This is a genomic window from uncultured Xanthomonas sp. (assembly GCF_964278005.1).
GTDB classification, from domain to species: domain Bacteria; phylum Pseudomonadota; class Gammaproteobacteria; order Xanthomonadales; family Xanthomonadaceae; genus Xanthomonas_A; species Xanthomonas_A sontii.
Map to the genome: position 1 here is coordinate 1 of NZ_CAXYKF010000001.1, position 112,932 is coordinate 112,932.

A 112,932-nucleotide genomic window follows, 5' to 3' on the forward strand; every position below is an offset into this window, starting at 1 on the left:
GGGAGGCGCTGAGGCGACTCCCCACCCCAGCCGCTCGCGGCGCGCGCGCGGCTTAGGGCATGGCCGCCTACGAGGCGCAGGCGGGTGCCGTCGTACGTCCGTCGCCCTCAGCGGCGGACGTTGACCACGCGGGTGCCGGCGATCAGGTCGTGCAGGCAGCGCTTGTCCTGGCGGAAGATGAACAGCGCGTCCACCAGGGCGTAGATGCCGCCCACGATCGGCACCAGCGAAATCGCCTGGGTCGGCAGATAGCGCAGCGCGATCAGGCGCCAGAACGGCGGCTGCCCACCCTCCAGGTCGGCGATGCGGATCCACAACAGCTTCTTGCCCCAGGTCTGGCCGCTCTTGGCCAGCGGGTAGCCCTGCACCGCCAGGAAGATCACCATGCCCAGCACGCCGTAGCCGAGGGTGGTCAGGAACGGCACCTGCACGCCGCTGCGCGCGGCCTCCATGACCTTGCCGAAGTAGCCGGTCAGCGCCGCCACCGGCAGGAACGTCGCCAGCGAGATCACGCCGTCGATCAGCGACGCGCCGAGGCGCTCGCCGCGTCCGGCGAGGACCTCGCCGTCGGCGATGCCCGGCAGCGCGGGCGGCAATGCCGCGTCGGGGGCCTGGTAGGGATTGGGGTCGTTCATTGCGCGCTCCTTGTGCTGTCGGAAAGAGTGAGTTGGGTGGTCAGGTCTTGGGCAGGGTCACGCCGGTCTGGCCCTGGTACTTGCCGCCGCGGTCCTTGTAGCTGGTCTCGCAGACGTCGTCGGCATCGGACTGGAAGAACAACATCTGCGCCACGCCCTCGTTGGCGTAGATGCGCGCCGGCAGCGGTGTGGTGTTGCTGAACTCCAGGGTCACATGCCCTTCCCACTCCGGCTCCAGCGGGGTGACGTTGACGATGATGCCGCAGCGCGCGTAGGTGCTCTTGCCCAGGCACACCACCAGGGTGTCGCGCGGGATGCGGAAGAACTCGACGGTGCGCGCCAGCGCGAAGCTGTTGGGCGGGATGATGCACTCGTCGGCCTCGATGTCGACGAAGCTCTTGGGATCGAAGTGCTTGGGGTCGACGATGGTCGAGTTGATGTTGGTGAACACCTTGAACTCGCGCGAGCAGCGCACGTCGTAGCCGTAGCTGGAGGTGCCGTAGCTGACGATGCGCTGGCCGTCGAGCTGCTTGACCTGGCCCGGCTCGTAGGGCGCGATCATGCCGTGCTGTTCGGACATGCGGCGGATCCAGCGGTCGCTCTTGATGCTCATGGGGCTTCCTGATGCAGTGGCGGCAGGCCGCAGCCTGCCCGCCGGGAACGCGGCCGGCGACGAGCCGGCCGCGATGACCCGCGATTCTAGCCGGTCGCGACGCGTTCGCGGCAGGCGCCGCGCGCCGCTCAGCCCAACGCCGCGGAGATCGGGATGGCCGCGCGCGGGCGCTTGCGCAGTTCCTCGGTCAGGCGCTGCGCGGTGGCCAGGTAGGCCTGCGCCGCGGCCGAGTCCGGCGCGGCCGCCACCACCGGGGTGCCGGAATCGCCCTGCTCGCGGATCGCGATCGCCAGCGGCAGCGATCCCAGCAGCGGCACACCGTACTGCTGCGCCATGCGCTGGCCGCCGCCCTCGCCGAACAGGTGCTCGACATGGCCGCACTGGCTGCAGGTGTGCACCGCCATGTTCTCGACGATGCCCAGCACCGGCACCTCGACCTTCTCGAACATCTTCAGCGCCTTCTTCGCGTCCAGCGTGGCGATGTCCTGCGGGGTGGTGACGATCACCGCGCCGGCCACCGGGATCTTCTGCGCCAGGGTCAGCTGGATGTCGCCGGTGCCGGGCGGCAGGTCGATCAGCAGGTAGTCCAGGTCGTCCCACAGGGTATCGGCGAACAGTTGTGTGAGCGCCGAGGTCGCCATCGGACCGCGCCAGATCATCGGCGTGTCCTGGTCCACCAGCAGCCCGATCGACATCGCCTCGATGCCGAAGGCGCGCATCGGCTCGATGCTCTTGTCGTCCGGACTGTCCGGGCGCCCGCTCAGGCCGAGCATGGCCGGCACGCTGGGGCCGTAGACGTCGGCATCCAGCACGCCGACGCGCGCGCCCTGGCGCTGCAGGGCCAGGGCCAGGTTCACGGCAGTGGTGGACTTGCCCACCCCGCCCTTGCCGGAGCCGACGGCGACGACGTTGCGGATGCGCGGGTGCGGGGCGAGCTTGGGCTGGACGGCGTGGGCGGGGAGACGCGGGCGATCGGTCATCGGAAAACTCAACAAGAAAGCGTCGGCGACGCAGGCCAGGCATGCGCGCGACGGAAAGGAAACCATGGACCGCACACGGCGCCGCGGGCAGCGGCAGCGGCGCGGGCCGCACAGACACATGACTATACAAGTGCACCGACGCACGGTCCCGCGCCGCGGGCGGCGCGAGCGCTGGCGGATTTTGCGCAAATGCCGCGTGGCACGGCCTGCGACCGACCTTTCAGCTCCGTCATCGCGCGCCTCGGCACCGGCCCGCGCAGACGCCGGGATCGCGGCGCGCCATGCCGATGCGGCGATCACCCGCACTTGCACGCCCCACGATGGCGAGTCGCGCTCACCGAAATGGTGCGTCGTTAGCCGGGCCGCGCTGCCGGCGGTATCGGGATCGCCCAGTCGTCGCAGGCCTTCAGGGGCACGGCCCGCCACGCCCCACATCCGTTCAGCAACCTATACAACGAATGCCCCGCAATGGTGCAAAGCAACGCGAAACTTGTCTACACCGGTGCCGCGGCCCGGCGTTCGCCGACATTTCCCGCCTGATCGGCGCAGTTTTTGTTGGTAGACGAAAAAAGTGACACCCATGTACAAACCGCGTTAAGTCCGTGTTACGTTTGGGTTGATCGCAGGATGCGATCCCACTTTCAAGGCACACGTCGCGGCACGAGGCCCCTCGCCTTATCGATTGATTTTCGGGGAAGAGAAAGATGACTGTCCGTCATACTCGTAGTTTCAAGCACAGCCACCTGAGTGCCGCGCTGGCCTCCGCCATGCTTGTCCCGGCCGCGTTCGCCGCCTTCGCGCAGGACGCCACGACCGACGACAAGACCGATAAAGCGACGAATCTCGACAAGATCACCGTCACCGGCTCGCTGATCCCGCAGACCGAGATCGAGACCGCCACCCCGGTCACCACGATCAACGCCGAAGAAATCAAGGCGCGCGGCTTCAGCACCGTCGCCGACGTGCTGCAGAAGAGCTCGTTCGCCACCGGCGGCGTGCAGGGCGGGCAGAGCTCGGGCACCTTCACCCAGGGCGCGAAGACGGTGAGCCTGTTCGGCCTGCCGCCGGGCTACGTGAAGTACCTGATCGACGGCCGTCCGATGTCGAACTACCCGGCGCTGTACAACGGCAGCGACACGTTCAACAACATCAGCGGCATTCCGATCGACCTGGTCGACCGCATCGAAATCCTGCCGGGCGGCCAGTCGTCGCTGTACGGCTCCGATGCGATCGCCGGCGTGATCAACGTCATCCTGAAGAAGAAGATGGACGGCGCGGTGTTCAGCATCCGCGGCGGCGGCTACTCCGAGGGCGGCGGCAGCAACTTCCGCACCACCTTCGCCGACGGCTGGACCTCGGCCGATGGCCGCACCAGCATCCTGGGCGGCTTGCAGTACGAAGAAAAGGATCCGATCTGGGCCTATCAGCGCAGCCAGACCAAGCAGTTCAACACCCAGGGCTACAACGCCCAGCTGCCGAGCCGCGACTTCCTGGTCTACAGCCCGTTCACCAGCTACAAGTTCCTCGACCCGAACAACTGCAACAACGTGTCCGGCCTGTTTGGCGGCACGGAAGGGCTGCAGCGGCGTCGGGGCTTCGGCGACGAGTACTACTGCGGCTCCAAGTACACCCCGGGCTACCGCACCCTGGACAGCGGCACAAAGTCGCTGCAGGCCTACCTGCACGGCACCCATGACCTGAACGACAACGTGCAGCTGTACGGCGACGTGCTCTACAGCCACGACGAGGTCAAGTTCAACGCCGGTTCCAACTACATCTGGTGGGGCACCGCTGCCGACTTCGGTTATTACTACGATCCCAAGGTGGGCGACCTGCTGAACCTGCAGCGCGCGTTCGCGCCGGAAGAAATGGGCATCAACGGCATCAAGGACACGATGAGCCGCAACAAGAGCGACTCGGTACGCGTGACCTTCGGCGCCCAGGGCCAGCTCGGCCAGTCGAGCTGGGACTACGATGCCGGCGTCACCTACACCCAGTACAAGCTGGAAGAGCGCCAGTTGGTCCGCTACAAGAACGCGATCGACCAGTTCTTCGTGAACCGCGTGCTGGGTCCGCAACTCGGCCTGGATCCGCTGTACGGCGCCTACCCGGTGTACTCGCCGAACTATGCGGCGTTCTACTCGCCGATCAGCCAGGCGGACTTCGCCAGCTTCACCGGCCAGGCCACCAACAAGAGCAAGACCTCCGACGGCATGATTCGCGTGCAGGCCACCAACGGCAAGCTGTTCAGCCTGCCCGGCGGCGACGCGGGCCTGGCCGTGGTCGGCGAGTACGGCAAGCAGAAGTGGGACTACGCGCCGGATCCGGTCATCCTCAACGGCGAAGTCTGGGGTCTGACCTCGGTGGCCGGCGGCGGCCAGCGCGACCGCTACGCGCTGACCTCGGAACTGCGCATGCCGGTGTTCGACCCGCTGACCATCACCCTGGCCGGCCGCTACGACGCGTTCAAGGCCAGCGGCCGCACCATCGACAAGCCGACCTACAGCATCTCGCTGGAATACCGTCCTTTCGAGACCCTGCTGCTGCGCGGCAAGTACGGCACCGCGTTCCGCGCGCCGACCCTGTCCGACCTGTACCAGGGCCAGAGCGGCTACTACAGCAGCGTTGTCGATTACTACCAGTGCGCGCAGCGCGGCTATCTGCCCGGCAATACCGACAACTGCCCGCAGGCCTACTCGAGCCGTCAGTTCCGCGGCACGCAGTCCGGCAGCCTGGACCTGAAGCCGATCAACGCCGACGTGTGGAGCGCGGGCTTTGTGTGGTCGCCGGTGGACCGCATGGCGCTGACCGTCGACTACCTCAACTGGGACATCAGTGATGAGGTCACCCAGCAGAGCGCCGACGGCCTGAGCCTGCAGGACTACCGCTGCCGCGCCGGCATCGACGACGCCAACTCTGCACTGTGCAAGCAGACAGCGTCGCAGGTGACACGCAATGCGGCCGGCCAGATCACCAACATCTACACGCCGAAGATCAACGTCTCCAACCAGAAGCTGGAAGCGGTCACCGCCTCGTTCCGCTATGGCTACGACTTCGGTCGCTGGGGCGACCTGAGCACCATCGCCAGCTACAGCGAGAACCTGCGCCACAAGTACGTGCGCTACACGGGCGATACGCCGGTGGATCTGCTGAACGATCCGTACTGGAGCACCGACCCGAAGCGCAAGGCCGACGCGTCGCTGACCTGGGACATCGGCAAGTTCTCGACCACCTGGTACGCGAGCTGGTTCGACAAGACCCCGAACTACGCGGCGACCGTCGCACCGGCCGGCTATGCCTCCCCGCGCGCCGGCAAGCTGCCGTCGCACATCACCCACAACGCCAGCGTCACCTACAAGGCGTTCGAGGGCATGGAGCTGTCGCTGATGATGACCAACGTGTTCAACAAGATGCCGCCGCTGGACAAGTCCTACCCGGGCAGCGCGCAGTGGGCGTACAACGAATACAACTTCGATGTGTACGGCCGTGCGTACTACCTGGAAATGCGTTACTCGTTCGGCAAGTAAGCCGACACGCATGTCCTCACAGAGCCCACCCGCAAGGGTGGGCTTTTTTTTGCCTCGCATTCGCGGCCTGCCCGGTCGTTCCATGCATTGCAGGCATCTGCCCGCGCGGCACGTCGGCGAGATTGGTCAAGCACACATGATTTGCGCACGACAGCGTTCCGCCGCCGTGGCCGCTGGCGCCGTCAGCCCATGCTGTAATCGCGCCTAGCGCATCCGTCGCCGCCGAGACGCCCCCTCCTCGTCGTCGCATCCGATGCCGCAATGCATCCAGTGGAGATACCCGACATGCCGCGTCGCGACTTCGATCCCGCCACCTTCGCCGCGGATGGGCGGCCGGCAACCCAGGCACGGCTGTTCGATGCGGACACGCCGCCGCCGTGGCACGGCGTCGTCGCCGGCGCAGCCCTGGGTGGCGCGGTCACCGTCCTGACCTACGGCACCGATGCGATCGGCGACGGCCCGCCGCGCCACGTCCATCCGTACGACGAAACCTTCGTGGTCCTGGTCGGACGCGCGCGGTTCTTCGTCGGCGACAGCACGCTCGAGGCGGCGGCCGGAGACGTGGTCTTCGGTCCCGCCGGCGTGCCGCACCGGTTCGAGAACCTGGGCCCTGGCCGTCTGCAGACGCTGGACATCCATCATTCGCCGACCTGGATCCAGACCGATCTGGACTAGGCGAGGCCAGCCACGCGCAGTGCGGCAATGCCGCGGCACACAGGAGCGCCACGGAAGAAGTGCGCAGCGCTCACCGCTCCGCACCACGCCTGCGCCACGCGCCAGCGTGCGCGCCGGATACCACAGCGACCGATCACGGAGCGGTAGAAACCGGCCGCGCGGGCGGCCCAGTGGTTACGGATAGAACGCCGACAACAGCGCCTTCAGTTCCTGCAGATCCTCGCCGTAGCGCTGCCAACGCCCCATGTAGGAACGCGTCATCGACGTGCGCACCTGCACCACACTGGCGGTGGCCACCGGCGCCTGGTTCTGCTCGAAATGCAGGCAGGCGTCGTCCCACGGCAGGCCGCAGAACTCCAGCAGGCGGCGCGTGGTCGGCTCCTGTGCGGTCACCAGGTCCTCGTAGTCGACCTGCAGGATGCGCTGCGGCAGCACCGCGTTCCAGTGCGCCATCAACCGGTCGAACATCAGGAAGTAGCGGCCAACGTCCATCAGGTCGAAGGAATAGTCGTAGTACGGCGAGGACAGCGCGAACAACTGGCGGAAATTGCTCAGGCAGGTATCCATCGGGTCGCGCCGCAGGCACACGATCTTGGCCTTCGGCAAGGCGCGCGCGATGTGGCCGGCGTAGAGGAAGTTGTGCGGCAGCTTGTCCACGAAGCGCGGCTTCAGCGCCGTGCCGGGCCGCGTGGACTCGACATAGCCGCGGCCGAGCGCGCGCCAGTCCAGCCCCTGCACCTGGCTCAGCGTGGCTTCGTCGAGGATCTCCGGCGATGGCGTGCCGGTCAGGCGCTTGAGCACCACCGAGAAGTTCTGCAGTTCCCCCGCCGAGTGCACCTGCGGATGACTGGACAGGATCCGGTCCACCAGCGTGGTGCCGCTGCGCGGCATGCCGATCACGAAGATCGGCTCCTCGCTCTCGAAGCCCGCCACCGGCGCATCATCGGCACGGAAGCTCCGATGCAGGGCCTCGAACAGGCGCGCATCGCGCTCGGAGGTGTAGCCGCGCGCACGCTTGTGCACCGACTTGCCCTGCACATAACCGCGGAACGCCGCGCGGTAGTCGCCGAGGTCTTCGTGCTCCTTGGCCAGCGCCAGGTTCAGGTGCAGCACCGCGTCCGGATCGTCGCCGGCCGACGCCAACGCGGCCTCGAGCAGGGCCAGGTTGTTCTCTTCCGGCGTCCACTTGCGCAGCTGCGACAGCGACAGATACACCTTCCAGTAGCGCGGCTCCAGGGCCAGGCAGGCGCGGTATTCGGCCTCGGCCTCCTGCAGCCGTCCGGAGAACAGCAGCGAAGTTCCGAGGTTGTAGCGGAAGCTGGCCTGCTGCGGCGCCGCCTGCACCGCACGCGTGAACGCCTGCAGCGAGGCGGCATGTTCGTTGACCTGGCTGTAGACCACGCCCAGCGTGTCCAGGGTATGCGCATCGGTGGGCTGCAGCGCCATCGCCTGATCGGCGAAGCGGTGCGCATCCTGCAGGAACCGCCCCATCGCCAGCACCCGCGCCAGTTGCGCCGCGTAGTCGGCGCGTTCGGGATTGAGGGTCGCGGCTTGGTGAAGGTGCATGGCCGCGACCTGCATCTGCTGCAGTTCCAGTGCCGCCACGCCAGCGACGAAATGCACGCCCGGATGCTGCGGCAAGGCCTGCAGCAGCAGCTGCGCGATCCGCTGCGCCTGCAGCCAGTCGCTGCGGTTGAGCGCCGCGATGGCCTGGTTGTAGAGCTGAACCTGTTCGCTCATGGATGCGCCCGATCTCCCCTGGAAGGCTGGCCGCGGCGGCACGCAGGCGGGCGCGGCGGTCTCCGATTATGACCGCAGCGCAGCATTCGCGCGCATGCGCGGTTCTGCCGCCGGCCGCCGCCGCACACCCCGGCCGCAGGGCGAGCGCGGAGCGAAACGGGCTCGCCCTGATGGAAATGACGCAGCGACAAGGGCTTGCATCACGTGGCGTCCAGGTGCGCCTGCCGCGGCGACCGCCTTTACAGCAAGCCCACTTCAAAAACATGTCATGTAACGCAAATTTTTCGTTACTTTTCCGATTTGTTCATGCTACGGTCAAGAAACGTGAAACGGACCTCACGCTCTCTACACGTACCTGTCCAGGAAGGGACCTGGGTACTGCACATGCATCTAGGGGAAATTTGTCAATGTCAGTCAAAGCACCGACTCCCAAGCGGAGTCTTCTGGTCGTTGCTGTGTCCGCCATTCTGGCCCTGCCCGCCGCGTCGGCGCTGGCGCAAAGCCAGCCCGCGAGCGAGGAATCGGAGACGGAACAACTGACCGAGGCCACCGGCGCCAAGGCGCGCACCCTCGAGAAGGTGACGGTGACCGGTTCGCGCATCCAGCGCACCGAGGTCGAGGGCCCCTCGCCCGTCACCATCATCTCCGCCACGCAGATCGAGCGCGAAGGCTTCAACACCGTCTTCGACGCGCTGAGCACGCTCACCCAGGCCTCCGGCTCCACCCAGAACGAGCTGTTCCAGGGCGGCTTCACCCCCAACGCCAGCGTGATCAACCTGCGCGGCCTCGGCCCCGGCCGTACCCTGCTGCTGATCAACGGGCGCCGCGCCGCGGACTACCCGCTGCCCTACAACGGCCAGAGCAACTTCGCCAACTTCGGCAATATCCCGGCCGCGGCGGTCGACCGCATCGAGATCCTCGCCGGCGGCGCCTCGGCCATCTACGGCTCCGACGCGGTCGCCGGCGTGGTCAACGTCATCCTCAAGACCAACTACGAGGGCGACCTGGTCAAGCTGCGCGGCAGCACCCTGACCCGCGGCGGCGGCGACACCGGCGACTTCCAGTGGATCGGCGGCAAGACCGGCGACCGCTGGAGCCTGACCTACGCCTTCGAGTACACCGCCGGCGAGCCGCTGTACGGCTACCAGCGCGACTTCATGGATTCGTCGCTGGACAACCCGTTCCCGCCGGCTTTCGTCGGCATCCAGCCGACCGGCACCATGCGCGTGCGCCGCCGGACCGGCTCGACCACCAACTCCTACTTCGCGCCGCCGGCCGGCGCCTGCGAACAGTTGGGCGACGAGTGGGTGCGCTGGAACTACCGCAGCGCCAGCGCCGCCGGCGCCATCACCAACCTCGGCCAGGCCTGCGGCACCTTCAAGGATCCGGCCTACCAGACCATCCGCAACGAGAACAACGACCTGTCCGGCTACGCCTACGGCACCTTCGATTTCGAAGGCGGCATGCAGGGCTGGGCCAGCCTGCAGGCCTGGTCGTCCGAGTCCAAGTACACCTCGGGCACCCAGTTCTGGTCCGGCCGCACCAGTGGCGCGCTGTGGTTCGATCCGGGCTTCAACGCGCTGGTCGACGCGCAGCGCGTGTTCGCCCCGCAGGAAGCCGGCGGCGTCGAGCACCTGATGGCGCGCAACAAGGAGAAGTCCTACGACTTCGCCGCTGGCCTGCGCGGCAAGCTGGGCGACCGCTTCGACTGGGACCTGACCCTGTCGCGCGCCGAGTACAAGGTGAAGGTCGATCGTCCGCGCCTGATGGCCTCGGCGGTCAACGACTACTTCCTCGGCCAGCAACTGGGCACCCGCGTGGTCGGCGGCGTCACCTATCCGGTGTATCGCCTGAACCAGCAGCGCTACTACAGCGCACTGACCCCGGACCAGTTCGCGGCGTTGAGCACCACGGTCAAGACCGACGCCAACTCGCATGTCAACCAGGGCAGCTTCGTGCTCTCCGGCGACCTGTTTGAGCTGCCGGCCGGCGCGCTGGGCTTTGCCGGCGTGGTCGAAGCCTCGCAGCAGGAATACAAGCTCAATGCCGACCCGCGCATCCTGCCCGACTACACCGGCACCGACCGTCCGTACAATCTCACCGGCACCGGCGGCGGCGGCAAGCGCGACCGCTACGCGCTGGGCGTGGAGCTGTCGATTCCGATCCTCAGCTCGCTGAAGGCGCACCTGGCCGGACGCCTGGACAAGTACGACGACGTCACCGCGGTGGACGACGCCAAGACCTGGAACGCCGGCCTGGAATGGCGTCCGCTGGACAATCTGCTGTTCCGCGGCTCCTACTCCACCAGCTTCCGCGCGCCGGACCTGCACTACGTGTTCGCCGATCGCAGCGGTTCGTTCTCCAGCATCTTCGACACCCGTCGTTGCCTGGAAAGCGGCCGCGCCGCGGCGCAGTGCCCGACCTCGGACACCACGGTGAACTACACCGCGTACGGCGTGCGCCAGGGCACCACCAACCTCTCCGAGGAAACCGGCACGTCGTGGACCGCCGGCTTCGTGTGGGACGTGCTCGACGGCCTGTCGGTCACCGCCGACTACTACGACATCCGCCTGAAGAACGTGGTGGCCGACATCACCTCCACCTACATCCTCGACGGCGAAGCCGGCTGCGTGACCGGGCTGACCCGCAACCGCAACCCGTTCACCCTGGGTGCGCCGGGCTCGGCGTTCTGCAACGACATGCTGTCGCGGGTCACGCGCCTCAACGCGCCGGGCACGCCGAACGACGGCCAGATCACCGAGATTCGCCGCGGTCCGATCAACCGCGCCTTCCTCGGCACCAAGGGCATCGATGCGTCGCTGGACTACCGCCTGGACACCGACCGGCTTGGCGACTTCCGCTTCCAGGTGGGCTACTCGCACACCCTCGAGCAGAAGTCGGCCGAGTTCAAGGGCGACCCGATCCTCGATTACCGTGACGACCTGGGCAACTTCGACTTCCGCAGCCGCATCCGTACCACCGCGACCTGGCAGAAGAACGACTGGCAGGCGGCGGTGTTCATGATCCGCTACGGCAGCCTGCCGAACTGGCAGGAGACCGGCCGCATCGCGCCGTACTTCATCTGGAACGCCAACGTGGGCAAGAAGCTGACCGACAAGCTGACGGTCAACTTCTACGTCAACAACGTGTTCGACAAGACGCATCCGAAGGACAGCGGCTACAACACGTATCCGTACTTCTGGCGCGCCTACAGCCCGTACGGCCGCGAAGTGGCGGCGGAGTTCCAGTACCGCTTCCGCTGAGCCGCACCACGCACACTGGAGGTCAGCGAGAGCCCGGCATCGGGCTCTCGCTGTGTTCAATCACGCAAAAAGGATTCTCGTGAAACGACTCGTTGCTTTCTGCGCGCTGGGGCTGTGCCTGCACGTCGGCATCGCCGCAGCCGCTCCCCCGCCCATTGCGGATTTCGTCAAACGCCCCACCTACAGTGCGGTGAAGATTTCGCCGGACGGCGAATACCTGGCGCTGACCGTGGACCGCGGCGAGCAGGACGTGCTGACCGTGCTCGGCACGCGCGACCTCAAGCCGATCAAGGTCAACGTGCTGCCGGACGGCAAGAGCGTCGGCGCGTTCTACTGGACCGGCCGCAAGCGGCTGCTGTTCACCGCGGTCAAGAAGGTCGGTTCGTTCGAGCGGCCGATGGGCACCGGCGAGTGGTTCGCGGTCGACGCCGACGGCGGCCAGCCGCGCACCCTGATCGAATACGGCACCCAGGGCGTCACCCAGCGCGGCAAGAGCGTCGGCCGCGAATCGTTCTCCCTGCTCGACACGCTGCGCGACGACGAGCAGAACGTGGTCATGCAGGTGCGCTACCCGCGCTCCTCGGAAGGTGCCGGCACCGAAGTGGTGATGATCGACACCCTCAGCGGGCGGCGCAAATCGCTGGGCCGCGCGCCGAAGACGAACTGTTCCATCGCCCTGGACGCGGCCAAGCAGCCCGCGTTCGCCACCTGCCAGAGCGACAAGGACGAGGACACCGGCTACGACAGCCACAGCGAGGTGTACGCGCTGAAGGACGGCAAGTGGGAGCTCATCAACGCCAGCAAGGCCGATGGCGCGCGCCTGGACATCGCCTGGTCCACCGCCAACGGCCGCGTCTATGCCACCCGCGACGACGGCAAGGCGCCCGGCGCGTTCGGGTATCTGGATCCGCGCAGCGGCGGCTTCGTCACCCTGTTCCAGGACCCCACCAGCGAGGTGGCGCGCACCATCACCGCCACCGACGGCTCGGACACCGCGCTGGCGGTGGTCACCGAGGCCGGCGCGCCGCAGGTCAGGCTGATCGACGAGGCGCATCCGGACGCAGCGTTGTACGCCAGCCTGGCCGCGGCCTTTCCCGGCCAGTACGTCGACTTCGCCAGCGCCACCCGCAATGGCGACACCATCGTGGTCAGCGTGCGCAGCGACCAGAATCCCGGCGAGCTGTACCTGTACGAGCGCGCCACCGGCAAGGCGCGCTTCCTGATGAAGAGCCGGCCCTGGATCGATGCGGCGAAGATGGCCACGATCACGCCGATCCAGTTCACCGCCCGCGACGGTCTGCGCATCCATGGCTACCTCACCGTGCCGGCCGGAGCGCAGGCGAAGAACCTGCCGCTGATCGTCAACGTGCACGGCGGACCGATGGGGCCGCGCGACAACTGGGGCTTCCATTCGGAGGCGCAACTGTTCGCCAGCCGCGGCTACGCCACGCTGCAACTCAACTACCGCGGCTCCGGCGGCTTCGGCAAGGCGTTCATGGACCGCGCCTACGGGCAGTGGGACGGGGGCATCATCAACGACATCGTCGACGGCACCCAGTACGCCATCCAGCAGGGTCTGGCCGATCCGGCGCGGATCTGCATCTACGGCGGCAGCTTCGGCGGCTACGCCGCGATGATGGCGCCGGTGCGCGCGCCGGGGCTGTTCCGCTGCGCGTTCGGCTACGTCGGCATGTACGACGCCAAGATCCAGTTGCGGCTCAGCGACACCAGCAAGAGCGAGAGCGGCAGGCGCTATCTGCTGCGCGCCTTCGGCAGCACCAGTGCCGAGCAGGAGCGGATGTCGCCGATCAACCACGTGCAGGCGCTGACGCTGCCGATCTACCTCGCCGCCGGTGCACGCGACGACCGCTGCCCGCCGGAGCACACCGAGGCGCTGGCCAAGGCGCTGCAGGCGGCCGGCAACCCACCCGAAGGCGTGATCGTGCAGTCCGGCGAAGGCCACGGCTTCTACAAAGAAGACAACAACCTCAACCTCTACACCCGGATGCTGGGGTTCTTCGACGCGCACCTGGGCGGTTCCGCGGCACGACCGAGCGCATCCGCGCAGGCCGGCGCGCCCTGACGCTGGCGCAGACAACGCCACGGCGCGCCGCCGTGGCACGCGCGGCGCGCTGCACGCGCCGCGCCTTTCCCTCGCCCTGGTCGCCATGCCAGGGTTCTTTTTTTTCTTGCCGCTATCGTCCGCCGCCGCTCAACCGCGCAACAACGCCATCGCCGCATTGTGGCCGGGCGCGCCGGTCACGCCGCCGCCGGGGTGGGTGCCGGAGCCGCACAGGAACAGGCCGGGAATCGCACCGCGGTACGCCGCCTGGCCGAGCATCGGCCGTGCGCTGAACAACTGGTTGAGGCTCAGCGCGCCGTGGAAGATGTCGCCGCCGATCAGCCCGAAAGTGCGTTCCAGGTCCAGCGGGCTCAGCACCTGCCGGCCCAGCACCGAGGCGGCGAAGCCCGGCGCATAGCGCTCGACGGTGGCGATCATCAGGTCGGCGACCTCCTCGCGGTGCGCGTCCCAGCTGCGCCCGTCCGGCAACTGCGGCGCGACGTGCTGGCAGAACAGGCTGGCCACGTGCTGGCCGGGCGGCGCCAGGCCATCGTCCAGGGTGCTGGGAATCAGCAGTTCGACGATCGGTTCGCGCGACCAGCCGTGCCGGCGCGCGTCGTGGTAGGCGCGGTCCATGTAGTCCAGGCTAGGCGCCAGTACGATGCCGGCGGTGAGATGATCGCCCGGCCCCGGAAGCGCGCTGAAACTGGGCAGCCGCGACAGCGCCACGTTCATGCGGAACGTGCCGGAACCGCAGCGCCAGTGCGCCATGCGCTCGCGGGTGGCGGCCGGCACGTGCGCCGGATCGAGCAGGCGTTCGTACAGCAGCTTGGGATTGACGTTGGCGACCACGTGCCGCGCCCGCAGGCGCTCGCCCTGCTCGGTGACCACGCCGACCGCACGCCCGCCCTCGACCAGGATCTCGCGCACGCCCGCATCGGTGCGGATGCGCGCGCCGGCCGCAGTGGCCGCACGGGCCATGGCCTGGGTGATCGCGCCCATGCCGCCCAGCGCATGGCCCCAGGCGCCCTTCACCCCGTTGCTCTCGCCGAACACGTGGTGCAGCAGCACGTAGGCCGATCCCGGCGTGTACGGGCTGGCGTAGTTGCCGACGATGCCGTCGAAGCCGAACAACGCCTGCGCCGCGTCGCTCTCGAACCAGCGCTGCAGATACTCGGCGGCGGAGATGGTGAACAGGTCCAGCAGGTCCTGGCGCAGCTCCGCATCCAGCGCATGCAGGCGGCGCCCGAGGCGGCCGGCGCGCAGCAGCTCGGGCAGTGCCTGCAGCCAGCCGCCATCGGTGACGTTGGGGGGCGGCTGCAACGCCAGCGCGCGCAGCACGTCGGCGATGCCCTCCAGCCGCGCCTCGTAGGCCGGCAGGCGCGCGGCGTCGCGCGCGGAGAACTTGGCCAGTTCGGCCTGAGTGTGGCCGGCGCCGGTCAGCAGGTAGCGCCCATCCGGCAACGGCAGGAAGTTGTTGCGCCGGCGCGGCACGATGCGCAGGCCGTGGCCGGCCAGATCCAGGTCGGCGATCACCTTCGGCTGCAGCAGCGACACGGTGTAGGACGCCACCGAGTTGCGGAACCCGGGGTGGAACTCCTCGGTCACCGCGGCGCCGCCGACCACGCCGCGCCGTTCGAGCACCGTCACCTTCCAGCCGGCCCGCGCCAGGTAGGCGGCGCAGACCAGGCCGTTGTGGCCGGCGCCGACGATCAGGGCATCGCATGGCGGTTCGCGGGTCATGGCCGCATGGTAAGCCAGCGCCGGCGGGCCTGCCGACGGCAGGCGGCGACGCCGTCCCGCGGCCCAATGGCCAGGGCCACCCATGACCTTCGACACCCCTGAAACCTGCAGTGGCGGCGTAGAGTCTCGCCACGGCCCGTGCGGGCCATTCCTTTATCCACGTCGGCCTGGAGCCTGCCTGTGACCCTTCGCAATCCCAAGATGCTGCTGTTGACCCTGGCCGTGAGCGCCGCGCTGACCGGCTGCAACAAGCCCGAGAGCGCCGCGCCCGCCGCCGATGCCGCCAAGTCCGCGCCGGCCGCCGCCCCGGCCGCGGCGTCGACCGACCTCAAGCTCGACACCAGCAAGCTGCCGGCCTACAACGCCTTCAACGTCGACGACCTGGACGCCAGCAAGAACGCCTGCGACGACTTCAACGGCTACGTCAACGGCAAGTGGCTGGCCGCCAACGAGATCCCCAAGGACCGCAGCAGCTGGGGCGCGTTCTCGATCCTTGACGAGCGCTCGGTCGCGGCGCAGCACCAGCTGGCCGAACAGGCCGCCGCCGCGGCCAACCCGCAGGGCGTGGAGAAGATCGTCGGCGACTTCTGGTCCTCGGGCATGGACGACGCCAAGATCAACGCCCAGGGCATCGCGCCGCTGAAGGCCGACCTGGCCGCGATCGACGGCCTCAAGGACGGCCCGGCGGTGGCCGAGTACCTGCGCCAGAGCGCGGCCAAGGGCGAGAACGGCCTGTTCGGCTTCGGCGCCGAGGCGGACTTCAAGAATTCGGCGATGAACATGGCCTACGCCATGCAGGGCGGCCTCGGCCTGCCCGACCGCAGCTACTACTTCGACGCCGACAAGCAGGACAAGCTCAAGGCCTACCAGGCGCACGTGGCCAAGGTGCTGGAGCTGGCCGGCGTGCCGGCGGCCGACGCGGCCAAGCAGGCGCAGGACGTGGTGGCGCTGGAAACGCGCCTGGCCAAGGTGTCCAAGTCCAGCGAGCAGCTCTCGCGCGACGCCGAGCTGTCCTACAACCCGGTCACCCCGGCCGACGCCGACAAGCTGACCCCGAACTTCCCCTGGACCAAGTTCTTCGAGTCGCAGGGCGTGGCCGTGCCGGAGAAGTTCTCGCTGGCGATCCCGGCCTTCCATCAGGAAGTGAGCAAGGCGCTGGGCGACACCGACCCGTCGGTGTGGCGCGCCTACCTGCGCTTCCACACCGTGGACAGCGCCTCGCCGTACCTGAGCGACGCCTTCGCGCAGGAAAACTTCGCCTTCTACGGCAAGGAACTCAACGGCCAGGCCGAGATGAAGCCGCGCTGGAAGCGCGTGCTCGGTAGCATCAACGAGGGCGCCGGCGAGGCGATGGGCCAGATGTACGTCAAGGTCGCCTTCTCGGCCGACGACAAGGCCAAGATGCAGCAACTGGTCGAGAACCTGAGCCAGGCGCTGAAGGCGCGCCTGGAGAAGCTGACCTGGATGAGCGACGAGACCAAAGCCAAGGCCCTGGACAAGTGGAAGACCTTCACCCCGAAGATCGGCTACCCGGACAAGTGGCGCGACTACGCCAGCCTGAGCACCCAGCGCGACAGCTACCTGGACAACGTGCGCGCCGCCACCGCGTTCAACTACAAGTACAACCTCAGCAAGATCGGCAAGCCGGTGGACAAGACCGAGTGGGGCATGACCCCGCAGACGGTCAACGCCTACTACAACCCGCTGCAGAACGAGATCGTGTTCCCGGCGGCGATCCTGCAGCCGCCGTTCTTCGACCCCAAGGCCGACGACGCGTTCAACTACGGCGGCATCGGCGCGGTGATCGGTCACGAAATGACCCACGGCTACGACGACCAGGGCGCGCGCTTCGGGCCGACCGGCAACTTCGAGAACTGGTGGACCCCGGCCGACGCCAAGAAGTTCTCCGCGCTCACCGGCAAGCTGGTCCAGCAGTTCGACGGCTACGAGGTCGACGGCAAGCACGTCAACGGCAAGCTGACCCTGGGCGAGAACATCGCCGACCTGGGCGGCATCACCACCGCCTACGACGCGATGAAGAAGGCCACCGAGGGCAAGGACGACCCGAAGGTCGGCGGCATGAGCCGCGACCAGAACTTCTTCATCAACTGGGCCACCGTGTGGCGCACCAAGTACACCCCGCAGAACGCGATGGTGCGCCTGACCACCGACCCGCACGCCCCGGCGCAGTTCCGTGCGATCGGCGCGCCGTCGAACCTGGAGGCCTTCGCCACCGCGTTCCAGTGCAAGCCGGGCGCGCCGATGGTGCGCAGCGGCGACAAGCGCGTGGTGATCTGGTAAGCGAGGGCGTCACTGCCGTCTCGCGAAAAGGCCCGGCTTGTCCGGGCCTTTTCTTTGCGTGGGCATCGGCCTGCGACGACGGCGGCGATGCCGACCGCCCTGACCGGCCACCGGCACCCCGTGCCTGCCGGCGTCGCTCGCTGAATCCGATGGGGACGTGGACGCGCATCATCGCCACAGTTGCACACCGCGGCTTGTTAAACTCCGCCGACTTTAATCCTGACCGGATGCGTTCCCGATGCCCAATGCCCGTCCGCTTGCCCTCGCCGTCGCCCTCGGCCTGATCGCCCTCGCCTCCGCCGCCGATGCCGCGCCCAAGAAGAAGCGCGCCGCCGCGCCCAAGGCCCCGCCGATCAGCGCCGCCTGCAGCGACTTCTACGACGACGCCAATGCCGACTGGCTGAAGCAGAACCCGGTGCCGCAGACCGGCGCGGTCACCGCGCTGGGCCAGCTGGCCGAGCGCACCCAGCAACAGCAGCGCGACCTGCTCGACGCCTCCATGCAGTCGCCGCAGAACGCGGTGCAGAAGGCGCTGGGCGATTTCTGGGCCAGTGGCCTGGACGAGGCCGCGGTGGAGAAGGACGGCTCCAACCCGATCGCGCCGCTGCTCGGCCGCATCGATGCGATCAAGAAGGCCAGGGACGTGCCGGCCTCGATCGCCGCGCTGCACCAGATCGGCATCCCGGTCGCGTTCAACTTCGGCGCCGACGTCGACCTGAAGGCGCTGGACCGCCACATCGGCTACTTCATGCAGGGCGGCATGGGCCTGCCCGACCCGGCCTTCTACACCCGCACCGACGCCGACACCATGGCGCTGATGGGCCGCTACCGCACCTACGTCAAGCAGATCCTGACCCTGACCGGCACCCCGGCCGACGGCCTCGAGGCCGACGCACAATCGGTGCTGCAGATCGAGACCGCGCTGGCGCGCAGCGCCAAGTCGCTGGCCGGCATCAACAACCCGTTCAACAACTATTCGCCGATCTCGACCAAGGAGTTGAACAAGCAGTACCGCAACCTGCAACTCGACGCCTTCCTCAAGGCCCAGGGCGTCAACGACGACCTGGTGTCGATGGCCGACCCGGACATGTTCAAGCAGCTCGACGGCATGATCGTCAGCATCAAGCCCGAGCAGTGGAAGGCCTACCTGCGCTGGCGCGTGGGCGATGCGATGGCGCCGTACCTGTCCAAGAGCTTCCGCGACGCCAGCTTCGAGTTCCGCGGCCGCGTGCTGCAGGGCCAGGTCGCGCCGCCGCCGCGCTGGGCGCAGGTGCTGGACGCGATCAACGTCGCCGCCGGCCCGATGCTGGGCCGCGAGTACGTGGCCCGCTACCTGTCGGCCGACACCCGCCGCCAGGCCGAGACCATCGCCGACCAGGTGCGCGACGCGCAGATCGCCGCGGTCAAGCGCAGCACCTGGCTGAGCGAGCCGGCGCGCACCGAGGCGCAGGCCAAGCTGGCCGCACTGAAGATCGAGGTCGGCGCGCCGCGCCGCGACCTCGACTACACCCTGCAGCCGATGGGCCGCGGCAGCTTCGGCGGCAACATGCTGATCGCCTCCACCTGGCGTCACCGCGAGGAGATGAAGCGCATCGGCAAGGGCAACGCCGACCGCCGCTGGGACGTGCTGCCGCAGCAGCCCGCACTGACCTACGACATCGCCCAGAACCGCCTGATCGTCACCGCCGCGGTGCTGCAGCCGCCGGTGTACGCGGCCGGCGGCGACGCCGCGACGCTGTACGGCGCCTACGGCGCGATGGTCGCGCACGAGTTGATCGGCGCCATCGACAGCAAGGGCAGCCAGGTCGACGCGCAGGGCCAGTTGCGCAACTGGTGGACCCCGGAAGACAAGAGCGCCTGGAACGCGCTGGCCGCCCGTACCGCCGCGCAGTACGGCGCCTACGACTTCCCGGGCGTGAAGGGCGCCAAGGTCAACGGCCCGCTGACCCAGGACGAGGACCTGACCGACATCGGCAGCGTCGAACTGGCCTGGCAGGCCTACAGCGCCGCGCAACCGACCGCCAACGAGGCAAGCAAGCAGGCGTTCTACAAGGCCTGGGCCGGCCTGTGGGCGCAGCAACTGTCGCCGAACGAAGCCGTGCAGCGGGTCACCGCCGACGTGCACGCGCCCGGCCGCTGGCGCACCAACGGCGCGCTGGCCAACCTGCCCGCCTTCGCCGCGACCTTCACCTGCAAGCCGGGCCAGCCGATGGTGCGCAGCGAGGCCGAGCAGATCCACCTGTGGCCGTGAGCCGGTGCCGGCGCTAGCCGCCGGCCAGGCACACGCAGCAAGACGGCGCGGGCAACCGCGCCGTCTTGCGTTCAGGGGTCGGGAAAACGTGCCGCCGCGCCGGCGCCGCGCTTGCTACGAGCAGCAGCGCGGCAGGCGTTTTCGCTCAGCGCACGATGCGCGGACGCGGCGGCTTGCGCTTGCCGAACGGCGGCTGGCCGCGCCAGTAGCGGATCATCAGCCAGCCGAACAACATGCCGCCCAGATGCGCGAAATGCGCCACACCCGGCTGCCAGCCGGTGAAGCCCATCAGCAGTTCCAGCGCGCCGAACACGATCACGAAGGTGCGCGCCTTCATCGGGATCGGCGGGAACAGCAGCATCACCCGCTGGTTCGGGAACAGCATGCCGAAGGCCAGCAGCAGGCCGAAGATGCCGCCGGAGGCGCCCAGGGTCGGATACGGCGCGCTGCCGTTGCTGAGCATCCACCAGCCGACCAGCAACTGGCACAGGCCGGCGCCGGCCACGCAGACCAGGTAATAGGTCAGGAAGCGCTTCTCGCCCCAGGTCTGCTCCAGCGGCCCGCCGAACATGTACAGCGCCAGCATGTTGAAAAACAGATGCGAGAAGCTGCCGTGCAGGAAGCCGTAGGTCAGCAACTGCCAGAGCTGGAAGTTCTGCCCGGGCGAGAACGCATCGAAGACGCCGATCGGCCACAGCATGAACGGCTCGAACGTCGCGTCGCCCAGCAAAAAGGGTTGCTGCAGCAGGAACACCACGACATTTGCGATCAGAAGCGCTTTAGTGACGGGCGGAAGTCTGGGAAACATGGTCGGGTCCGTGGCAACTGACTCCATCATAGCCGCTCGCTGGAGCATGCACCCCAACCAATGCAGCGGCATGCCATGACCAACGACGCTCTTCCAAGAGGTATTGCGAGCGCGGTGCGCCGAAGAGACAGACGAGGGCGCGGGCGAAGCCTCGCGCAGTCAACATGCGGCATGCGCTTCGCGTCCGTACCCGCACCCCACCCCCGCCCCCGCAGGGAGAGGGGCTTTTACCTGCTTCTCCCACCGGGAGAAGGTGCCCCGCAGGGGCGGATGAGGGTAAGGGCGCAGCCTCGTGCAGCTGAAACACCGCTCGCGCTTCGCGCCCTACCCTCACCCCAACCCCTCTCCCGAAGGGAGGGGGGCTTGTACCTCCTTCTCCCTCCGGGAGAAGGTGCCCCGCAGGGGCGGATGAGGGTACGGGGCGCAGCCTCGTGCAGCGGAAACACCGCATGCGCTTCGCGCCCTACCCTCACCCCAACCCTCTCCCGGAGGGAGAGGGGCTAAGCCCTTCACAGCCGGCGTCTTGTGCTCTTCGAGACACGAGCCCCGCAGTTCTGGCGCGCCTCGCTACCGAGGCCCCCACACCTCGGCATCGAGATCGCGCGCCGGCGCCGGCGCATGCTTCACCCGTCCGCCCTGCACCGCCACGCCTTCGGCGCGCAGGCGCTGGCATTGCTCGCGATAGCCGCGCGAGCCTTCGGGAAAGGCGATGCGGCCGTCGCTGCGCAGCACCCGGTGCCAGGGCAGCGCGGCATCGGCATTGCCACCGAGCAGACGCGCCACCAGCCGCGCGCGTCCCGGCAACCCGGCCAGCATCGCCACCTCGCCATAGCCGCGCACCTGGCCCGACGGGATCGCCCGGATCGTCGCCAGGATCCGCGCATGCGCCTCGGCCGCCGCCGTCGCGGCCGGCGCCGACGCGCTCGCTGCGGGCGGCCGCCGTGGACTCATGCCGACCGTGCCCGCACCGGCCGCGACACCAGCAGCACCCCGCCCAGTACCAGCACGGTGCCGGCGATCTGCCACGGCCCCATTGCCTCGCCCAGCACCAGCACGCTGAGCACGATGGTGGAGACCGGGCCGAGCATGCCGATCTGCGACGCGAGCGCCGAGCCGATGCGCTGCACCGCGAGCATCGTCGCCAGCACCGGCACCGCCGTGCACAGCGTGCCGTTGAGCAGCGACAGCGCGTAGACCGGTGTCGGCAAGACCAGCGCGTGCAGCGGCCGCAGCAGCAGGAACTGGGCGATGCACAGCGCGCAGGCGACCAGGCTGGCGTAGGCGGTCAATCGCACCGCGCCGACCCGCGCCACCAGTTGGCCGCTGCCGACCAGATAGGCCGCATAGGCCAGCGCGCTGCCGAATACCAGCAAGCTCCCCCAAGCAGTACGCGCGCCGCCGATCTGCAGGTCGTGGCCGAACGCCAGCAACACGCCCAGGTAACTCAACGCCAGCGCCCACAGCTGGCGCCGCTGCGGACGCCGCCGCCACAGAAGTACGCCGATCAGCAACACCAGGGTCGGGGTGAGATAGAGGATCAGCCGCTCCAGGGTCGCGGTGATGTAGGCCAAGCCGAGGAAATCCAGGAAGCTGGCCAGGTAGTAGCCGAGCACGCCCAGGGCGACGATCCGCCAGCGGTCGCCCGCCTGCAGCGGCGGCGCGCGGCGCGCCGCCCACAGCGCCATCGCCGCGAAGCACGGCAGCGCCACCAGCATGCGCAAGGCCAGCAGGGTCACCGCATCGACGCCATAGCGATAGCCCAGCTTGACGATGATGGCCTTGCCCGAGAACGCGATCGCGCCGCCGGCAGCGAGCAGCACGCCACCGAGGCTGGCCTGGGTGGCGGTGGGGGCGACGGCGGCGGAGGTGCCGGGCGCGCTCATCGCGTAGCGCCGCGGCAGGGAGAAGAGAACACGTGCATGGCGCCATTCTACGGCGCCACAGCCAACCAGCCGCCGGATCGCGGCGACCTCAGCGCATCAGCACCACTTCCTCGGCCGAAGTCGGATGGATCGCCACGGTGTCTTCCAGTTGCTGCTTGGTCACGCCCAGCTTCAATGCCACCGCAAAGCCCTGCAGGATCTCGTCGGCCCCATCGCCGAGCAGGTGGACGCCGACCACACGCTCCTCGGCGCCAACGCACACCAGCTTGAACAGGCTGCGCTGCGGCGAATCGGCCAGCGCCTGCAGCATCGGCCGGAAATTGCTGCGGTACACGGTCACCGCGTCGGCGCCATAGCGCTCGCGTGCCTGCTCCTCGCCCAATCCCACCTGGCCCAGCGGCGGATGCGAGAACACCACGCTGGGCACGTTCTCGTAGTCCAGCCGCGCCTGCGGCCGGTCGCCGAACACGCGGTCCATCAGCTTGCGCCCGGCGGCGATCGCCACCGGGGTCAGGCCGACCTTGCCGGCCACGTCGCCGATCGCATACAGCCCAGGCACGTCGGTGTTCTGGTAGTCGTCCACCACGATCTCGTGCTTGTCGCCCAGGCGCACACCCAGCGCCTCCAGGCCGAGGTCGCGCGTGTTGGGGCGGCGCCCGATCGCGAAGAACACCTTGTCGACGCTCTCGCCGGGCTGCCCCTGCGCATCGACCACGCACAGGCCCTCGCCGCTGCGGCGCAGGGCGCTGGCGCGGTAACCGAAATGCAGGCGCACGCCCTGGTGGCGCAGGTTATCGGCAAGTTGCCGTGCCAGTTCCGCGTCGAACCGCTCCAGCAGGCGCTCGCCCTGCACGTATAACTCCACCCGGCTGCCCAGCGCCTGCAGCAGTCCTGCCAGTTCCACCGCGATATAGCCGCCGCCGACGATCGCCACCCACGGCGGCGCCTCGCAGAGATTGAAGAAGTCGTCGGAGACCAGGCCCAGCTCGGCGCCGTCGATGTTCGGCCGCAGCGCGTGCGCGCCGGTGGCGATCACCACGTGCTTGGCGCTGACCCGCACGCCGTCGTCGCATTCGACGGTGTGCGCATCGACCAGCCGGCCGCGCCGCGGGATCAGCACCACGCCGTCGGCATCCAGCCGGCGCCGGTAGCTGGCGTGGATGTTGCCGATGTAGCCCTGGCGATGCGCCACCAGTTCCGCCCAGGACAGCGTGGCCTCGGGAATGGCGAAGCCGACCGCGCGCGCCAGGTCGATGCGTTCGACCAGATCCGCCGCCAGCCACATCGCCTTCTTCGGCACGCAGCCGACGTTGACGCAGGTCCCGCCGAGCGCGCTCGGCTCCAGAATCGCCACCCGTGCGCCATGGCTGGCGGCGCGGAAGGCGGTGGCCAGGCCGCCGGACCCGCCGCCCAGCACCAGCAGGTCGTAATCGCGGATCGCCCCGTTCACGGCGCACGCTCGGCGCGCGGCGGGGTCGCATCGGGCGCGGCGCGGTGCGCGCGGTTCACATCGTCCATCGGCTGTCCTGTCGCATGTCTCGGTCGCCGCCGAGCATGCCATGGGCGGCCGCGCGGCAGATGTGAGGACGCCGCCGCAGCGCCTGCGCTCAGGCCGCGTCGCGGCGGCGCATCGGCTGCCAGCGCAGGTAGCTGGCCGAGCGCCACAGCCACTCCACCGGGCCGAAGCGGAACCGCTGCAGCCACCAGTGCGACAGCGCCACCTGCAGCGCGAACAGCGCGACCGCGAACGGGATCTGCCAGGCGCGCGGCAGTTGTTCGAAATAGCCGAAGCCGTAGCCGTAGAACAACGTGGTGCACACCAGCGACTGCAGCAGGTAGTTGCTCAGCGCCATGCGCCCGGCCGGCGCCAGCCACTGCAGCGCGGGCGCGGCGCGCACCAGCCAGGCCGCATAGCCCAGCGCCATCAGGCCGCTGGCGACACTGGCCAGGGCGTAGGCACAGGTCAGGCGCAGATCCAGCCGCGCCGGATCCATCCACGGCTCCAGCCGGAAGCTCAGCAGCATCAGCGCCAGGCCCAGCGGCAGCACACCCCAGCGCAGCACCGCCAGCAGCCGCGGGAAGCGCTGCGGCTGTGCGGCCAGGCCGCTGCGCACGCACCAGGCGCCGAGCAGGAACATGCCGAAGATGGTCGGCGCGTTGAACACCAGCACGCTCAGCGATTCGACCAGGTCGCGCGCGCGCTGCGCGGTGGCCTGGGCGTAGCTGCCATGGCCGAACACCTCGCGCTGCTGCGCCAGCGCCGCCGCGCCGTGCTGCGCCTGCTCGGCCATGTCCCGATGCCACTGCGCTGCACCGTGCGGATCGGCCTGCGCCGCCCAGGCGGCGGCGCCGACCAGCAGCCACAGCGCCGGCGCGAACAGGTAGACCACCAGCGCCATGCCCGGCAGCCAGCGCGTGGGCGCCTCGCGGAACGCCAGCAGCATGAACGCCAGCAACGCATAGCTGACCAGGATGTCGCCGGACCACAACAACAGCGCGTGCAGCAGGCCGATCAGCAGCAACCCCGCGCTGCGGCGCAGGAAGAAGCCACTGAACGGCCGCAGCGCGGTCTCGGCGCGCTGCGCCATCACCGCGAAGCCCATGCCGAACAGCAGCGAGAACAAGGTGTAGAACTTGCCCTGCACCAGGATGTAGACCAGGGCGTCGGCGATGCGGTCGGCGCCGCGCAGCGCCGGATCCAGGCCGGTCATCGCCGCGTCCAGCGGGCCGACGAAGCCCTCGATGTTCATCAGCAGGATGCCCAGCAGGGCGAAGCCGCGCAGCACGTCCAGCGTGGCGATGCGCTCGGCGGGCGCGACGGGCTGCAACACGGGGGCGGAAGTGGCCAAGGCGGCACCGGGCGGAAGGCCGGCGATGTCCCTCGCCGCGATCAGGAAGGCCGCCGGCGTCCGCAGCGGCACGATGGCGCCGCTGCGTGCGGCGCCAGGGCGGCGGCACCGGCGCGACCGGCACCGCCACAAACGCACTCAGTGGTGGTGGCCGCCGTCGCCGTGCACGTGGCCGTGCTCGATCTCTTCGGCGCTGGCCTCGCGCACGTCGACGATCTCCACGTCGAAGTGCAGGTCCTTGCCGGCCATCGGGTGGTTGAGGTCGACGTCGACCACGCTCATGCCGACCTTCTGCACGGTGACCGCGCGGGGGCCGAAGTTGGTCTGCAGCACCACCTGGCTCCCCGGCTGCAGCTTGACCGCGCCGAAATGCTTCTTCGGCACGCGCTGGCTCAGGCCCTCGCGGTATTCGCCGTAGGCGTCCTTGGCGGCCACGTCGACACCGAAGCTGTCGCCGGCGGCCTTGTCCATCATCGCGTTCTCCAGGCCCGGGATGATGTTGCCGTGGCCGACCAGGATCACCAGCGGATCGCGGTCCTTGGAGCTTTCGATCGGTTCTTGACCGACTTCCGAAACGGTGTAGTGGAAACGGACGACGCGGTCTTTTTCGATCTTCATGTGCACTCTGCGCTGTGGCTGCCGGGGGCAGACGGGATGGGCGGCTTGTCGGCCGCCGGGAGCGCCGCCATGATGGCGGCCTTCTGAGGTCGCGCATTATCCCGGCTCCATGCACAACACGCCAGTTTCGCCGCGCGCCCGCCGCGCGTTCCCGTGGTGGCTTCCGCTGCTGTGCACCGCCGCGCTGGCAGCCTGCGGACGCCACGAGGTCCGCCACACCCGGCCGGCACCGGTGGCGGTGCGCGAGTGGCCGCAGGTGGCGCCGGCCGACCCGGGCGCGGCCAACGCAGTGCTGATGCGGGCGCTGGGCCTGGTCGGCACACCCTACCGCTACGGCGGCAACACCCCCGAGTCCGGCTTCGACTGCAGCGGCCTGGTCGCCTACGTCTACCGCGACATGCTCGACCTGCGGCTGCCGCGCACCTCGCGCGAACTGGCCGCGGTACAGGGGCCGCGGATCGACCCGCAGCGCCTGAGCACCGGCGACCTGGTGTTCTTCGGCAGCGCGGGAAACGTGACGCACGTCGGAATTTATGTCGGTGAAGGCCGCTTCGTGCACGCTCCCAGCACGGGCGGCACGGTGCGCCTGGATTCGCTGGACGGGGCCTACTGGCGGGACCACTACACCGGCGCAAAGCGGGTTTTGCGCTGAACTGTGATTTCACCCACATTCATAATTACGAAAATTTAACCTTATTTGAACTTCCTATTTCTGTCTACAAGGCATGATCCCCCATCGTTTTATTTTGTGATCCAAGCGTGACGACCGAAGCCCAGACCTCTCCAGGCAAGCCCGCCGTTCCCCGCCGGACCGCTTTCCGCCTCTTCTGCACCGCCTCGCTCTGTTTCTCGGCCCTCCCGGCCCTGGCCCAGACCGCTCCCGCCGACACCGTCGTCCCGGAAGCGATCGCGACCGTCGCCCCCGCTCCCGCCCAGGTGAGCGCCGCCGCGACCACCGCCCAGGCGACCGCGCAGCCCCCCAACACCACCACCTCGGCCAAGCCGGCCGCCGCCCAGGCGCCCGCACCGTCGCGCAGCAAGGCCGACGCCGCCGCCACCGCTACCCTGGCCGCCCTGCTGCCGCACCTGGCCGCCAACGACACCATTCCGCTGATGGACCGCTCGGCGATGTTCGCCGGCGACATCAGCCGCCTGCTGGCCAACTACGACGTGTCCCAGCCGGTCCCGCGCGAAGGCGTGGTGCCGGGCGGCGACAAGGTCCAGTCCGTGCTCAAGCGCGCCATGGCGCTGCTGGGCACCCCGTACCGCTGGGGCGGCGAGGACACCGAAGGCTTCGACTGCAGCGGCCTGGTCGGCTACGTGTTCCGCACCGCGCTGGGCATCGAACTGCCGCGCGTGTCGCGCGAGATGGCCCGCGAGGCCAATGCCCAGCTGATCAAGGACCGCGACGCGCTGGCGCCGGGCGACCTGGTGTTCTTCGGTCGCAAGGGCCGCGTCGACCATGTCGGCCTGTACGTCGGCGAGGGCCGCTTCCTGCACGCCCCCAGCCGCGGCAAGGACGTGCGCGTGGACACGCTGACCTCCGGCTACTGGGGCGAGAAGTTCGTGCAGGCGCGCCGCGTGGCGATGTAAGCCGCCGCTCCGCAGATACCGCACAGAAAAGGCCGCTGGGGACAGCGGCCTTTTTCGTTGTGGCGTTTCGCGGCCGCCCGGCTGGCGCTCGTGCCACTGGCACCGACGCGGCCGCCCTCAGGCGGTGGCAACGATCGCGCGCACGTCCTTGTCGATCCGCAACGCGCCGTCGCCATGCGCAAACGCCGCCTCTACCGCCTGCCGCAAGGCTGACGCGTGCGCCTGCGGCGGCAACGGCAGACTCTGCAGATAGGCCATGACGTCCTCGGGATCGGTGCAGACCAGCACGTCGTCGAAGCGCGCGACCCGGACCTGTGCGAAGTGCATGGCGAACAGGCGCGCGCCCGCCTCGGCGTCCAGGCGCAGGGTGGACGGGTCGCGGTCCGGGCCACCGGCCACCCCGGCGACCAGTTGCGCGAGTTGACGCATGTTGTCGCGACCATTAAGCACCGCCAGTACTGCCGCGCCTGGACGAACGATGCGTCGCAGCTCGCGCACGCCCGCATGCGGATCGGGCAAGTGGTAAAGCATATGCACGGCCAATGCGGCGTCGATGCTGGCATCGCGCAGCGGCAGGCGCATCGCGTCGCCGACCACACCCTGTGGCCGCAACGTCGCCGCCTGCGCCAATGCCGCAGCGACCATGGCCGGCGAGCGATCCAGCAATTGCAATGCCAGCGATGGCGGCCACTGCCCGGCGAGCGCGCCCCACAGCTGGCCGGTGCCGCAGCCGATATCGGCCACGCGCATGTCTGCGGCCAACGGCACCTGTGCGCGCAACCACGGGTACCAATCGCCGCGGCCGTACTTGGCATGCAGCGACTTACGCTGCACCAGCCGCTGTGTATCGCCGTATTGCCGCTGCAGTTCCGCGCTGTCCGCCTGGAGGGTCATCGTCGCCGTCCGCGTTGCCCGCCGGCACGATACGCTGTCCGCCTCGATCGCGTCACCGGAACTTCGATGACACCACGCCCCTCGCCTGCCCCGCAGTCCTGCCGTGCCGATGAGCCCGTCCGCCGGGTCGCGTCCTGGCCGCAGTTGCAGGCGCTGCGCTGATGCCGGCCACGCTCACCCTGCCCACGCCCGCCCAGGCGCTGGCGATCGCGCAATCGCTGCTGTCCACCCGCTACGCCGACGCGGCCTTCGGCTTCGCCGCCGGCTCGATCCTGCGCGGCGAAGGCACGCATCTGTCCGATCTCGACCTGGTCGTGGTCTATGAGCGCCTGCCGGCGGCACGCCGCGAATCGTTCCTCGCCGACGGCATGCCCGTCGAAGCCTTCGTGCACGACCCGGGCACGCTGGCCTGGTTCGTCGAGGAAGACGCCGCCCGCGGCCGCCCCAGCCTGCTGCACATGATCGCCGAGGGCACCCTCGTCGGCACCGCGACCGAATCCGCACGCAGCCTGCAAGGCCAGGTCGCCGCGCGGCTGCAGGCCGGGCCGCCGCCGCTGACGCAGGCGCAACGGGACGCGCTGCGCTACGAGATCACTGATCTGGTCGACGACCTGTGCGGCGAGCGCAGCGCCGCCGAGATCGTCGCCATCGGCGCCCTGCTGCATCCGCGCCTGGCGGAACTGGCGCTGCGCGGACGCGGCCATTGGTACGGCAGCGGCAAGTGGGTGCCGCGCCTGCTAGCACGGATGGATCCGGCCTTGGGCCAACGCTTCGACCAGGCCTTCGCCGCGCTGTTCGCCAACGCCGACCGTGCGCCGGTGCTGGCACTGGCGCAGCAGGAACTGGCCGTGCACGGCGGCCGCCTGTTCGACGGCGACTGCCGCATCGCGCCCGCGGACTGGCGCGCCTGAGCCAGCGTGCGGGCGCGCGCGCTCAGCCGTGGTAGTGGGCGATGGTGTCCTCGATGCCCTTGCTCAGTTCCATCACCTTCTGCGCGTACTCGGCCAGGCGATGATCTTCCGGCGTGTCCGGATGCCAGGCCGGCACCGCGGTCGGACGGCCTTCGACGCCGTCCAGGGCCACGAACACGATGATGCAATGCGTGCACAGCCGCGGCTCGCCGCCCATCGGATCGCGGGCACGCACCTCGATGGCGAAGTGCATGCTGCTGGTGCCGGTGTGGACCAGCTTGGCGCTGACCGTGACCATGTCGCTGATGCGGATCGGCGAGACGAAGCGGATGCCGCCCACCGCCACGGTCACGCTGTAGTGGCCGCTCCAGCCCACCGCCGCGGCATAGCCGACCTGGTCGATCCACTTCATCACCACGCCGCCGTGGACCTTGCCGCCGTAGTTGACGTCGATCGGTTCGGCCAGGAAGCGGAAGGTCAGTTCGCGTTGCGTGCCGCTCATCGGGAGTCCATGCAGGGGAAGGAGGCGGCAGTCTGCCATGCGCCGCCGCCGCCAATCGCAACGGCGCCGCAATAAGGTGTCGCCGCAGACGCGCCGGCGGTCGGCGGCGCCGGCTAGACCGCGGCCAGCGCGAGATTGTCGCGCTTGCGGATGCACAGCCACGGGAAATGCGGCTGGCGCCAGCGCAACGCCCGCAGGCAGCGCACCGACAGCCGCCGTGGGTCGAACAACCGGCGCAGCACGATGCCGTCCAGTACCGCCTCGGTGTGCTGGTGGTACTGCTGCGCCAGTTCGGCGCAGCCCAGTCCGCTGAAGTAGCGCAGGCTGCGCGCGGCGCTGGCCCTGGCTTGCTCGACGTCGGCGTAGAACGGGCTGTCGAGGATGTGCAGTTCGCCGTCGTGCTGCAGCAGCTGCAGCAGGCGGGCGATCAGCGCACGCGGATCGGCGAAGTATTGGAGGCAGGCCGGCACCACCACGACATCGAACCGCTGCGCCGGCAGCGGCAAACGCAGGATGTCGCCGGCGACGAAGCTCAACCGCGGCGCGTCGGCGAAGACTCGCGCCGCCTGCGCCAGTTCGGTGCGATTGACGTCGACACCGCAGACTTCGCGCTGCAGGCCGCTGGCCAGGCGATACGACAGCCAGCCGTTGCCGCAGCCGAGTTCCAGCAGAGGACCGTCGCCGCCACGCGCACGCAGACGGCGCAACAGGCGCCGGCACGATTCGGCGCGCACCCGCCATTCGTGGCTGGCGCCGAGCGCGCCGGGCGGCTGCGGCAGCGTGCGCACTTGGGCGTCGCTGTAGAGCCGGCCTTCGCGGCGGCGCACGTCCAGGTAGCGCTGCTCGAACGGGTCGTCCGGCAGCGCGTCGTGCACCAGCACACCCGCGTGCAGCGTCAGCCCGGGCAACTGTCGCAGCTGCGCGCGCAGGCTCTCGGCAGGCGTACTCACGGACGCATCAACGCACCTGGCCGGAACCGTCGACCGGCGGATCTTCCAGGCCGACATTGCTCGGGGCGGCCTCGTAGATGCTGCGATCGAGCAGGCCGGTCTCCTTGGCCACCAGCACCGGCACCAGCATCTGCCCGGTCACGTTGGTCATGGTGCGCATCATGTCCAGCACGCGGTCGATGGCGTACAGGTAGCCGATGACCTCCAGCGGCAGGTTGGCCGCGCTCAGCACCACCGTGGCCATCACCACCGCGGTGCCGGGCACGCCGGCGGTGCCGAAGCTGCCCAGCACCGAGGCGATCAGCACCACGAAATACTGGTTGGCGGTCAGCGGCACGCCGGTGTACTGGGCGATGAACACCGCGCACAGCGCCGGGAAGATCGCGCCGCAGCCATCCATCTTGATGCTGGCGCCCAGCGGCACCGCGAACGCGGCGTAGTCCTTGTTGACGCCGAGGTTGTGGGTGATCGAGCGCAACGCCACCGGCATCGCGGCGAAGCTGGAGGAACTGACGAAGGCCACCTGCATGCCCGGCGCGGCGCCGCGGAAGAACTTCCACGGATTGAGCCCGTGCACCAGCAGCAGGCCGCTGTACACCACCACGATGTGGATCGCGCAGGCCAGGTACAGCGCCAGCACGAAATTGCCGAACGGCAGCAGCTTGCCGAACCCATAGCCGCCGACCAGCGCGGCGATCAGGCCGAAGGTGCCGAGCGGGGTCATCTCCAGCACGAAGCGGGTGACCTGGATCATGATCTCGCTCATCTGCTTGGTGAGCTTGCGCGCCTCGGCCACGCGCTCGCCGAGCTTGACCATGGCAAAGCCCAGCAGCGCGGCGAAGAAGATCACCGGCAGAATCGAACCGCGCCCTGCCGCCAGCACGGTCTCGCCAGCGGCATTGGTCCTGGTGCCGATACCGGTGAGCGCATAGAACGGGTTGGACGGCACCACGTCCAGCAGCACCTGCACCGGGCTGGGCACGTCGCGCGGGGTCCAGGCGCTGTCCACCCGCAGGCCCAGGTGGCCGGCGCCCGGCTGCAGCACCGTGCCCACGGCCAGGCCGACGCCGACCGCCAGCGCCGCGGTGACCACGAACCATAGGAAGGTGCGCCCGCCCAGCTTGGCCACCGACTGCTGCCCGTGCAGCGCCGAGATCGCGTTGATGACGGCGAAGAACACCAGCGGCACCGCGATCATCTTGATCAGGGTGACGTACAGATCGCCCAGCGGCTTGAACCAGGTCTCGGCGGTCGGGCCCAGCGCCCAGCCCGCCAGGGCGCCCAGCAGGAAGCCGGCGACCACGCGCTGCCAGAACGGAATGCGTAACCAGGCCGTCACCAGTTTCATCGACGCTGTCCAGAGAGATCGGGGGGTTTCGCACGATAGCGCACCCCGGCAGCAGCGACGACGCCATGGCTGGAAAGGCGCGATGTCATCGGCGTGCCTTGTCGTAGCCGGCATAATGCGGGGGACTTCGTTGTTCAGGACCCGTTCTGCGTATGCGCCTACCCGTTTCCGCCCTCGCCGCCGCCTCCACCCTGCTGCTGGGCGCCTGCGCCAGCACGCCGCATGCGCCGGCCGCCAGCGCCAACGTCGCGCCGATCGTCGTCCCCGCCGTGGCCCATCCGGCCGGCGAGACCCCGGCCTGGTGGTACCGCAGCGGCGCCGCCAAGGCCGCCAACAACGGTGCGATGCGCGGCAAGGCCAAGAACGTCATCCTGTTCCTTGGCGACGGCATGAGCCTGACCACGGTCGCCGCCGCACGCATCCTCGACGGCCAGCGCAAGGGCGCCTCCGGCGAAGAGAACCAGCTGTCGTGGGAGGCGTTCCCCGCCACCGCGCTGAGCAAGACCTACAACACCGATTCGCAGACGCCGGATTCGGCCGGCACCATGACCTCGATCACCACCGGGGTGAAGACCCACATGGGCGCGATCGGCGTGGCCGCCGGCAAGCGCGACGCCTGCGCCGACAGCCTCGGCAAGCAGTTGCTGAGCTGGCTGGAACTGGCCGACAGCGCCGGCATGGGCACCGGCATCGTCACCACCACCCGGCTGACCCACGCCACCCCGGCCGCGACCTACGCGCACGTGCCCGAGCGCAACTGGGAGAGCGATGCCGACCTGCCGGAGAAGGCGGTGGCCGAGGGTTGCCGCGACATCGCCCAGCAGATGGTCGGCGCGCGCTTCGGGCGCGGCCCGCAGGTGATGCTGGCCGGTGGCCGCGGCCAGTTCACCACCGTCGAGCAGCGCGACCCCGAGTACGACGACAAGGTCGGCCTGCGCCTGGACGGCCGCGATCTGGTCGGCGAATGGCGCCAGCGCCATCCGCAGGGCGCCTACGTGTGGACCCGCGGGCAACTGGAAGCGGCGCAGAACGCGCCGGCGCTGCTGGGGCTGTTCGAGCCGGACCACATGCAGTTCGACCACGACCGCGACCGCAGCGCCAATGGCGACCCGAGCCTGGCCGAGATGACCAAGGCCGCGATCCGTACCCTGTCGCAGGACAAGAACGGCTATGTGCTGATGGTCGAAGGCGGCCGCATCGACCACGCGCACCACGCCGGCAACGCCTACCGCGCGCTGGACGAGACCATCGCCCTGTCGCAGGCGGTGCAGGCCGCGGCGGACGCGACCTCGGCCGAGGACACGCTGATCATCGTCACCGCCGACCACTCGCATACGCTGAACTTCGTCGGCTACCCGCAGCGCGGCAACCCGATCCTGGGCAAGGTGCGCGGCACCAGCGGCGAGGACGCCAACACCGGCGACCTGGCGCTGGACGGCAACGGCCAGCCCTATGCCACGCTCAGCTACGCCAACGGCCCCGGCTACACCGGCGCCAGCAACCAGCAGCCGGCGGGGGTCAAGACCTTCCCGCATGCGCCGAGCAATTTCGAGCCGGCCAACGGCCGCCCGGACCTGACCCACGTCGACACCGAAAGCCCGGACTTCATGCAGGAAGCGCTGGTGCCGACCAAGGCCGAGACCCATGGCGGCGACGACGTCGGCATCTGGGCGCGCGGCCCCGGCAGCAACGCGTTCCGCGGCAGTCTGGAAGAGAACGTGATCTACCACGTGATCGTGCAGGCCACCCCGACGCTGCGCGCGCGGCTGTGCCAGGCGGGCACCTGCAACGGCGACGGCGTGCCGGTGGAGCTGCCCAAGCCGGCGGCGTTCATGACCAGCGCTGCCACCGCGCAATGAGGCGGCGTCGGCCGCACCGCGGCCGCCTGCGCGTGGCCGTTGCGGTGTGCGCAGGGTTCGCTGCGTGTACCGCGCTCGGCACGGTGCCGGCCGCCGCCGAGCAACCGGCCATCGAGGCCTGCCGACTGGGCGACCCGAACAGCGATCGGCCGGTGGTGCCGGGCTGTCGGCTCGGCGCCGACGAACGCCTGCTACTGACGCCACAGGCGCTGCGACGCCTGCCCTTCGATCGCGACTGGCTGGCGCTGCTGAGCGTCGGCGCACGCTTCTACTACGTCCGCGCCGATGGTCGCAGCCTGCCGGTGATCACCTGGGACAACGGCCCGGACGGTTTCACCGAAGGGCTGACCCGCGGCATCTTTCACGGTCGCATCGGCTTCTACGACCGGCAACTGCGCGAGGTGATCGCGCCGGTCCACGACTTCGCCTGGCCGTTCGAGCACGGCGTCGCCGCGGTTTGCGACGGCTGCAGCGCGGACACGCCCGACACCGACGGTCATACGCCGATGCAGGGTGGCCGCTGGTACTCCATCGACCGCCACAACCGCGAGGTGCCGGCGCCCAAGCGCTGAGCCGATGCTCGTGTGCGGCATGGCCGCGTTGTCGCGGAGAAGGTCGCCAAGGCTGGTTCTCTGTAACGCGTCTCTTTGAATCTCCCGCGATGTCGCGGAAGCGCATCGTCCGCGAGGTGAGACATCCCCGCGTCGGGACTGAAGTCCCTCCCACATGGGGCTACCTCACGTTGCGCGGCTTCAAGCGCCGTCGCGCGCTGGCGGCGCGCCAGTCGTCGCGTGCTGGCGACCAACATCGAGCGGGCACCGGGCTGAGCAAGCATTTGGGACAGCCACGAGTGCCGACAATTGCTTTTTTGGGAGGGACTTCAGTCCCGACGCATTGAACTGCAAGGCGTCGGAACTCTGGCCGCAGGCCGGTCATCGCGTGCTGGCGGCCGACATCGAGCAGGCAACGGCTGAGCAAGCAGTCTGGATAGTCCCGAGTGCCGACACCTGCTCTTGTGGGAGGGACTTCAGTCCCGACGCATTGAACTGAAAGGCGTCGGAACTCTGGCCGCAGGCCAGTCGTCGCGCACTGGCCGCCGACATCGAGCGGGCAACGGGCTGAGCAAGCAGTCTGGATAGTCCCGAGTGCCGACACCTGCTCTTGTGGGAGGGACTTCAGTCCCGACGCATTGAACTGAAAGGCGTCGGAACTCTGGCCGCAGGCCGGTCGTCGCGTGCTGGCCGCCGACATCCAGCGGGCAACGGGCTGAGCAAGCAGTCTGGATAGTCCCGAGTGCCGACACCTGCTCTTGTGGGAGGGACTTCAGTCCCGACGCGATTAGCTGAAAGGCATCGGGACTGAAGTTCCTCCCACAACGCTGCCAAGCGCAAAGACGTCGCCATGCCACGCTTCGCGCTGACCTGCGCTTGCGTCTACAGTGACGCGATGCCGCCGCACGCCTCTACGCCCCCGTTGTCCGCACTCGCCACCGCGCTACCCGATCCGGCACCGGCGCCGCTGCTGCTCGGCTTCAGCGGCGGGCTGGATTCGACCGTGCTGCTGCACCTGCTCGCGCAGCAGCCGTCGTACCGCGCCGCCGGCCTGCGTGCGCTGCATGTGCACCACGGCCTGCATACCGACGCCGACGCCTGGGCCGCGCAGTGCGCGCAGCTGTGCAACGCGCTGGCGGTGCCGCTGCAGGTGGTGCGGGTGCAGGTGCCGCGCGACAGCGGCGATGGCCTGGAAGCGGCCGCGCGGCAGGCGCGCCGCCACGCCTTCGCGCAGGCGCTGCAGCCCGGCGAGTGGCTAACGCTGGCGCAGCACCGCGACGATCAGGCCGAAACCTTCCTGCTGCGCGCGCTGCGCGCCTCCGGGCCCGATGGCCTGGCGGCGATGCAGGCGCTGTCCGATTTCGCCGGCAGCCGCCTGTGGCGGCCGCTGCTGGCGCAGCCGCGCACTGCGCTGTATGCCTATGCACAGCAGCACGGCCTGCAGTGGATCGACGACCCCAGCAACGCCGACCCCGGCTTCGACCGCAATTTCCTGCGCCTGCAGGTGCTGCCGCTGCTGCGCCAGCGCTGGCCGCACGCCGACGCCGCCCTCGCCCGCAGCGCGCGGCTATGTGCCGACGCCAGTGCACTGCTGGAGGCGGACGACCGCACGGCGCTCGATGCGCTGCAGGACGCCCCGGGTGCTCCGCTGCCACTCGCGCCGCTGCGCGTCCTGCCCGCGGCACGACGCGCACGCGTACTGCGCCACTGGGTCGCACAGGCCGGACTGCCGCCATTGCCTGCGGCCGGCCTGGCCGCGATCGAACGCGACCTGCTGCAGCCGCGCGCCGATGCCGCGGCGCAGTTCGCCTGGCACGGCGCCTGCGTGCGCAGCTGGCACGACACGCTGTACGCCGAGCGCGACCCTGCGCCCTGGCCGGCCGACTGGCAGGCGCAGTGGGACGGCCGCGCGCCGCTGGCGTTGCCCGATGGCCGCCGCCTGCACCTGCGCGCCGACACCACGCTGGCCTTCGATACGCCGCTGATGGCGCGCGCGCGCCGCGGCGGCGAACGTCTGCTTCTGCCAGGGCGGACGCAGTCGCAGGCATTGAAGCACCTGCTGCAGACGCAGGCGTTGCCGCCGTGGCAGCGCATGCGACTGCCGCTGCTGTTCGACGCCACGCAACTGCTGGCTGCCGGACCGGACCTGCTGGCCGCGCCGCTGCACGATTGGCTGCAGGCGCACGCTGCACGCCTTGAGCTGGATGCGCTGCCGGCGCCGGCGCCCGCCTCGCATTGACCCTGCCGCCGCCGCCGCGCACACTTTCGCCATGCCCAAGAAGTCCCAAGACGATGCCTCCCCGGTCGCGCGCTTCGAGCAGTCGCTCGAGGAGCTGGAAGTGCTGGTGGAGAAGATGGAAGCCGGCGACCTGAGCCTGGAGCAGTCGCTCAGCGCCTACGAGCGTGGCGTGGGCCTGTATCGGCAATGCCAGCAGGCGCTGGAGCAGGCCGAATTGCGCGTGCGCCTGCTCAGCGATCCCGAACAGCCCGACAGCGCCGAACCCTTCGACCCCGTGCCGCCCCATGGCGGCTGAGGCGGCGTTCGCGCGCTGGCGCGATCGGGTGGAAGCCGGGCTGCAGGCGCAGTTGCCGGCGGCCACGCTGGCGCCGCAGCGCCTGCACGCGGCGATGCGCCACGCCACCCTCGGCGGCGGCAAGCGCATGCGCCCGCTGCTGGTCTACGCCAGCGGCGCGCTGTTCGGCGCCGACGCCGCGCGCCTGGATGCACCGGCGCTGGCAGTGGAACTGATCCACGCGTATTCGCTGGTCCACGACGACCTGCCGGCGATGGACGACGATGCCCTGCGCCGCGGCCAGCCGACCGTGCACATCGCCTTCGACGAAGCCACCGCGATCCTCGCCGGCGACGCGCTGCAGAGCCTGGCGTTCGCGTTGCTGGCCAATGCCGAAGACGCGGCGGCGACGCTGCGCGTGCAGTGGCTGCAGACCCTGGCCGAGGCCGCCGGTGCGGCCGGCATGTGCGGCGGGCAGGCATTGGACATCGACGCCACCGGCCGCGTGCAGGCGCTGCCGGACCTGCAACGCATGCATGCGCTGAAGACCGGCGCGCTGATCCGCGCCAGCGTGCGCCTGGGCGCGCTCGGCGGCGGCGCCGACACCGCCGCGCTCGCGCAACTGGACAGCTTCGCCGCCGCGCTGGGCCTGGCCTTCCAGGTGCGCGACGACATCCTCGACGTGGAAGCCAGCTCCGAACAGCTCGGCAAGACCGCCGGCAAGGACGTCGCGCAGGCCAAGTCCACCTACCCGGCCCTGCTGGGCATGGACGGCGCCAAGGCCAAGCTGGCCGAGCTGGCGCAGGCGATGCAGGACAGCCTGGAAGGCTATGGCGCTGCCGCCGATGCACTGGCGGCGCTGGCGCGGCTCGCGGTCGATCGCGCGCACTGATCGCCACGCTCGACGCGTGCGATCGTTGCGGCTGGGCCGCACGCGTCATTAGCCGCGCAGGCGCTGCACCGCATCCGCGAAACCAGGGATGGATGCTGGCGCTGGCCGCGCGCAGCCCGTGATGACCAGAGGCGCTGTTGCAGGAGCGGCTTCAGCCGCGACAGACGGCATCGGTCATGCCTGTCGCGGCTGAAGCCACTGCTACATGGGCTTGCGGTGAGTGTCTGAGGCAATGTGGGAGGGACGTCAGTCCCGACTGCTTTCGCGGTCCGATCGTCCGCAACGCCGCTCGTCGCGAATGCATGACGGTTGACTCCCACACCAGGCGACCAGGCGCATCTCACGCCACGGCAACCCGCGTTGCCGCAAAAATTCCGACGCCGCGCATACCGCTGCAGATCGCGATGACGCCGGCTGCGGCGAATGGAGATCCCGGACGTCCTCATCGCCTTCGGCAAACGCCGCCACCAGCACGATCTCGCACGCACACGCACACGCACACGCACAGTGCGAGCGTGATCGCCACATGGCCTATCCGCAACGCTGCGCTCGATCCAGTGCATGCCGCTGCAGCGCGACACTCACGCGCGGCGATGTCTGTCCGCGATGCCGATACTGAGACCTGGCGCGCGCTTCGCTGGACGAAATCGAAGACAAACGCACCTGCGACGCGCACGCGCGCATCACCGGGCTAGTTTGCTTCGGCCCCTGTCACGGGGCGCCCACTTTCGACGGAGAGAGACTGCATGAAACACGCATCCCGGATCTCGGCAGCGATCGGCTTCAGCCTGGTCGGCATCATCTCGGCGGCCACGGCGCAATCGCAACTCACGCGCACGCCCGCGCCGCTGCAGGTCGAACTGACGCCGGTCGCCGACGCCGACGGCCAGCAGCGCGGCCAGATGGCGGTGACCGTGCGCAACACCGGCACGCAGGTCGCACGCGTGCCCAAGTGGGAACTGCCGCTTGGCGATCTCGACAACGCCCTGTTCCAGGTCCAGCGCGACGGCAAGCCGGTGGATTACGTCGGGCGCCTGGTCAAGCGCGCCGCGCCGCGCGCCGAGGACATGGTGGTGCTGCAGCCGGGCGAAGCGAAGCAGGCGCAGATCGACCTGAGCCGCGCCTACGACCTGACCCGCAGCGGCACCTACAGCATCCGCCTCGACGCGCCGCTGCAGGGCGCCGCGCTCGCCGATGGCGCGCGCATGCTGCGTGCCGACGGCGAGCCGCAGACCCTGTCCAGCGCGCCGCTGACGGTATGGCTGGATGGCGGCCGCGGCCATGCGGTGCGCAACGACCTGATGGTCGGCCCGCAGGCGGTGGTCAACGGCGTCAACTACGCCTCGTGCAGCACCAGCCAGATCAGCACCATCGGCAGCGCGGTGAACGCGGCGCGCACCTACTCGCAGAACGCCAAGACCTATCTCAACGGCGGCAGCACCGGCGCGCGCTACACCACCTGGTTCGGCGCCTACAACACCAGCCGCTACAGCACCGCCACGTCCAACTTCGTCAACATCGATTCGGCGATCGACCAGAACAACGGCCAGATCACCATCAATTGCGGCTGCAGCGACAGTTCCTACGCCTACGTGTATCCGAACCAGCCGTACCAGATCTACGTGTGCAATGCGTTCTGGAGCGCGCCGCTGACCGGCACCGACTCCAAGGCCGGCACCCTGATCCACGAAATGAGCCACTTCAGCGTGGTCGCCGGCACGCAGGACACCGCGTACGGCCAGAGCGCGGCCAAGAGCCTGGCCAAGAGCGATCCGGCGCGCGCGGTGAAGAACGCCGACAGCCACGAGTACTTCGCCGAGAACAATCCGTCGCAGAACTGAGTCCGGCACGCCGGTGATGTCCCCGGGCGCCGACCTCGCGTCGGCGCCCGGTTCGCGTGCGGCCCAGGCCGCACCCTCTGTGCCCGCGTGGTGTCCTAGGCCACCAGGCCCTCCAATCTGGGCAGCCCCGCGCTGCCGGGAAACACCTGGGTGTCCAGCGCGCGCTCGGACACGCCCAGATGCGCGCCGAGCACGTGCCGGAACAGGCTGCGCAGGTCGCTGGTGGCGCGCAGGTCGCGGCCCTCGTTCAAGGCCCGCGGCGACAGGCCGGGCCAGTCTCCGGCGATGCGCCCGCCGCGCACCGCGCCGCCGGCCAGGAACGCCACCCCGCCGGTGCCATGGTCGGTCCCGCCGGTGCCGTTCACCGCCGCGGTGCGGCCGAACTCGGTCACCACCGCGACCACGCTGCGCGACCAGCAGGCCTGCGCGCCATCGTGGAACGCGCGCAGCCCCGCATCCAGCTCGCCCAGCTTGCGCTGCAGCACCGCGGCCTGGTTGCCATGGGTATCCCAGCCGGCATCCTCGACGAAGCCGATCCGCGGCCCGTCGGGCTTGGCCATGAAGCTGGCCGCCGCACTCATCGCCTGCGGCAATTGCCCACCCTTGACGCTGTCCACCTGCATGCCCTGCTCGCGCAGCGCGCGCGCGAAATCGCCGGCCAGCTGCGGATCGGCGGCATACAGCGGCTGCAGACGCTGCAGCAGGATCGGATTGACCGCGCTCGGCAGCGGCGGCGACCAGCTGTTCACCGCGCCCGGGCCGCGCATGATCAGCGGCGTCACCGCGCTCACCGACACCGCCTCGGCGCCGTGCAGGGCCAATGCGCAGCGGTTGAGCCAGCCGCTGGAGGCGCCACTGGGCCGCGCGGTGCCGTTCTCCAGGCAATCCTGCGCCTCGAAGTGCGAGCGCTCGCGGTACGGCGGCGCCACCGCCACCACCGGCAGCCATTGCTTGCGCGCGTACAGCGCGTGCGCGAACGCCAGCGCCGGATGCAGCGCGAAGCTGCCATCCAGGGCCAGGGTCTGCGGCGGCGCCAGCGCGCCGCGCAGGCGTGCGTAGTCGGGGTCGGCGGTCGGCACCAGTGCGTGCAGCCCGTCCAGCGCGCCGCGCAGCAGCACCACCAGCAGGCGCGTATCGGCGCCCGGCGCGGCCAGGCCGCTGCCCGACCACAGGCTCAACACGGTGGCCGCACCGCTGGCGGCAAGGAAACGACGGCGTGTCAGTTGCATCGGAGCTTCTCCCATCGCGGATCGGACCGCGCGCCGCTCAGGCGCGCCATTGGAAGGCCGGGCTGGCCAGCAGCACCGCCACGCCTTCGCGTGGCGATTCGGCGCGCCGCACCGCGGTCAGCGTGTCCGCATCCGGACCGTCGCCGAACGCGGTCGCGGCCAATGCCAGCGACTCGCCCGGGGTCATCCCCGCCAGCGCCTCGGCCGCCTGCACGCGCTTCCACAGTGCGTCGGCGCCGCTCCATTCCGCCGCCACGTCGGCATAGCCGGCCGGCGAGCGCGGCGTGAACGGCGGCTGCCCCATCCGTGCCAGCAGGGTCAGCACGGTCTTCTGCTGCGGCGGCGCCTCGGGCCAGGCACCTCCGGCGCGCAGTGCGGACACCACGAAATCCTGCGGCGGCTTGAACTTGCGCGCCTGCGCGTCCCATGCCTCGGGGCTGTCGATCAGGGCGCGGTAGACGTGGCGCAGGTCGCCATCGCTGCGCCGCCACGCGTCGGCCATGCGCTGTACCAAGGCCGGCGGCGGATCGTCGCGGACGAAATGCCGGGCCAGCTTGAACGACACGTGCTGCGCAGTAGCCGGGTGCCGCGCCAGCGCCGTCAGGATCGCCTCGCCCTGTGCCACGCCGTCCTCGGCATAGCGCCGGCCCAGCACCAGGCGGCTGCCGGCGGCATGCGCCGGCGCGCGAAACACGAAGGCACTGGCGGGCGCGCCCTGCTCGAAATCGCGCGGCGCCGGCACGCCCCAGCCGGTGATCGCACGCGCCAGTTCGGTGACGTCGGCCTGGGTGTAGCCGCCGTCCACGCCCAGCGTGTGCAGTTCCAGGATCTCGCGCGCCAGGTTCTCGTTGAGCCCCAGGCGGCGCACGGGGCGTTCGGGATCCAGGCGCAGGACCCGGCGCTGCGCACGTTGCGCCAGCAGCGAGTCGGGGCCGACCGAATTGGCGTTGTCCAGGTAGCGCAGCATCGCCGGGTGCCGTTCCACCGCCAGCAGCAGGTCGGCGAAGCGGCCGATGCAGTGAGGGCGGATCGCCTCGCGCTCCATCGGCGCCGCGTACAGCGCGGCTGCGCGCTTGTCGACCGAGACCGCGAAATGATTGGACCAGAACTGCACCAGGCGCTCGGCGAATCCGGCCGGGGTGGACACCGCGACCCGGTAGCGCGCCGCCAGTTCCTGCGCCTGTGCCTGCCGGTACAGCCCGCGCGCGGCCTGCTGCGCCTGCTGGGCGGCCTGCTGCGGATCGCCGGCCGCCTGCTGCCGCGCCTGGCGTCGTTCGCGCTGGTAGTCGGCCTCGCGGCGCAGGTAGGCCAGGCTGTCGGGCAGGCCCTGCAACGCCGGCGCCAGCGGCGGCGACTGCAGTTGCGCGGCCAGCCAGGCGCGCGGTTCGCCCATGGCAGCCAGGTCCCCGGGACGGGCGCCCAGGCCGAAGCGGTTGGCGGCGCTCAAGCTCTCGCGGCGGATCATGCGGCGCTCCGGTGATGGCGACAGCCTTGCAAACGCGCAGCACGGGCCGCGGTTGACCGGCCGGTGGCGGCGTTGCGCCTGGCCGCCCTGCGACCTCCCGCCGGAGCGCGGCGCGGGCACAAAAAAGGCCCGGCGCAGCGGCCGGGCCTTCGGGGACGCGCCGCAGGCGCGCTTACTTGATCAGGCGCAGCGCGAACGGGTAGCGGTAGGCGACGCCGTCGTTGGCCTTGATGCCGGCCAGGATGCAGAACACCAGGTTCACCACCCACACCACCGGCATCAGCAATCCGCCGATGACGATCACGCTGAGCACCACGCAGATCACGTACGCGATGGCGACGGTGATCTGGAAATTCAGCGCTTCCTTGGCCTGGTCGTTGAGGAAGGACTTGGCCGGGTTGTCCTTGTTCACCAGCCAGATGATCAGCGGCACGATGAAGCCGGCGATGATCCCGGACAGATGGGTGATCAGCGCGACAGTGCGATCTTCCTGGGGGCCTGCCGAGGCCGGCGGCGGCGGCGGGGCAGTGACGTTGTCGAATTCGCTCATCGGTATTCCGTTCCTTTGGTGGTGAGGGGGACAAGACGTTTGGCGCGTCACTCTCGGCGGCTGGCGCAGCGCTGTCAAGCCAAGCCGGCAAGGCGGGAAGACGCCTCGACGGGCTCAAGGATCGCCCCCTAGGCAACCGCGGCGCTGATCCGACGCCCCATACGGCAGCGGATCGCGCTAGCGGCGACCGAGCATGGCCTTGGCCGCCGCGTATAGGCTGATGCCCATCGCCACAAGCAGCATCAGGGCCAGCAGCCACCCGAACACGAGCACGGCACCGAAGATCAGCACGCTCGGCGCCAGCAAGACCGCACTCAGCAGGGACAGGCCGAGGCCCATCCGCATGGCCTGGCGCGCGTGTTCGGCGACGAACGGCTGCCTGCCCCGCATCGCCCACCATTGCGCGCCCGGCAGCAGCCACAGCAACAGCAGCCACCACAGCGCGTCGCCCAGGTGCGCATTGCAGGCGGCGAACAAGCCGATCCACATCGACAGATGCGCAAATGCCGCCAGCGCGCGCTCCCACGCGGGCGCGGGCCCGTCGGTGATCGTGTTCTCGGTGTCGCTTGCCTGCATGCCTGTGCGTCCTTGCGCGCTGCCTGCGTCGCTGCGCTCAGTCGTTGCCGGCCACCGTCATCCTGCCGACCAGCACCGCACCGATGTGCACGTGCGAGCGCACGTCGATGTCGGCACCGACCGCCTCGATGTCCTGGAACATCTGCCGCAGGTTGCCGGCGATGGTGATTTCGTCCACCGGATAGGCGATTTCGCCGTTCTCGATCCAGAATCCGCCGGCGCCGCGCGAGTAGTCGCCGGTGACCGGGTTGACGCCGTTGCCCATCAGGTCGGTGACCAGCAGGCCGCGCGGCAGGCCCTTGACGATGGTCTGCAGGTCGGTGGCATTGGCCGCCACCTGCAGGTTGTGCACCCCGCCGGCATTGGCGGTGGTCTGCAGGCCCAGCTTGCGCGCCGAATAGCTGCCCAGCACGTAGCGCTGCAGCACGCCGTCGCGCACCAGCGGCGCCTCGCGGGTGGCCACGCCCTCGCCGTCGAAGGCGGCCGAGCGCAGGCCGCGGCGCAGGTGCGGCCGTTCGTCGATCGCGAACCACTCCGGGAACAGGCGGGTGCCGGCGCTGTCGAGCAGGAAACTGGCGCGGCGGTACAGCGCGCCGCCGGACACCGCGCCGAGCAGATGCCCGATCAACGAGCGCGCCATTTCCGGCGCGAACAGCACCGGCACCTCGCCGGTCGGCAGCGAGCGCGGCTGCAGCCGCGCCACGGTGCGCTCGGCGGCACGGCGGCCGATCGCCGAGGCGCGTTCCAGGTCCTCGCGCGCCAGCGCGCTGCTGTACCAGCCGTCGCGCTGCATGCCGTCGCCCTGCCCGGCGATCAGCGTGCAGGCGATCGAATGGTGAGTGCTGCGCTCGCAGCCGACGAAGCCGTGCGAATTGGCATAGACCGACAGGCTCTCGCTGCTGCCGGCCGAGGCGCCGTCGGAATTGCTGATCAGCGCATCGGCATCGCGACCGGCGGCCTCGCAGGCCAGCGCCAGGTCGATCGCCTCCTCGGCCTGCAGCGGCCACGGATGCCAGCGGTCGAAATCCGGCTGCTCGCGCGCCATCAGTGCCGCCTCGGCCAGGCCGGCGGCCACATCGTCCTCGGTGTAGCGGGCGATCGCGCAGGCCTGGGCCACGGTGGCTTCCAGGCTGGACTCGTGCAGGTCGGCGGTGCTGGCGCTGCCCTTGCGCTGGCCGAAGTAGACGGTGACGCCGATGCCGCGGTCGCGGGTGGATTCCACCGTCTCCACCGCGCCCAGGCGCACGTTGACGTCCAGCCCGCGGTCTTCGCTGCAGCTGACCTCGGCCTGGCTGGCGCCGAGCGCGCGGGCGCGCGCCAGCAGCCGTTCGGCGATGTCGGACAGGCGCTCCAGGCGCTGCTGGCTGTCGTCGCGGTGCAAATCGGGGGTGATCGCGTTCAATGCTTTATCCTTGTTGTGCGAATCCCTTCGCCCCTGTCCGGCCGTCCTGGCCGGATGTGTTGATTTGATTTCCAGCCCGATCGAGTAGTACGAGCATGCGCGGACGCGACGAAGACACCGGTGAATTCCGCGGCGAAAGCCGCAGCCAGCAACGCCGCGAGGCGCTGGAAGTGCTGAGCCTGGGCGAGAAGCTGGTGGCGCTGACCCCGGCGCAGCTGGCCAAGCTGCCGGTGCCCGAGTCGCTGCTGCCGCACATCGCCGAGACCAAGCGCATCACCTCGCACATCGCGCACAAGCGGCAGCTGGCGTTCCTGGCCAAGCAGATGCGGCGCGAGGACGAGGCGGTTCTGGAGGCGATCCGCGAGGCGATGGACGTCAACAGCGACAGCGCGCGCCGCGAAGTGGCGGCCATGCACCGGGTCGAGGACTGGCGCGAACGGCTGCTCGCCGAAGGCGACACCGCGCTGGCCGAACTGCTGGCCGAGCATCCCGACGCCGACCGCCAGCGGCTGCGCCAACTGGTCCGCAACGCCAAGGACGAGCGGCTGAAGAACAAGCCGCCGCACGCTTACCGCGAGTTGTTCCGGGAGCTGCGCGAGATGATCCTGGGTGGTGCGTCGGGAATGGGGAATGGAGAATCGGGAATCGAAGAAGCGGACGACGACGCGGCGTTCGACGACACGCGCGACTGAGGCGCGGCAACGTCGGTTGCCGCGCACGGCGGCCAGCGCGCTCCCAGCCCAGCAAGCGCGGTGCGCGATGAACCTATCCGCCAGGCCAGCAACGCCGCAGCACACCGCGGCGCCCGCTTTGCCGATTCCCGATTCCCGAATCCCCACTCCCGGCTCCTAGGCCGTCCCGCCCACGGTCAGCCCGTCGATCAGCAGCGACGGCTGGCCCACGCCCACCGGCACGCTCTGCCCGTCCTTGCCGCAGACGCCGACGCCTTCGTCCAGCGCCAGGTCGTGGCCGATCATGCGCACCTTCTGCATGGTCTCCGGGCCGTTGCCGATCAGGGTGGCGCCCTTCACCGGCGCGGTGACCTTGCCGTCCTCGATCAGGTAGGCCTCGGTGGCCGAGAACACGTACTTGCCGCTGGTGATGTCGACCTGGCCGCCACCGAAGTTGACCGCGTACAGGCCCTTCTTCACCGAGCGGATCATTTCCTCGGGATCGTGCTGGCCGGCGCGCATGTAGGTATTGGTCATGCGCGGCATCGGCAGGTGCGCGAACGATTCGCGGCGGCCGTTGCCGGTCGGCGCCACGCCCATCAGCCGCGCGTTGAGCGTGTCCTGCATGTAGCCGACCAGCACGCCGTCCTCGATCAGGGTGGTGCAGTTGGTCGCGGTGCCCTCGTCGTCGACGTTGAGCGAACCGCGGCGGCCGTCCAGGGTGCCGTCGTCGACGATGGTGACGCCGGGCGAGGCCACGCGCTGGCCGATGCGGCCGGCGTAGACGCTGGTGCCCTTGCGGTTGAAGTCGCCTTCCAGGCCGTGGCCGACCGCCTCGTGCAGCAGCACGCCGGGCCAACCCGGGCCCAGCACCACCTGCATGACCCCGGCCGGTGCCGGCACCGCCTCCAGGTTCACCAGCGCCTGGCGCAAGGCCTCGCGGGCGAAGGCTTCCGGGCGGCCGTCGGCGAACAGCGTGGCGTAGTCGTAGCGGCCGCCGCCGCCGGCATAGCCGGATTCGCGGCGGCCCTGCTGTTCGACGATCACCTGTACGTTCAGCCGCACCAGCGGGCGCACGTCGGCGGCGAGCACGCCGTCGCTGCGCGCCACCAACACCGTGTCCACGCCGCCGGACAGGCTCACCATCACCTGCTGCACGCGCGGGTCGGCGGCGCGCAGGTATTGGTCCAGCCGCCGCAGCAGCTCGACCTTGTGCGCGTTGTCCATCGCGTCCACCGGGTCCAGCGCCGGGTACAGCGCGCGGCCGCCGCCGCGCTGCAGCGCGTGCGCCGGCTGCGCGCCGCCGTCGCGGGAGATGGCCCGCGCCGACTGCGCGGCGGCCAGCAGCGCGTCGCGGTGGATGTCGTCGGAATAGGCGAAGCCGGTCTTCTCGCCGGAGATCGCGCGCACCCCCACGCCCTGCTCGATGGAGTGGGCGCCATCCTTGACGATGCCGTCCTCCACGCTCCAGCTCTCGCGCCGCGAATGCTGGAAATACAGGTCGCCGAAATCGATGCCGGGACCGAGCAGCGTGCCGAAGGCGCGCTCCAGGCTGGTGGCATCCAGGCCGGCGGGAAGCAACAGGCGGGTTTCGGCAAGACTCAGGGCGTGATCGTTCATGGGCTCAACATGGGGGACGAAGGCGCGCAGCGCAAGCGGCGGGCGGCACAGTGTGAACACAGCAGGCGCGCGGGAAGCGCGGCGGTCTCCAGGCAATGCACCGCATCCCATGCACGCGCGGGGCGCCGCGCCACTGCCATCGTTGCGACCGGCATCGCGCGCAACCGCCGCCGTCCCCACTCCCGGCTTTCAACAGCCGCAGGCTGGTCATCCCCAATCCCGGCTTTTCAGGGCTTCCCGGACGCAGCCGGCGGCGTCGCGGCAGGCGCCGCCGGCGGGCGCCCCGACTCGCGCTCGATCACGTCCACCTTGGGATCCTTCCACGGCCCGGTGACCCGGTAGGTGCGCGCGCCGATGTTGCCCAGCGGCTTGCCCAGCACCGCGTTGGCGGCGGCGCCGACCGCCGCGCCGACCGGCCCGCCGGCCACCGCGCCGACCACGGTCAGCAGGTTGCCGGACTTGGGATTGACGTCGATGGTCTGGTCGAACTGCTGGGCGCGCAGGTCGGCCTCGCCGCGCACCTTGATCTCCGCGGCCGGGCCATCGATGACCAGGTTGTCGCTGCGCGCCAGGCCGTCGCCGAAACGGATCTGGCCATCGATGCGGTTGAAGGCGAAGCCCTTGGAGAAGAAGTCGCGGAAATCGAACATCAGCCGCCGCGGCAGTTGCGCCACGCTGAGCAGGCCGAGCACGCGTCCGGCGCCCGGGTTCAGTTCCAGCAACTGCCCATTGCGCGCGGCCACGTCGAGCTGCCCCTGCACCGTGGCCAGCTGCAGGCCGGACGGCGTGCCCGGCCAGGCGGCGCTGAGCGTCAGCTGGCCTTCGCCGCCGCGCACCTGCCCGCCGAAGTCCAGGTTCTGCATCAGTTCGCCCAGGTCGCGGCTGTCGACGTTGGCGTTGAGCTGGGTGCGGGCGGTGGCGCCCTTGCCGCGCCAGTCGCCGCTGATGTCGATCTTCTGCTTGTCCGAGCGCAGGTGCAGCTGGTCCACCTGCATGCCGTCGGCGAGCTTGCGCGTGCGCAGCGAGGCCGCGCCGAGGGTCATCGCGCCGAAGCGCAGGTCGTCCACGTCCAGCGCCAGCGCCGGGATCGTGGCCGGGTCCAGGCTGTCGGCGAACGGGCCGGCCGGGACCGGGCCGGCGCTGCCGGCGACCCCGCTGCCGGCGGGCGTGGCGACCACCGCCGTCGGCGTGCCGTTCGCCACCGGCAAGGTGGCCGTGGCCGAGCGCCAGTGCACCCGCGCCAGGCGTCCGCCGAGCACGCCGCCGTCCTTGGTCGGCACGCTGAGGTCGCCGGCCAGGGCCGGGCCGTCCAGATGCACGTCGATGCTGTCGGCCTGCGGCAGCAGGCGCAGGCGGGTGTTGTCGAACACCCCGCCCAGCAGCAGCAGATGGTCGGCCAGGATCTCGATGCGCCGCAGCGGCATCGGGTCTTCGCCGCCGTTGGCCGCGGCGGCGTTCGGATCGGGGCGGCTGACCACGCCGATCCAGTCGATGGCGTTCAATGCCGCGGTGCGCCCACTGACCACCAGGCCGCTGGCCGGCGGTTCGTCGGCGACGTGGTCGCTGCCCATCACCACGCGCACGCCGGTCTTGCCGCCCTGGCTGCGCGCCGCCAGCGCCATCAGCTTGCCGAAGGCCACCTCGATGCGGCCGCTGCCGACCGGCAGCGGCACGTTGACCGAGGTCGCCAGCGGCGTGGCCGGCGCCTTGTCCATCGGCGCCGGCATCAGCAACTGGGTGCCGACCAGGTCCGAGCGCAGTTGCAGCCGGGTCGGCGGCTGCGCGCCGCCGTCGGGGGTCTTGGGCAGGCCGACGCCGATGTTCCAGCGCGAGCGGCCCTGCACGTACGGCTTGAGCCAGGCCATTTCCGGCACCCGGTCGAGCAGTTCGTTCGCGTCCAGCGACGCGCTCAGCGCGGCCTCGAAGGCCTGTTGCGGATCCTGCACGCCGTCGCCGGCGCGCAGCGCCAGTTCGCCCTGGTGGCCCTGGTAGGCCACGCTCAGCTTCTGCGCGGCGAATCCGGTATCGCTGTAGTTGGCGCTGCCGCGCATGTCGTCGAAGGCCAGGTCCCAGCGCTTGTCGGCGATATGCGCGCCGAGCAGGTCGACCGTGCCGCGCAGGTGGTGGGTGCCGATGTCGGCGCGCAGCGGCTGCAGCAGGTCGAAGGTGACATCGGCCGGCCCCGACGCGCTGAGCGCATCCAGGGTGTCGCCGTAATGGGCATGCAGCGGACTCTGCCGCAGCATCGCCAGCAGCTTGCCGGTCTCGGCGCGGGTGCTGGCCAGCACGCTGAGCTGGCCTTCCTTGTAGTCGGGCAGCGCCGCCGACAGCTGCTCCACCGGCACCCCGCCCATGCTGCCGCGGCCGTGCACCTCGAAGCCGTTGCCGATGAAGGCGACGCTGGCGTCCACGTTCTCCACCGCCGGCCAGTCGTGCTGGAAGCGCACCTTGGCGTCCTCCAGCCGCGCGGTCGCCTCGAAGCGGCCGTTGTGGTCGGCGAACGGCCAGTCGTCCAGGTCGCCGGAGACCAGCGCATGGCCGTCGCGCAGGCGCCCGCCCTGCAGCGCGGCGTCGAGCCAGTCGGTGGCGGCCTTGCTCATCTTGGAATGGACCCAGAACTTCTTCGCCGCCACCACCGGCGCGTCCTGCAGGTCGGCGGCCAGGTCGATCCACGGCCGCGAGCCGTCGTCCTGGAAGCGCAGCCCGCCGCGCACGTCGGCGCCGTAGTCGCTGCCCTGCACGCGCAGCCCCGGGGTCGCTACGCGCAGGCCGTCGCCATCGCGGAAGGCGACGATGCGCCCGGCCAACTGGACTTGGTGGACCACGCCGAAGCCGCTGGGCCAGTCGACGCGGACCGGGCTGCCGGCCTCCAGCGCCAGTTCGCCGGCCTGCGCATCGCCGTCGAAGCGGCCGCGCAGCCCGCTCACACCCGGCGCACCGCCCGCCGGCGCGAACGCCAGGTCCGCCAGCCGCCCCTGGCCGTACAGCGGACCGCCGGGAACCCCGCTCACCGCCACCTGGGTCAGTTGCAGACGCGGCCGTGCCACCGCCAACCAACTGCGCAGGCTGGGCGAAAGCCGATCGCTGAGTCCGGCCACCGCGATCAGCGGCGCCAGGTCGAGCCGATCGCCGTACAGAGCGAAACGGCGACCGCCGGCCACGGTCAGCCCGTCCAGGCGCTGCAGCGGCTGTCCGGCCTGGCCGAACTGCAGTTGCGGCGCATCCAGCCGCCAGCCGCCGTCGATCTGGCGCCAGCGCGCCTTCGCGCGGAAGGTGGTGAAGGCGAGCTGCGGCCGGGTGCGCCCGTCGGCCAGCGGCGCGCCGCGCAGGCGCAGCGCGCGCAGCGTGGCGTCCACGGTCACCCCGGCGACCCGGCGCTGCTGCAGGTCCAGCCAGGCCTGGACGTCGCCGACGCCGCCCTGCAGTTCGATGCCGGCCGCATGCAGCAGGCCGGCCCAGCCCGCCAGTTCCGCCGGGCGCACCGCCAGGTAGGCCTGGCCGTCGCCACTGCGACGGTCCAGGTCCAGCACCGCGGTCAGCGGCGCCTGTTGCAGATCGCTCCAGCCGTGCACGCCCACCTGCAGGCGCTCGCCGTTCACGCGCATCCGCAGGTCGATCTTCGGCACCTGCGCTTCCAGGCCCAGCGACGGGGCGTGTACACGCAGGCGTCCATCGATGACCTGCAACTCGCCCAGCCCTTCCAGCGCATCCAGCGGATCGCCGCCCTGCCCCGAGGTCGGCAGGCCCTGCACGCTCCAGTTGCCGTCGTCGGCGCGCTGCAGGGTCAGCGCCAGGCCGCGCAGGCGCAGCTCGGTGAACGAGCGCCCGGGCAGCAATCCCGCGTACATCGACACCAGCACCTCGGCCTGGCCGATGCGCACGCCGTCGCCGGCGCCGATGCGCAGTCCGTCCAGGCGCAGCAACGGACCGCGCCGGGTCCAGGCCGTCTCCAGCCGGTCGAAGCGGATCGGCCGCCCGGCGCGCTCGCTCAGCCACGCCGCCACCTGCTGCGGATGCCGCTCCACGAACGGCAGCGCCTGGCTCAGCGCGCCCACCGCCAGGGCCACGCACACCAGCCCGATCGCCACCGCGTAGAACGCGAAACGGCGAGCCAGGCGCAGGCGGCGGCGCAGCGGGGTGTGCATCAGGGGCGGGGAATGGGGAATAGGAAATGGGGAATCGCAACAGCAGAGCGCGAACTGCTCATTGCCGTGTGAAATTCGGCCGAGGAATCCAGGGACGCGTCAGCGCAAACAGCGCGCTCTTCCCCCATTCCCCATTCCCGATTCCCCACTCCCAGCCTCACAACAACACCACGTCGAACTGCTCCTGCAGGTATTGTTCGTCGGCCTGGAAGCGGATGGTCTTGCCGAGGAATTCCTCTAGCTCGGCCACCGCCGCCGATTCCTCGTCGGTGATGCGCGCCACCACCTTGGTCGAGGCGATCACCAGCAGCCGCGCCGCGTCGAACTGGCGCACCGCGCGGGTGATCTCGCGGAAGATCTCGTAGGTCACGGTCTCGGCGGTCTTGATCGAGCCGCGCCCGCTGCATTCCGGGCACGGTTCGGACAGCTGCCGCTCCAGGCTCTCCACGGTGCGCTTGCGGGTCATCTCCACCAGGCCCAGCGGCGAGAACTCGTACACCGTGGTCTTGGCGTGGTCGCGCGAAAGCGCCTTCTCCAGCGTGCGCAGCACCTGGCGGCGGTGCTCGGCATCGTCCATGTCGATGAAGTCGATGATGATGATGCCGCCGAGGTTGCGCAGGCGCAGTTGCCGCGCCACCGCCTGCGCCGCCTCCAGGTTGGTGCGGAACACCGTCTCCTCGAGGTTGCGCTGGCCCAGGAACGAGCCGGTGTTGACGTCGATGGTGGTCATCGCCTCGGTCTGGTCGATGACCAGGTAGCCGCCGGACTTCAGCGGCACCTGCTTGTCCAGCGCGCGGGCGATCTCGTCCTCGACCCCGTACAGGTCGAAGATCGGACGGTCGCCGGTGTACAGCTCCAGGCGCTCGGCCAGCACCGGCATGTACTTGGCGACGAAGGCCTGCAGCCGTTCGAAGGTCTCGTGCGAATCGACCTTGACCTTCTCCACGTCCTTGCGGATCAGGTCGCGCACCGCGCGCAGCGGCAGGCTCAGGTCCTCGTAGATGATGCTGGCCGGGGCGCCGTCGCGGCCGCGCCGCTCGACCACGTTCCAGACCCGCGACAGGTAGGCGATGTCCTCGGCCAGGGCCTCGGCCGGCTGGCCCTCGGCATTGGTGCGGATGATGTAGCCGAAGCCGCCGTGGCTGGCGGCCAGGTCGGCGACCAGGGTCTTCAGGCGCTGCCGTTCGGCCTCGTCCTCGATCCGCGCCGACACCCCGATCACCCGCGACTGCGGCAGCAGCACCAGGTAGCGCGAGGGGATGCTGATCTGCGTGGTCAGCCGTGCGCCCTTGCTGCCGATCGGATCCTTGACCACCTGCACCACGATGTCCTGGCCGTCGCGCAGCAGCTCCACGATCGGCACCGCGGCCGAGACCGGCAATGGCGTCGCCTCCTCGGTGTCGCCATTGCCGACCGGCGCCGGCCGCACCACGTCGTTGGCGTGCAGGAACGCCGCGCGCTCCAGCCCGACCTCGACGAAGGCCGCCTGCATGCCCGGCATCACCCGCTGCACCCGACCCTTGTAGATGTTGCCGACCACGCCGCGGCGCCAGCCGCGCTCGATGTGCAGCTCCTGCAGCATGCCGTTCTCGATGACGGCCACCCGGGTCTCGCGTGGTGTGACGTTGACCAGGATCTCTTGCGACATCACAGCACTCCGAAGGTGCGCAGCAGGTGGTGGGTCTGGTGCAGGGGCAGGCCCATCACCCCGGAATAACTGCCGTCGAGACGGCTGACGAAACGCTCGGCGCCGCCCTGGATCGCATACGCGCCGGCCCGCCCCATCGGCTCGCCGCTGGCCACGTAGTCGGCGATGTCGCGCGCGGACAACGCGGCGAAGGTCACCGCCGTGGGCACCAGCACCAGCTCTTCGCGGCCGGCGGCGACCAGCGCCACCGCGGTCATCGCCTGGTGGGTGCGCCCGGACAGGGCCGCCAGCATCGCCGCCGCATCCTCGGCGTCGGCCGGCTTGCCGAACACGCGATCGTCCAGCACCACCTCGGTGTCGGCGCCGAGCACCACCGCGTCGGCGGCGTCGGCCAGTTGCGCCAAGCCGGCGCGGGCCTTGTCCAGCGCCACCCGGCGCACATAGGCCTGCGCCGACTCGTCGGCCGCGCGCACTTCCGGCACCTCGAGATCGAGGATCCGGAACGGCACGCCGAGGCGGGTCAGCAGTTCGTTTCTGCGAGGGGAACGGGACGCGAGATACAGCATGGCCGAAGGATAACCCGACCGGACTGACTGAACGATCGCTAATTGCGGGACGATCGCTTCGACCCCGGCGAAGATCACGACGCGTTCATCGTCGCGGCAACACCCTCGCCCAATCGTCACAAGGAGAACATCGATGCGCGCATTGTCCGTCCGCCCGCTGCTGCTGGCCCTGTCCCTCGCCCTAGGAGGCACGATGACCGCCCACGCCCAATCCGCCGCGCCCGGCTACGCCGTGCCCGCCGACGGCACCCTGCTCAACATCGCCGCGCAGGCCGAGGCCAAGCGCGCGCCCGACGTCGCCGCCATCTCCGCCGGCGTGGTCACCCAGGCCACCGACAGCGCCGCGGCGATGCGCCAGAACGCCGAGCAGATGACCAAGGTACTGGCCGCGATCCGCGCCGCCGGCATCGCCGACAAGGACGTGCAGACCAGCGGGGTCAGCCTAAACCCGCAGTACAAGTACGCCGAGAACCAGGCGCCGCAGATCATCGGCTACCAGGCCAACAACTCGGTGAACCTCAAGGTGCGCGACATCGCCAAGCTCGGCAAGGTGCTCGACGCGCTGGCCGCGCAGGGCGCCAACCAGATCAACGGCCCCACCTTCGAGATCGACGACCCGGAACCGCTGTACGACCAGGCGCGGGTCGATGCGCTGAAGAAGGCGCAGGCACGCGCGCAGAGCTACGCCAAGGCGCTTGGCCTGCGCGTGCGGCGGATCGTCAGCATCTCCGAGGGCAGCAGCGGCGGGGTGCGCCCGCCGATGCCGATGATGCGGATGCAGGCAATGAAGGCGGAAATGGACAGCACCCCGGTGGCCGCGGGCGAAAGCAGCGTCTCGGTCAACCTGGATGTGGTGTTCGAACTGGGCAAGTAAGCCCGGTCCGCCCCCTCCTTCGCGACGGCGCCTGCGGGCGCCGTCGTCGTTTCCAGTCCGCCGCAGCGCCCCTCGCCAATACGGCACCCGGCCTCGATCGCCGCCGCCTCTTGCCAAAGTGCCCGCGACCGGCGCACTGTCGAAACGCGGACGGGCGCGATGACCCCATCCGCCACGCCCGTGCGTTTTTGCCGTACCGCAGTCCACGACACTCCTATCGCAGAGGTGGATCCATGGTTCGCACGCAACTCCCCGCCCCGTCCTTCCGCATCGACCTGTCCCGGGTCCTGGCCTACAGCACCGCGATCGCCCTGCACGTGCTGGCCGCCCTGTTGCTGCTGCTTCCGCTCTCGCACGTGACCGCGCCACCGGAACCGGCGCAGGTGCAGCCGCCCTGGCAGCAACCCGTGGTGATTCCGGTCACGCCGACGCCGCCCACCATCCCCACCGTCGAGAAACAGCTGCCGACACAGCCGCGCACGCCGACCGCAGTACCGGTGCCGACCCCGACGCCGGCGCCGCTGGTCGACAGCAGCCCGGTGGCCTTGGACACCGCGCCCAATGTCGACCCCACGCCCAGCATCGCCGCGCCCAGCCTGCCGCCGGCCAGCGCGAGCGCGCCGGTGGACGGCATGCAGTTGCAGTACCTGCGCGCGCCGGCCCCGCCGTATCCGCGCGACGCGCTGCGCGATCGCCTGCAGGGCAGCGTGCTGCTGCGGGTGCTGGTCGGCACCGACGGGCAGCCGCTGCAGGTCACCGTCGAGAAGAGCAGCGGCCACCGGGTGCTGGACCAGGCCGCACGCGACCAGGTGCTCAAGCGCTGGGCGTTCAAGCCGGCGCTGCAGAACGGCACGCCGGTGCAGGCGTACGGGCTGGTACCGGTCGATTTTTCGATGGACCGCTGAATCACCCCGGCGCGGCCGGCCGGCATTCGCCGGCCGGCCGCGTTAATCTAAAATTCACGATTTGTTCACGATAGATACACCTAGATGAGAGACAGCCGGCCACCAAGACGTCGGCGCTTTCGTCAGAAAGTCACAACCTGCGTTTCCAGTTAGGAGAGAAACTGTGAACACCTCGACCCAACGGCGTGCAACCCGCCGTACCCTGTTGTGCGCCTCCGTCGCCGGCGTTCTCGCCACCCTCGCGGGCCCTGCCGCCTTCGCCCAGGAAGCGGCCACCAATCTCGACCGCATCACCGTCACCGGCTCCAACATCCCCCGCACCAACACCGAGACCCCGGCACCGGTGCAGGTGGTGAGCCGCCAGGAAATCGACCGCAGCGGCAAGACCTCGCTGGGCGAGTACCTGCAGACCCTGACCGCCAATGGCGCCGGCGCGGTGCCGAAGAGCTTCGGCCAAGGTTTCGCAGGCGGTGGCTCCGGCATCTCGCTGCGCGGCCTGGGCGCCGGCTCCACCCTGGTGCTGTTGAACGGCCGGCGCATGGCCACCTACGGCTTGGCCGACGACGGCCAGAAGGTCTTCACCGACCTCAGCACCATCCCGCTGGACGCGGTCGAGCGGGTCGAAGTGCTGAAGGACGGCGCCTCGGCGATCTACGGCTCCGACGCCATCGCCGGCGTGGTCAACATCATCCTGCGCAGCGACTTCCAGGGCGCGATCCTGCGCGGCTCCTACGGCATCTCCGGCGACGGTGATGGCGATGCGCGCAAAGCGACCCTCACTGCCGGCACCGGCGACCTCTCCAGCGATGGCTGGAACGCGTTCTTCAGCCTCGACGTGGGCAAGACCGATGCGATCAAGATCGGCGACCGCAAGGACCGCAAGTGGATCGGCACCGGCGACATCCGCCGCTGGGGCTACGCGGCACAGGATGCGCAGTTCCTCGGCGGCGCCTACCGCAGCGGCGGCACCAACATCGGCAGCCTGAACGGCCCGAACGGCTCCGTGTTCGACACCACCGGACAACTGGTCGCGCTGCCCGGCTGCGCCGGCCTGACGACCATCCCAGGGCAGACCGAAGCCACCTCGCAGGCGCAGGGCTGCCTGTGGGATCCGGTGCAGCAGTTCCGCGACCTGTCACCCGAAGAGAAGTACGTCAATGTGTTCGGCCGCGCCAGCTTCGCCTTCGGCGAGGGCGGCGAGATCTACACCGAGATCGGCTACTCGAAGAAGAACACGGTCTTTTCCAATACCCCGTCCAACGTGTCCGGCGGCTGGGGCTACCCGGGCGGGCCGGTCAACGCCAACAGCGGTGCCGGCGCCACCGTGCTCTATGCCGGCCATCCGGACAACCCGCTGCCCTACGCCGCGCGCGTGCGCTACAGCGCCTGGGACGTGGGCCCGCGCGTCACCGACAACACCAACGAGTTCAACCGCTTCCTGGTCGGCGTGAAGGGCAACTGGGGCGACTGGACCTACGACACCGGCTATCTGCACTCGGGTACCGATCTGAGCAGCAAGCGCACCGGCTTCCTGCGTTACAGCGCGGTACGCTGCGTGCTCGGCAACCCGGCCTGCCCGGCCGGCACCTGGCGTATCGGCGACAACGCCAACCTCAACTCGCAGGCGTTGTACGACTACATCTCGCCGACCATCAGCGCGCGCGCCAAGTCCGCATTGGACATGTTCGACTTCACCGTCTCGCGCAGCCTGGCCGACCTCAAGGGCGGCCCATTGGGCCTGGCGCTGGGTGCGGAATGGCGCAAGACCAGCAACAGCCTGACCCCACAGACCTACACCGATATCGGCGACATCATCGGCCTGGGCTACTCGGCCTACGACGGCACCCAGAACGTGTATGCCGGCTATGTCGAGCTGTCGGCGCCGGTGCTGGAGCAACTGGAACTGTCGGCGGCGCTGCGCTACGACAAGTACGACGGCGGCGACGGCAAGGCCACGCCGAAGCTGGGGGTGAAGTGGACGCCGGCCGAGTGGATCGCGCTGCGCGCGAGCTACGCCGAAGGCTTCCGTGCGCCGAACCCGGCCGAGAACGGCAACGGCGGCTTGGCCGCATTCTCCAATGCGGCCGATCCGGTACGCTGTGCGATCAGTGCCAGCGAGTGCGGCACGCGTTCGGTGGCGATCATCACCCGGCCGAACCCGGCGCTGAAGCCCGAGGAATCCAAGAGCTACTCGGTGGGCTTCGTGTTGCAGCCGACCTCGACGACTTCGCTGACCGTGGATGGCTGGGAAATCAAGCGAACGAACGAGATCGCCCCAAGCAGCACCCGCGATGCGATCCTTGCCGGCAACGTGCTGCGCGACAGCAACAACATCGGCGGCGTCGCCAACAGCGGCACCATCCTGGCGGTCAATACCGGCTACGTGAACGCGAACTCCTCGCGCGTGCGCGGCATCGACACAGACATCCGCCAGACCTTCGCGATCGGCCCGGGCCAGTTGGAACTGGACGCGCAGTGGAGCCACCTGCTCAAGTTCGAGCGCACCGAAGGCGGCAGCACCGTCGACTACGTGGGCACGCACGGCAACTGCGACGTCACCAACTGCATCGGCACCCCGCAGGACCGCATCAACTTCGGCACCACCTGGAAACAGGGCAGCTGGAGCGTGAGCGGCGTGCTGAACTACATCGACAGCATCGAGAACAAGGACAGCCGCGGTGGCGAGTACCAGGCGTTCTACGCCGACGGCACGCCGGTCAAGAAGATCGCCTCGTTCACCACCTTCGATCTTTCCGGCCGCTGGAACATCACCGAGGCGTTCGAGCTGAGCGCGTCGGTGGAGAACGTGTTCGACCGGATCGCGCCGCTGGATCCGACCACCTACGGTGCGGTCAACTACAACCCGCTGCACGTCAGCGGCGCGATCGGCCGCTACTTCACGGTGGGTGCGAAGTACACATTCAACTGATCGCGAACGTCGCAAGGCAGTAACGAAAAGCCCGGGCGAAAGCCCGGGCTTTTTTTGTTGCCTGAGCGGTGCGCCAGCATCGGCATCACGCACGCATTGCCGCCACGCGCACGCGATCCGCGATCCGCGATCCGCGATCAGGCGCGATGGTAAGGATGATTGGCCAGCATCGCCGCCGCACGGTACAACTGCTCGGCCACCACCAGCCGCACCAGCATGTGCGGCAGGGTCAGCGGCCCCAGCGACCAGGATTCGCTGGCCACCGCCAGCACCTCCGGCGAATGGCCCTCGGGGCCGCCGATCAGGAACGCCAGATCGCGTCCCTGTCCACGCCAGTGCTCCATGCGCTGCGCCAGTTGCTCGGAACTGTGTTGCTTGCCGGGCACGTCCAGCGCCACCACCAGTGCATTCTTCGGCAGCGCCGCCAGGACCCGGCGGCCTTCGTCCTCGATCGCGCGCTGCGCATCGCGGCCCTTGCCGCGCAGGCCGGGTTCGATCTCGACCAGATCCAGCGGCAACCAGTGCGAGAGCCGCTTGCGGTACTCGGCGAAGCCTTGCGCCACCCAGGCCGGGGCGCGCTCGCCGGTGGCGATGAGGCGCGCCTTCATCGCTGCGCGCGGCAGGCGCGCATCACCAACGCTCGCCCAGCAGCAGGGCGTCGTACATCGCGTCGTCCAGTTCCTGCTCGGCCAGCCGGGCACGCTCCCGCTTCAACCATTGCTTCAGCGTGTCGGCCTGCCGCGCCGCAGCGCGATCGTCGGCACAGGAGCGGATCTCCTCCTGCACCTGCCGCTTGATCTGCGCCAACAGCGCATCCAGGCGCTGCGGCTGCGGCGCGCGCTCGTCTTGAAGACCGTAACGCCCCATGAAGTCATCGACCAGTCCGGCCAATGTCTGCTCGACCTGCCGCAGTTGCGCGGCGAACAGGTCGTTGTAGTCACGGATGCGCTCCTCGGCCATCGCCGCGATACCGGCCTGATCCAACTGACCGATTTCCAGTTGCAGTTCCAGCAGTGCCAGCAGGTCGTCGTTTTGATACGCCTGGTTGAGCCGCTGCATCAAGGCGGTCTTGCGCTCGCGCTGCTGCGGATCGGGTTCGCGGTCCGGATGCAATGCGGCAACCAGGTTGCGGTACAGCGCGCGACGCGTCTGTTGCGGATCGGCGGCGACCTGCGCGGCCTTGCCTGCACCGGCACGGCGGCGCTTGTCGCGCTGCTGGGCGCGCCCGGCCGCATGCGCCTGCTGTGCGTGCAGCCGCTGCTGGATCTGCGCATACAGCGCTTCAGGGGAGTGGATATGCGCCATTTCCTCTTCGGTCAGGCCGAATTCCTCACCGATGACCGACGTCAGCAATGCCTCGGATTCGGCCAGATCCTGGTCGAATCCGAGGGGGCTATGCCGGTCGTAGATGTCCTTCAGGCCATCGTTGTCGCCGTCCCGGATCAACAGCGCAGCCAACTCGCAAATGAGCTCGGACAGATCGGCGCGATCGCGCTTGCTCAACTTGTAGGTGGCATGCGCTGCGTCCAGTTCCCGCAACAACTGTACCTGCGCCGCATCGCGCTCCTGCAGCAAGGGATCGACCTGCTCGTGGAAACGCTGCTCCCAGCGCGGCAGCGCGTCCTGCCACGCATGCAACTGCGCACGGGCGCGCTCCAGACGCTTGACCAGGGAGTCGAAGCGCTTGCGCGCCGGCGTCGCGCGTGTCGATTCGGTCGCGCCGACACGCTTGCTGACCGGCAACGCCTCGCTGCCGACGCTGCGCGCGGGATTGCGCCGCTTAGGCATCGCGTGCCGAGTCGTCGTCGTCGCCAGGCGGCTGGTCGCCGACCGTCCACAGCCGCTCCAGCGCATAGAACTCGCGCACCCGCGGCAGCATCACGTGCACCACCACGTCGCCGAGATCGACCAGTACCCACTCGGCCTCGCGCTCGCCTTCCACGCCCAGCGGCATGACATCCAGGCGCTTGGCGTACTTGATGACTTCGTCGGCGATCGACTTGACGTGGCGGGTGGAGGTGCCCGAAACGATGACCAGGTAGTCGGTGACGCTGGACTTGCCGCGCACGTCGATTTCCGCCACGTCCTTGGCCTTGAGTTCCTCGACTGCCTCGCGGACATGGGCGAGCAGGACCGGCAGCGGCGGCGGCGGATTGGGGACTTGGGTCTTGATGACGTGGGCTTGACTGGACAAAGCGGCGAACTCGATGGAATGGGGCGAATTATAGGCGACCCCGGCAGGACGCGTATTCAGCCAGCAGCGGCGGCACCGGACGCATACAGCGCATGGTCGCGGATATAGGCCGCCACTGGTGCCGGCAGCAAGGCCGCCCAGTCCTCGCCGGCGGCGATGCGCGCGCGCACCAGGCTGGCCGATTCGCTGCGCAGCGGTTGCCGCAGGCACCACAGGCGGCCGCCCGGCGCACGGGCCAGCGCCTGCGGCGTGTCGGCCCAGCGTCCGGCCATCGCCTGCGCCAGTTCCGCCGGCACCGCCCGCTCCCAGCCGCTGCCGGCGCGGTCGGCGACGATCAGGTGCGCGGCCTCGAGCAGCGCCCGCCACTCGCGCCAGCCGTTGAAGCCGACGAAGCTGTCGCTGCCGATCAGCAGCGCCAGCGGCGCGTCGGCGCCGAGCTCGGCGCGCAACTCGCGCACCGTGTCGATACTGTAGGACGCCACGCCCGGCCGGGCCTGCGCACGGCGCACTTCGTGCAGGTCCAGGACCAGCCCCGGCGTGTCGGCGATGGCCAATGCCAGCATCGCGCAACGCTGCTGCGCATCGGCGCCGGGCGCCGGGCGATGCGGCGGATCGGCCGCCGGCATCAGCCGCACCGGCACCCCGAACGCCTCCCGCGCCGCCCGCGCGATCGCCAGGTGGCCGTTGTGGATGGGATCGAAGGTGCCGCCGTAGATCAGATGCAGTGGTGGGGAATGGGGAATGCGGAATGCGGAAGAAGCAACAGCCGCAGGCTGCGAGGTCTCTGGCGGGACCACAGCGCCGCTGTTCCCATTCCCCATTCCCGATTCCCGGCTCCCAGCCGTCATACCACCAACAACCGCACCGCCCGCGCCTCGGCGATCGCCAGCAGCAGGCGCTCCAGGGCGATCCAGGCGTCGCCGTCGGCGCGGCCCTTGGCGATGCGGTCGATGCGGCCGGCCTCGGCGGCGAAACGTTCCCAGCGGCGCGGTTCGGCGTGGCGCTGCAGGGCGCGCTTGAACGGCGCCTGCCGCGACTCCCAGATGCCCTGCCCCTTCATTTCCGCCGCCAGGTTGCCGCCGGCGGCCTGCACCTTGGCCAGGGTGGCAGTGCGCAGCAGCTCCTTGATCAGGATCGGCAGCAGTGCGGCCACCGCCTCGCCCTCGGCGCGCAGGCCGGCGAGCATGCGCCGCACCGCCGGCGCCTGCCCGCCGAGCGTGGCCTCGGCCAGGCGGAACACGTCGTAGCGGGCGGCATCGGCGACCAGCGACTCCATCGCCGCCACGTCCAGCCCCTGGCCGTCGGCCAGCAGGGCCAGCTTGTCGATCTCCTGCGCCGCCGCCAGCAGGTTGCCTTCCACCCGTTCGGCCAGGCGCTGCACCGCGCCGGCGTCGGCGCGCAGGCCCTTGCTGCGCAGGCGCCGCTCGATCCAGTCGCCCAGTTCGTGCGGCTTGATCGCCCAGGCAACGGCGATGGTGCCGATGCGCGCGACCGCGTCGGCCCACTTGCCCTGGTGCGCCTTGCTCCATTCGTTGCAGGTGATCAGCAGCACCACGTCCGGCGGCGGATCGGCGCAGAACGCACTGATGACCTCGCCGCCCTCCTTGCCGGGCTTGCCGCTGGGCAGGCGCAGCTCGATCAGGCGTTGCGCGCTGAACAGGCTGGGCGCATTGAAACTGGAATACAGCTGGCCCCAATCGAAATCGCGACCATCGGCATCGAACACTTCGCGCTCGCCGATACCGGCGGCGCGCGCGCGGGCGCGCACCGCATCGGCGGCTTCCAGCACACGCAGGGTTTCCGGACCGGCGATCAAATAGACCGGCTGCAGCGGCTGCGACGCCGGTTGGGTGGCGAGTTGTTCGGGGCGCAGTTCCATGGCGACAGCCTACGCTGCTGCAGGCACATACGGCGAACGCCATGCGCCGGCAGCGAACGGCGTGGCCGCCGTGCGCGGCGGCGAAGGCAGCAGGGCCAAGCTCAAGGCTGCGGCGTGGTCGCCGGCTTGCCTGCGGCCGGGGTACCGTCGGCCGGCTTGCCTTCCACCGGCGTGCCGTCGGTCGACGGCGGCGCGGCGTTGACGTCCTTGCCGTCGCGCACCTGCGCGCGCACCACGCTGTCGATCCGGCGCAGCATCGAGGCCGACATCTCGCGGCGCAGTTCGTCGGCCAGGATCTCGCGCTCGGTGGAGGTACCGGTGGCGTCGGTCGGCGGGGAGACGTAGTCGCGCGACAGCTCGATCACCTGCTGCGGCACCAGCACGCTGCCATCGGCGCGGCGGAACACGAAGATCGCCGCGTAGCGCAGGCTGTATTCCTGGGCGCGGCCTTCGGCATCGAGCGCGATCGGCAGGTCGCCCCAGCGCTCGGACAGCACCTCCAGACGGGCCACGCCGGCGTTGACGTCCTTGGGCGCGATCTGCGCGCCGGCCGCGCGCAGGCCGCGTTCGAGCAGCTTGGCCAGCTCGCTGTACGGCGCCGAGGACACCACCTTCACCGACGGCGTATCGGCCGGCAGGGTCAGCTTGTTGCGCAGGTGGAAACCGCAGGCGGTCAGGGACGCCGCGAAGACGAGAGCGAGCAGGAGTCGGGTCATGGACACAGTCTGGAGGAGCCGGCTGGGCGCGGCAACAGGCGGCTAGCCTGCCGTACGTCGCGTGAACGCGGGTTGAGACCTGCCGCGCCGCACGGCCGCGACGCGGCCGCAGCGGCGCGCCGGCTCACGCCGCCACCAGATTCACGATCTTGCCGGGGACGATGATGATCTTGCGGATGCTCAGCCCTTCCAAGAACTTGGCCGCATTCGGCTCGGCCTGGGCCAGCGCCTCGATCTGCTCGCGCGGGGTGTCGGCGCCGACCTCGATGGTGCCGCGCAGCTTGCCGTTGACCTGCACCGCCAGAGTCACCGCGTCGCGTACCAGCGCGGCCGGGTCCGGCTGCGGGAACGGCACGTCCTCCAGCAGCGTCGCCGGATGGCCCAGCGCCTGCCACAGCGCGTGGCTGGCGTGCGGGGTGATCGGGTTGAGCAGCAGCACCGCCGCTTCCAGCGCTTCCTGGCGCACCGCACGACCCTGATCGCCGGCGTCGTCGAACTTGGCCAGCGCGTTGGTCAGCTCCATCACCGCGGCGATGGCGGTGTTGAAGCTGTGGCGGCGGCCGTAGTCGTCGGCGACCTTGCCGATGGTCTCGTGGGTCTTGCGCCGCAGCGCCTTGTGCTCGGCATTCAGCGCGGCCGGGTCCAGCGCCGGCGCGGCGCCGTCGGCGACATGCTTGTGCACCTGCGCCCACAACCGGCGCAGGAACCGCGCCATGCCGTCCACGCCGGCCTCGTTCCACTCCAGCGACTGCTCCGGCGGCGCGGCGAACATCGAGAACAGGCGCACCGTGTCGGCGCCGTACTTGCCGACCATCGCCTGCGGATCCACGCCGTTGTTCTTGGACTTGGACATCTTCTCGGTGCCGCCGATCAGCACCGGCTGGCCGTCGCCGCGGTGCACCGCGCCGATCACCCGCGCCTTGTCGTCGCGCTGCACGTCCACGTCGGCCGGGTTGATCCAGTCCTTGGAACCGTCCGGGTTCTGCCGGTAGAAGGTCTCGGCGATCACCATGCCCTGGGTCAGCAGGTTGGTCGCCGGCTCGTCGCTGTCCACCAGGCGCGCGTCGCGCAGCAGCTTGTGGAAGAAGCGGAAGTACATCAGGTGCAGGATCGCGTGTTCGATGCCGCCGATGTACTGGTCCACCGGCAGCCAGTAGTTGCCGCGCTTGTCGACCATGTCCTTGGCGCCGGGCGAGGTGTAGCGCGCGTAGTACCAGCTCGACTCCATGAAGGTGTCGAAGGTGTCGGTCTCGCGCTCGGCCGCCGCGCCGCACTGCGGGCAGGTGGTCTTGCGCCATTCCGGGTCGGTCTTCAGCGGCGAACCGGTGCCGCTCAGGGCCACGTTCTCCGGCAGCAGCACCGGCAACTGGTCCTCGGGGACCGGCACCGCGCCGCAGCTCTGGCAATAGATCACCGGGATCGGGCAGCCCCAGTAGCGCTGGCGGCTGACGCCCCAGTCGCGCAGGCGGTAGTTGACCCGGCGCTGGCCCTGGCCCTTGCGCTCGAAGCGCTCGGCCAGCGCCTCGAACGCGCCCTGGAAGTCCAGCCCGTCGAACTCGGCGGAATTGACCAGTTCCAGTTCGCGGGTCTTGTCGCCGTACCAGTCCTGCCAGCGGCTCGGGTCGTAGCTGCGCTCGTCGTCGTTCTTCGGCGCCTTCAGCGCGATCACCTGGCGGATCGGCAGGGCGTACTTGCTGGCGAATTCGAAATCGCGCTGGTCGTGGCCGGGCACCGCCATCACCGCGCCGGTGCCGTAGCCCATCAGCACGAAGTTGGCGACCCACACCGGCACCTGCTCGCCGCTGATCGGGTGCACCGCGGTCAGGCCGGTGGCCATGCCGCGCTTTTCCTGGGTTTCCAGTTCGGCCTCGGAGACGCCGCCCTGCTTCAGCTCGGCCAGCAGCGCGGCCAGCTCGGGATTGGACTTGGCCGCGTGCAACGCCAGCGGGTGCTCGCTGGCGATGGACACGAAGGTCACGCCCATCAGCGTGTCCGGGCGCGTGGTGAACACGCGCAGCGGGTCCAGCGCGCTGCCGTCGGCGTCGCGCACGTCGAACTGGATCTCCAGGCCCTCGGAGCGGCCGATCCAGTTGCGCTGCATGGTCTTGACCGACTCCGGCCAGCCCGGCAACTGGTCCAGGCCGTCCAGCAGTTCCTGCGCGTAGTCGGTGATGCGCAGGAACCACTGCGGGATCTCGCGCTTTTCCACCAGCGCGCCGGAGCGCCAGCCGCGGCCGTCGATGACCTGCTCGTTGGCCAGCACGGTCTGGTCGATCGGGTCCCAGTTCACCACCGCGTTGCGGCGGTAGGCCAGGCCCTTGCGCATCAGCCGGGTGAACATGCGCTGCTCGTGCACGTAGTACTCGGGCCGGCAGGTGGCGAACTCGCGCGACCAGTCGATGGCATAGCCCAGCGACTTGAGCTGGCTGCGCATGTGGTCGATGTTGGCGTAGGTCCACTTCGCCGGCGCGGTCTTGTTCTTGATCGCCGCGTTCTCGGCCGGCAGGCCGAACGCGTCCCAGCCCATCGGCTGCAGCACGTTCTTGCCGATCATGCGCTGGTAGCGGCTGATCACGTCGCCGATGGTGTAGTTGCGCACGTGGCCCATGTGCAGCGCCCCGGACGGGTACGGCAGCATCGACAGGCAGTAGAACTTGGGCTTGTCGGAGGTCTCGTCGACCTCGAAGGCGCGGGTGGCGTCCCAGAACTGCTGGGCGGAGGATTCGACCTGCTGCGGGTCGTAGGCGGTGGGCTCGACGGCGGACATGGAAACGGGCAAGGGCCAGGCGGCAACAAAGCGGCCAAGGGTACCGTAGCGCGGCAAGCCGCTCCAATCCCGGCGACGGGCGGCAGCGGCGCGGGACGCCGCGGCGGCGCCTGGCAGGCGCCGGGACCGCGGCTGCAACGCGATTGGCGACGCCGGGCCGCACGCCGGCGTCGGTCCTGCGGCAGCCCGCCTCGACGGCCGACTGCGCAAGCCCGACCGGGTCAGCCGCGGTGCGGGACCCTCGTTGGCCCCGGCCACCAGGCCAGCAACGCCAGCCAGCCCCACCACAGCAGGAACACCAGCCGCTGCGCCAGCGCCGGCGACAGCAGCCGATCCAGCGCGAACGCGCCCAGCGTCACCAGCAGCGCCATCGCCAACGCCAGCGCGGCCCAGCCGCGCGCGGCCGGATCGCGGCGCGCGCCCAGCCCCAGCAGGGCCGCGGCCGCCACCAGGGCCACCACCCACAGCAACCAGGCGCTGGCATGCAACTGGGTCGCACGCGCGTCCAGGTCGGTCGGATCCAGCGGCAGCAGGCCCATGCCGGCGGAAGCCAGGCCGGCCAACAGCAGCAACTGCCCACCAACGCGCAACGACCAGGGCGCGTGGCGGCCGGCGCGGCGCAGCAGCCGCAGCGCCAGCGCCATCGCCAGGCCCCCGGGCAACACGAATGCCAGCAGGTTGAACGCCCAGGCGTGCGGGATGCCGCGCGCGCCGAGCAGGGCCAGCGGATGCGACCACGGCAGATAGCCGGGCAGCACCGCGCCGAAGCCCAGCATCGCCGCCACCGCGGCCACTGCCAGCAGCGGCCCGATCCAGCGCAGCACCCGTTCGCTCACCTCGCCCATCCGTTCCCGTCCTTTCGCGCCGGCATGGCGCCTCCAGCCGGGCATTGTCGCCGCTGCGGCCGCGGCCGGCACGCGCGGCGTGGCGCCGCCGCCCTTGCATCGGCGCCGCGACGCCTCCATACAGAGCGTCCTCTCGCCTGCGATGACACTGCCCATGTCCGACACGCCCCACGTTTTCGACGCCAAGACCGAGACCTTCGAAGCCGACGTGCTGCAGCGCTCGCTGCAGACCCCGGTGCTGGTGGACTTCTGGGCGCCCTGGTGCGGCCCGTGCAAGACCCTGAGCCCGATCCTGGAAAAGCTGGCGGCCGAGTACAACGGCGGCTTCGTGCTGGCCAAGGTCGACGTGGACCAGGAGCAGCAGATCGCGGCGGCGTTCCAGATCCGCTCGGTGCCGACGGTGTTCCTGGTCAAGGGCGGGCAACTGGTCGACGGCTTCCCCGGCGCCCTGCCGGAGGGCCAGTTGCGCGAGTTCCTGACCCAGCACGGGATCGTGCCGCTGGCCGCGCAGGAACCGGCCGAGGACGTCCCGGCGGCGCCGCTGGATCCGCAGGCCGAGGTGCAGCGCCTGCGCGAGGCGGTGGCGGCCGAGCCGGACAAGGACGAACTGAAGCTGGATCTGGCCCTGGCCCTGGTCAAGGTCGGCGCCGCCGCCGAGGCCGAGACCCTGATCGACGCATTGCCGGCCAATCTCGCCACCGACGAGCGCGCGGTGCGGGCACGGGCGCGACTGGGCTTCGTCGGCGCGCTGCAGGCCGCCCCGCCGCTGGAGACCCTGCAGGCCACGCTGGCGCAGGATCCGGCCGATCTCAAGACGCGCTACCTGCTGGGCGTGCGCCACCTGGTCGGCGGCGACGACGCGGCCGCGCTGGAGCAGTTCCTGGAAATGCTGCGCCAGGACCGCGCGTTCGAGGACGGCCTGCCGAAGAAGGCGCTGATCGATGCGTTCCGGGTGATCGAGGACGAGGATCTGGTCGGGCAATACCGCCGGAAGATGTCCGCCCTGTTGTTCTAAGATTACAATCTCAGGTCCAGCGGCTGATTACGGCGTCTCCAGCCGCTGCGACGGACGGACGCGACCCGGCCTGACCCCAGGATGCCGCGATCAGGGACGAACGCCGCCTGCAGCCCCGCAGGCAGCGCAGGCCTGGTCTTTTGCCGGATGTATGCCGTGAACCAGTTCGATCGCCGCATGGCCTCGCCCACCCGCACCTCGTGGGCAGGCGCACGCAGACTGGTCGGCCTGCTGTGCTGGATTGGCCTGCTGCTCGCCCCCACTGCGATGGCGCAGGACTGGCACTACCGGGTGCGCCCCGGCGATACGCTCTGGGATCTCGGCCGGCTGTATCTGCGCCCGGGCATGGACTGGGTGCGGTTGGGCCAGCACAACCAAGTCGCCGATCCGCAGCGGCTGGTGCCGGGATCGCGCCTGCGGTTTCCGATCGCCTGGCTGCGCGTGCAACCGGCGCCGGCGCGGCTGGTCGCCCTGCGTGGACAGATCAGCGTGCAGACCGCCGACCGGGCGACGCTCTCGGCGCAGCAAGGCATGCCGCTGCCGATCGGCAGCGCCCTGCAGACCGGTGCCGATGCCAGCGCGACCGTGCAGTTCGCCGACGGCTCGCGCATGCAGGTGCGTGAGAACAGCCTGGTGCGCTTCGACCAGCTCGTCCGCTACGGCGCCACCGGCATGGTCGATACCCGGGTACGACTGGAGAAGGGTCGCACCAGCAACGACGTCATCCCCGCCACCGGCCCCGCCTCGCGCTACATCATCCAGACCCCGTCCAGCACCAGCAGCGTGCGCGGCACCCGCTTCCGGGTCGGCGCCGGCAGCGACAGCGCGTTCGCCAGCACCGAGGTGCTGCAGGGCGCGGTGCGCGTCGCCGGCCAGGGCGGCCAGCGCCTGCTGCAGCCAGGCGAGGCGGCGCGGGTCGCCACCGGGTCGGCGCCGCGGCAGGAAGCGCTGCTGCCGGCGCCGATCCTGGACCTGGCGCACAGTCGCCTGCAGCGTCCGCCCTACCTGCTCGCCTGGGCGCCGCTGGCCGGCGCCAGCCACTACCGCCTCGAGGCGGTGGACGCGCAGCAACGCGAGGTGCTGCGCTTCGCCCAGGAAACCGAGGCCACCGCACTGGCGCTGGACGCGCTGCCGGCCGGCGACCTGCGGCTGCTGCTGCGTGGCGTCACCGCCACCGGCGTGGAAGGCCAGGACGCCGAGCAGCCGCTGCAGGTCTCGGCCACGCCGCTGCCGCCGCTGACCGTGCAGCCGCTGCACGAGCAGCAACTGCGTATCGCGCGGCCGCGCTTCGCCTGGACCCGCAACCCGGAGGCGACCAGCAGCGTGCTGCAAGTGGCGCGCGATGCGCAGTTCCAGGACCTGCTGCTGGAGCAGGAGACCGACGCGACCCATCTGCGCGCGCCACAGCCCCTGCCGCCCGGCACCTACTTCTGGCGCCTCGCCTCGCGCGATGCGCAAGGCCGGCAAGGCCCGTTCGGGCAGGCGCTGACGCTGCATCTCAGCGATACGCCGGTCGATCCCGGCCTGGCGCCGGCGCAGGCCGAGCGCAGCACGCTGACCCTGCGCTGGCAGCCGGATCCGGGCGCGCACCATTACCGGGTGCAGCTGGCGCGCGATCCCGCGTTCCGCCGCGGCCTGCTCGAACGCACCGTGACCCAGCCGCAGGTCGCGCTGCCGCGGCCGCGCCGCGGCACCTGGTACGTGCGCATCCAGACCCTGGACGCCGACGGCGAGGCCGCGCCGTTCTCGACGCCGCAGACGCTGGACCTGCCCTGCCGCTACTGCAAGCTCGGCACGGCCGGCGGCGCGCTGCTGCTGTGGCTGGCGTTGTGAACGGCGCGCTGTTGCGACACGTTCTGGTGGCGCTCGCCGCAGCCGCACTGGCCGCGGCACTGAGCCTGGGCGATGTCACCGGGCGACTGGACAACGCGCTGTACGACGCGGCAATCGCGCAGGCGCCGCGTCCGGCCGATCCGCGCATGCTGCTGATCGCCATCGACGACCGCAGCCTGCAGGCACTGGGCCAGTGGCCATGGCGACGCGACCTGCACGCGCGTCTGCTGGACCGACTCAGCGCAGCGGGCACCGAGCGGGTGGCGCTGGATCTGCTGTTCAGCGAACCCGACCTGCAACATGCCGACGACGATGCGCGCCTGGCCGCGGCGCTGCGGCGCAATGGCCACACCGTGCTGCCGGTGATCGGCAGCGCCAGCGGTGCGGACATGCCGCAGGAGCTGCTGCCGATCCCCGCCATCGCCACCGCCGCGGCGGCGCTGGCGCACACCGACCTCGCCGTCGATGCCGACGGCATCGCGCGCGGCGTCTACCTGCGCGCCGGGCTCGGCAGTGCGCACTGGCCGGCGCTGGCCGCGGCCCTCACCGGCCGCGCGCTGCCGCCGGCGCCGGCCACCACCGACGCACCCTATGCATGGCATCGCGCGGACTACGTCGGCCTGCGTTTCGCCGCGCCGTCGGCACCGTTCGCGCAGGTGTCCTACGTCGACGTCGTGCAGGGCCGGATTCCGCCGCAGTCGCTGCGCGGACGCCTGGCGATCGTCGGCGTCACCGCCACCGGTCTGGGGCAGCGGGTGATGACGCCGATGTCCGATGCGCGCTGGATGAGCGCGCCCGAATACCAGGCCAACGTCGCGGCGATGCTGTTGCGCGGCGACCCGATCCTGCCGTCGTCGCGCACTGCCCAGGTGGCCGGGTCCACGCTGCTGGTGCTGCTGGCCTGCCTGGGCACGCAGTGCGCCGGTGGGCGCCGACGGCGCTGGCTGGTGCCGCTGGCGAGCATGGCGGTGGTCGCCGGCGGCAGCCTGCTGTGGCTGCTGCTCGGCAGCCGCTGGTTCGCGCCAGGGGCGGCCCTGCTCGCCCTGGCCATCGCCGCCGCCGGTCAGTTGTGCCTGCACGCGGCACGCTGGCGCCGCCAGGCGCATCGCGACGCCCTGACCGGGCTGGTGAACCGCCACGGCTTCGAACAGGCGTTCGCCCAGGCGCTGGACGAGGCGCGGCGCAGCGGCCGGCCGCTGACGCTGATCATCGTCGATGTGGATCACTTCAAGCGCTACAACGACACCCTGGGCCATCGCACCGGCGACCGCGCGCTGAAGCTGGTGGCCGCCGCGGTGGCGCGGCATGCGCGACATCCGCGCGAGGTCGCCGCGCGCTTTGGCGGCGACGAGTTCGCCGTGATCCTGCCCGCCACCGATGCCGCCGATGCCAGCCGCATCGCCGCGGCGCTGGTCGAGGAAATCCGCGGGCTGTCGCTGCGCGCGCCGAACGGCAGCGTCGCCATCACTGCCAGCCTGGGCGTGCACAGCGCCACCGCGACAGCGCTCACGTCGGAGCGCGCGTTCTTCGAATCCGCCGACGCGGCGCTGTACCGGGTCAAGCGCGACGGACGCGACGGCTACGCGCTCAGCGACGCGCCACCGGAGCACCATACGCATGCGTCTGGTACCCTGCCGCACTCCGATCCACCCACTGCCGCGCAATGAAGCCATCGCTGTTCCGCCTGGGCCTGAACCTGTGGCCGCCGTTCCTGTGCGCCGGGATCCACGTGACCGAACTGAGCGCGGACTACCGCCACGCCCGCGTCGAACTGCGCATGCGCCCGTGGAACCGCAACTACGTGGGCACCCATTTCGGCGGCAGCCTGTTCGCCATGACCGATCCGTTCTGGATGCTGCTGACCATGCAGAACCTGGGGCGCGACTACTACGTCTGGGACAAGGCCGGCAGCATCGAGTTCGTACGCCCGGGCCGCGGCACGGTCAGCGCGCGGTTCGACCTGGACCAGGCCCTGCTGGACGAACTGCGCGCGGCCACCGCCGGCGGCGACAAGCATCTGCGCTGGTTCGAGACCGACGTCGTCGACGCCCAGGGCGAGGTGGTGGCGCGGACGCGCAAGCAGCTGTACGTCAAGCGCAAGCCGCCGCGTTAGCGCGCCTGCCGCCCGCGGGTTCGCCAAGGCCGGCGCCGCCTCCACGCAGGCCGACACACATCGCTTGCGATACCGACCGCGCCGTCAGCGTGCGCGGCGTCGCGAGGCGGGCCGCATGGGCGGGTCCCGGCCCAATCGCAGCTGCACGGCCGCGCCACGAGACCATGCGGCGCCGCACCAACGGCCATCACGCGCCGCTACACTACGCGGATGTCGCCCGATCTCTCCGCTCCCGCCCCCCGCCCGTCCCTGCAACGGCTGTTCTTCACCGGCCTGCTGACCCTGTTGCCGATCTGGCTGACCTGGGTGGTGGTCAAGTTCGTGTTCGTGCTGCTCTCGGGCATCAGCAGCCCCTGGGTGGTGCCGCTGTCGGTGCGCATCGCCGCCTCGTTCCCGCGCGAGCTGGGCTGGGTCACCGCGCAATGGGTGCAGAACACCATCGCCCTGATCGCCACCCTGGCGGTGATCCTGCTGGTCGGCATCCTCAGCCGGCGCATGATCGGCCAGCGCCTGCTGCGCTGGTTCGAGGCCGTGATGCGCCGCATCCCGCTGGCCAGCGTGGTCTACGACAGCGTGCGCAAGCTGGTGGACATCCTGCAGACCCAGCCCGGCAGCACCCAGCGCGTGGTGCTGATCGACTTCCCGCACCGGGACATGAAGTCGGTGGGCCTGGTCACGCGGGTGATCAAGGAACACGGCACCGGCCGCGAGCTGGCCGCGGTGTACGTGCCGACCACGCCCAACCCGACCTCCGGCTACCTGGAAATCGTGCCGGTGGAACTGCTCACGCCCACCGACTGGAGCGTGGACCAGGCCATGAGCTTCATCATCTCCGGCGGCGCGGTGTCGCCGGAGAGCGTGCCCTTCACCCGCACCGTGGACCGCTGACGCCGATGCGCCGCGGCACGCTCGACGATCGCGCGGTCCGGCTGTTCATCGCCCTGGCGGCGTTCTTCTGCGTCAACGCCGCGCTGGCCGAGTTCATCGGGGTCAAGATCTTCGCCCTGGAAGACACCCTGGGCATCGCGCCGCTGAACTGGAACCTGTTCGGGCAGACGGGCTCGATGAACTTCACCGCCGGCACCCTGCTGTGGCCGCTGGTGTTCATCCTCACCGACACCATCAACGAGTTCTTCGGCCGCCGCGGCGTGCGCTTCATCTCCTGGCTGGCGGTGGGGCTGATCGGCTACGGCTTCCTGTTCGCGTTCGCCGCGATCGCGCTGGCCCCGGCCGGCTTCTGGGTCACCGCCGCGCAACACCAGGGCGTGCCCGACTACCAGGCCGCGTTCGCCGCGGTGTTCGGCCAGGGCATGTGGACCATCGCCGGCTCGCTGGTCGCATTCATGGCCGGCCAGCTGATCGACGTGGCGGTGTTCCACCGCATCCGCAACGTGACCGGCGAGAAGCACGTGTGGCTGCGCGCCACCGGCTCCACCGCGGTCTCGCAGCTGATCGACAGCTTCGTGGTGATCTACATCGCCTTCGTGCTCGGCCCGCAGCACTGGTCGATGCAGCTGTTCCTGGCGGTGAGCACGCTGAACTACATCTGCAAGATGCTGCTGGCGGTGCTGCTGATCCCGTTGCTGTACCTGATGCGGCGGCTGATCACCGATTACCTGACCCCCGAACGCGCCGAACAACTGCGCGAGGAAGCCGCCGCCGACTGAACGCCGGCACACGCGCGAGCGCACCGCACGCGCTTGCGCGCGGCCGTCGTGCAGCGCCGCAGACGCCGATGCCGCCTGGCCCGTCGCGACACGGCGCCCGCCCGCGACAGGGCGGTGGGCGCCCGCAGGCAGCGGCCATGGGTGGCCTCGGCGGTGCGGATCGGGCAAGCTCCCCGCTCGCTTGTCGTTGGAGCCCGCAATGCCGCCCCGCTTTTCCCGCCTGCTGTCCCTGGCCATCGCCACCGCCCTGAGCCTGTCGCTGGCGGCCCCGGCGGACGCGGCCAAGAAGAAGACCACCAAGCAGACCACCGCGCAGACCCGCGCCAAGGCGAGCAAGGCCCGCAAGGCGCGGCCGGCGCCGGCCCCGATGGTGCTGACCAAGGCGCAACAGCTGAACCGGCTGTACGACGACTACTGGGAAGCCTCGCTCAAGCTCAATCCGCTGCAGGCGACCTTCCAGGGCGACAGCCGCTACAACGACCAGTTGCCGAACTTCCTCTCGGCCGCGTTCCGCCAGCAGTCGCACGACTTCACCGTGGAGTGGCTGGGCAAGGCCGAGGCGATCGGCAAGGATGGCCTCAGCGGCCAGGACCTGCTCAGCTACGAGATCTTCGTCGGCGACGCGCGCAACGCGCTGGAGGCGGAGAAGTACCCCAGCTGGATGCAGCCGGTGAACCAGTTCTACAACGTCGGCAGCATCATGGTGATGCTCGGCTCCGGCACCGGCGCGCAGCCGTTCCGCACGGTCAAGGATTACGACAACTGGTCGCGGCGCGCGCTCGGCATCCCGGCGCTGTTCGACCAGGCCATCGCCAACATGCGCGAAGGCATGAAGGCCGGCGTGGTGCAGCCGCGCGCGCTGATGGAGAAGGTGCTGCCGCAGTTGGATGCGATCATCAAGCCCACCGCCGAGGAGAGCCTGTTCTGGGGCCCGGTGCGCAACCTGCCGGCGGACATCCCGGAGGCCGAGAAGCAGCGCATCACCGCCGAATACAAGCGCATGATCGAGTACCGGATCATGCCCGCCTACCGCGCGCTGCGCGGCTTCATCGCCACCGAATATCTGCCGGCCACGCGCAATACCGCCGGCATCGGCGCCCTGCCCGGCGGCGATGCCTGGTACGCCTGGAACGTGCGCCAGAGCACCACAACCGACCTGACCCCCGCCCAGATCCACCAGATCGGCCTGGACGAGGTGGCGCGCATCCAGGGCCAGATCCAGGCGGTGATGAAGCAGGTGCGCTTCCGCGGCTCGATGCAGAAGTTCTTCAAGTTCATGCAGACCGACAAGCGCTTCACCTTCAAGAGCGAGGACGAGCTGCTGAGCTACTACCGCGGCCTGGAAGGCCGGGTCGACGCGGCGGTGCCGCGCATGTTCTCGCTCAAGCCCAAGGCCGCGTTCGAGATCCGCCCGGTGGAGCCGTACCGCGCGCAGTCGGCCGCCAGCGGCTCGTACATGCGTCCCAGCGAGGATGGCCGCCCCGGCATCTTCTACGTCAACACCTACGACCTGCCCAGCCGCAAGACCTGGGATGCGGAAGACCTGTACCTGCACGAGGCCATTCCCGGCCACCACTTCCAGCTCGGCCTGCAGCAGGAGCTGACCAACCTGCCCAAGTTCCGCCGTTTCGGCGGCGAGACCGCCTTCATCGAAGGCTGGGGCCTGTACGCCGAATCGCTGGGCAAGGACCTGGGCCTGTACCAGGATCCCTACAACTATTTCGGCTACCTGCAGAACGAGCTGTGGCGCGCGATCCGCCTGGTGGTGGACACCGGCCTGCACAGCAAGGGCTGGACCCGCGAGCAGGTGATCGACTACATGCTGCAGAACTCGGCCACCAGCCGCACCGACGCCGAAGCCGAGGCCGAGCGCTACATGGCCATTCCCGGCCAGGCGCTGTCCTACAAGATCGGCGAGATGAAGATCCTGCAGCTGCGCGACTACGCGCGCGCGCAACTCGGCGACAAGTTCGACATCCGCGAATTCCACGCCGAAGTGCTGAAGGATGGCTCGGTACCGCTGAACGTGCTGCAGGAAAAGATCGAGCGCTGGGTGGCGAGCAAGAAGAAGGGGTGAGCGGGAAGCCGCTCCTCCCGCGGAACATGCGACCTGAGGCGTCGCGGGATCGCTGCAGGAGCGGCTTCAGCCGCGATGGGGCCTTCCTGGTGAAGCCCGGTCGCGGCTGAAGCCGCCCCTACGGGAAAGCAGCAGCCGCACGGAGGCGGATAGCACGCCAGTTCCACCAGGACATGAGCGCGCACGAACCCATTGTGGGAGGGACTTCAGTCCCGACGCGTTGTAGTGAAGGGCGTCGGGACTGAAGTCCCTCCCACAAACGGCCAAGGCGATCGATCAGCGCCGACACCCACTGAAAACCGACGGCGAAGCCATCGCGCCGTCGCGTGCAAGGCGCCCCGCCCTCTCTAAGACGATGCCAGACGCCGCGCCAGCTGCGCGATGTCCTGCGGGGTGGTGCGGCAGCAGCCGCCGATCAGGCGGGCGCCGGCCGCACGCCATGCGGCGAGGTGGTCGACCAGGGCGCCGGCATCGGCGCTGTCGGCCTGCCAGCATTTGCGCTCGGCGTCGTAGCGCTCGCCCGCGTTCGGATACACCACCAGCGGCAACCGCGTCAGCGTCGCCAGATGACGCAACGCCGCAGTGGCCAGCGACGGCGCGACGCAGTTGACACCGAGCGCGACCACCTGCGGATGGCCGTCGAGCAACGCCACCACCTCGCGCAACGGCGTGCCGTCGCTGAGGTGCGCGGCATCGCGCAGGGTGCAAGCGAACCAGGCGACAACCCCAGGAAACTCCTCCAGCACCTGCAGCAAGGCCGCCATTTCCGCCAGCGACGGCTGCGTTTCGCAGGCCAGCAACTCCACACCGGCCGCGACCAGGGACGCGATGCGCGGGCGATGGAAATCGCGCATTCGCGCCGGCGTCAGCGCATAGTCGCCACGGTACTCGGATCCGTCGGCCAGGCAGGCGCCATACGGACCGACCGAGCCGGCAACCAGCAACGGCCCCGCCTGCGGATGCCGCGCGAGATGCGCCTGCCGTGCCTGATGCGCCAGTTCGACGCTGCGTGCGATCAAGCGATGCGCTTGCACGAGGTCGATCCCGCGTGCGGCATACCCCTGCGGCGTGGCCTGGTAGCTGGCGGTGATCGCGCACTGCGCACCGGCGGCGAAATAATCCTGGTGCACTTGGCGGATCAGGTCCGGCTGTTCCAGCAGGATCTTCGCCGACCAAAGCGGATCGCGCAGATCGCAGCCGCGACGCTCCAGTTCGGTGGCCAGCGCGCCGTCGAGCACCAGGCACCGGTCCTCGGCCAGCAGCGCGGCAAGCGGGTTGTGCGGCATGGCACGGCCTCGCAGCGATGGATTGCGCAGTGTCGCAGACGGCACGCGCAGCGGTGCGGCCGCACCGCTGCGCTATGCTTCTCCCATGGATTGCCCCGTTTCGCTCGCCCCGACTCAGCGCATGACCTTCACGACGCTGACCCCGATGCTGCGCTGTGCCGACCTCACCACGGCACTGGCGTTCTATACCGAAACCCTGGCGTTTCGACTCGATGGCGGCGCAGTGGCGACGGGCTGGGTGTCGCTGCGGCACGGCCCGCTGGCACTGATGCTGGCTGCGCACCACACAGAGGCCGACACCTCCATTGCCAGCGCCGCCTGCTCGCTGTACTTCCGCACCGACGAGGTCGATGCCTGGTGGCAGCGGCTGCATCCGCATGGGCGCATCGTCTATCCGTTGCAAGACTTCGACTACGGCATGCGCGAATTCGCGATCCGCGATGCGGACGGCCATCTGCTGCAATTCGGACAGGCGCTGTGCCGATGAGCCTGACCCTGGACGGCCTGCACCACGTGGCGATCATCGCCTCCGACTACGCGCGCTCCAAGGACTTCTATTGCCGCATCCTGGGCCTGCCGGTGATCGCCGAGGTCTACCGCGATGCGCGCGACTCCTGGAAGCTGGACCTGGCCCTGCCCGACGGCAGCCAGCTCGAACTGTTCTCGTTCCCCGCGCCACCGCCGCGGCCGAGCCGCCCGGAAGCCTGCGGCCTGCGCCACCTGGCGCTGCGCGTGCGCGACCTGGACGCCGCCGTCGCGCACCTGCAGGCGCACGGCGTGGAGGTCGAACCGATCCGTGTGGACGAGTACACCGGCCGCCGCTTCACCTTCTTCGCCGATCCCGACGACCTGCCGCTGGAACTGTACGAGCACGGCTGAACGCCCACCGCCGGCCACGCTGAACCGCATGCCGCAGTGCGGATTCCCAGCACCATACGCTTGGGTATACAGTCGGATCAGGCCGGCATCGCGCCGGCCGCACCGGACATCCCTCGGGAGGGGAACATGCGCACGACCTTCAAGACCCTGATGCTGGCCCTGCCGCTGAGCGCGGCGGCATTCATGGCGCACGCCGCCGACACCTCGCCGGTCGGCCGCTGGCAGACCATCGACGACGAAACCGGCAAGCCCAAGTCGATCGTGCAGATCGAACAGGCCGGCAACGGCACGCTGAGCGGCAAGGTGGTCGAGATCCTGCAGTCCAACCACGGCCCCAACCCGATGTGCGACAAGTGCGACGGCGAGCGCAAGGGCAAGCCGATCAAGGGCATGACCATCCTGTGGGGCCTCAAGCCGGACGGCACCGCGGTGTGGGACGGCGGCTCGGTGCTGGACCCGGCCAAGGGCAAGACCTACAAGGCCAAGATCACCCTCACCGACGGCGGCAAGAAGCTGCAGATGCGCGGCTACATCGGCATCGAGGCGCTGGGGCGGACGCAGACCTGGATCAGGGAGTGACGAAAGCCGGGAATCGGGAGTAGAGAATCGGGAATCGCAAAAGCGGCATCTGCCGGCCTGATCCCACCCCACTCCGACAAGGCGCCTGCAAAGGCGCCTTTTTCGTGGTCATCAGCTCGCGGGCGGCGCTCTTGCGATTCCCCATTCCCGATTCCCCATTCCCAGCTCCATGCAATAATCCCCGGCCCCCAGAAACGCCGGCCGCCATGACCACCGCTCTCGTCACCACCGCCCTGCCCTATGCCAACGGACCGCTGCATCTGGGGCATCTGGTCGGCTATATCCAGGCCGACATCTGGGTGCGCGCGCGGCGGCTGCGCGGCGACCGCACCTGGTTCGTGTGCGCCGACGACACCCACGGCACGCCGATCATGCTGGCCGCGGAGAAGGCCGGGGTCACCCCGGAGAGCTTCATCGCCGCCATCCAGGCCAGCCACGAGCGCGATTTCGCCGCGTTCGGCGTGGCCTTCGACCATTACGACTCGACCAACTCGGACGCCAACCGCGCCCTGACCGAGGCGTTCTACGCCAAGCTCGACGCCGGCGGCCACATCGCGCGGCGCTCGGTGGCGCAGTTCTACGACCCGGCCAAGGGCATGTTCCTGCCCGACCGCTACATCAAGGGCATCTGCCCGAACTGCGGCAGCACCGACCAGTACGGCGACAACTGCGAGGTCTGCGGCGCCACTTATTCCCCGACCGAACTGAAGGAGCCCAAGTCGGTGATCTCCGGCGCCACGCCGGAACTGCGCGATTCGGAGCACTTCTTCTTCGAGGTCGGCCGTTTCGACGGCTTCCTGCGGCAGTGGCTGGCCGGCGACGTCGCCCTGCCCGGAGTCAAGGCCAAGCTGATGGAATGGCTGGACAGCGAAGGCGGCCTGCGCGCCTGGGACATCTCCCGCGACGCGCCGTACTTCGGCTTCCAGATCCCCGGCCAGCCGGGCAAGTATTTCTACGTGTGGCTGGACGCGCCGATCGGCTACCTGAGCAGCTTCCAGACCCTGTGCGCGAGCCTGGGCGAAGCCTTCGAGCCGCACCTGGCCGCCGGCACCGCCACCGAACTGCACCACTTCATCGGCAAGGACATCGTCAACTTCCACGGCCTGTTCTGGCCGGCGGTGCTGCACGGCACCGGCCACCGCGCGCCGACCCGGCTGCACGTCAACGGCTACCTGACCGTCGACGGCGCCAAGATGTCCAAGTCGCGCGGCACCTTCGTGATGGCCCGCACCTACCTGGACGTGGGCCTGGAGCCGGAAGCGCTGCGCTACTACTTCGCGGCCAAGTCCTCCGGCGGCGTCGACGACCTCGACCTGAACCTGGGCGACTTCGTGGCGCGGGTCAACGCGGACCTGGTCGGCAAGTTCGTCAACCTGGCCAGCCGCTGCGCCGGCTTCATCGACAAGCGCTTCGGCGGCACGCTCGCCGACGCGCTGCCGGATGCGGCGCAGTACGCGCGCTTCGTCGCCGCGCTGGCGCCGATCCGCGAGGCCTACGAGCGCAACGACCCGGCCAGCGCGATCCGCCAGACCATGGCCCTGGCCGACGAGGCCAACAAGTACATCGACGAACACAAGCCCTGGGTGCTGGCCAAGCAGGACGGCGCCGAAGCGCAACTGCAGGCCGTGTGCACGCAGGGCCTGAACCTGTTCCGGGTGCTGGCCGCCGCGCTCAAGCCGGTGCTGCCGCGCACCTGCGCCGAGGCCGAGGCGTTCCTGTCGGCCCCGCTCGGCGCCTGGGACGACCTCGACGCCCCGCTGCTGGCGCACGCCATCCAGCCCTACGCCCCCCTGTTCACCCGTATCGACCCCAAGCTGCTCGACGCCATGACCGACGCCTCCAAGGACACCCTCGCCCCCACTCCAACTGCCGCGCCCCCCGCCAAGCAGGAAGCGAAGGCCGCCACCAATCCCCAATCCCCAATCCCCAATCCCGGCCACATCGGCATCGACGACTTCGCCAAGCTCGACCTGCGCATCGGCAAGGTGCTGGCCTGCGAGTTCGTCGAAGGCTCGGACAAGCTGCTGCGCTTCGAACTGGACGCCGGCGAGCTGGGCAAGCGGCAGATCTTCTCCGGCATCCGCAGCAGCTACGGCGAACCTGAAAAGCTGGTCGGCCGCAACGTGGTGTTCATCGCCAACCTCGCCCCGCGCAAGATGCGCTTCGGCCTCAGCGAAGGCATGATCCTGTCGGCGGGCTTCGACGGCGGCGCCCTGGCCCTGCTCGACGCCGATAGCGGCGCGCAGCCGGGCATGCCGGTGCGGTAAGGCCGGGAAAGGAGAATCGGGAATCGCAGAGCTGCAGCCGCCGCCAGACCCGCTTTTGCGATTCCCGTTTCCCCATTCCCCATTCCCATGGACCTGGCCCTTTTCGACTTCGACCACACGGTCACCACCGCCGATACCTATTCGGGATTCCTGCGCCGTGTGGCCACGCCGGCACAACAGGCGCAGGCGCGGTGGGCGGTCGGGCCGTGGCTGGCCGGCTATCGGCTGGGCCTGGTGTCGGCGGCGACGTTGCGCACGCGGGTCACCCGGCTGGTGTTCGCCGGCCGCGATGCAGACGAGATCGCCCGCGAGGCCGAGCACTATGCGCAGCAGGCGCTGCCGCCGCTGCTGCGACCGGACATGATGCAGCGGATCGCCTGGCACCAGGCCCAGGGGCACACCGTGGTGCTGGTCTCCGGTTCGCTGGATCTGTATCTGCGGCCCTGGTGCACGCAACATGGGCTGGACCTGATCTGCAACCGCCTGGAAGTGCAGGATGGGCGCCTGACCGGCCGCTATCGCCACGGCGACTGCGGCCCTCGCAAGGCCGCGCTGATCCGCATGCATTACGACCTGAACGCTTATCGGCGCATCCATGCGTACGGCGACAGTCGCGAGGATCGGCCGATGCTGGCGCTGGCGCACGAGCGCTGGTACTGCGGGCGCCGGATCGCTTGAGCCGATGACACTGCCCGATGCGGCGCCGTCGGGCGAACATGGGCACCGCGTTACACTGTGCGGGCTGACCACGCCGATGCACCTTCTTCGCTCTGTAGTCCCCGCGGCGCTGCCGCGCGCCGCCCCTGCCATGACGCCCGCCCACGACGCCCTGCTCGAACGCCTCGATCGCCTGCTGCCGCAGACCCAATGCGGCCAGTGTGGGTTCGACGGCTGTCGTCCCTATGCCGAGGCGATGGCCGCCGGCACGGCGCAGGTGGACCGCTGCCCGCCCGGCGGCGACGCCGGCGCGCGCGCCCTGGCGCGGGTGCTCGGGGTCCCCGCCCTGCCCTACGATCGCAGCCGCGGCACGCACACGCCGCCGCAGGTGGCGTGGGTGGTCGAGGCCGAATGCATCGGCTGCACCAAGTGCATTCAGGCCTGCCCGGTGGACGCCATCGTCGGCGGCGCCAAGCACATGCACACGGTGCTGGCGCCCTTGTGCACCGGCTGCGCGCTGTGCCTGCCGGCCTGTCCGGTGGACTGCATCGTCCTGCGCTGAGACAGCCGCTGCAGCGCGAGCGCCACGGCCTGCGCATCCGAATCGGCACCCGCCGCGTATGTCCTGGTGTCATCCCACCGGAGCGCCGTGCATGCCGACGTCGACCGCCGCCTTCCCGCTCATCCGAGCGCACCTGCCGCTGGCCCTGGTCCTCGGCGCCGCCGCCCTGGTCGCCGCCGCGCCTGCGCGGGCGATGCTGCACTACGAGGGCATCGCCTATGCCGCCGACGGCAAACAGGTGCTGTACCGCGAAAGCCACTGGGTCCGCGAGGATGGCGCGCGCCTGGTGCTGTACCAGTGCAACGACGGCGCCGCGTTCGCGCGCAAGCGCGTGGACGACGGCAGCGCCGCGCCGGACTTCGAACTGGTCGATGCGCGCAGCGGCTACCGCGAGGGTGTGCGCCGCAGCGGCAGTGGGCGCGAGATGTTCAGTCAGGCCAAGGGTCAGGCCGAACGCCGCGCGCCGCTGCCCAAGAGCACCGAGGCGCAGGTGATCGACGCCGGTTTCGACGCCTATCTGCGCCAGCGCTGGGACAGCCTGGGCAGCGGCGGACCGCAGCGCATCGCCTTCGTGCTGCCCAGCGAACTGCGCACGCTCGACTTCCGCATCGCTCCCGGCCCGGCCGACGCCGAAGTGCAGCGCTACACCCTGAGCCTGGCCGCCTGGTACGGCACGCTGCTGCCCGACCTCAGCGTCGCCTACACGCGCCAGGACCGGCGCCTGCGCGAGTTCCGCGGTGTCGGCAACATCCGCGACGCGCGCGGCCGCTACCCGACCGTGCGAATCGAATTCCCCGAACGCCTGCGCGGCCAGGCCGATGCCGGCGCCTGGGAGCAGGCGCTGCAGCAACCGTTGGTCGCGCAATGCAGCGCGCGCTGAGCCGCGCCGCCAGCGCATTCACGCCGGCCATCGCCGCACCCGCTACAACCATGCCTGCGCATCGCCCGCGCATCGACGAGGACACCTCATGGCCAAGGCCTACCTGTGGTTCAACGCCGCGCTGTACGCGCTCCTGGCCGTCTGGTGCACGCTGCTGCCGGCGCAGACCGCCGCCGCGGTGGGCTATGTCGGCCTGGACCGCTCCGGCCAGTCCGAATACCTGGTCATCTACGGCGGCCTGCAATTGGGTATGGCCTTCCTGTTCGGCTACTTCGCCCGCACCGGGCAGTTGCGCACCGGCCTGCTCCTGGCGCTGGCGTTCTACGTGCCCATCGTGCTCTACCGCAGCGCCAGCCTGCTGCGGCTGTGGCCGGTGGGCCCGACCACGACCGGCCTGGCCGCGTTCGAGATCGTCCTGCTGCTCGCCGCCCTCGTCCTGTGGCGACGCCAGCGCGCCTGAGCGACGGCCGCGGCGAAAGCCTGTAGCATCGCGCCGACCTTCGCCACCGTCTCCCGGCATGACCGAGTCGCCCGATCACGACGAAGCAGGACAATTGCTGGTGGCCACCGCCACCGGCGACAGCGCCGCGTTCGAACGCCTGTACCGCACCACGTCCTCGCGCCTGTTCGGCGTGTGCCTGCGCATCGTGCCGCAGCGCGGCGAAGCCGAGGACGTGCTGCAGGAAGTGTTTTCCTCGGTCTGGCGCAAGGCGGCGCAGTTCGACCCGCAGCGCGCGCGCGGCCTGACCTGGCTGACCATGATCGCCCGCAACAAGGCCATCGACCATCTGCGCGCACGCGCCCCGGCGCGGCAGTCGGTGGCGCTGGACGACGCCGGTGAACTGCAGGACGAAGGCCGCGATCCGCTCGCCGATACCGAGTGGCGGGTGGCGGGACGGCGCCTGGACGTGTGCATGGGCGAACTGGAGCCGCCGCGCGGCGACTTGATCCGCACCGCGTTCTTCGAAGGCATCACCTACGAAGAACTGGCCCAGCGCAGCGGCACGCCGTTGGGCACGGTCAAGAGCTGGATCCGCCGTGGCCTGGCCAAACTGAAAGCGTGCCTGGAACGATGAACGCCTCCGTGCCCGATCCACAGGAAACCCCGCCGCCGCGCGACGTGCTGGCCGGCGAGTACGTGCTCGGCGTGCTCGACGCGCAGGAACGCCGCGCCGCCGAGGCACGCATCGACAGCGACCGCGAATTCGCCGCGGCCGTGCTGCAATGGCAGCAACACCTGATGCCGCTGGCCGATGAGATCGCCCCGGTGGCGGTGCCCGAGCGCGTGTGGGTGCGCATCCGCGCCTCGCTGGGCCTGGATGCGCCGGCGCCGCGCCCGCGGCCCGCCGCACCCGGGTTCTGGGACAGTGTGCGGACCTGGCGCTGGCTCAGCGCCGGCGGCTTCGCCACCGCCACGGCCTGCCTGCTGGCGCTGCTGCTGGCACGTGCGCCGGTGCCGCCGCCGGCCGCGCAGCCCCCGCCGGTCGCCACTACCACCACGCCCAAGCCCAGCGGCATCGCGATGACCTCCACGCTGATGCAGGACGACGGCAAGCCCGGCTACGTGGCGCTGATGGACGCCGACAAGCGCAGCATCACCCTCACCCCGCTGGGCGGCACCCACGACAGTGCGCGCGTGCCCGAACTGTGGCTGATCCCGGCCGACGGCAAGGCGCGCTCGATGGGTGTGTTCGACGAGGCCAAGGCGCGCGTGGCGCGCATCCCCGATGCGCTGATGCCCATGCTCAGCGACGGCGCGGTGCTGGCGGTGACCATGGAACCGCCCGGCGGCGCGCCCGGCGGCGTGGCCACCGGCCCGGTCGTGGCCAAGGGCGGCATCAGCACGCTGCAGCTGGCGCCGTAGACAACCCTTCTCCCATCGGGACCATGGATCCCCTTCTCCCGTCGGGAGAAGGTGCCCCGAAGGGGCGGATGAGGGTACGGGCGAAGCCTCGTACAGCGTCCGCTAGCGCAAGTTGGATACGCGAGGGCTTCGCTCCGTACCCTCACCCCAACCCCTCTCCCGATGGGAGAGGGGCAATAACGCCTTAGCTCGCTGCAGTTGGCTCAGTAGACACCCCTTCTCCCACCGGGACCATGGATCCCCTTCTCCCGTCGGGAGAAGGTGCCCCGAAGGGGCGGATGAGGGTACGGGCGAAGCCTCTTACAGCGTCCGCTAGCGCAAGTTGGATACGCGAGGGCGTCGCTCCGCACCCTCACCCCAACCCCTCTCCCGCCGGGAGAGGGGCAATAACGCCTTAGCACGCTGCAGCTGGCGCCGTAGACAACCCTTCTCCCACCAAGACCACGGATCCCCTTCTCCCATCGGGAGAAGGTGCCCCGAAGGGGCGGATGAGGGTCCGGGCGAAGCCTCGTACAGCGTCCGCTAGCGCAAGTTGGATACGCGAGAGCTTCGCTCCGCACCCTCACCCCAACCCCTCTCCCGATGGGAGAGGGGCAGTGCACCACGTACCTTGCACGCGCCGCGGAGAGATCGGGCCGCGGTCAGGCTATGCCGCGCTCGTCTACAAGAACCGGGCGCGCATTCACCCGCCCACCACTCGTGCGCAGGCAACATCGCCGCCGCCATCGCGCATCCGCACGACAGCCAGATCTTCCGATTCGTGCGACGCCTGCGCTGCGCCGTCGTGGCCGCCATGCCGCGCCCGCAGCCGTGCAGGGGAAATGCGACGCGGGTGCATCCGTGTTCCGGTTTCGCCCGTATCGCTCCCAAGTCCCCCAATGAGACGCGCTTGTGCCGAGTCCCGTTCCGGAACCCAGCCCTTCCACAACGCCACCTGCCGCGCGTGGCCGCATCCTGCGCACCTTGCGGCGGTGGTTCGACACCAGTGCCGAGATCGAGCTGGATCCGGCGCGTGCCGACCGCATCGACTGGCTGCGTGCCGCGCCCTACATCGGCCTGCACCTGGCGTGCCTGAGCGTGTTCTGGGTCGGCGTGTCGTGGTTCGCCGTCGGCATGGCGGTGGCGATGTACGCCGTGCGCATGTTCGCGCTCACCGGCTTCTACCACCGCTATTTCGCGCACCGCGCGTTCAAGACCTCGCGCCCGGTGCAGTTCCTGTTCGCCGCGATCGGCGCCACCTGCGTGCAGCGAGGGCCGCTGTGGTGGGCCGCCCACCACCGCAACCACCATCGCCATACCGATACCCCGGCCGATCCGCATTCGCCGCGCCAGCACGGCTTCTGGTGGAGCCATAGCGGCTGGTTCCTGACTCCGCGCGGCTTCCGCACCGACTGGGAGGCGATCCCGGACCTGCGCCGCTTCCCCGAACTGCGCTTCCTCGACCGCTTCGACCTGTTGCTGCCGGTGCTGCTGGCGCTGGCGCTGTTCCTGCTCGGCGAGTGGCTGCAGCAGCACGTGCCGCAGCTCGGCACCGACGGCCCGCAGTTGCTGGTGTGGGGCTTCTTCGTCTCCACCGTGGCGCTGTTCCATGCCACCTTCACCATCAACTCGCTGGCGCACCGCTTCGGCAGCCGCCGCTTCGACACCCGCGACGACAGCCGCAACAACCTGTGGCTGGCGCTGCTGACCTTCGGCGAAGGCTGGCACAACAACCACCATTTCTTCCCCGGTGCCGCGCGCCAGGGTTTCCGCTGGTGGGAGTTGGACCTGACCTGGTACGGCCTGAAGGCGCTGTCGTGGACGCGCGTGATCCGCGAGCTCAAGCCGGTGCCGGCCGGGCTGGTGCGTGCGCAGGCGCGTGCCCGATGAGCCGGATCGCGGTGGTGGGCTCGGGGATCGCCGGCCTCGGCGCGGCGTGGCTGCTGTCGCAGCGCCATGAGGTGACGCTGTACGAAGCGGCCGACTATCTCGGCGGCCATACCCATACCCATGCGATCGAACTGGACGGTGCGGAATACGCGGTGGACAGCGGCTTCATCGTGTTCAATCCGGAGCACTACCCGCTGCTGAGCGCGCTGTTCGCGCGGCTCGGGGTCGAGTCGCAGCCGACCACGATGAGTTTTTCTGTGCACGAAGAGCGCACCGGGCTGGAGTACAACGCCGGCACGCTCGATGGGCTGTTCTGTCAGCGCCGCAATCTGCTGTCGCCGCGCTTCTGGCGCATGCTGCGCGATCTGCGGCGGTTCTACCGTGAGGCGCCGCAGGTCCTACACGACGCCAAGCTGGCGCAGCTCACCCTCGGCGACTTCCTGCAGCGCCACCGCTACTCCGAGGTGTTTCGCGACGCGCACCTGGTGCCGATGGCCTCGGCGCTGTGGTCCTCGCCGTCGCGGCAGATCCTCGATTTCCCGATGCGCCAGCTGATCGGCTTCATGGCCAATCACCACATGCTGCAGGTCAGCGGCCGCCCGCAGTGGCGGGTGGTGCGCGGCGGCTCCAACAGCTACGTGCGCGCGCTGCGCAGCCGCTGGCGCGTGCGCGAGCGGCTCGGCACGCCGGTGCGCGCGCTGCAGCGCACGGCCCACGGCAGCGTCGCGATCGCCTGCGATACCGACACCCAGCAATACGACCACGCGGTATTGACCTGCCATGCCGACGACGCGCTGCGCCTGCTGACCGACCCCAGCGACGCGGAAATCGCGATCCTCGGCGCGATCGGCTACCAGGACAACGAGACCGTGCTGCACACCGATGCGCGCGTGCTGCCGCGCGACCGCCGCGCCTGGGCCGCCTGGAACGCGCACGTGCCGGCGGATCCGGACGCGCCTTGCACGGTCAGCTACTGGATGAACGCGCTGCAGTCGCTGCAGGCGCCGCAGCCGTTCATCGTCAGCCTCAACCGCACCGATGCGATCGATCCGGCCAAGGTGCTGCGACGCATGCGCTACCGGCATCCGCTGCAGACCCAGGCGTCGGTGGCGGCGCAGGCGCGCAAGGGCGAGATCCAGGGCCAGCGCAATACCTGGTTCGCCGGCGCTGGCTGGGGCTTCGGCTTCCACGAGGACGGCCTGCGCAGCGCGGTCGACGTCGCCGCCGCGCTGGGGGTACCCTGGTCATGACGCTGATGCGCCGTGCTGCCGTGCCCGCCCCGCCGGCTGGCGCCGTCTCGACAACGTCGGCGGCGGCGGGCACGACCCTGCATGGCCTGCACAGCGCGGTATACACCGGCTGGGTGCGGCATCGCCGTTACGCGCCGAAAGCGCTGGCGTTCCGCTATCCGCTGTTCCTGCTGTACCTGGACCTGGACGAACTGGAGCAGGTGTTCGCGCGGCGCTGGCTGTGGTCGGTGAACCGGCGCAACCTGGCCGAGTTCCGCCGCAGCGACTACCTGGGCGACCCCGCGCAGCCGCTGGACGAGGCGGTGCGCGACCGCGTGCAGCAGCACACCGGCGAGCGTCCGCTGGGCCCGGTGCGCATGCTCACCCACCTGCGCTACTTCGGCCACTGCTTCAATCCGGTCACGTTCTACTACTGCCACGACGCGCAGCAGCGCCTGCACAGCATCGTCGCCGAGATCACCAACACGCCGTGGCGGCAGCGCCACGCCTATGTGCTGCCGATGGCCGAGGCGCGCAGTCACGGCACCACGCACGCCTGGCGCTTCGCCAAGCGCTTCCACGTCTCGCCGTTCATGGCGATGGCGCACACCTACGCCTGGCGCTTCAGCGAACCCGGCGCGCAACTGCGCGTGCACATGGACGTGCTCGATCCCACGCCGGCGGCGACGCGGCGACGCTTCGACGCCACCCTTGTGCTCGAGCGCCGGGCCCTCGATGGCGCCAGCCTGGCGCAGGCACTGCTGCGCTATCCGGCGATGACCCTGCAGGTCATGGCCAAGATCCACTGGCAGGCGCTGCGGCTGTGGCTGCGCGGCAACCCGGTGCACGACCACCCCGACCACTCCCTTCCGCGAGAACGCCGATGAACGCTCCGCACGCGCCCTCTTCCGCCGCCGCGCTAGCCCCTGCCGCACCGCCGCTGCGCGGGCTCGACCGCCTGCTGCGGCAGCGCCTGCTCGCCACCCTGGACGGCCTGCGCGAGGGCCAGTTGCGCATCGAGGAAGCCGGCACGCTGACCACGCTGGGCGATCCCAACGTCAGCGCCGACACACTGCAGGCGCATCTGCGCATCCACGACCCGCGCTTCTACCGCCAGGCCGCGCTCAACGGCAGCGTCGGCGTCGGCGAGGCGTACATGGACGGCCTGTGGGACTGCGACGACCTGGTCGCACTGGTACGCCTGCTGGTGCGCAACCGCGACCGCCTGGACGCGATGGAAACCGGCCTGGCCCGGCTCGGCGGCCTGGCGATGCGCGGCCTGCACGCGTTCGCGCGCAATACCCGCGCCGGCAGCCGCCGCAACATCGCCGCGCACTACGACCTGGGCAATCCGTTGTTCGAGCTGTTCCTGGATCGCAACCTGATGTACTCCTCGGCGATCTTCCGCGACGCCGACGCCGCCTTGGGCGAAGCCGCGCTGGAACGCGCCGCCGAACGCAAGCTGCAGCGCATCTGCGCCAAGCTCGACCTGCAGCCGCACCACCACCTGGTCGAGATCGGCACCGGCTGGGGCGGCTTCGCGCTGCACGCGGCCAAGCACCACGGCTGCCGCGTCACCACCACCACCATCTCGCGCGAGCAGTACGAACTGGCCCGGCAGCGCATCGCGGCCGCCGGGCTGTCGGACCGGGTCGAGGTGCTGCTGCGCGACTACCGCGATCTCGACGGCCGCTACGATCGCCTGGTCTCGATCGAGATGATCGAGGCGATCGGCCATCAATACCTGGATACCTACTTCGGCAAGGTCGGCAGCCTGCTCAAGGACGACGGCCAGGCGCTGATCCAGGCCATCACCATCGAGGATCATCGCTACGCGCAGGCGTTGAAGTCGGTGGACTTCATCAAGCGCCATATCTTCCCGGGCAGCTTCATTCCCTCGGTGGCGGCGATGACCGGCGCGATCGGCCGCGCCAGCGACCTGCGCCTGTTCAACCTGGAAGACATCGGCCCCAGCTACGCGCTGACCCTGCGCGCCTGGCGCGAGCGCTTCATGGCCAGGCTGCCGCAGGTGCGCGCGCTCGGCTACGACGAACGCTTCATCCGCATGTGGGAGTTCTACCTGGCCTACTGCGAAGGCGGCTTCCTGGAGCGCTCGATCGGCGACGTGCACCTGTGGCTGAGCAAGCCGCGCGCACGGCCGGCCCAGTTCGCGCCGGCGCTGGCGGGCGACGCATGAGCAACCTGATCAACTACCTCGCCCTGCAGGGGCTGTGGCTGGCCGCCGTCGTCGGCGCCGCGCACGGCTTGGCCTGGGCCGGCCCGGCGGCGCTGGCGCTGTTCGCGCTGTACCAGTTGCAGCCGCGCCGCCGCGCGCATGGCGACGCCGCGCTGATCGCCCTGGCGTTGCCGCTGGGCGCCGGTGTCGATGCGGCCATGCGCGCCGGCGACTGGGTGCGCTACGCCGCCGCGCCGCCGGCACCGTGGCCGCCGCTGTGGATCCTGGCGCTGTGGGCCGGCTTCGCGCTGACCTTCCAGCACTCGCTGGCCTGGGTGATGCGCCATCCCTGGCGCGCGGCGCTGTTCGGCGCCATTGGCGGCCCGCTGGGCTATGTGCTGGCCGCGCGCGGCTGGCAGGCGGTGACGCTGGTGGCGCCCACGCCGCAGGCGCTGCTGGCACTGGCCGTCGGCTGGGCCACGGCGCTGACCTTGCTGAGCCTGGCGACGCGCCGCCTGATGGTCGCCACGCCGGCGCTGCCGGCCACCGGAGCGGCGCGATGAACGCCTGGCCGCTCCTGCATGTAGGCATCTTCACCGTGCTGGTCATGCTCGCCGGCTGGGCCTGGCAGCGACATACCCGCAATGCCGGCGTGGTCGATGTGCTGTGGTCGGCCTGCATGGCGCTGACCGCGGTGTACTGCGCCTGGCGCGCCGATGGCGCGCTGCTGCCGCGGGTGCTGACCGCGGTGCTGGGCGGGCTGTGGGGCGCGCGCCTGGCCTGGCATCTGGGCGTACGCGTGTTCGGCGATGCGCACGAAGACGGCCGCTATCGTGCCCTGCGCGAGCACTGGCACGGCGACCAGCGCAAGTTCCTGGCGTTCTTCCTCGGCCAGGCGCTGGTGGTGCTGGCGTTCGCGGTGCCGCTGTCGGTGGCCGCGCACAATCCGCAGCCGCAGTGGAGCGTGTGGACCACGTTGGCGGTCGCGACCTGGCTGATCGCGGTCGGCGGGGAAAGCCTGGCCGACCGGCAACTGGCCGCGTTCCGCACCGACCCGGCGAACAAGGGCAAGACCTGCCGCCAAGGCCTGTGGCGCTATTCGCGGCATCCGAACTACTTCTTCGAATTCGTGCACTGGTTCGCCTATGTGTTCCTGGCGGTGGGCAGCGGCGCGCTGTGGGTCGGCGTGGCCGCGCTGGGCCCGTTGCTGATGTTCGCCTTCCTCTATCGCGTCACCGGCATTCCCTATACCGAACAGCAAGCGCTGCGCTCGCGCGGCCGCGATTACGCCGACTACCAGCGCAGCACCAGCGCCTTCTTCCCCATGCCGCCGCGGCACTGAGCCGCGCGAGGAGATCCGCCATGTCCAGTACCTTTGCCACCTCTTCCCCGCCTGCCGCGCCGGCCGAGCCGCTGGCCACGCGCCTGGCCGAATCCGGCCTGCTGCCCGACGCCATGCTGCGCGCGGCGATGCGCCGGTTGTGCGCGCAACGCTTGCGCGACGAGCGCGCCGGCGGCGCCGACGCGGCCTGGGAACGCCAGCGCCTGCTGATCGAATCGCTGCGCGAGAGCGCCATCGCGATCGAGACCGACGCAGCCAACCGCCAGCACTACGAAGTGCCGCCGCGCTTCTTCGAGCTGTGCCTGGGCAAGCGCCTGAAGTACAGCAGCTGCTACTGGGACGCGACCACGCCCGACCTGGACGCGGCCGAGGAACGCATGCTGCAGCTGTACGCCGAACGCGCACAGTTGCGCGACCGCCAGCGCATCCTCGAACTGGGCTGCGGCTGGGGCTCGCTGACCTTGTGGATGGCCGAGCAATTCCCCGGCGCGCGCATCACCGCCGTGTCCAACTCGCGGCCGCAGCGCGAGCACATCGAAGCGCAGTGCCGTGCGCGCGGGCTGAACAACGTCAAGGTGATCACCCACGACGCCAACACCCTGACCCTGCCGACCGAGAGCTACGACCGTGTGGTCTCGATCGAGATGTTCGAGCACATGCGCAACTACCGCGAACTGCTCAAGCGGGTCAGCCACTGGCTGGTGCCGGGCGGCCGGCTGTTCGTGCACATCTTTTGCCATCGCGACTTGGCCTACCCGTTCGAGGTGCAGGGCGAGGACAACTGGATGGGCCGGCACTTCTTCACCGGCGGCCTGATGCCGGCGGCCGACACCCTGCTGCAGTTCCAGGACGACCTGGCGATCGAACGCCGCTGGCTGCTGTCCGGCCAGCATTACGAGAAGACCGCCAACGCCTGGCTGCACAACCAGGACCGCCACCGCGACACGCTGATGCCGGTGCTGCAGGCCACCTACGGCGCCGACGCCAAGATCTGGTGGCAACGCTGGCGCATGTTCTGGATGGCCTGCGCGGAACTGTTCGGCTACGAACAGGGCCAGCAGTGGGGCGTGGCGCATTACCGGTTCGTCAGGCGCTGAGGGGCTGGGGCGCTGGGGCGCCGGGAATGGAGAATGGGGAAACGGGAATGGGCGTCCCGCGAGTGCCCGGGTTACCTGCGTACCCAAGGAACTCCCGGTCAACCGCGACGGGCTTTACCGGCGACGCCTGTCGCGGCTAAAGCCACTGCTTCACGCGGTCGCTCAGGCGACGCACTGCCGGCTTTCCCATTCCCGATTCCCGACTCCCGACTCCCCATTCCCGGCTTTCACGCCGCCGCGGTAATCACGATCTCGATCTTCCAGGCCGGGTCGGCCAGGTTGGCCTGCACGGTGGCACGCGCCGGGGTGTTGCCCGGGCTGACCCATTCCTCCCAGACCTTGTTCATTTCGGCGAACTCGGCCAGGTCGGTCATGAAGATCTCCGCGCGCAGGATCCGGCTCTTGTCGGTGGCGGCGAGCGCCAGCAACCGGTCGATCGCGGCCAGCACCTGGCGGGTCTGGCCGGCGATGTCTTCGCTGGTATCGTCCGCGATCTGCCCGGCCAGATAGGCCACGCCGTTGTACACGGTCATCTCCGACATCCGCGGGCCGGTATCGAAACGCTGGATCATGATGCGCTGTCCTGTAGTGGGAAGACCGCGCCATTGTCGCGCGATTGCGCCGCGGCTGCAGGCACCGGCCGCCACACGCGATACGCCACCGGCAGCAGCCAGGCCAGGATCAACACGATCGGCAGTTTCTGGGTCAGCCCGCGCGGCGGTGCGCGCCACAGCACATGCACCCACAGGGCCACGAACGCCAGCACCGCCAGCAGCAACAGCGGCCCGGCGCGGCCCCGCCACGCCGCCTGCCCGCGCAGCCACGCGCTCTGCAGCAGCATCGCCGTGGTCACGCACAGGAACGCGGTCTGCGCGGAGAGCCCGTGCACCAGCGGCGCCAGCAGCGGTGCGCGCTGCGGCAGATAGCTGTCGCCGATCGCCACGCCGCACAGGCCGAGCGCGGCGCAGCCGAACAGCACGACCGGCGCGCCGCTGCGCGCGCGTGGTGGCGCCTGCGCATACAGCCCGGCCGCCAGCGCCACCACGCCGACGGCCAGCAGGACGTAGACGGTGCGCAGCAGCAGGCCGCCGGGCCCATGCAGGTACTGGCTGAGCGTGGCCTGCTGCCAGTGCAGATCGGCGCGCACGACCTGCAACGCCATGGCCACGCCGAGGAACAGCAGCGCCAGCAGCAGCGCTGCGGCGCCGGCCAGGCGCGTCCAGCGCGGCGGCGTGGGAAAGGGAGATGCGGACAAGGGCATCGACAGGCTCCGGAACCGACACAGACCGTCGCCATATGCGCCGGCCACGGCCCCTGCCGCGGTCCCGACGCCGTGGCGACGTGCGATTCCACTATCATGCGCGTCGCCGGCACGGCCGGTATAGCCTGGAGCGTGGGATGCACGGCAAGAGGAGCGGTACGGCTGACAGGGGGGCGATGTGTGCGCTGCGGGGTGCGGCCCGGGAGGGCGCCAAGCTCACCGGTACCGGACTCGCCTGCGCGCCGCTGACCGCGACCGCTGTCGGGACCTGACGCGTGGCATCCCACCGGGGTGATGCGCGGCAGGCCGGTGCAACCCGGCTTGCCCCGACACCCCACCCACCGCGACGCAGCCACTTGGTCGCAGCCCTCTCAATGTTCGTCACACGCTTTCATCCAACCGGTATCGCGATGGCCCGTCTTCGTTTCACCCGCACTTCCGCTCCGGCCGCGTCGCGCACCGCGCAACGTGCGCCGTCGCGCCTCGCCGCCGCCTGCCCGCAATGACCGACGCCGCGCCCTCTACTCCCGCACCCACGCCCGGCTGGCGCCGTGCGCTGCCGGTGCTGGCCAGCCTGGCGATCCTGGCCCTGGCGCTGCACGCGCTGGCCACGGAGTTCAGCACCCACGGCTACAGTGCGATCCGTCACGCCTTCAACCAGCTGAGCCTCAGCCAGATCGTGCTGACCCTGCTGCTGGGCCTGAGCAGCTATGCCTGCCTGATCGGCTTCGATGCCGTCGGCCTGCGCCGCAGCGGGCGCAAGCTGCACCCGATGCGGATCAGCATCACCGCGTTCCTGGCGCATGCGGTCGGGCAGACCCTGGGCTTCGCCGCATTGACCGGCGGCGCGGTGCGCCTGCGCGGTTACGGCCGGGTCGGGCTGAGCCTGGCCGAGATCGGCCAGGTGGTGCTGATGAGCACGCTCGGCTTCGTGTTCGGCGCGTGGCTGCTGCTGGCGCTGGCCCTGACCCTGGAACCGGCCGCGGCGGCGCTGGCGCTGCCGGTCGGCGCGACTGCGGTGCGCGCGATCGGCATCGCGTTGCTGGTCGGCTTCGCCACGATGCTGCTGCTGGCCGGCCGCGACGGCCGCACCCTGCGCTGGCGCAGCCACGAACTGTGGCTGCCGGACCGGCGCACCACCCTGGGCGTGACCGCGCTGAGCGTGGTCGAACTGGGCCTGGCCAGTGCCGCGTTCTACGTGCTGCTGCCCAACGAATCGGGCATCGAGTACATCGGCTTCGTCGGCCTGTACCTGGTCGCGGTGGTGGCGGGCCTGGTCTCGACCGTGCCGGCCGGCCTGGGCGTGTTCGAGTGGAGCCTGCTCAAGCTGCTGCCCGGCGTGGCGCCGGCGGCGGTGCTGGCGGCGGCGCTGATCTACCGCATCACCTACTACGTGGTGCCGCTGCTGCTGTCGGTGCTGATGGCGTCGCTGTCCGGCCTGCGTCGGCCGCTGGCCGCCAGTGCCGGCGGGGTCCGCGTGGCCTGGCGCACGCTGCGCCCGTGGCTGCCGCAGATCATCGCCCTTGCGGTGTTCGCGGTCGGCGCGGCGCTGGTCATCGACGGCACCCTGCCCACGCCCAAGCGCCGCCAGGACATGGCGCCGCTGTCGATCATGGAAACCTCGCACCTGCTGGCCAGCCTCGGCGGCGTGGTGCTGCTGCTGATCGGCCAGGGCCTGCAGCGGCGCAGCCATGCCGCCTGGGTGCTGGCGATCGGCATCTGCGTGCTGCTGCCGCTGCCGGCCTGGCTGCGCGGCGGCCACGTCTCGGTGGCGCTGTCCTCGCTGGTGGTGGCGGTCGGCCTGTGGGGCGCGCGCCGCGAGTTCTATCGCGAGGGCGCCCTGCTCGACGAGGCCTGGTCGTGGCCGTGGCTGCGCAACCTCGGCCTGGTGCTGATCGCCACGATCTGGCTGCTGTTCTTCGTCTACAGCCACGTCGAATACCAGAACGAGCTGTGGTGGGAGTTCGCCACCTCGGCCAACGCCCCACGCGCGCTGCGCGCGGTGCTGCTGGTCAGCGTGGCGGTGGTGGTGTTCGGGCTGGCGCGGCTGCTGCACAGCACGCGCTCGCCGTTGCCGCCGGCCGATGGCGCGCAACTGGACGCGCTGGCGCCGGTGCTGGCCGAGGCCACCGACACCCAGGCCTGCCTGGTGCTGACCGGCGACAAGGCGCTGCTGCAGGCCGAGGACGGCCCCGGCTTCGTGATGATGCAGCGCTACGGCGGCTCGCTGGTGGCGATGGGCGACCCGGTCGGCGCGCCGGAAGTGGCCCGCGCGCTGATCTGGCGCTTCCGCGAGGAAGCCGACCGCATGGGCCTGCGCCCGGTGTTCTACCAGGTCGGCGAGCAGCACTGGCAGACCTACCTGGACCTGGGCCTGACCCTGGTCAAGCTCGGCGAGGAAGCGATGGTGTCGCTGGAGGGCTTCCACCTGGAAGGCCGCGACCGCGCCGACCTGCGCCAGGCCTGGAACCGCGGCAAGCGCAGCGGGCTGAGCTTCCGCATCGTCGAGACCGACGCGGTGGACGCGCTGATGCCGGTGCTGGCCGAGGTCTCGCAGCAGTGGCTGGAAGACAAGGCCGGCGCCGAGAAGGGCTTCTCGCTGGGCAGCTTCGACCCGGCCTACCTGCGCCGCTTCCCGATCGCGGTGGTGGAGTTCGAAGGCAAGGTCGTGGCCTTCGCCAACCTGTGGCAGGCCCCGGCCGGCCACGAGCTGTCGGTGGACCTGATGCGGCACATCGCCGATGCGCCGAAGGGCACCATGGACTTCCTGTTCATCGAGCTGTTCCTGTGGGGCCGCGACCAGGGCTACAAGCGCTTCTCGCTGGGCATGGCGCCGCTGTCGGGCCTGGCCCAGCACCGCCTGGCCGGCCGCTGGAACCGCTTCGGCAACCTGATCGTGCGCCACGGCGAACGCTTCTACGGCTTCACCGGCCTGCGCCGCTTCAAGTCCAAGTTCGCCCCCGCCTGGCGCACCCGCTACCTCGCCGCCCCCGGCGGCATGCACCTGCCCGCCGCCCTGCTGGACGTGACCCGACTGATCTCGCTGGATCCGCGCAAGCCGGAGTGAGGCGGGGATTGGGGAGTCGGGATTGGGGATTGGCCTGGCTACCCCGTTTGCCGGAGCTTTACGAGGCTTCGCGCCGTACCCTCATCCGCCCCTTCGGGGCACCTTCCCCCGAAAAGGGGGCCGTGGTCCCGATGGGAGAAGGAAAAGCAAAGCCCCTCTCCCCCCGGGAGAGGGGTTGGGGTGAGGGTACGGCGGCCGACGACGCGAGCGCGCAAGCCCGCACCCGCGACCAACCCCCAATCCCCAATCCCGCCTCCCCAATCCCGGCGTCTACTGAATCCGCTGCAGAATCTGCTTGGCCAGCGTGGCGTAGTCGCCCTGGAAATGATGGTCGCCGGGCAGCTTGACCAGTTGCACCGCGCCCTTGGGCAGGTCCGGGCACAGCGCGTCGTCGTCGTCCTGCCCGTAGATGCACAGGGTCTGCGCCGGCGGCATCTTCGCCACTTCCGGGGCGATCGGCAGGCCGTCGTCGCCGGAACTGATCCAGTTGGACACGTGGAACTCGTAGTCGGCGGTCTTGCCCACCGACAGCAAGGCGGTGAGCTGCACCTGGTCGCGCATCGCTTCCGGCAACTGGTTGTAGGCCGCCGGCAGCACGTCGGCGCCCTGCGAGAAGCCGATCAGCACCACCCGCCCGCGTTGCCACAGGTGGCTGTAGTGGCGGTAGATGCGGTCCAGGTCGGTGGCGAAGCCCTGCGGCGTGCGCTCGCTCCAGAAGTAGCGCAGCGAATCCACGCCCACCACCGGGATGCCGGCCTTGGCCAGGGCGCCGGCGACCTGCTGGTCGAGCCCGGCCCAGCCGCCGTCGCCAGAGACGAAGATCGCGAACACGTTGCCGTTGTCGGCATCGCCCGCGCCCGCGGCGGCAGGCACTTCGACCACCGGCAGCCCGGCCAGGTCGGCCGGGGTCGGCGGCAGGCTGACGCCGGGCCGATCGCCCAGCGAACGCACCGCCGCACGCAGGCCCGGCAGCGCATCGCCGCTGGCGCTGCGGCGGAACTGCCGCGCCTGCGCCACCTTCTGCAGGAACGCATCGCTCTGCTGGGTGCAACGGTCGCGGCGGGTCTTGGCATCGAGCGCGGCCAGCCACGGCACCGGCAGCGCAGTCGCCTGCAACGCACGCGCCGGCGCGGTGATGCCGGCGCCGCAGATCTGGTCGTCGAGCACCTGCACCGGGCAGAAATCCTCGGTCAGCAGGCCCGCCAGCAGATGCTTGGGCGCCTGCGCCGCGACCGCATAGGCCAGCGCGGCGCCGTCGCCATCGCCCACCAGCAACGGCAGGTGGTAGGTCGGCACGTGGAAATAGGCCTGCACGTAGCGCGAGAAATTCTCCACGTCGCCGGCGGAGAAGCCGCAGGTGCCGTCGATCTTGGCCAGCACCGCCTGCAGGTGCGCACTGTCGATCACCGCGACCATCGCGCCGTCGTCGCGCAGCGCCTCGATCTGGCGCATGCGCTCGGCGTCGGCATGCTTGCCGCCGGCGAACCACAGCACCACGCGCTGCGCGTTGCCCTTGGGCAACAGCACCGGCACCTGCTCGAAGCGGCCGTGGCTGAGCTTTTCCGGCGCCGCGGCCGGTGCGCCGGCACGCGGCGCGGCGGTGGCCGCAGCGCCCGGTGCTGCGCCGGCGACGCCGGCCGCGAGCAGTCCGCCCAATGCACATCCCCACATCCAACCGCCACGCTTCTGCATCATCCGGCAATCCTGAAAAGGCGTGTAAAGATAATCCCGAACGGCGACGGCGCGAAGCGCGGCGCGCTCCCTGGTTCATGCCAGGTACGCCGGACCTGCGCCAGCGCCTGCACCGGCAGGCCTTTCAGGCGTCCGCGTCGGCGCCGGGATGGCGCAGCCGCCAGGCGGCCAGCGCCTGCCGGTAGCGCTCCAGCTCCTCGTGGTAGAGGTCGTAGACGCACAGCGGACAGCCGCTGTCGCAGCAGTCGCTGGGGCCCGGCGGCAGCGGCGCCTGCGGGCGGGGATCGGCATTGGCGGCAGGGTCGGACATGGGGCTCCGTGGCGGCGGCCGGGGCAGACCGGCGCGGCAGTGTAGAAGAAGGCGGCGCAGGCAGCGGTCAGCGTCCCCTCAGCCGATGGCGTGACGCAGGTTGGCGCGCGCGGCCGCGTCGTAGCGCGCATGGAAGCGCTCGCTGAGGAAGATGCGCGGCTGCGCCAGCACGGTGCGCAGGAACGCACGGCGCTTGCGTCGGTACAACCAGCCCGGCACCACGCCGCGGTACTCCTTGGCGATGGCGCGGTCGTAGGCGGCGAAGGCCTCCGGCGCGGCGCCGAGGATGGCCATGTCGCAATCCAGGAACAGCGCGGCGTCCGCATCCACCGAGTCGACGGTCAGTTGCCCGTGACGCGCGGTGAGTTCGATCAGCGCAGCCACCCGCGTCGCCTCCACCGCGGCGTCCGGCAGCCATTGCGCGATCGCCGCCTCGGCCAGGCGCGCCGACTGCGCTTCGTTGTCGCCGCGGCCGGCACGATAGACCGCATCGTGATAGAGCACGGCCAGGTAGACCTCGCGTGGCTGCCGCCAGCCGGTGTCGGCGGCGACCTCGGCGTAGTGCGCCAGCACCGCCTCGACGTGGCCGAAATGGTGATACGCCCGCGGCGGTTCGGCGTAGGCCGCCCGCAGTTGCGCCCATTGCGCCTCGGGCAGGGTCAGCGGCGCCGCATTCATGCGTCGTGCTGCGCAGGGGCGGCGCGCAACGGCCAGCTGGCTTCGTGCAGGTAACGGCCCTGGCCCTGTACGCTGCGGATCAGGCTCAGCGACGTCGCCTGCCAATGCAGCGCCGGCACCTGCTGCGGCGCCAACGCCTGATCGACATAGGCCAGGGTCATGTGCGGCAGATACGCGCCGTCGGCGCGCGGCGCCACGCCGTGCCGGGCCAACTGCTGCTGCAGCGCCTGACGCAACGCCAGCAACGGCGCAGGCTCGGCATCACCGCGCAGCACCAGTGGTCGGCTGCGCGCGCGGCTGTCGAAGGTCACCGCCTGGTCGAATGCAAGTTCAAATGGCGAGGCCGCAAGCGCCTGCCCGGCGGCGCATGCCTGCTGCAGCAAGCGTGGCGGAATCCCGGCGTATTCGCCGAGATAGTGCAAGGTGACATGCAGCCGCTCCGGCGGCAGCGCACGCCCGTGCAGACCATGCGCCTGGCACAGTTGCTGGCCAAGGCTGTGCACCGCTTGCGCGGTTCGCGTGTCGGGTAGCAGTGCAAAGAACAGGCTTTCGCGTGCGGCAGGCGCATCGAAACCGAGCGAGAACTGGGCGCCGGCAGGCGCGGCATCGGGAGACATTGGCAGAAGCGGCAAACGCCGCAATCAGGTCGGGCAGCGGTCGAGCACGCATGGTAGCAAGCGCACCGTCCCGCTGCAGACCATCGGCACGCCGACCCGGACAACGCCGCGATGCGGAGCGCCGGGCCGGCGGCGGGCGGCACTTATGCCGCGTTCTTCATCGCGTGCTTGCGGGTGCGCATCACGTCGTGGCAGGCGCGCACTTCCGGCAGCAGGCGGGTGGCGGCATCGCGCGCGGCGACCGGGGTGTCGGCGTCGGCGATCGTCTCGTTGAAGGCCTTCAGCAGGCGATCTTCTGACTCTTCCAGCTCGGCGACGTAGCCGTACTTGGTGTCGCCCAGCGCGGCGCGGACCTTGCCGTACATCTGCTGCATGCTGCCGACCATGGTGCCGTGCTCTTCCGGCTTGCCGCCGACCGACTGCACCACTGCGCTCAGGCTGCTCACGATGTCCGACTTGACGCCGGCGATGCGCAGGAACAGCGCGGACAACTCGGCGTCGCCCACCTTCTTGGCGGCTTCTTCGTAGAAGTCCTTGCCGTCGCGGGAAATGGCGATGAGGTCGTTGAGGCTGTGCGTGGTCTTGCTCTGGATGCTCATGGGAAACTCCTGTGGCGAGGCCAGCGATATCGCGCAACGGGCACACGGGGGTGAACCTGGATATCGCACGGCGCGGTAGAGAGGATTGCCGCGTTGCGTGGTGTTGGCAATGCTGGGCAGAGCGGCATAAAGCGCACGTGAGCCATCGGCGCTCGCTCGTCACGCGGCATTGCCCGTGGTGAACACGCGTTCATGGCCGCACTGCGCAGTCAGACATGTGGCGAAGTTTTCACCATCCTGTCTGCGTGCATTGTGGCGCCTGCGTGGCAGCGACTTATCCACACGGTTGCCCCACGTTCGTCCACAGCGGTTGTGGATGACCGCCGCCGTCGATCGCGTCGGCCGGAGACCGCTCGTCGGCACCGCCACGATGACCATCCTGTCTCGCCAGCGAGGGCCTATAGTGCAGGCGAGCCCTCGCCACTGCAGGGCACCGCGAGGTGCGTCATGTTCGCCTGGACCGCGTTCGCCCTGCTCGCCGCCGCCACGGCCGCCCCGTCGCCGCCCACACCGTCGCGACCTTCATCGCACACGGCAGCGGCCGTCCAGAGAGAGGCGACACCGCCGGTTCCGGCGACGACTACCGCGGCAACCGCCGTTCCGATCCCTGAGCAGATCATGCAACTTCCACCGGCGCTGCATGCGCTGCTGCAGCAGCGCATCGACCGCGGCGCCGATGCCGAACACCGTCTGCAGCAACTGGTGGCGCTGGCCTTCGATGCCAACGGCCTGGACCTGCAATACGACCCCAAGGCCACCCACAGCGTCGCCGAGAGCTACGCCACGCGCCACGTCAACTGCCTGTCCTTCACCCTGCTGTTCGTGGCGATGGCGCGCGACGTCGGGCTGCAGGCTCAGGTCCAGGAAGTACGCCGCGTGCTGAGCTGGTACGAGGACGGCAATGCGCTGTACAACGTCGGCCACGTCAACGCCGGCGTGCGCGTGGACAGCGGCCGCGGCAGCATCGACCTGGACCGCAGCGTGCTGATGGACCGGCGCGGGCCGCAGCCGATCTCCGACCGCCGCGCCCTCGCCCACTACTACAACAACCGCGGCGCCGAGCTGATGGTCGACGGCGATGTCGACGGCGCCCGCGCGCATCTGGCGATGGCCCTGCAGATGGACCCACGCTTCGCCGGGGCCTGGAACAACCGGGGCGTGCTGGCGATGCGCGATGGCGACAGCGCCGCCGCCGCACGCGACTACGCCAAGGCGCTGGAGATCGATCCGGAACACCTGCCGGCGCTGTCCAACGCCGTGGGCCTGGCCCGACGCCTGGGCGACGGCACGCGGGAGGCCGCCCTGCAGCGGCAGATGGAACAGGTGCGCCAACGCGACCCATTCCAGCAATACCTGCTCGGCAACGAGGCGGAGCGGCGCCAGGACTACCCCGCAGCGATCGCCTACTACCGGCACGCGCTGCACCTCTACGACGGCGCCCACCTGCTGTACTTCGCCCTGGCCCGCGCCTACCTGCACAGCGGCGACACCCGCCGCGCCACCGCGGCGCTGCGCGAGGCCATGGCCCACGCCGATCCAGCCACGCAACCGCGCTACCAAGGCAAGCTGGACGCGCTGCGCAGGCTGTCTTCCACCGCGCGGCCGCTGCGCTAGCGCACCCTAGCCGGCCGCATGCGCGCAGGCGCCACGCCGTGCCGCCTGGCGCGCCCACAGGTAGATCAGCAGGCCGCCCACGGCCATCGCCGCGCCGACATAGCCGGTGGAGGTCCAGCCCAGGCCGGCGCCGATCGCGATGCCGCCCAGCCACGGCCCCAGCGCGTTGGCCAGGTTGAACGCGGCATGGTTGGAGGCCGCGGCCAGGGTTTGCGCATCGCTGGCCACGTCCATCAGGCGGGTCTGCAGCACCGGCGCCAAAGCGCCCATGCTGCCGACCGCGACCACCGCCGGCAGCACCGCCCACGGCGAAGTGGCCGCCAGCGGGAACACCAGCAACACCGCCAGCGACCACAGCAACACCAGCGGCACCGCGCGGAATTGCATCCGGTCGAACAGCCAGCCGCCGGCCAGGTTGCCGAGCAGGCCGCCCAGCCCGAACGCGCCCATCGCCACCGGGATCCAATGCTCGGAGACCCCGGTGACCTCCATCAGGGTCGGCGCCAGATAGCTGAAGACGCAGAACATGCCGGCGAAGCCGATCGCGCCGATGCCCAGCGCCAGCCACACCTGCGTGCGGTTGAAGGCGCGCAGTTCGCGCAACGGCGAGGGCCGCGCCTCCTGCGGATCGGCCGGCAGCAGGCGCCACACCAGCACCACCGTCAGCACCGCGATCGCCGCGACCAGGGCGTAGGCATAGCGCCATTCCGCCACCTGGCCGAGCCAGGTCGCCAGCGGGTTGCCGACCAGCACCGCCAGGTTGAGGCCGAGCAGCACCCGGCTGACCGCCGCGCCACGCTGGTCGGGCGGACCGATCGACGCGGCCACCAGGGTCGCCACACCGAAATAGGCGCCATGCGGCAGGCCGGCGACGAAGCGCGCCAGCAGCATGCTGTGATAGTCCGGCGCCACCGCGCTGGCGAGATTGCCGAACGCATAGAAGCCCATCAGCGCCAGCAGCAGATCGCGGCGCGACCAGCGCGCGCCGAGGATCGCCAGCAGCGGCGCACCGACCACCACGCCCAGCGCATAGGCACTGATCAGATGCCCGACCTGCGGCGCATCGATGACCAGGCCACGGCCGATGTACGGCATCAGCCCCATGGTGGAGAACTCGCTGGTGCCGATCGCGAAACCGCCCATCGCCAGCGCGAACAGGATCAGCACGTAGCCGCGCCGCGACAGCGGCGCCGTGGCGGATGAGGTCATGCGCACGTCCCGAAGGAAAGGGCCGCCCATTATTGTGCATTGCAGCAAATCCTGCAGCCCCGCCTGCGCAACGCCGCGTTGCGTGGTGCCGCTGGTGGCGCCCGGGGTGGCGATGCCCTCGCGAAGGTGCCGCCGCAGCAACGCACTGTCCCACCGCACCGCCGCGAAACCGCCGCACGCGCCCCCATGTCCTGCACGCACGCCGCCTTGCAGCGCCCCGCTGTAGGGTCGGCCGCCCCACCCCACCACCAAGAGACCCACCGATGACCGACACCGCTTCCCCGCTGTTCACGCCGCTGCGCCTGGGCGCGATCGCACTGGCCAACCGCATCGTGATGGCGCCCCTGACCCGCAACCGTGCCGAAGGCGAAGGCCGCATCCCCTCGCCGCTGGCCGCCGAGTACTACGGCCAGCGCGCCAGCGCCGGCCTGCTCATCGCCGAGGCGACCCAGATCAGCCCGATGGGCCAGGGCTACAAGGACACCCCGGGGATCTACAGCGACGCGCAGGTCGCGGCCTGGAAGAAAGTCACCGACGAGGTGCATCACCGTGGCGGCAAGATCGTGCTGCAGCTGTGGCACGTCGGCCGCATCTCGCACGTCAGCCTGCTGCCGGGCGGCGCCGCGCCGGTGGCGCCCAGCGCGCTGCGCGCCGATGCCAAGACCTTCACCGCCGAGGGCTTCACCGACGTCTCCGCCCCGCGCGCACTGCGCCTGGACGAAATCCCCGCGCTGATCGAGGACTTCCGCCGCGCCGCCCGCAACGCCATCGCCGCCGGCTTCGACGGCGTGGAAGTGCATGCCGCCAACGGCTACCTGATCGACCAGTTCCTGCGCGACGGCAGCAACCACCGCGACGATGCCTACGGCGGCAGCATCGAGAACCGCACCCGCCTGCTGTTCGAAGTGGTTGAAGCGGTGGCACAGGAAATCGGCGCCGACCGTACCGGCGTGCGCCTGTCGCCGGTGACCCCGGCCAACGATGCGCGCGACAGCGACCCGCAGCCGCTGTTCGAGCGCGCGGTGGAACGCCTGGATCCGCTGGGCCTGGCCTTCGTGCACGTGATCGAAGGCGCCACCGGCGGCCCGCGCGACAACATCGCCTTCGACTATGCCGCGCTGCGCGCCAAGTTCCACGGTCCGTGGCTGGTCAACAACGGCTACGACAAGGCACTGGCCGAACAGACCGTGGCCTCCGGCCGCGCCGACGCAGTGGCGTTCGGCCGCCCGTTCATCGCCAACCCGGACCTGGTGGAACGACTGCGCCGCGACGCGCCCTTGAACCAGGTGGACGCCGACACGCTGTACGGCGGCGGCGCCAAGGGCTACACCGACTACCCGACGCTGGTTTGAACCCGCTGCGCAGGCTGCGGCACATGTGCCGCAGCCTGCAGTCGCAAGGCCGCGAACATCGGATCTGCGTGTAGCACCCGGCCATACCGCTGCACAACGCCATTGTGCGATTCCTGCACGCCTAGAACATCAATCGCTCGCCGAGGAAATCGACCAACACGCGCAGCTTCGGCAGCATGTGCCGGCTCGACGGCCACAGCAAATGGAAGGTGCCGGTGGAGTCGACATAGTCGTCGAGCAGCGTGCGCAACGTGCCGGCCGCGAGTTCCGCGCGCACCGAGTGCTCCGGCAGGAACGCGATGCCACAGCCGCGCACAGCGAAGCTGAGCCGCGTCTCGATGTTGTTGCACACCATCGACACCGGCAACGACAGGTCAGCCGCCGCCGCACCCAGCGGCCAGGCTTCCAGGCGCCCGCTGCTGCGGAAGCGGTAGTGCAGGCACTGGTGCGTCAGCAGGTCGGCCGGCCGCAACGGCGTGCCGCAGCGCTGCAGGTAATCGGGCGAGGCCACCAGGCAGCGGCGGAAACTGCCCAGGCGGCGTGAGGCCAGCCGCGAATCGTCCGGCTCGGCCACGCGCAACACCGCATCGAACCCCTCTTCGATCACGTCCACCAGGCGATCGTCGAAATCCAGGTCCAACTGCACCTGCGGATAGGCGCGCATGAAGTCGCCCAGCACCGGCAGCAGCACGTTGTTGTTCATCGGCAGGCTGATCCGCAGCCGCCCCTTCGGCGTCGCCGCCAGGCTTCCCAGCTCGCCGCGCGCCGCCTCGACCTCGGCCAGGATGCGCCGGCAGCGCGGCAGGAGCAGTTGGCCTTCGGCGGTCAGGGTCAGGCTGCGGGTGCTGCGATGGAACAGGCGCACCCCCAGCGACTGTTCCAGCCGCGCCACGCTCTTGGCCATCGCCGATGCGGACAGGCCCAGCGCCCGCCCGGCCTCGGCGAAGCCGCCGCTCTCCATCACCTGCACGAAGCCACGCAGGCTCCCCAGACTGTCCATTGCAGCGCTCCATTGCGGACATTTTTGTCCTTGTAGCCAGGAAATCTACCCGTCTTTTTCCGCAATTGGCAGGCGTCCACGCTGTCGTTCCCTTCACCGAGCGCTGCCCCCATGCCCGCATCCTCTGCCACCGCCTCCGCTTTTCCGTTCCCTGCGCTGCCGCCCCTGTCGCCCCAACAGGCCGCGCCGCTGGATGCCGCGATCGACGCCGCCCTGCAGCAGCAGCGGCTGGTCGGTGCGGTGGTGCTTGTCGCCCATCAGGGCGCCTGCGTCTACCGCCGCGCCGCCGGCTGGGCCGACCGCGAGGCGCAGCGGCCGATGCATGAGGAGACGCGTTTTCGCCTGGCCTCGGTCAGCAAGCCGATCGTCGCCACCGCGGCGTTGGCACTGGTGGCGCAGGGCCGCCTGAGCCTGGATGCGCCGGTCGCACGCTGGCTGCCGTGGTTCCGCCCCGCCCTGGCCGACGGCCGGGTGCCGGACATCAGCCTGCGCCAGTTGCTCAGCCACAGCGCCGGGCTGGGTTACCGCTTTCTTGAACCCGCCGGTGGCCCGCTCGCGCGCGCCGGCGTTTCCGATGGCATGGACGCCAGTGGCCTGAGCCTGGAGGAAAACCTGCGCCGTCTCGCTCAGGTACCGCTGCGGTACGCGCCGGGCAGCGGCTGGGGCTATTCCCTGTCGATCGACGTCGCCGGTGCGGTGCTGCAGGCCGCCAGTGGGCAGCCGCTGGCGCAACTGGTCCGTGATCTGGTCACTGGCCCGTTGGGGATGCAGGCCACGTCCTTCCATGCCGAGGACGTTTCCACCCTGGCGGTGCCGTACGTCAACGACCAGCCTTCGCCGCATCGGCTGGGCGAAGGCGAAGTGGTCGCGCCTTTTCCCGACGGCGCCGGGATCGTCTTCCATCCCTCGCGCGCACTGGACCGCAACGCGTTCGCGTCGGCTGGCGCCGGGATGGTCGGCAATGCCGGCGACGTGCTGCGGCTGCTGGAGACGCTGCGCAGCGGTGGCGCGGCGCTGCTGCCGGCTGCGCTGGTCGCGGAAATGGGCCGCGCCCAGGTCGGCGAACTCGGGCCGCCGGACGCACCGGGCTGGGTCTACGGCCTGGGCTTCTCGGTCCTGCGCGACCCGCTGCCGACCGCGACCCCGGAAGCGCCCGGCACCTGGCGCTGGGGCGGCGCCTACGGGCATAGCTGGTTCGTCGACCCAGCGCGGCAACTGAGCGTGGTGGCGCTGACCAACACGCTCTACGAGGGCATGTCAGGCGTGTTCGTCGCCGATCTGCGCGATGCGGTGTATGCCGCGCTGGGTGGCGCGCGCGCATGAATGGGGCGATGCCCCCACTGCGCCGGGACGCAGCGGTGCCGCCGGCCGCGCCGCGCCTGCCCTGGAGTGGCCTGCTCGCGCTGGCCTGCGCCGGGTTCGTCACCATCCTCACCGAGACGTTGCCGGCGGGGCTGCTGCGGGCGATGGCGGCCGGGTTGCAGGTCGAGGCGGCATGGATCGGGCAACTGGTCAGCGTCTACGCGCTGGGCTCGCTGCTGGCCGCGATCCCGCTGACCACCGCGACCCGCCGCCTGCGCCGGCGCCCCTTGCTGCTGCTGGCCATCGCCGGCTTCGCTGTCGCCAACATGGTCACCGCGATCTCCGACGACTACGCGTTGATCCTGGCCGCACGCCTGCTCGCCGGTGTCAGCGCCGGCCTGCTGTGGGCCTTGCTCGCCGGCCACGCCAGCCGCATGGCGGCGCCGGCACAGCAGGGCCGCGCGATCGCGGTGGCGATGATCGGCACGCCGCTGGCGCTGACTTTGGGCATTCCGGCCGGAACCCTGCTCGGCCAGCATCTTGGCTGGCGCTGGGCGTTCGGCGCGATGTCGCTGCTGAGTCTGGTATTGCTCGTCTGGGTGCGCGCCACGGTCCCTGACTTCGCTGGCCAGGCGACGCAGGCGCAACTGCCGCTGCGCCGGGTGCTGGCGCTGCCCGGAGTCGGCCAGGTGCTGGCAACGCTGCTGCCGTTCGTCCTGGCGCACAACCTGCTCTACACCTATGTGGCGCCATTGCTGGCGCGGATCGAAGCCGATCCCGCAGTGGACCGTTACCTGCTGCTGTTCGGGCTGGCCGCGCTGCTCGGCATCGCCGGGGTCGGGGTATGGATCGATCGCTGGCTACGGCCGCTGCTGCTGGCGAGCATTGCGCTGTTCGCACTGGCGACGCTGGCGTTGGCGCTGTGGCCACATGCGCCGCCCCTGGCGACGGCGGCGCTGGCGGTGTGGGGACTGGCCTTCGGCGGCTGCGCCACGCTGTTCCAGACCGCGATGGCGCGTCGCGCCGGCGCTGCCGCCGATCTGGCGCAATCGCTGATCGTCACCGCCTGGAACCTGGCGATCGCCGTCGGCGGCGGACTCGGCGGCGTGCTGTTGCAGCGCTCGGGCGTCGCTGCGCTGCCATGGAGCGCGTTGGCGCTGTTGTGCGCGGCCTGGATCCTCGCGCAGCCGGCACGCGCCTGGGCGCGCAGCGGCTGAGCCGGATCGCTGCCGCTGCGCCCGACATTCTCTGCGGCGCGGCGGCGCATCGGGCCAGCGGCTCACGCCTTGCGCAGGAAGCAGGTCTTCAGCACCAGGCCCTTGATCTTGTCCGAGTTGCCTTCGATGTGTTCGGCATCGTCTTCGACCAGGCGGATGCCGCGGATCACCGTGCCCTGCTTCAGCGGGATCGACGAGCCCTTGACCTTCAGGTCCTTGATCACCACCACCGTGTCGCCGGCCTGCAGCACGTTGCCGTTGCTGTCGCGCACCACCGTCGCCGCGTCGTTGGCGGCGTCGGCCGCGACCGGCCACTCGTGGCCGCAGTCCGCGCACACCCAGTTGGCGCCGTCGACATAGGTGTTTTCCAGGGTGCATTGCGGACAGGCGGGTGCGGCGGGCATGGGAATCCTTGATACGGCGACGACGGCGAGCCGCCTATTGTAGCCGCCCGCCCCGTGCCGCCGTGCGGCCGCGCCAGCCGCAGGAATCTCATGTCCGCTTCGTCCGGGTCCCGCCTCGCGATCTACGCCGCGCTCGCCGGCAATCTGGCCATCGCCATCGCCAAGTTCGTCGCCGCCGGGCTCTCCGGCAGTTCGGCGATGCTCAGCGAAGGCGTGCATTCGCTGGTGGACACGGTCAACGAGCTGTTGCTGCTGTACGGCCTGCGCCGCGCCGCGCGCCCGGCCGATGAGACCCATCCGTTCGGCCACGGGCGCGAACTGTACTTCTGGAGCTTCATCGTCGCCCTGTTGGTGTTCGCGCTCGGCGCGGGGGTGTCGCTGTACGAGGGCATCGCCCATATCCGCGATCCGCAGCCGGCCAGCGACCACACCCTCAACTACATCGTGCTGGGGCTGTCGCTGGTGTTCGAGGGCGGCTCGTGGTGGGTCTCGCTGCGCGAGTTCCGCGCGCGCAAGGGCCGCCTGAGCTACGTACAGGCGTTCCGCGAGAGCAAGGACCCGAGCCTGTTCACCGTGCTGGTGGAAGACAGCGCAGCGTTGATCGGCCTGTTGATCGCGCTGGCCGGGCTGTTCGCAGCGCAATGGCTGGACATGCCGGAACTGGACGGCGTCGCCTCCGTCGGCATCGCCGCGGTGCTGGCCTGCTCGGCGTTCGTGCTGGCGCGCGAGACCAAGGGCCTGCTGATCGGCGAGCCGGCGGCGCGTCCGCTCGGCGACGCGCTGCGGCGCATCGCCGCGGCCGATCCGGACGTGCGCGCGGTCAACGGCGTACTCAGCGTGCAGATGGGGCCGGACCAGGTGGTGGCCGCGCTCAGCGCCGAATTCGAGGACCAGCGCAGCACCGCGCAGATCGAAGCGTGCATCGAGCGCATCGAGGCCGCCGCGCGCGCCGAGCATCCGGAACTGCAGGCGCTGTTCGTCAAGCCGCAGACCCCGGAGACCTGGCTGGCCCGGCGCACCGCGCTGCGCCGGCCGCCGCCGGCCTGAATGGCGGCGCCCCCGACGCGACTTGCGGCCCTGCGCCGCTTTTCGTTAGGGTAGTCGGGTAGCACCCCTCTCATCGCGCTGTGACTGTGCCGGCGTATTCCCCTTACTCACTGAACGAGGTTTCCCATGGAGATCGCCAACGGGCTTGTCGCCACCATCCACTACACCCTCACCGACGACGCCGGTGAAGTGATCGACCAGTCCTCGCCGGACAATCCGCTGAGCTACCTGCACGGCGCCGGCAACATCGTGCCGGGCCTGGAAAAGGCGCTGACCGGCAAGCGCACCGGCGAGTCGGTCACCGCCGACGTGATCCCGGCCGAGGGCTACGGCCCGCGCCACGAGCAACTGGTGCAGCAGGTGCCGCGCGGTTCGTTCCCGGATGCCGGGTCGCTGGCGCCGGGCATGCAGTTCCAGGCGCAGACCGACCAGGGCCCGCTGCTGGTCACGGTCACCGAGGTCGGCGAAGAACTGGTGACCATCGACGGCAACCACCCGCTAGCCGGGCAGGTGCTGCACTTCGCCGTGGAAGTGGCCGGCGTGCGCGAGGCCACCGAGCAGGAAAAGAACCAGGGCCACGCCGGCGCCGCGCTGTAAGCGACCCGGTTTCGCGTCCCCGACGAGGCCCGCCGATGCGGGCCTCGTGCGTTTGCGGCCGCGCTTGCGTCGCGCGGCGGCTTGCCCCACAGTGCGCGGCCCCTCCCGCCCCCGGCACCGTCATGCGCCTCGGTATCGACTTCGGCACCAGCAATTCCGCCGCCGCCGCGGTGATCGACGGCCGCGTGGTGCCGATCGAGTTCGGCGCGCAGCAGCAGTTCCGCACCACGGTGTACTTCCCCGAGGTGATGCGCGACCCGGCCGAGTTCGATCTGACCCCGGCGCTGGAACGGCAGGTGGACGAGCTGATCGAATCCGGCCGCCGCGACGCGCTCGCCGCCGGCCGCGAACGCAGCCCCGACGCATTGCGCCGCGATGCGATCCGGGTGGTGCGCCGGCAATGGATGGAAACGCAGATGCGCGAGCCGCGCAGTTCCGCGGCGCTGCTGCAGAACGCGGTATACGGCGATGATGCACTGGACGCGTATTTCGTCGAAGGCGAAGGCAACCTGGTGCAGAGTCCCAAGTCGATGCTGGGCTACAACCTGCATCCGCGCGCGCGCCAGACCATCACCGGCATCGCCGCGCACATTCTCGAACACATCCGCCTGACCGCCTCGCAGCAACTGGGCGTGCAGGTGCGCCGCGCCCTGCTCGGCCGCCCGGTGCAGTTCCGCAGTTCGATCGGCGAGGCCGGCAACGCGCAGGCGCTGGAGATCCTGCACAGCGCCGCGATCACCGCCGGCTTCGACGACGTCGCCTTCCTGGAGGAACCGGCGGCCGCGGCGATGCATTACCACGCGGTCAGCCGCGAGCGCCACGCCGCGGTGGTGGTGGACATCGGCGGCGGCACCACCGACATCGCCCATGCCAGCGTCGGCGGCGATGCCGCGCCGCAGGTGCACCGCGCCTGGGGCATCCCGCGCGGCGGCACCGACATCGACCTGGCGCTGAGCCTGGCCGGGTTCATGCCGCAGTTCGGCCGCGGCCTCACCCGCGTGCCCTCGCACCACTACGTCGAAGCGGCGATGGTGCAGGACACCACCCGCCAGCGCGATTTCCGCCAGCACCGCTACGACGTCGTCCCCGCGCCGTACGAGGCGCGCCTGCAGGCGCTGCAGGAACCGGGCAACACCGCGCGCCTGTACCGTGCGGTGGAGCGCAGCAAGATCCGCCTCAGCGACGCCGAGCACCACGCCGAGACCCTGGACTACATCGAAGCCGGCTTGCAGGTGCAGGTGCAGGCCGAGGAACTGGTGCAGGCCGCACGCAGCTATCTGGAGGCCCTGCAGGAGTTGCTGGCGCAGGTGCGCCAGGACATCGGCGGCGACCCGGCCGCGGTGTTCCTGACCGGCGGCATGTCGCGCGCCGGCTACCTGCAGCGCCTGGTCGCTGCCGCGTTCCCGCAAGCGCGCCTGGTCCACGGCGACCCCTCGTTCGGCGTGGTACAGGGCCTGGCGCTGGCCGCCGCGCAGGACTGACGCAGCACAGGCGTCGGCGGCCCCTCCCCGACCGGCCGCTCGCGGCCGGCGCGCCGCCTGCGGCCCGCATTGTTCATGCAGCGGGCGCACGACTGGCGTAGCATGGCGGCACGCTTCAGCGTCACGTCGCTACGCGCGTCTCGTCCGGCCGTTCCTGTCGCCCGACTCGCTTCCTTCTCGCGCCAACCTCCGTCCCTTTACGGGCCGGATCCTTCGGAGCGCCATGTCCCCCGCCCTTGCCACGCTCCAGATCGAGCGTCTGGCGTCGCCGCTTCAGCCACCTTCCTGGCCGACAGGTCCGGATCGGGGCGGCGACGCATGAGCGAGAGCGCGCGGGACGCGACCGACGCTGACATCGCCTGCGACCGCTGCGACGCGATCTGCTGCCGCCTGACCGTCCTGGTGATGCCGGACGACCACGTCCCCGAGCATCTCACCGAGTACACCCGCGAGGGTCTGCACGTGATGGCGCGCGACGAGGACGGCTGGTGCGTGGCGGTGGACGGCGCGCGCATGTGTTGCTCGATCTACGCGCAGCGCCCGGCGGTCTGCCGCAAGTTCGCGATGGCCGGCCCGTACTGCCGCGAGATCCGCCGTACCCACCACGAGCAACTGACCCGTGGCATTCCCCTGACGATGTACTGACTGCAGGAGTTCCAGCATGGCACGACCGACCAGCACCACCGCTTCGCCCAGCGCCAGGAACACACGCGGCGCCAGCGCCGCGGACAAGGCGCAAAAGGGCCTCAGCCGCGAGCGCATCGAGGCCGACCTGGCCGCGTTCCACCAGGCCGGCGGCCGCGTCGAGGTGCTCGGCACCACCCGCGTGCTGAAGAAGGTCGACGTCGCCGACGCGGGCTAGCGCCCGCGCATCCCGCCGTCATCGCGCGCACCTGCGGCGGGACACGGCCGGACATGGACGCCGGTCCACGCCGCGCGAGGACGCGGCGCCTGGCACGCGACGACGGCGCCTCCGGCTGGCGCCGACGACCACACGGCCAGGCGAACACGGCGCCCTCGGAGTGCCGGCGCCGGTGCGCAAGCACGGCACCGTCTTCACGCCAGAAGCGCATACTGCGATCTCTTCCACGGTCTCGTTTCGGCATGCTCCTGCGCTCCCTGTCCGCCGAACTCGGCCAGCCCGCCTGCGGCAACTGTCGCGATGGCGAGCCGCTGGATTTCGCCGTGCGCATGGCGTTCCAGCCGATCGTCGATGCCGCCACCCGCTCCATCTACGCCTACGAGGCGCTGGTGCGCGGCGAGGACGGCAGCGGCGCGGCGGCGGTGCTGGCGCGGGTGCGCCCGCAGCA

General features: G+C 70.2%; 97 protein-coding genes (1 of these 97 only partly in view). 54 read left to right on the forward strand and 43 right to left on the reverse strand.

Annotation, left to right across the window (positions count from 1 at the left end; translation table 11 throughout):
• Window positions 1-107: 107 nt before the first annotated feature.
• The 3 genes from ACHWVH_RS00005 to apbC form a co-directional block, all read right to left on the reverse strand.
• A complete protein-coding gene (locus ACHWVH_RS00005) occupies window positions 108-635 on the reverse strand; it encodes an RDD family protein (protein WP_295926836.1) in 528 nt (175 codons plus the stop codon).
• Between the two features lie 40 nt (window positions 636-675).
• Complete coding sequence (dcd, locus tag ACHWVH_RS00010; RefSeq protein ID WP_019801387.1) at window positions 676-1,248, reverse strand: dCTP deaminase; 573 nt, start codon at window positions 1,246-1,248, stop codon at window positions 676-678.
• 128 nt (window positions 1,249-1,376) lie between these two features.
• Complete coding sequence (gene apbC / locus ACHWVH_RS00015) at window positions 1,377-2,228, reverse strand: iron-sulfur cluster carrier protein ApbC (RefSeq protein ID WP_295926839.1); 852 nt, start codon at window positions 2,226-2,228, stop codon at window positions 1,377-1,379.
• A 767-nt stretch (window positions 2,229-2,995) separates the two neighbouring features.
• On the opposite strand from apbC, the gene ACHWVH_RS00020 reads away from it, so the two are divergent.
• Both ACHWVH_RS00020 and ACHWVH_RS00025 read left to right on the forward strand, forming a co-directional pair.
• Window positions 2,996-5,755 (forward strand): TonB-dependent receptor plug domain-containing protein, encoded by a 2,760-nt coding sequence (locus ACHWVH_RS00020; RefSeq protein ID WP_394686521.1) that lies wholly within the window; start codon window positions 2,996-2,998, stop codon window positions 5,753-5,755.
• Window positions 5,756-6,040: 285 nt separating this feature from the next.
• The gene (locus ACHWVH_RS00025) at window positions 6,041-6,430 is read left to right on the forward strand and encodes a cupin domain-containing protein (protein ID WP_150409879.1); all 390 of its coding nucleotides are present in this window, start codon (window positions 6,041-6,043) and stop codon (window positions 6,428-6,430) included.
• Window positions 6,431-6,604: 174 nt separating this feature from the next.
• On the opposite strand, the gene ACHWVH_RS00030 is transcribed toward ACHWVH_RS00025, so the two are convergent.
• Window positions 6,605-8,170 (reverse strand): sulfotransferase, encoded by a 1,566-nt coding sequence (locus ACHWVH_RS00030; RefSeq protein WP_394686428.1) that lies wholly within the window; start codon window positions 8,168-8,170, stop codon window positions 6,605-6,607.
• A gap of 455 nt (window positions 8,171-8,625) precedes the next feature.
• On the opposite strand from ACHWVH_RS00030, the gene ACHWVH_RS00035 reads away from it, so the two are divergent.
• Window positions 8,626-11,433: a TonB-dependent siderophore receptor gene (locus ACHWVH_RS00035; RefSeq protein WP_267105268.1), complete on the forward strand. Its 2,808-nt coding sequence runs from the start codon at window positions 8,626-8,628 to the stop codon at window positions 11,431-11,433.
• A 79-nt stretch (window positions 11,434-11,512) separates the two neighbouring features.
• Window positions 11,513-13,516 carry an alpha/beta hydrolase family protein gene (locus tag ACHWVH_RS00040; RefSeq protein WP_394686429.1) on the forward strand — a complete coding sequence of 668 codons (2,004 nt, stop codon included), beginning with the start codon at window positions 11,513-11,515 and terminating at the stop codon, window positions 13,514-13,516.
• A gap of 129 nt (window positions 13,517-13,645) precedes the next feature.
• Here ACHWVH_RS00040 and ACHWVH_RS00045 read toward each other — a convergent pair whose 3' ends face one another.
• Entirely contained in the window at window positions 13,646-15,238 is a 1,593-nt protein-coding gene (locus tag ACHWVH_RS00045) for a phytoene desaturase family protein (protein WP_394686430.1), read from the reverse strand.
• 201 nt (window positions 15,239-15,439) lie between these two features.
• On the opposite strand from ACHWVH_RS00045, the gene ACHWVH_RS00050 reads away from it, so the two are divergent.
• On the forward strand, window positions 15,440-17,539 hold the full coding sequence (locus ACHWVH_RS00050; RefSeq protein WP_191091376.1) for a M13 family metallopeptidase: 2,100 nt from the start codon (window positions 15,440-15,442) through the stop codon (window positions 17,537-17,539).
• Window positions 17,540-17,777: 238 nt separating this feature from the next.
• Window positions 17,778-19,790: a M13 family metallopeptidase gene (locus ACHWVH_RS00055; protein ID WP_394686431.1), complete on the forward strand. Its 2,013-nt coding sequence runs from the start codon at window positions 17,778-17,780 to the stop codon at window positions 19,788-19,790.
• A 145-nt stretch (window positions 19,791-19,935) separates the two neighbouring features.
• Here the strand turns inward: ACHWVH_RS00055 and ACHWVH_RS00060 are convergent, their stop codons facing one another.
• The 6 genes from ACHWVH_RS00060 to ACHWVH_RS00085 form a co-directional block, all read right to left on the reverse strand.
• Window positions 19,936-20,598 carry a rhomboid family intramembrane serine protease gene (locus tag ACHWVH_RS00060; protein WP_148829065.1) on the reverse strand — a complete coding sequence of 221 codons (663 nt, stop codon included), beginning with the start codon at window positions 20,596-20,598 and terminating at the stop codon, window positions 19,936-19,938.
• A 567-nt stretch (window positions 20,599-21,165) separates the two neighbouring features.
• Complete coding sequence (locus ACHWVH_RS00065) at window positions 21,166-21,549, reverse strand: MGMT family protein (protein ID WP_394686432.1); 384 nt, start codon at window positions 21,547-21,549, stop codon at window positions 21,166-21,168.
• Window positions 21,546-22,481 carry a DMT family transporter gene (locus ACHWVH_RS00070; protein ID WP_267109967.1) on the reverse strand — a complete coding sequence of 312 codons (936 nt, stop codon included), beginning with the start codon at window positions 22,479-22,481 and terminating at the stop codon, window positions 21,546-21,548. The genes ACHWVH_RS00065 and ACHWVH_RS00070 overlap by 4 nt, the downstream gene beginning before the upstream one ends.
• Window positions 22,482-22,569: 88 nt before the next feature.
• A complete protein-coding gene (gene gorA, locus ACHWVH_RS00075; protein WP_394686433.1) occupies window positions 22,570-23,931 on the reverse strand; it encodes a glutathione-disulfide reductase in 1,362 nt (453 codons plus the stop codon).
• A gap of 157 nt (window positions 23,932-24,088) precedes the next feature.
• On the reverse strand, window positions 24,089-25,330 hold the full coding sequence (locus tag ACHWVH_RS00080; RefSeq protein ID WP_394686434.1) for a DUF418 domain-containing protein: 1,242 nt from the start codon (window positions 25,328-25,330) through the stop codon (window positions 24,089-24,091).
• Window positions 25,331-25,468: 138 nt separating this feature from the next.
• Window positions 25,469-25,948, reverse strand: a complete 480-nt coding sequence (locus tag ACHWVH_RS00085) for a peptidylprolyl isomerase (protein WP_017909247.1) — start codon at window positions 25,946-25,948, stop codon at window positions 25,469-25,471.
• Window positions 25,949-26,057: 109 nt separating this feature from the next.
• Here ACHWVH_RS00085 and ACHWVH_RS00090 point away from each other — a divergent pair, with 109 nt between their 5' ends.
• Both ACHWVH_RS00090 and ACHWVH_RS00095 read left to right on the forward strand, forming a co-directional pair.
• On the forward strand, window positions 26,058-26,600 hold the full coding sequence (locus ACHWVH_RS00090) for a C40 family peptidase (RefSeq protein WP_267086256.1): 543 nt from the start codon (window positions 26,058-26,060) through the stop codon (window positions 26,598-26,600).
• A gap of 107 nt (window positions 26,601-26,707) precedes the next feature.
• Window positions 26,708-27,541 (forward strand): C40 family peptidase, encoded by an 834-nt coding sequence (locus ACHWVH_RS00095; protein ID WP_295935535.1) that lies wholly within the window; start codon window positions 26,708-26,710, stop codon window positions 27,539-27,541.
• Between the two features lie 117 nt (window positions 27,542-27,658).
• Here the strand turns inward: ACHWVH_RS00095 and ACHWVH_RS00100 are convergent, their stop codons facing one another.
• A complete protein-coding gene (locus ACHWVH_RS00100) occupies window positions 27,659-28,435 on the reverse strand; it encodes a class I SAM-dependent methyltransferase (protein ID WP_267117254.1) in 777 nt (258 codons plus the stop codon).
• 161 nt (window positions 28,436-28,596) lie between these two features.
• Between ACHWVH_RS00100 and ACHWVH_RS00105 the strand changes: the two genes are divergently transcribed.
• A complete protein-coding gene (locus tag ACHWVH_RS00105; RefSeq protein WP_394686435.1) occupies window positions 28,597-29,346 on the forward strand; it encodes a nucleotidyltransferase domain-containing protein in 750 nt (249 codons plus the stop codon).
• Window positions 29,347-29,368: 22 nt separating this feature from the next.
• On the opposite strand, the gene ACHWVH_RS00110 is transcribed toward ACHWVH_RS00105, so the two are convergent.
• The 3 genes from ACHWVH_RS00110 to ACHWVH_RS00120 form a co-directional block, all read right to left on the reverse strand.
• On the reverse strand, window positions 29,369-29,848 hold the full coding sequence (locus ACHWVH_RS00110; protein ID WP_010341292.1) for an acyl-CoA thioesterase: 480 nt from the start codon (window positions 29,846-29,848) through the stop codon (window positions 29,369-29,371).
• 113 nt (window positions 29,849-29,961) lie between these two features.
• Complete coding sequence (locus tag ACHWVH_RS00115) at window positions 29,962-30,798, reverse strand: class I SAM-dependent methyltransferase (protein ID WP_295926863.1); 837 nt, start codon at window positions 30,796-30,798, stop codon at window positions 29,962-29,964.
• Between the two features lie 7 nt (window positions 30,799-30,805).
• On the reverse strand, window positions 30,806-32,146 hold the full coding sequence (locus ACHWVH_RS00120) for a dicarboxylate/amino acid:cation symporter (RefSeq protein WP_394686436.1): 1,341 nt from the start codon (window positions 32,144-32,146) through the stop codon (window positions 30,806-30,808).
• A 152-nt stretch (window positions 32,147-32,298) separates the two neighbouring features.
• Between ACHWVH_RS00120 and ACHWVH_RS00125 the strand changes: the two genes are divergently transcribed.
• The 6 genes from ACHWVH_RS00125 (at window position 32,299) to ACHWVH_RS00150 (ending at window position 39,802) form a co-directional block, all read left to right on the forward strand.
• Window positions 32,299-34,005: an alkaline phosphatase gene (locus ACHWVH_RS00125; protein ID WP_295926865.1), complete on the forward strand. Its 1,707-nt coding sequence runs from the start codon at window positions 32,299-32,301 to the stop codon at window positions 34,003-34,005.
• 32 nt (window positions 34,006-34,037) lie between these two features.
• Window positions 34,038-34,577: a WG repeat-containing protein gene (locus tag ACHWVH_RS00130; RefSeq protein ID WP_394686437.1), complete on the forward strand. Its 540-nt coding sequence runs from the start codon at window positions 34,038-34,040 to the stop codon at window positions 34,575-34,577.
• 874 nt (window positions 34,578-35,451) lie between these two features.
• Window positions 35,452-36,795, forward strand: coding sequence for a tRNA lysidine(34) synthetase TilS (gene tilS / locus ACHWVH_RS00135; RefSeq protein ID WP_394686438.1), 1,344 nt, complete (start codon window positions 35,452-35,454; stop codon window positions 36,793-36,795).
• A gap of 31 nt (window positions 36,796-36,826) precedes the next feature.
• Window positions 36,827-37,090, forward strand: coding sequence for an exodeoxyribonuclease VII small subunit (locus tag ACHWVH_RS00140; protein ID WP_017909613.1), 264 nt, complete (start codon window positions 36,827-36,829; stop codon window positions 37,088-37,090).
• Window positions 37,080-37,961 (forward strand): polyprenyl synthetase family protein, encoded by an 882-nt coding sequence (locus ACHWVH_RS00145; RefSeq protein WP_394686439.1) that lies wholly within the window; start codon window positions 37,080-37,082, stop codon window positions 37,959-37,961. The genes ACHWVH_RS00140 and ACHWVH_RS00145 overlap by 11 nt, the downstream gene beginning before the upstream one ends.
• 746 nt (window positions 37,962-38,707) lie before the next feature.
• Window positions 38,708-39,802, forward strand: coding sequence for a M35 family metallo-endopeptidase (locus ACHWVH_RS00150; protein WP_394686440.1), 1,095 nt, complete (start codon window positions 38,708-38,710; stop codon window positions 39,800-39,802).
• A 95-nt stretch (window positions 39,803-39,897) separates the two neighbouring features.
• On the opposite strand, the gene ACHWVH_RS00155 is transcribed toward ACHWVH_RS00150, so the two are convergent.
• The 5 genes from ACHWVH_RS00155 to pmbA all read right to left on the reverse strand — a co-directional run bounded on the left by ACHWVH_RS00155 (window position 39,898) and on the right by pmbA (window position 45,024).
• Window positions 39,898-41,031: a DUF1501 domain-containing protein gene (locus tag ACHWVH_RS00155; RefSeq protein WP_152237661.1), complete on the reverse strand. Its 1,134-nt coding sequence runs from the start codon at window positions 41,029-41,031 to the stop codon at window positions 39,898-39,900.
• A 37-nt stretch (window positions 41,032-41,068) separates the two neighbouring features.
• Entirely contained in the window at window positions 41,069-42,496 is a 1,428-nt protein-coding gene (locus ACHWVH_RS00160; RefSeq protein WP_295926872.1) for a DUF1800 family protein, read from the reverse strand.
• Window positions 42,497-42,668: 172 nt separating this feature from the next.
• Window positions 42,669-43,046, reverse strand: coding sequence for a DUF4870 domain-containing protein (locus tag ACHWVH_RS00165; RefSeq protein WP_017910613.1), 378 nt, complete (start codon window positions 43,044-43,046; stop codon window positions 42,669-42,671).
• A gap of 177 nt (window positions 43,047-43,223) precedes the next feature.
• Window positions 43,224-43,622 carry a DUF4870 domain-containing protein gene (locus ACHWVH_RS00170; RefSeq protein WP_295926874.1) on the reverse strand — a complete coding sequence of 133 codons (399 nt, stop codon included), beginning with the start codon at window positions 43,620-43,622 and terminating at the stop codon, window positions 43,224-43,226.
• A 37-nt stretch (window positions 43,623-43,659) separates the two neighbouring features.
• A complete protein-coding gene (gene pmbA, locus ACHWVH_RS00175; protein ID WP_295926876.1) occupies window positions 43,660-45,024 on the reverse strand; it encodes a metalloprotease PmbA in 1,365 nt (454 codons plus the stop codon).
• A 95-nt stretch (window positions 45,025-45,119) separates the two neighbouring features.
• Between pmbA and yjgA the strand changes: the two genes are divergently transcribed.
• Window positions 45,120-45,716 (forward strand): ribosome biogenesis factor YjgA, encoded by a 597-nt coding sequence (yjgA, locus tag ACHWVH_RS00180; protein WP_017910610.1) that lies wholly within the window; start codon window positions 45,120-45,122, stop codon window positions 45,714-45,716.
• A gap of 156 nt (window positions 45,717-45,872) precedes the next feature.
• On the opposite strand, the gene tldD is transcribed toward yjgA, so the two are convergent.
• The 4 genes from tldD to ACHWVH_RS00200 all read right to left on the reverse strand — a co-directional run bounded on the left by tldD (window position 45,873) and on the right by ACHWVH_RS00200 (window position 53,674).
• On the reverse strand, window positions 45,873-47,315 hold the full coding sequence (gene tldD, locus ACHWVH_RS00185) for a metalloprotease TldD (RefSeq protein ID WP_017914545.1): 1,443 nt from the start codon (window positions 47,313-47,315) through the stop codon (window positions 45,873-45,875).
• Between the two features lie 227 nt (window positions 47,316-47,542).
• Complete coding sequence (locus tag ACHWVH_RS00190; RefSeq protein ID WP_394686441.1) at window positions 47,543-51,460, reverse strand: YhdP family protein; 3,918 nt, start codon at window positions 51,458-51,460, stop codon at window positions 47,543-47,545.
• Between the two features lie 157 nt (window positions 51,461-51,617).
• Window positions 51,618-53,108, reverse strand: coding sequence for a ribonuclease G (gene rng, locus ACHWVH_RS00195; protein ID WP_010340444.1), 1,491 nt, complete (start codon window positions 53,106-53,108; stop codon window positions 51,618-51,620).
• Complete coding sequence (locus ACHWVH_RS00200; RefSeq protein WP_148827560.1) at window positions 53,108-53,674, reverse strand: Maf family nucleotide pyrophosphatase; 567 nt, start codon at window positions 53,672-53,674, stop codon at window positions 53,108-53,110. Before ACHWVH_RS00200 ends, rng begins: the two co-directional genes overlap by 1 nt.
• A 133-nt stretch (window positions 53,675-53,807) precedes the next feature.
• On the opposite strand from ACHWVH_RS00200, the gene ACHWVH_RS00205 reads away from it, so the two are divergent.
• The 3 genes from ACHWVH_RS00205 to ACHWVH_RS00215 all read left to right on the forward strand — a co-directional run bounded on the left by ACHWVH_RS00205 (window position 53,808) and on the right by ACHWVH_RS00215 (window position 58,382).
• On the forward strand, window positions 53,808-54,548 hold the full coding sequence (locus tag ACHWVH_RS00205; protein WP_295926878.1) for an SIMPL domain-containing protein: 741 nt from the start codon (window positions 53,808-53,810) through the stop codon (window positions 54,546-54,548).
• Window positions 54,549-54,781: 233 nt separating this feature from the next.
• On the forward strand, window positions 54,782-55,453 hold the full coding sequence (locus ACHWVH_RS00210) for an energy transducer TonB (RefSeq protein WP_267121154.1): 672 nt from the start codon (window positions 54,782-54,784) through the stop codon (window positions 55,451-55,453).
• A gap of 163 nt (window positions 55,454-55,616) precedes the next feature.
• Window positions 55,617-58,382, forward strand: a complete 2,766-nt coding sequence (locus ACHWVH_RS00215) for a TonB-dependent receptor (RefSeq protein ID WP_267124214.1) — start codon at window positions 55,617-55,619, stop codon at window positions 58,380-58,382.
• A 137-nt stretch (window positions 58,383-58,519) separates the two neighbouring features.
• Here the strand turns inward: ACHWVH_RS00215 and rlmH are convergent, their stop codons facing one another.
• The 8 genes from rlmH to ACHWVH_RS00255 form a co-directional block, all read right to left on the reverse strand.
• A complete protein-coding gene (gene rlmH / locus ACHWVH_RS00220; RefSeq protein ID WP_010340439.1) occupies window positions 58,520-58,990 on the reverse strand; it encodes a 23S rRNA (pseudouridine(1915)-N(3))-methyltransferase RlmH in 471 nt (156 codons plus the stop codon).
• Window positions 58,991-59,012: 22 nt separating this feature from the next.
• Entirely contained in the window at window positions 59,013-60,170 is a 1,158-nt protein-coding gene (locus ACHWVH_RS00225; protein ID WP_295926880.1) for a J domain-containing protein, read from the reverse strand.
• Window positions 60,163-60,576 carry a ribosome silencing factor gene (rsfS, locus tag ACHWVH_RS00230; protein ID WP_017907284.1) on the reverse strand — a complete coding sequence of 138 codons (414 nt, stop codon included), beginning with the start codon at window positions 60,574-60,576 and terminating at the stop codon, window positions 60,163-60,165. Before rsfS ends, ACHWVH_RS00225 begins: the two co-directional genes overlap by 8 nt.
• Window positions 60,577-60,632: 56 nt before the next feature.
• Entirely contained in the window at window positions 60,633-61,397 is a 765-nt protein-coding gene (gene nadD / locus ACHWVH_RS00235) for a nicotinate-nucleotide adenylyltransferase (protein ID WP_394686442.1), read from the reverse strand.
• Between the two features lie 23 nt (window positions 61,398-61,420).
• Window positions 61,421-62,455 (reverse strand): DNA polymerase III subunit delta, encoded by a 1,035-nt coding sequence (holA, locus tag ACHWVH_RS00240; protein ID WP_320739322.1) that lies wholly within the window; start codon window positions 62,453-62,455, stop codon window positions 61,421-61,423.
• A gap of 101 nt (window positions 62,456-62,556) precedes the next feature.
• The gene (lptE, locus tag ACHWVH_RS00245) at window positions 62,557-63,171 is read right to left on the reverse strand and encodes an LPS assembly lipoprotein LptE (protein WP_295908629.1); all 615 of its coding nucleotides are present in this window, start codon (window positions 63,169-63,171) and stop codon (window positions 62,557-62,559) included.
• A 124-nt stretch (window positions 63,172-63,295) separates the two neighbouring features.
• Complete coding sequence (gene leuS, locus ACHWVH_RS00250) at window positions 63,296-65,938, reverse strand: leucine--tRNA ligase (protein WP_152238278.1); 2,643 nt, start codon at window positions 65,936-65,938, stop codon at window positions 63,296-63,298.
• Window positions 65,939-66,159: 221 nt separating this feature from the next.
• On the reverse strand, window positions 66,160-66,783 hold the full coding sequence (locus ACHWVH_RS00255; protein ID WP_295926883.1) for a DUF998 domain-containing protein: 624 nt from the start codon (window positions 66,781-66,783) through the stop codon (window positions 66,160-66,162).
• A gap of 154 nt (window positions 66,784-66,937) precedes the next feature.
• Here ACHWVH_RS00255 and trxA point away from each other — a divergent pair, with 154 nt between their 5' ends.
• The 7 genes from trxA (at window position 66,938) to ACHWVH_RS00290 (ending at window position 75,488) form a co-directional block, all read left to right on the forward strand.
• Window positions 66,938-67,798, forward strand: a complete 861-nt coding sequence (trxA, locus tag ACHWVH_RS00260) for a thioredoxin (RefSeq protein WP_242004297.1) — start codon at window positions 66,938-66,940, stop codon at window positions 67,796-67,798.
• A 156-nt stretch (window positions 67,799-67,954) separates the two neighbouring features.
• Window positions 67,955-69,631: a FecR domain-containing protein gene (locus ACHWVH_RS00265; protein WP_295926889.1), complete on the forward strand. Its 1,677-nt coding sequence runs from the start codon at window positions 67,955-67,957 to the stop codon at window positions 69,629-69,631.
• 26 nt (window positions 69,632-69,657) lie between these two features.
• Complete coding sequence (locus ACHWVH_RS00270; RefSeq protein WP_394686443.1) at window positions 69,658-71,298, forward strand: CHASE2 domain-containing protein; 1,641 nt, start codon at window positions 69,658-69,660, stop codon at window positions 71,296-71,298.
• Window positions 71,295-71,744 carry a DUF4442 domain-containing protein gene (locus ACHWVH_RS00275; RefSeq protein ID WP_148827570.1) on the forward strand — a complete coding sequence of 150 codons (450 nt, stop codon included), beginning with the start codon at window positions 71,295-71,297 and terminating at the stop codon, window positions 71,742-71,744. The genes ACHWVH_RS00270 and ACHWVH_RS00275 overlap by 4 nt, the downstream gene beginning before the upstream one ends.
• Window positions 71,745-71,954: 210 nt before the next feature.
• Window positions 71,955-72,632, forward strand: a complete 678-nt coding sequence (locus ACHWVH_RS00280; RefSeq protein WP_320739330.1) for a DUF502 domain-containing protein — start codon at window positions 71,955-71,957, stop codon at window positions 72,630-72,632.
• A gap of 5 nt (window positions 72,633-72,637) precedes the next feature.
• Window positions 72,638-73,411, forward strand: coding sequence for a queuosine precursor transporter (locus ACHWVH_RS00285; protein WP_152237006.1), 774 nt, complete (start codon window positions 72,638-72,640; stop codon window positions 73,409-73,411).
• A gap of 199 nt (window positions 73,412-73,610) precedes the next feature.
• Window positions 73,611-75,488 carry a DUF885 domain-containing protein gene (locus ACHWVH_RS00290; protein ID WP_394686444.1) on the forward strand — a complete coding sequence of 626 codons (1,878 nt, stop codon included), beginning with the start codon at window positions 73,611-73,613 and terminating at the stop codon, window positions 75,486-75,488.
• 347 nt (window positions 75,489-75,835) lie between these two features.
• Here the strand turns inward: ACHWVH_RS00290 and mmuM are convergent, their stop codons facing one another.
• On the reverse strand, window positions 75,836-76,774 hold the full coding sequence (gene mmuM / locus ACHWVH_RS00295; RefSeq protein WP_295926895.1) for a homocysteine S-methyltransferase: 939 nt from the start codon (window positions 76,772-76,774) through the stop codon (window positions 75,836-75,838).
• Between the two features lie 121 nt (window positions 76,775-76,895).
• Between mmuM and ACHWVH_RS00300 the strand changes: the two genes are divergently transcribed.
• From ACHWVH_RS00300 to ACHWVH_RS00380, 17 genes are all read left to right on the forward strand, one after another.
• On the forward strand, window positions 76,896-77,261 hold the full coding sequence (locus tag ACHWVH_RS00300; protein WP_295939477.1) for a VOC family protein: 366 nt from the start codon (window positions 76,896-76,898) through the stop codon (window positions 77,259-77,261).
• A 2-nt stretch (window positions 77,262-77,263) separates the two neighbouring features.
• Window positions 77,264-77,653 (forward strand): VOC family protein, encoded by a 390-nt coding sequence (locus tag ACHWVH_RS00305; RefSeq protein WP_295927267.1) that lies wholly within the window; start codon window positions 77,264-77,266, stop codon window positions 77,651-77,653.
• A 126-nt stretch (window positions 77,654-77,779) separates the two neighbouring features.
• Window positions 77,780-78,232, forward strand: coding sequence for a DUF2147 domain-containing protein (locus tag ACHWVH_RS00310; protein ID WP_017917751.1), 453 nt, complete (start codon window positions 77,780-77,782; stop codon window positions 78,230-78,232).
• Window positions 78,233-78,438: 206 nt separating this feature from the next.
• The gene (metG, locus tag ACHWVH_RS00315) at window positions 78,439-80,499 is read left to right on the forward strand and encodes a methionine--tRNA ligase (protein ID WP_394686445.1); all 2,061 of its coding nucleotides are present in this window, start codon (window positions 78,439-78,441) and stop codon (window positions 80,497-80,499) included.
• An 87-nt stretch (window positions 80,500-80,586) separates the two neighbouring features.
• Window positions 80,587-81,177 carry an HAD family hydrolase gene (locus tag ACHWVH_RS00320; RefSeq protein WP_295926905.1) on the forward strand — a complete coding sequence of 197 codons (591 nt, stop codon included), beginning with the start codon at window positions 80,587-80,589 and terminating at the stop codon, window positions 81,175-81,177.
• A 76-nt stretch (window positions 81,178-81,253) separates the two neighbouring features.
• Entirely contained in the window at window positions 81,254-81,718 is a 465-nt protein-coding gene (rnfB, locus tag ACHWVH_RS00325; protein ID WP_295927270.1) for an Rnf electron transport complex subunit RnfB, read from the forward strand.
• Window positions 81,719-81,809: 91 nt separating this feature from the next.
• A complete protein-coding gene (locus ACHWVH_RS00330; RefSeq protein ID WP_295926908.1) occupies window positions 81,810-82,598 on the forward strand; it encodes a hypothetical protein in 789 nt (262 codons plus the stop codon).
• 88 nt (window positions 82,599-82,686) lie between these two features.
• A complete protein-coding gene (locus ACHWVH_RS00335) occupies window positions 82,687-83,058 on the forward strand; it encodes a DUF4345 domain-containing protein (protein WP_263391196.1) in 372 nt (123 codons plus the stop codon).
• Window positions 83,059-83,116: 58 nt separating this feature from the next.
• On the forward strand, window positions 83,117-83,674 hold the full coding sequence (locus ACHWVH_RS00340) for a sigma-70 family RNA polymerase sigma factor (RefSeq protein ID WP_017917756.1): 558 nt from the start codon (window positions 83,117-83,119) through the stop codon (window positions 83,672-83,674).
• A complete protein-coding gene (locus ACHWVH_RS00345; protein WP_295926910.1) occupies window positions 83,671-84,462 on the forward strand; it encodes an anti-sigma factor domain-containing protein in 792 nt (263 codons plus the stop codon). Before ACHWVH_RS00340 ends, ACHWVH_RS00345 begins: the two co-directional genes overlap by 4 nt.
• An 891-nt stretch (window positions 84,463-85,353) precedes the next feature.
• Window positions 85,354-86,331 carry an acyl-CoA desaturase gene (locus ACHWVH_RS00350; RefSeq protein ID WP_193312638.1) on the forward strand — a complete coding sequence of 326 codons (978 nt, stop codon included), beginning with the start codon at window positions 85,354-85,356 and terminating at the stop codon, window positions 86,329-86,331.
• Complete coding sequence (locus tag ACHWVH_RS00355; RefSeq protein WP_394686446.1) at window positions 86,328-87,581, forward strand: NAD(P)/FAD-dependent oxidoreductase; 1,254 nt, start codon at window positions 86,328-86,330, stop codon at window positions 87,579-87,581. The genes ACHWVH_RS00350 and ACHWVH_RS00355 overlap by 4 nt, the downstream gene beginning before the upstream one ends.
• A complete protein-coding gene (locus ACHWVH_RS00360) occupies window positions 87,578-88,447 on the forward strand; it encodes a DUF1365 domain-containing protein (protein WP_394686447.1) in 870 nt (289 codons plus the stop codon). The genes ACHWVH_RS00355 and ACHWVH_RS00360 overlap by 4 nt, the downstream gene beginning before the upstream one ends.
• Entirely contained in the window at window positions 88,444-89,757 is a 1,314-nt protein-coding gene (locus ACHWVH_RS00365) for a cyclopropane-fatty-acyl-phospholipid synthase family protein (RefSeq protein ID WP_267093748.1), read from the forward strand. Before ACHWVH_RS00360 ends, ACHWVH_RS00365 begins: the two co-directional genes overlap by 4 nt.
• On the forward strand, window positions 89,754-90,299 hold the full coding sequence (locus tag ACHWVH_RS00370) for a DUF2878 domain-containing protein (protein WP_267085101.1): 546 nt from the start codon (window positions 89,754-89,756) through the stop codon (window positions 90,297-90,299). Before ACHWVH_RS00365 ends, ACHWVH_RS00370 begins: the two co-directional genes overlap by 4 nt.
• On the forward strand, window positions 90,296-91,078 hold the full coding sequence (locus ACHWVH_RS00375) for a DUF1295 domain-containing protein (protein WP_152236993.1): 783 nt from the start codon (window positions 90,296-90,298) through the stop codon (window positions 91,076-91,078). The genes ACHWVH_RS00370 and ACHWVH_RS00375 overlap by 4 nt, the downstream gene beginning before the upstream one ends.
• Window positions 91,079-91,098: 20 nt before the next feature.
• A complete protein-coding gene (locus ACHWVH_RS00380; protein WP_152246238.1) occupies window positions 91,099-92,175 on the forward strand; it encodes a cyclopropane-fatty-acyl-phospholipid synthase family protein in 1,077 nt (358 codons plus the stop codon).
• A gap of 227 nt (window positions 92,176-92,402) precedes the next feature.
• On the opposite strand, the gene ACHWVH_RS00385 is transcribed toward ACHWVH_RS00380, so the two are convergent.
• Both ACHWVH_RS00385 and ACHWVH_RS00390 read right to left on the reverse strand, forming a co-directional pair.
• Window positions 92,403-92,747, reverse strand: coding sequence for a RidA family protein (locus ACHWVH_RS00385; protein ID WP_295926922.1), 345 nt, complete (start codon window positions 92,745-92,747; stop codon window positions 92,403-92,405).
• A complete protein-coding gene (locus tag ACHWVH_RS00390) occupies window positions 92,744-93,436 on the reverse strand; it encodes a DUF998 domain-containing protein (RefSeq protein WP_082028755.1) in 693 nt (230 codons plus the stop codon). The genes ACHWVH_RS00385 and ACHWVH_RS00390 overlap by 4 nt, the downstream gene beginning before the upstream one ends.
• A gap of 502 nt (window positions 93,437-93,938) precedes the next feature.
• Between ACHWVH_RS00390 and mprF the strand changes: the two genes are divergently transcribed.
• Window positions 93,939-96,503, forward strand: a complete 2,565-nt coding sequence (mprF, locus tag ACHWVH_RS00395) for a bifunctional lysylphosphatidylglycerol flippase/synthetase MprF (RefSeq protein ID WP_150410310.1) — start codon at window positions 93,939-93,941, stop codon at window positions 96,501-96,503.
• Between the two features lie 270 nt (window positions 96,504-96,773).
• Here mprF and ACHWVH_RS00400 read toward each other — a convergent pair whose 3' ends face one another.
• The 5 genes from ACHWVH_RS00400 to ACHWVH_RS00420 all read right to left on the reverse strand — a co-directional run bounded on the left by ACHWVH_RS00400 (window position 96,774) and on the right by ACHWVH_RS00420 (window position 100,399).
• A complete protein-coding gene (locus ACHWVH_RS00400) occupies window positions 96,774-98,174 on the reverse strand; it encodes a virulence factor family protein (protein WP_394686522.1) in 1,401 nt (466 codons plus the stop codon).
• A gap of 145 nt (window positions 98,175-98,319) precedes the next feature.
• A complete protein-coding gene (locus ACHWVH_RS00405; protein WP_017908246.1) occupies window positions 98,320-98,505 on the reverse strand; it encodes an oxidoreductase-like domain-containing protein in 186 nt (61 codons plus the stop codon).
• A gap of 78 nt (window positions 98,506-98,583) precedes the next feature.
• Window positions 98,584-99,183, reverse strand: coding sequence for a hypothetical protein (locus ACHWVH_RS00410; RefSeq protein ID WP_394686448.1), 600 nt, complete (start codon window positions 99,181-99,183; stop codon window positions 98,584-98,586).
• The gene (gene thpR, locus ACHWVH_RS00415; RefSeq protein ID WP_267099107.1) at window positions 99,180-99,800 is read right to left on the reverse strand and encodes an RNA 2',3'-cyclic phosphodiesterase; all 621 of its coding nucleotides are present in this window, start codon (window positions 99,798-99,800) and stop codon (window positions 99,180-99,182) included. Before thpR ends, ACHWVH_RS00410 begins: the two co-directional genes overlap by 4 nt.
• Before the next feature lie 143 nt (window positions 99,801-99,943).
• Window positions 99,944-100,399: a PA2169 family four-helix-bundle protein gene (locus ACHWVH_RS00420; RefSeq protein ID WP_041500455.1), complete on the reverse strand. Its 456-nt coding sequence runs from the start codon at window positions 100,397-100,399 to the stop codon at window positions 99,944-99,946.
• Between the two features lie 618 nt (window positions 100,400-101,017).
• Here ACHWVH_RS00420 and ACHWVH_RS00425 point away from each other — a divergent pair.
• Window positions 101,018-102,013 (forward strand): lipopolysaccharide assembly protein LapB, encoded by a 996-nt coding sequence (locus ACHWVH_RS00425; RefSeq protein WP_295939442.1) that lies wholly within the window; start codon window positions 101,018-101,020, stop codon window positions 102,011-102,013.
• Window positions 102,014-102,019: 6 nt separating this feature from the next.
• Here ACHWVH_RS00425 and ACHWVH_RS00430 read toward each other — a convergent pair whose 3' ends face one another.
• A complete protein-coding gene (locus ACHWVH_RS00430; RefSeq protein WP_017914391.1) occupies window positions 102,020-103,222 on the reverse strand; it encodes an MFS transporter in 1,203 nt (400 codons plus the stop codon).
• A gap of 263 nt (window positions 103,223-103,485) precedes the next feature.
• On the opposite strand from ACHWVH_RS00430, the gene ACHWVH_RS00435 reads away from it, so the two are divergent.
• The gene (locus tag ACHWVH_RS00435; protein ID WP_394686449.1) at window positions 103,486-104,574 is read left to right on the forward strand and encodes an alkene reductase; all 1,089 of its coding nucleotides are present in this window, start codon (window positions 103,486-103,488) and stop codon (window positions 104,572-104,574) included.
• A gap of 121 nt (window positions 104,575-104,695) precedes the next feature.
• Here the strand turns inward: ACHWVH_RS00435 and ACHWVH_RS00440 are convergent, their stop codons facing one another.
• A complete protein-coding gene (locus ACHWVH_RS00440) occupies window positions 104,696-105,574 on the reverse strand; it encodes a LysR family transcriptional regulator (protein ID WP_394686450.1) in 879 nt (292 codons plus the stop codon).
• Window positions 105,575-105,685: 111 nt separating this feature from the next.
• On the opposite strand from ACHWVH_RS00440, the gene ACHWVH_RS00445 reads away from it, so the two are divergent.
• Both ACHWVH_RS00445 and ACHWVH_RS00450 read left to right on the forward strand, forming a co-directional pair.
• Window positions 105,686-106,897 (forward strand): serine hydrolase domain-containing protein, encoded by a 1,212-nt coding sequence (locus tag ACHWVH_RS00445; protein WP_394686451.1) that lies wholly within the window; start codon window positions 105,686-105,688, stop codon window positions 106,895-106,897.
• A gap of 8 nt (window positions 106,898-106,905) precedes the next feature.
• Window positions 106,906-108,093: an MFS transporter gene (locus ACHWVH_RS00450; protein ID WP_394686452.1), complete on the forward strand. Its 1,188-nt coding sequence runs from the start codon at window positions 106,906-106,908 to the stop codon at window positions 108,091-108,093.
• Between the two features lie 62 nt (window positions 108,094-108,155).
• On the opposite strand, the gene ACHWVH_RS00455 is transcribed toward ACHWVH_RS00450, so the two are convergent.
• Window positions 108,156-108,497, reverse strand: a complete 342-nt coding sequence (locus tag ACHWVH_RS00455) for a zinc ribbon domain-containing protein YjdM (RefSeq protein ID WP_017908239.1) — start codon at window positions 108,495-108,497, stop codon at window positions 108,156-108,158.
• Between the two features lie 90 nt (window positions 108,498-108,587).
• On the opposite strand from ACHWVH_RS00455, the gene ACHWVH_RS00460 reads away from it, so the two are divergent.
• The 6 genes from ACHWVH_RS00460 to ACHWVH_RS00485 all read left to right on the forward strand — a co-directional run.
• Window positions 108,588-109,544: a cation diffusion facilitator family transporter gene (locus ACHWVH_RS00460; protein WP_394686453.1), complete on the forward strand. Its 957-nt coding sequence runs from the start codon at window positions 108,588-108,590 to the stop codon at window positions 109,542-109,544.
• A gap of 126 nt (window positions 109,545-109,670) precedes the next feature.
• Window positions 109,671-110,141, forward strand: a complete 471-nt coding sequence (locus ACHWVH_RS00465; RefSeq protein WP_017908237.1) for a peptidylprolyl isomerase — start codon at window positions 109,671-109,673, stop codon at window positions 110,139-110,141.
• Window positions 110,142-110,263: 122 nt separating this feature from the next.
• The gene (locus ACHWVH_RS00470) at window positions 110,264-111,622 is read left to right on the forward strand and encodes an Hsp70 family protein (protein WP_394686454.1); all 1,359 of its coding nucleotides are present in this window, start codon (window positions 110,264-110,266) and stop codon (window positions 111,620-111,622) included.
• A gap of 318 nt (window positions 111,623-111,940) precedes the next feature.
• Complete coding sequence (locus ACHWVH_RS00475; RefSeq protein WP_017908235.1) at window positions 111,941-112,267, forward strand: YkgJ family cysteine cluster protein; 327 nt, start codon at window positions 111,941-111,943, stop codon at window positions 112,265-112,267.
• A gap of 16 nt (window positions 112,268-112,283) precedes the next feature.
• Window positions 112,284-112,484, forward strand: coding sequence for a hypothetical protein (locus ACHWVH_RS00480; RefSeq protein ID WP_017908234.1), 201 nt, complete (start codon window positions 112,284-112,286; stop codon window positions 112,482-112,484).
• Between the two features lie 242 nt (window positions 112,485-112,726).
• Window positions 112,727-112,932, forward strand: the 5' portion of a protein-coding gene (locus ACHWVH_RS00485; protein ID WP_152180853.1) for an EAL domain-containing protein. The gene runs 589 nt beyond the window's last position; the window shows 206 of its 795 coding nt (coding positions 1-206); it begins with the start codon at window positions 112,727-112,729; the stop codon falls past the right edge of the window.

What these genes read in the sequence shown, in the direction of transcription:
- ACHWVH_RS00255 (WP_295926883.1), bottom strand. Translation starts at nt 66,783, where the DNA reads ATGGGCGAGGTGAGCGAACGGGTGCTGCGCTGGATCGGGCCGCTGCTG.
- ACHWVH_RS00335 (WP_263391196.1), top strand. Translation starts at nt 82,687, where the DNA reads ATGGCCAAGGCCTACCTGTGGTTCAACGCCGCGCTGTACGCGCTCCTG.
- ACHWVH_RS00155 (WP_152237661.1), bottom strand. Translation starts at nt 41,031, where the DNA reads ATGCAACTGACACGCCGTCGTTTCCTTGCCGCCAGCGGTGCGGCCACC.
- ACHWVH_RS00005 (WP_295926836.1), bottom strand. Translation starts at nt 635, where the DNA reads ATGAACGACCCCAATCCCTACCAGGCCCCCGACGCGGCATTGCCGCCC.
- ACHWVH_RS00030 (WP_394686428.1), bottom strand. Translation starts at nt 8,170, where the DNA reads ATGAGCGAACAGGTTCAGCTCTACAACCAGGCCATCGCGGCGCTCAAC.
- ACHWVH_RS00420 (WP_041500455.1), bottom strand. Translation starts at nt 100,399, where the DNA reads ATGAGCATCCAGAGCAAGACCACGCACAGCCTCAACGACCTCATCGCC.
- ACHWVH_RS00160 (WP_295926872.1), bottom strand. Translation starts at nt 42,496, where the DNA reads ATGATCCGCCGCGAGAGCTTGAGCGCCGCCAACCGCTTCGGCCTGGGC.
- ACHWVH_RS00145 (WP_394686439.1), top strand. Translation starts at nt 37,080, where the DNA reads ATGGCGGCTGAGGCGGCGTTCGCGCGCTGGCGCGATCGGGTGGAAGCC.
- ACHWVH_RS00290 (WP_394686444.1), top strand. Translation starts at nt 73,611, where the DNA reads ATGCCGCCCCGCTTTTCCCGCCTGCTGTCCCTGGCCATCGCCACCGCC.
- ACHWVH_RS00070 (WP_267109967.1), bottom strand. Translation starts at nt 22,481, where the DNA reads ATGAGCGCGCCCGGCACCTCCGCCGCCGTCGCCCCCACCGCCACCCAG.
- ACHWVH_RS00110 (WP_010341292.1), bottom strand. Translation starts at nt 29,848, where the DNA reads ATGAGCGGCACGCAACGCGAACTGACCTTCCGCTTCCTGGCCGAACCG.
- rng (WP_010340444.1), bottom strand. Translation starts at nt 53,108, where the DNA reads ATGTCGCAAGAGATCCTGGTCAACGTCACACCACGCGAGACCCGGGTG.
- ACHWVH_RS00480 (WP_017908234.1), top strand. Translation starts at nt 112,284, where the DNA reads ATGGCACGACCGACCAGCACCACCGCTTCGCCCAGCGCCAGGAACACA.
- ACHWVH_RS00055 (WP_394686431.1), top strand. Translation starts at nt 17,778, where the DNA reads ATGCCCAATGCCCGTCCGCTTGCCCTCGCCGTCGCCCTCGGCCTGATC.
- ACHWVH_RS00410 (WP_394686448.1), bottom strand. Translation starts at nt 99,183, where the DNA reads ATGAATGCGGCGCCGCTGACCCTGCCCGAGGCGCAATGGGCGCAACTG.
- ACHWVH_RS00400 (WP_394686522.1), bottom strand. Translation starts at nt 98,174, where the DNA reads ATGTGGGGATGTGCATTGGGCGGACTGCTCGCGGCCGGCGTCGCCGGC.
- ACHWVH_RS00025 (WP_150409879.1), top strand. Translation starts at nt 6,041, where the DNA reads ATGCCGCGTCGCGACTTCGATCCCGCCACCTTCGCCGCGGATGGGCGG.
- rnfB (WP_295927270.1), top strand. Translation starts at nt 81,254, where the DNA reads ATGCACCTTCTTCGCTCTGTAGTCCCCGCGGCGCTGCCGCGCGCCGCC.
- ACHWVH_RS00120 (WP_394686436.1), bottom strand. Translation starts at nt 32,146, where the DNA reads ATGAAACTGGTGACGGCCTGGTTACGCATTCCGTTCTGGCAGCGCGTG.
- ACHWVH_RS00430 (WP_017914391.1), bottom strand. Translation starts at nt 103,222, where the DNA reads ATGACCTCATCCGCCACGGCGCCGCTGTCGCGGCGCGGCTACGTGCTG.
- ACHWVH_RS00165 (WP_017910613.1), bottom strand. Translation starts at nt 43,046, where the DNA reads ATGAGCGAATTCGACAACGTCACTGCCCCGCCGCCGCCGCCGGCCTCG.
- ACHWVH_RS00355 (WP_394686446.1), top strand. Translation starts at nt 86,328, where the DNA reads ATGAGCCGGATCGCGGTGGTGGGCTCGGGGATCGCCGGCCTCGGCGCG.
- dcd (WP_019801387.1), bottom strand. Translation starts at nt 1,248, where the DNA reads ATGAGCATCAAGAGCGACCGCTGGATCCGCCGCATGTCCGAACAGCAC.
- mprF (WP_150410310.1), top strand. Translation starts at nt 93,939, where the DNA reads ATGACCGACGCCGCGCCCTCTACTCCCGCACCCACGCCCGGCTGGCGC.
- ACHWVH_RS00445 (WP_394686451.1), top strand. Translation starts at nt 105,686, where the DNA reads ATGCCCGCATCCTCTGCCACCGCCTCCGCTTTTCCGTTCCCTGCGCTG.
- nadD (WP_394686442.1), bottom strand. Translation starts at nt 61,397, where the DNA reads ATGGGGAATGGGAACAGCGGCGCTGTGGTCCCGCCAGAGACCTCGCAG.
- ACHWVH_RS00475 (WP_017908235.1), top strand. Translation starts at nt 111,941, where the DNA reads ATGAGCGAGAGCGCGCGGGACGCGACCGACGCTGACATCGCCTGCGAC.
- holA (WP_320739322.1), bottom strand. Translation starts at nt 62,455, where the DNA reads ATGGAACTGCGCCCCGAACAACTCGCCACCCAACCGGCGTCGCAGCCG.
- ACHWVH_RS00440 (WP_394686450.1), bottom strand. Translation starts at nt 105,574, where the DNA reads ATGGACAGTCTGGGGAGCCTGCGTGGCTTCGTGCAGGTGATGGAGAGC.
- tldD (WP_017914545.1), bottom strand. Translation starts at nt 47,315, where the DNA reads ATGAACGATCACGCCCTGAGTCTTGCCGAAACCCGCCTGTTGCTTCCC.
- ACHWVH_RS00065 (WP_394686432.1), bottom strand. Translation starts at nt 21,549, where the DNA reads ATGAGTCCACGGCGGCCGCCCGCAGCGAGCGCGTCGGCGCCGGCCGCG.
- ACHWVH_RS00340 (WP_017917756.1), top strand. Translation starts at nt 83,117, where the DNA reads ATGACCGAGTCGCCCGATCACGACGAAGCAGGACAATTGCTGGTGGCC.
- ACHWVH_RS00455 (WP_017908239.1), bottom strand. Translation starts at nt 108,497, where the DNA reads ATGCCCGCCGCACCCGCCTGTCCGCAATGCACCCTGGAAAACACCTAT.
- ACHWVH_RS00100 (WP_267117254.1), bottom strand. Translation starts at nt 28,435, where the DNA reads ATGACCCTCCAGGCGGACAGCGCGGAACTGCAGCGGCAATACGGCGAT.
- ACHWVH_RS00425 (WP_295939442.1), top strand. Translation starts at nt 101,018, where the DNA reads ATGCAACTTCCACCGGCGCTGCATGCGCTGCTGCAGCAGCGCATCGAC.
- ACHWVH_RS00225 (WP_295926880.1), bottom strand. Translation starts at nt 60,170, where the DNA reads ATGCCTAAGCGGCGCAATCCCGCGCGCAGCGTCGGCAGCGAGGCGTTG.
- ACHWVH_RS00375 (WP_152236993.1), top strand. Translation starts at nt 90,296, where the DNA reads ATGAACGCCTGGCCGCTCCTGCATGTAGGCATCTTCACCGTGCTGGTC.
- ACHWVH_RS00275 (WP_148827570.1), top strand. Translation starts at nt 71,295, where the DNA reads ATGAAGCCATCGCTGTTCCGCCTGGGCCTGAACCTGTGGCCGCCGTTC.
- leuS (WP_152238278.1), bottom strand. Translation starts at nt 65,938, where the DNA reads ATGTCCGCCGTCGAGCCCACCGCCTACGACCCGCAGCAGGTCGAATCC.
- ACHWVH_RS00390 (WP_082028755.1), bottom strand. Translation starts at nt 93,436, where the DNA reads ATGCCCTTGTCCGCATCTCCCTTTCCCACGCCGCCGCGCTGGACGCGC.
- ACHWVH_RS00330 (WP_295926908.1), top strand. Translation starts at nt 81,810, where the DNA reads ATGCCGACGTCGACCGCCGCCTTCCCGCTCATCCGAGCGCACCTGCCG.
- ACHWVH_RS00380 (WP_152246238.1), top strand. Translation starts at nt 91,099, where the DNA reads ATGTCCAGTACCTTTGCCACCTCTTCCCCGCCTGCCGCGCCGGCCGAG.
- ACHWVH_RS00320 (WP_295926905.1), top strand. Translation starts at nt 80,587, where the DNA reads ATGGACCTGGCCCTTTTCGACTTCGACCACACGGTCACCACCGCCGAT.
- ACHWVH_RS00050 (WP_191091376.1), top strand. Translation starts at nt 15,440, where the DNA reads ATGCTGCTGTTGACCCTGGCCGTGAGCGCCGCGCTGACCGGCTGCAAC.
- ACHWVH_RS00140 (WP_017909613.1), top strand. Translation starts at nt 36,827, where the DNA reads ATGCCCAAGAAGTCCCAAGACGATGCCTCCCCGGTCGCGCGCTTCGAG.
- ACHWVH_RS00060 (WP_148829065.1), bottom strand. Translation starts at nt 20,598, where the DNA reads ATGTTTCCCAGACTTCCGCCCGTCACTAAAGCGCTTCTGATCGCAAAT.
- ACHWVH_RS00300 (WP_295939477.1), top strand. Translation starts at nt 76,896, where the DNA reads ATGACCTTCACGACGCTGACCCCGATGCTGCGCTGTGCCGACCTCACC.
- ACHWVH_RS00345 (WP_295926910.1), top strand. Translation starts at nt 83,671, where the DNA reads ATGAACGCCTCCGTGCCCGATCCACAGGAAACCCCGCCGCCGCGCGAC.
- ACHWVH_RS00370 (WP_267085101.1), top strand. Translation starts at nt 89,754, where the DNA reads ATGAGCAACCTGATCAACTACCTCGCCCTGCAGGGGCTGTGGCTGGCC.
- thpR (WP_267099107.1), bottom strand. Translation starts at nt 99,800, where the DNA reads ATGTCTCCCGATGCCGCGCCTGCCGGCGCCCAGTTCTCGCTCGGTTTC.
- ACHWVH_RS00470 (WP_394686454.1), top strand. Translation starts at nt 110,264, where the DNA reads ATGCGCCTCGGTATCGACTTCGGCACCAGCAATTCCGCCGCCGCCGCG.
- ACHWVH_RS00210 (WP_267121154.1), top strand. Translation starts at nt 54,782, where the DNA reads ATGGTTCGCACGCAACTCCCCGCCCCGTCCTTCCGCATCGACCTGTCC.
- ACHWVH_RS00365 (WP_267093748.1), top strand. Translation starts at nt 88,444, where the DNA reads ATGAACGCTCCGCACGCGCCCTCTTCCGCCGCCGCGCTAGCCCCTGCC.
- yjgA (WP_017910610.1), top strand. Translation starts at nt 45,120, where the DNA reads ATGCGCGGACGCGACGAAGACACCGGTGAATTCCGCGGCGAAAGCCGC.
- ACHWVH_RS00045 (WP_394686430.1), bottom strand. Translation starts at nt 15,238, where the DNA reads ATGACCCGCGAACCGCCATGCGATGCCCTGATCGTCGGCGCCGGCCAC.
- ACHWVH_RS00125 (WP_295926865.1), top strand. Translation starts at nt 32,299, where the DNA reads ATGCGCCTACCCGTTTCCGCCCTCGCCGCCGCCTCCACCCTGCTGCTG.
- tilS (WP_394686438.1), top strand. Translation starts at nt 35,452, where the DNA reads ATGCCGCCGCACGCCTCTACGCCCCCGTTGTCCGCACTCGCCACCGCG.
- apbC (WP_295926839.1), bottom strand. Translation starts at nt 2,228, where the DNA reads ATGACCGATCGCCCGCGTCTCCCCGCCCACGCCGTCCAGCCCAAGCTC.
- trxA (WP_242004297.1), top strand. Translation starts at nt 66,938, where the DNA reads ATGTCCGACACGCCCCACGTTTTCGACGCCAAGACCGAGACCTTCGAA.
- ACHWVH_RS00090 (WP_267086256.1), top strand. Translation starts at nt 26,058, where the DNA reads ATGCACAACACGCCAGTTTCGCCGCGCGCCCGCCGCGCGTTCCCGTGG.
- ACHWVH_RS00460 (WP_394686453.1), top strand. Translation starts at nt 108,588, where the DNA reads ATGTCCGCTTCGTCCGGGTCCCGCCTCGCGATCTACGCCGCGCTCGCC.
- ACHWVH_RS00465 (WP_017908237.1), top strand. Translation starts at nt 109,671, where the DNA reads ATGGAGATCGCCAACGGGCTTGTCGCCACCATCCACTACACCCTCACC.
- ACHWVH_RS00310 (WP_017917751.1), top strand. Translation starts at nt 77,780, where the DNA reads ATGCGCACGACCTTCAAGACCCTGATGCTGGCCCTGCCGCTGAGCGCG.
- ACHWVH_RS00360 (WP_394686447.1), top strand. Translation starts at nt 87,578, where the DNA reads ATGACGCTGATGCGCCGTGCTGCCGTGCCCGCCCCGCCGGCTGGCGCC.
- ACHWVH_RS00150 (WP_394686440.1), top strand. Translation starts at nt 38,708, where the DNA reads ATGAAACACGCATCCCGGATCTCGGCAGCGATCGGCTTCAGCCTGGTC.
- ACHWVH_RS00285 (WP_152237006.1), top strand. Translation starts at nt 72,638, where the DNA reads ATGCGCCGCGGCACGCTCGACGATCGCGCGGTCCGGCTGTTCATCGCC.
- ACHWVH_RS00085 (WP_017909247.1), bottom strand. Translation starts at nt 25,948, where the DNA reads ATGAAGATCGAAAAAGACCGCGTCGTCCGTTTCCACTACACCGTTTCG.
- mmuM (WP_295926895.1), bottom strand. Translation starts at nt 76,774, where the DNA reads ATGCCGCACAACCCGCTTGCCGCGCTGCTGGCCGAGGACCGGTGCCTG.
- ACHWVH_RS00020 (WP_394686521.1), top strand. Translation starts at nt 2,996, where the DNA reads ATGCTTGTCCCGGCCGCGTTCGCCGCCTTCGCGCAGGACGCCACGACC.
- ACHWVH_RS00200 (WP_148827560.1), bottom strand. Translation starts at nt 53,674, where the DNA reads ATGCTGTATCTCGCGTCCCGTTCCCCTCGCAGAAACGAACTGCTGACC.
- ACHWVH_RS00280 (WP_320739330.1), top strand. Translation starts at nt 71,955, where the DNA reads ATGTCGCCCGATCTCTCCGCTCCCGCCCCCCGCCCGTCCCTGCAACGG.
- ACHWVH_RS00405 (WP_017908246.1), bottom strand. Translation starts at nt 98,505, where the DNA reads ATGTCCGACCCTGCCGCCAATGCCGATCCCCGCCCGCAGGCGCCGCTG.
- ACHWVH_RS00205 (WP_295926878.1), top strand. Translation starts at nt 53,808, where the DNA reads ATGCGCGCATTGTCCGTCCGCCCGCTGCTGCTGGCCCTGTCCCTCGCC.
- ACHWVH_RS00450 (WP_394686452.1), top strand. Translation starts at nt 106,906, where the DNA reads ATGCCCCCACTGCGCCGGGACGCAGCGGTGCCGCCGGCCGCGCCGCGC.
- ACHWVH_RS00435 (WP_394686449.1), top strand. Translation starts at nt 103,486, where the DNA reads ATGACCGACACCGCTTCCCCGCTGTTCACGCCGCTGCGCCTGGGCGCG.
- rlmH (WP_010340439.1), bottom strand. Translation starts at nt 58,990, where the DNA reads ATGAAGGCGCGCCTCATCGCCACCGGCGAGCGCGCCCCGGCCTGGGTG.
- ACHWVH_RS00385 (WP_295926922.1), bottom strand. Translation starts at nt 92,747, where the DNA reads ATGATCCAGCGTTTCGATACCGGCCCGCGGATGTCGGAGATGACCGTG.
- lptE (WP_295908629.1), bottom strand. Translation starts at nt 63,171, where the DNA reads ATGACCCGACTCCTGCTCGCTCTCGTCTTCGCGGCGTCCCTGACCGCC.
- ACHWVH_RS00190 (WP_394686441.1), bottom strand. Translation starts at nt 51,460, where the DNA reads ATGCACACCCCGCTGCGCCGCCGCCTGCGCCTGGCTCGCCGTTTCGCG.
- ACHWVH_RS00170 (WP_295926874.1), bottom strand. Translation starts at nt 43,622, where the DNA reads ATGCAGGCAAGCGACACCGAGAACACGATCACCGACGGGCCCGCGCCC.
- ACHWVH_RS00105 (WP_394686435.1), top strand. Translation starts at nt 28,597, where the DNA reads ATGCCGGCCACGCTCACCCTGCCCACGCCCGCCCAGGCGCTGGCGATC.
- metG (WP_394686445.1), top strand. Translation starts at nt 78,439, where the DNA reads ATGACCACCGCTCTCGTCACCACCGCCCTGCCCTATGCCAACGGACCG.